Source organism: Vogesella sp., from assembly GCF_046297735.1.
GTDB classification, from domain to species: domain Bacteria; phylum Pseudomonadota; class Gammaproteobacteria; order Burkholderiales; family Chromobacteriaceae; genus Vogesella; species Vogesella urethralis.
Window position 1 is genome coordinate 57,672 of record NZ_JBKBHK010000006.1, and the last position, 111,978, is coordinate 169,649.

At 61.4% G+C, this 111,978-nt stretch carries 105 protein-coding genes and 6 tRNA genes (2 of these 111 running past the window's edge); 53 read left to right on the forward strand and 58 right to left on the reverse strand.

Features of this window, described 5'->3' with window-relative positions; all coding sequences use genetic code 11:
• From ACK4FZ_RS09275 to ACK4FZ_RS09300, 6 genes are all read left to right on the forward strand, one after another.
• Positions 1-373, forward strand: the final stretch of a protein-coding gene (locus tag ACK4FZ_RS09275; RefSeq protein WP_409820136.1) for a chemotaxis protein CheA. The gene continues 1,571 nt to the left of window position 1, outside the view; 373 of the gene's 1,944 nt are visible here — the last part of the coding sequence; the start codon falls outside the window, past its left edge; the stop codon is at positions 371-373.
• 9 nt (positions 374-382) lie between these two features.
• A complete protein-coding gene (locus ACK4FZ_RS09280; RefSeq protein WP_409820139.1) occupies positions 383-1,600 on the forward strand; it encodes an EAL and HDOD domain-containing protein in 1,218 nt (405 codons plus the stop codon).
• A 9-nt stretch (positions 1,601-1,609) separates the two neighbouring features.
• A complete protein-coding gene (gene tsaB / locus ACK4FZ_RS09285) occupies positions 1,610-2,248 on the forward strand; it encodes a tRNA (adenosine(37)-N6)-threonylcarbamoyltransferase complex dimerization subunit type 1 TsaB (RefSeq protein ID WP_409820142.1) in 639 nt (212 codons plus the stop codon).
• On the forward strand, positions 2,241-2,687 hold the full coding sequence (gene rimI, locus ACK4FZ_RS09290) for a ribosomal protein S18-alanine N-acetyltransferase (protein ID WP_409820145.1): 447 nt from the start codon (positions 2,241-2,243) through the stop codon (positions 2,685-2,687). The genes tsaB and rimI overlap by 8 nt, the downstream gene beginning before the upstream one ends.
• 188 nt (positions 2,688-2,875) lie before the next feature.
• Complete coding sequence (locus tag ACK4FZ_RS09295; RefSeq protein WP_409820148.1) at positions 2,876-3,493, forward strand: uracil-DNA glycosylase family protein; 618 nt, start codon at positions 2,876-2,878, stop codon at positions 3,491-3,493.
• An 87-nt stretch (positions 3,494-3,580) separates the two neighbouring features.
• Complete coding sequence (locus tag ACK4FZ_RS09300) at positions 3,581-7,174, forward strand: PAS domain S-box protein (protein ID WP_409820151.1); 3,594 nt, start codon at positions 3,581-3,583, stop codon at positions 7,172-7,174.
• A gap of 35 nt (positions 7,175-7,209) precedes the next feature.
• Here the strand turns inward: ACK4FZ_RS09300 and ACK4FZ_RS09305 are convergent, their stop codons facing one another.
• On the reverse strand, positions 7,210-8,388 hold the full coding sequence (locus ACK4FZ_RS09305; RefSeq protein ID WP_409820154.1) for a methyl-accepting chemotaxis protein: 1,179 nt from the start codon (positions 8,386-8,388) through the stop codon (positions 7,210-7,212).
• 245 nt (positions 8,389-8,633) lie between these two features.
• Between ACK4FZ_RS09305 and ACK4FZ_RS09310 the strand changes: the two genes are divergently transcribed.
• The 3 genes from ACK4FZ_RS09310 to ACK4FZ_RS09320 all read left to right on the forward strand — a co-directional run bounded on the left by ACK4FZ_RS09310 (position 8,634) and on the right by ACK4FZ_RS09320 (position 11,303).
• Positions 8,634-8,942, forward strand: a complete 309-nt coding sequence (locus ACK4FZ_RS09310; RefSeq protein WP_409820157.1) for an STAS domain-containing protein — start codon at positions 8,634-8,636, stop codon at positions 8,940-8,942.
• Positions 8,943-8,955: 13 nt separating this feature from the next.
• Positions 8,956-10,632, forward strand: a complete 1,677-nt coding sequence (locus ACK4FZ_RS09315; protein WP_409820159.1) for a SpoIIE family protein phosphatase — start codon at positions 8,956-8,958, stop codon at positions 10,630-10,632.
• Between the two features lie 65 nt (positions 10,633-10,697).
• Positions 10,698-11,303, forward strand: a complete 606-nt coding sequence (locus tag ACK4FZ_RS09320; RefSeq protein ID WP_409820162.1) for an IMPACT family protein — start codon at positions 10,698-10,700, stop codon at positions 11,301-11,303.
• 195 nt (positions 11,304-11,498) lie between these two features.
• Here ACK4FZ_RS09320 and ACK4FZ_RS09325 read toward each other — a convergent pair whose 3' ends face one another.
• Both ACK4FZ_RS09325 and ACK4FZ_RS09330 read right to left on the reverse strand, forming a co-directional pair.
• Positions 11,499-12,128, reverse strand: a complete 630-nt coding sequence (locus tag ACK4FZ_RS09325) for a response regulator transcription factor (RefSeq protein WP_144371875.1) — start codon at positions 12,126-12,128, stop codon at positions 11,499-11,501.
• The gene (locus ACK4FZ_RS09330) at positions 12,125-14,770 is read right to left on the reverse strand and encodes a PAS domain S-box protein (protein WP_409820165.1); all 2,646 of its coding nucleotides are present in this window, start codon (positions 14,768-14,770) and stop codon (positions 12,125-12,127) included. Before ACK4FZ_RS09330 ends, ACK4FZ_RS09325 begins: the two co-directional genes overlap by 4 nt.
• A 74-nt stretch (positions 14,771-14,844) precedes the next feature.
• On the opposite strand from ACK4FZ_RS09330, the gene ACK4FZ_RS09335 reads away from it, so the two are divergent.
• Entirely contained in the window at positions 14,845-16,008 is a 1,164-nt protein-coding gene (locus ACK4FZ_RS09335) for an ABC transporter substrate-binding protein (protein WP_409820168.1), read from the forward strand.
• 86 nt (positions 16,009-16,094) lie between these two features.
• Here ACK4FZ_RS09335 and ACK4FZ_RS09340 read toward each other — a convergent pair whose 3' ends face one another.
• From ACK4FZ_RS09340 to ACK4FZ_RS09360, 5 genes are all read right to left on the reverse strand, one after another.
• Complete coding sequence (locus ACK4FZ_RS09340) at positions 16,095-16,766, reverse strand: GntR family transcriptional regulator (RefSeq protein ID WP_409820171.1); 672 nt, start codon at positions 16,764-16,766, stop codon at positions 16,095-16,097.
• Between the two features lie 220 nt (positions 16,767-16,986).
• Positions 16,987-17,062 (reverse strand) — tRNA-His (locus ACK4FZ_RS09345).
• A 46-nt stretch (positions 17,063-17,108) separates the two neighbouring features.
• Positions 17,109-17,184: transfer RNA gene (locus tag ACK4FZ_RS09350), tRNA-His, on the reverse strand.
• 35 nt (positions 17,185-17,219) lie between these two features.
• Positions 17,220-17,296: transfer RNA gene (locus ACK4FZ_RS09355), tRNA-Arg, on the reverse strand.
• A 16-nt stretch (positions 17,297-17,312) separates the two neighbouring features.
• Positions 17,313-17,389: transfer RNA gene (locus tag ACK4FZ_RS09360), tRNA-Pro, on the reverse strand.
• Positions 17,390-17,630: 241 nt separating this feature from the next.
• Between ACK4FZ_RS09360 and folD the strand changes: the two genes are divergently transcribed.
• From folD to ACK4FZ_RS09375, 3 genes are all read left to right on the forward strand, one after another.
• Entirely contained in the window at positions 17,631-18,482 is an 852-nt protein-coding gene (gene folD, locus ACK4FZ_RS09365; RefSeq protein WP_409820174.1) for a bifunctional methylenetetrahydrofolate dehydrogenase/methenyltetrahydrofolate cyclohydrolase FolD, read from the forward strand.
• Positions 18,483-18,577: 95 nt separating this feature from the next.
• Positions 18,578-19,438: a formyltetrahydrofolate deformylase gene (gene purU, locus ACK4FZ_RS09370; protein WP_409820177.1), complete on the forward strand. Its 861-nt coding sequence runs from the start codon at positions 18,578-18,580 to the stop codon at positions 19,436-19,438.
• Between the two features lie 2 nt (positions 19,439-19,440).
• Positions 19,441-20,007 (forward strand): hypothetical protein, encoded by a 567-nt coding sequence (locus ACK4FZ_RS09375; protein WP_409820179.1) that lies wholly within the window; start codon positions 19,441-19,443, stop codon positions 20,005-20,007.
• Between the two features lie 18 nt (positions 20,008-20,025).
• On the opposite strand, the gene ACK4FZ_RS09380 is transcribed toward ACK4FZ_RS09375, so the two are convergent.
• Together ACK4FZ_RS09380 and ACK4FZ_RS09385 are read right to left on the reverse strand one after the other, a co-directional pair.
• Positions 20,026-20,367 (reverse strand): thioredoxin family protein, encoded by a 342-nt coding sequence (locus tag ACK4FZ_RS09380; RefSeq protein ID WP_409820181.1) that lies wholly within the window; start codon positions 20,365-20,367, stop codon positions 20,026-20,028.
• A complete protein-coding gene (locus ACK4FZ_RS09385) occupies positions 20,367-20,840 on the reverse strand; it encodes an NUDIX domain-containing protein (protein WP_409820183.1) in 474 nt (157 codons plus the stop codon). The genes ACK4FZ_RS09380 and ACK4FZ_RS09385 overlap by 1 nt, the downstream gene beginning before the upstream one ends.
• A gap of 180 nt (positions 20,841-21,020) precedes the next feature.
• On the opposite strand from ACK4FZ_RS09385, the gene ACK4FZ_RS09390 reads away from it, so the two are divergent.
• Positions 21,021-22,274, forward strand: a complete 1,254-nt coding sequence (locus ACK4FZ_RS09390; protein ID WP_409820185.1) for a TIGR03862 family flavoprotein — start codon at positions 21,021-21,023, stop codon at positions 22,272-22,274.
• A gap of 34 nt (positions 22,275-22,308) precedes the next feature.
• Here the strand turns inward: ACK4FZ_RS09390 and ACK4FZ_RS09395 are convergent, their stop codons facing one another.
• The 5 genes from ACK4FZ_RS09395 to ACK4FZ_RS09415 all read right to left on the reverse strand — a co-directional run bounded on the left by ACK4FZ_RS09395 (position 22,309) and on the right by ACK4FZ_RS09415 (position 27,127).
• Complete coding sequence (locus ACK4FZ_RS09395; RefSeq protein ID WP_409820420.1) at positions 22,309-22,998, reverse strand: substrate-binding periplasmic protein; 690 nt, start codon at positions 22,996-22,998, stop codon at positions 22,309-22,311.
• A gap of 172 nt (positions 22,999-23,170) precedes the next feature.
• Positions 23,171-23,965: a hypothetical protein gene (locus ACK4FZ_RS09400; protein ID WP_409820187.1), complete on the reverse strand. Its 795-nt coding sequence runs from the start codon at positions 23,963-23,965 to the stop codon at positions 23,171-23,173.
• A 110-nt stretch (positions 23,966-24,075) separates the two neighbouring features.
• Positions 24,076-25,872, reverse strand: coding sequence for a methyl-accepting chemotaxis protein (locus tag ACK4FZ_RS09405; protein WP_409820189.1), 1,797 nt, complete (start codon positions 25,870-25,872; stop codon positions 24,076-24,078).
• A gap of 113 nt (positions 25,873-25,985) precedes the next feature.
• Entirely contained in the window at positions 25,986-26,582 is a 597-nt protein-coding gene (locus ACK4FZ_RS09410; RefSeq protein ID WP_409820191.1) for a methyltransferase domain-containing protein, read from the reverse strand.
• 128 nt (positions 26,583-26,710) lie between these two features.
• Positions 26,711-27,127 carry a DUF1289 domain-containing protein gene (locus ACK4FZ_RS09415; protein ID WP_409820194.1) on the reverse strand — a complete coding sequence of 139 codons (417 nt, stop codon included), beginning with the start codon at positions 27,125-27,127 and terminating at the stop codon, positions 26,711-26,713.
• 83 nt (positions 27,128-27,210) lie between these two features.
• Between ACK4FZ_RS09415 and ACK4FZ_RS09420 the strand changes: the two genes are divergently transcribed.
• Positions 27,211-27,450 carry a hypothetical protein gene (locus ACK4FZ_RS09420; protein WP_409820197.1) on the forward strand — a complete coding sequence of 80 codons (240 nt, stop codon included), beginning with the start codon at positions 27,211-27,213 and terminating at the stop codon, positions 27,448-27,450.
• A 103-nt stretch (positions 27,451-27,553) separates the two neighbouring features.
• Here the strand turns inward: ACK4FZ_RS09420 and yfcF are convergent, their stop codons facing one another.
• Positions 27,554-28,189 (reverse strand): glutathione transferase, encoded by a 636-nt coding sequence (gene yfcF, locus ACK4FZ_RS09425; RefSeq protein WP_409820200.1) that lies wholly within the window; start codon positions 28,187-28,189, stop codon positions 27,554-27,556.
• A gap of 121 nt (positions 28,190-28,310) precedes the next feature.
• Between yfcF and ACK4FZ_RS09430 the strand changes: the two genes are divergently transcribed.
• Complete coding sequence (locus ACK4FZ_RS09430) at positions 28,311-29,219, forward strand: LysR substrate-binding domain-containing protein (RefSeq protein ID WP_409820201.1); 909 nt, start codon at positions 28,311-28,313, stop codon at positions 29,217-29,219.
• Between the two features lie 52 nt (positions 29,220-29,271).
• Here ACK4FZ_RS09430 and ACK4FZ_RS09435 read toward each other — a convergent pair.
• The 10 genes from ACK4FZ_RS09435 to ACK4FZ_RS09480 form a co-directional block, all read right to left on the reverse strand.
• Positions 29,272-29,348: transfer RNA gene (locus ACK4FZ_RS09435), tRNA-Pro, on the reverse strand.
• A gap of 30 nt (positions 29,349-29,378) precedes the next feature.
• Entirely contained in the window at positions 29,379-29,732 is a 354-nt protein-coding gene (locus tag ACK4FZ_RS09440; RefSeq protein WP_144371891.1) for a MerR family transcriptional regulator, read from the reverse strand.
• Complete coding sequence (locus tag ACK4FZ_RS09445) at positions 29,713-30,015, reverse strand: integration host factor subunit alpha (RefSeq protein WP_017507008.1); 303 nt, start codon at positions 30,013-30,015, stop codon at positions 29,713-29,715. Before ACK4FZ_RS09445 ends, ACK4FZ_RS09440 begins: the two co-directional genes overlap by 20 nt.
• A 70-nt stretch (positions 30,016-30,085) precedes the next feature.
• Positions 30,086-32,446, reverse strand: a complete 2,361-nt coding sequence (gene pheT, locus ACK4FZ_RS09450) for a phenylalanine--tRNA ligase subunit beta (protein ID WP_409820204.1) — start codon at positions 32,444-32,446, stop codon at positions 30,086-30,088.
• Between the two features lie 18 nt (positions 32,447-32,464).
• Positions 32,465-33,451 carry a phenylalanine--tRNA ligase subunit alpha gene (gene pheS, locus ACK4FZ_RS09455; protein WP_144371893.1) on the reverse strand — a complete coding sequence of 329 codons (987 nt, stop codon included), beginning with the start codon at positions 33,449-33,451 and terminating at the stop codon, positions 32,465-32,467.
• 117 nt (positions 33,452-33,568) lie between these two features.
• Entirely contained in the window at positions 33,569-33,925 is a 357-nt protein-coding gene (gene rplT / locus ACK4FZ_RS09460) for a 50S ribosomal protein L20 (RefSeq protein ID WP_017507005.1), read from the reverse strand.
• Between the two features lie 13 nt (positions 33,926-33,938).
• Positions 33,939-34,136 (reverse strand): 50S ribosomal protein L35, encoded by a 198-nt coding sequence (gene rpmI, locus ACK4FZ_RS09465; RefSeq protein ID WP_017507004.1) that lies wholly within the window; start codon positions 34,134-34,136, stop codon positions 33,939-33,941.
• A gap of 153 nt (positions 34,137-34,289) precedes the next feature.
• Positions 34,290-34,814, reverse strand: a complete 525-nt coding sequence (gene infC, locus ACK4FZ_RS09470; protein ID WP_144371894.1) for a translation initiation factor IF-3 — start codon at positions 34,812-34,814, stop codon at positions 34,290-34,292.
• Between the two features lie 31 nt (positions 34,815-34,845).
• Entirely contained in the window at positions 34,846-36,747 is a 1,902-nt protein-coding gene (thrS, locus tag ACK4FZ_RS09475) for a threonine--tRNA ligase (protein ID WP_144371895.1), read from the reverse strand.
• A 200-nt stretch (positions 36,748-36,947) separates the two neighbouring features.
• A tRNA-Val gene (locus tag ACK4FZ_RS09480) sits at positions 36,948-37,024 on the reverse strand.
• Between the two features lie 124 nt (positions 37,025-37,148).
• On the opposite strand from ACK4FZ_RS09480, the gene tgt reads away from it, so the two are divergent.
• From tgt to ACK4FZ_RS09515, 7 genes are all read left to right on the forward strand, one after another.
• Positions 37,149-38,264, forward strand: coding sequence for a tRNA guanosine(34) transglycosylase Tgt (gene tgt / locus ACK4FZ_RS09485; protein WP_144371896.1), 1,116 nt, complete (start codon positions 37,149-37,151; stop codon positions 38,262-38,264).
• 133 nt (positions 38,265-38,397) lie between these two features.
• Entirely contained in the window at positions 38,398-38,709 is a 312-nt protein-coding gene (gene yajC, locus ACK4FZ_RS09490; RefSeq protein ID WP_409820208.1) for a preprotein translocase subunit YajC, read from the forward strand.
• A gap of 43 nt (positions 38,710-38,752) precedes the next feature.
• On the forward strand, positions 38,753-40,600 hold the full coding sequence (secD, locus tag ACK4FZ_RS09495) for a protein translocase subunit SecD (protein ID WP_409820210.1): 1,848 nt from the start codon (positions 38,753-38,755) through the stop codon (positions 40,598-40,600).
• A 10-nt stretch (positions 40,601-40,610) separates the two neighbouring features.
• Entirely contained in the window at positions 40,611-41,546 is a 936-nt protein-coding gene (secF, locus tag ACK4FZ_RS09500) for a protein translocase subunit SecF (RefSeq protein WP_409820212.1), read from the forward strand.
• A 174-nt stretch (positions 41,547-41,720) separates the two neighbouring features.
• On the forward strand, positions 41,721-42,359 hold the full coding sequence (locus tag ACK4FZ_RS09505) for a DedA family protein (RefSeq protein WP_409820424.1): 639 nt from the start codon (positions 41,721-41,723) through the stop codon (positions 42,357-42,359).
• A gap of 196 nt (positions 42,360-42,555) precedes the next feature.
• Positions 42,556-44,502 (forward strand): DNA mismatch repair endonuclease MutL, encoded by a 1,947-nt coding sequence (gene mutL / locus ACK4FZ_RS09510; protein WP_409820214.1) that lies wholly within the window; start codon positions 42,556-42,558, stop codon positions 44,500-44,502.
• Positions 44,503-44,587: 85 nt separating this feature from the next.
• Entirely contained in the window at positions 44,588-44,824 is a 237-nt protein-coding gene (locus tag ACK4FZ_RS09515; RefSeq protein ID WP_409820216.1) for a hypothetical protein, read from the forward strand.
• A 115-nt stretch (positions 44,825-44,939) separates the two neighbouring features.
• Here the strand turns inward: ACK4FZ_RS09515 and rpmG are convergent, their stop codons facing one another.
• The gene (gene rpmG / locus ACK4FZ_RS09520; protein WP_144371903.1) at positions 44,940-45,095 is read right to left on the reverse strand and encodes a 50S ribosomal protein L33; all 156 of its coding nucleotides are present in this window, start codon (positions 45,093-45,095) and stop codon (positions 44,940-44,942) included.
• A gap of 29 nt (positions 45,096-45,124) precedes the next feature.
• Positions 45,125-45,358: a 50S ribosomal protein L28 gene (rpmB, locus tag ACK4FZ_RS09525; RefSeq protein WP_026107616.1), complete on the reverse strand. Its 234-nt coding sequence runs from the start codon at positions 45,356-45,358 to the stop codon at positions 45,125-45,127.
• Between the two features lie 444 nt (positions 45,359-45,802).
• On the opposite strand from rpmB, the gene ACK4FZ_RS09530 reads away from it, so the two are divergent.
• The 5 genes from ACK4FZ_RS09530 to ACK4FZ_RS09550 all read left to right on the forward strand — a co-directional run bounded on the left by ACK4FZ_RS09530 (position 45,803) and on the right by ACK4FZ_RS09550 (position 51,943).
• On the forward strand, positions 45,803-47,443 hold the full coding sequence (locus ACK4FZ_RS09530) for a CTP synthase (protein ID WP_409820218.1): 1,641 nt from the start codon (positions 45,803-45,805) through the stop codon (positions 47,441-47,443).
• Positions 47,444-47,538: 95 nt separating this feature from the next.
• Positions 47,539-48,390: a 3-deoxy-8-phosphooctulonate synthase gene (gene kdsA, locus ACK4FZ_RS09535; protein ID WP_409820220.1), complete on the forward strand. Its 852-nt coding sequence runs from the start codon at positions 47,539-47,541 to the stop codon at positions 48,388-48,390.
• Between the two features lie 86 nt (positions 48,391-48,476).
• Positions 48,477-49,763: a phosphopyruvate hydratase gene (gene eno, locus ACK4FZ_RS09540; RefSeq protein WP_144371906.1), complete on the forward strand. Its 1,287-nt coding sequence runs from the start codon at positions 48,477-48,479 to the stop codon at positions 49,761-49,763.
• A 2-nt stretch (positions 49,764-49,765) separates the two neighbouring features.
• On the forward strand, positions 49,766-50,062 hold the full coding sequence (gene ftsB / locus ACK4FZ_RS09545) for a cell division protein FtsB (protein WP_409820221.1): 297 nt from the start codon (positions 49,766-49,768) through the stop codon (positions 50,060-50,062).
• 75 nt (positions 50,063-50,137) lie between these two features.
• Positions 50,138-51,943, forward strand: a complete 1,806-nt coding sequence (locus ACK4FZ_RS09550) for a diguanylate cyclase (RefSeq protein ID WP_409820223.1) — start codon at positions 50,138-50,140, stop codon at positions 51,941-51,943.
• 65 nt (positions 51,944-52,008) lie between these two features.
• On the opposite strand, the gene ACK4FZ_RS09555 is transcribed toward ACK4FZ_RS09550, so the two are convergent.
• Positions 52,009-52,311 (reverse strand): RnfH family protein, encoded by a 303-nt coding sequence (locus ACK4FZ_RS09555; protein WP_144371909.1) that lies wholly within the window; start codon positions 52,309-52,311, stop codon positions 52,009-52,011.
• On the reverse strand, positions 52,304-52,741 hold the full coding sequence (locus tag ACK4FZ_RS09560; RefSeq protein ID WP_409820227.1) for a type II toxin-antitoxin system RatA family toxin: 438 nt from the start codon (positions 52,739-52,741) through the stop codon (positions 52,304-52,306). Before ACK4FZ_RS09560 ends, ACK4FZ_RS09555 begins: the two co-directional genes overlap by 8 nt.
• A 151-nt stretch (positions 52,742-52,892) precedes the next feature.
• Here ACK4FZ_RS09560 and smpB point away from each other — a divergent pair, with 151 nt between their 5' ends.
• The 5 genes from smpB (at position 52,893) to ACK4FZ_RS09585 (ending at position 59,046) form a co-directional block, all read left to right on the forward strand.
• Positions 52,893-53,339 (forward strand): SsrA-binding protein SmpB, encoded by a 447-nt coding sequence (smpB, locus tag ACK4FZ_RS09565; protein ID WP_144371911.1) that lies wholly within the window; start codon positions 52,893-52,895, stop codon positions 53,337-53,339.
• A 4-nt stretch (positions 53,340-53,343) separates the two neighbouring features.
• Positions 53,344-53,685 carry a hypothetical protein gene (locus tag ACK4FZ_RS09570; protein ID WP_144371912.1) on the forward strand — a complete coding sequence of 114 codons (342 nt, stop codon included), beginning with the start codon at positions 53,344-53,346 and terminating at the stop codon, positions 53,683-53,685.
• Between the two features lie 59 nt (positions 53,686-53,744).
• Positions 53,745-55,322 (forward strand): glutamine-hydrolyzing GMP synthase, encoded by a 1,578-nt coding sequence (gene guaA, locus ACK4FZ_RS09575; protein WP_409820230.1) that lies wholly within the window; start codon positions 53,745-53,747, stop codon positions 55,320-55,322.
• A 78-nt stretch (positions 55,323-55,400) separates the two neighbouring features.
• Positions 55,401-56,732: a leucine-rich repeat-containing protein kinase family protein gene (locus ACK4FZ_RS09580; protein ID WP_409820233.1), complete on the forward strand. Its 1,332-nt coding sequence runs from the start codon at positions 55,401-55,403 to the stop codon at positions 56,730-56,732.
• A 73-nt stretch (positions 56,733-56,805) separates the two neighbouring features.
• Positions 56,806-59,046 (forward strand): ATP-binding protein, encoded by a 2,241-nt coding sequence (locus ACK4FZ_RS09585; protein WP_409820235.1) that lies wholly within the window; start codon positions 56,806-56,808, stop codon positions 59,044-59,046.
• A gap of 86 nt (positions 59,047-59,132) precedes the next feature.
• On the opposite strand, the gene phhA is transcribed toward ACK4FZ_RS09585, so the two are convergent.
• Positions 59,133-60,014 carry a phenylalanine 4-monooxygenase gene (gene phhA / locus ACK4FZ_RS09590; RefSeq protein ID WP_409820238.1) on the reverse strand — a complete coding sequence of 294 codons (882 nt, stop codon included), beginning with the start codon at positions 60,012-60,014 and terminating at the stop codon, positions 59,133-59,135.
• A gap of 141 nt (positions 60,015-60,155) precedes the next feature.
• Here phhA and ACK4FZ_RS09595 point away from each other — a divergent pair, with 141 nt between their 5' ends.
• Positions 60,156-60,641 (forward strand): Lrp/AsnC family transcriptional regulator, encoded by a 486-nt coding sequence (locus ACK4FZ_RS09595; protein ID WP_038296625.1) that lies wholly within the window; start codon positions 60,156-60,158, stop codon positions 60,639-60,641.
• Between the two features lie 48 nt (positions 60,642-60,689).
• Here ACK4FZ_RS09595 and ACK4FZ_RS09600 read toward each other — a convergent pair whose 3' ends face one another.
• The 3 genes from ACK4FZ_RS09600 to ACK4FZ_RS09610 all read right to left on the reverse strand — a co-directional run bounded on the left by ACK4FZ_RS09600 (position 60,690) and on the right by ACK4FZ_RS09610 (position 66,139).
• Entirely contained in the window at positions 60,690-61,571 is an 882-nt protein-coding gene (locus ACK4FZ_RS09600) for a DMT family transporter (protein ID WP_409820241.1), read from the reverse strand.
• 63 nt (positions 61,572-61,634) lie between these two features.
• Positions 61,635-64,268 carry an aminopeptidase N gene (gene pepN, locus ACK4FZ_RS09605; RefSeq protein ID WP_409820243.1) on the reverse strand — a complete coding sequence of 878 codons (2,634 nt, stop codon included), beginning with the start codon at positions 64,266-64,268 and terminating at the stop codon, positions 61,635-61,637.
• Between the two features lie 80 nt (positions 64,269-64,348).
• Entirely contained in the window at positions 64,349-66,139 is a 1,791-nt protein-coding gene (locus ACK4FZ_RS09610; RefSeq protein WP_409820245.1) for a M61 family metallopeptidase, read from the reverse strand.
• Between the two features lie 410 nt (positions 66,140-66,549).
• Between ACK4FZ_RS09610 and ccoN the strand changes: the two genes are divergently transcribed.
• From ccoN to ACK4FZ_RS09645, 7 genes are all read left to right on the forward strand, one after another.
• A complete protein-coding gene (ccoN, locus tag ACK4FZ_RS09615) occupies positions 66,550-67,974 on the forward strand; it encodes a cytochrome-c oxidase, cbb3-type subunit I (RefSeq protein ID WP_409820248.1) in 1,425 nt (474 codons plus the stop codon).
• An 18-nt stretch (positions 67,975-67,992) separates the two neighbouring features.
• Positions 67,993-68,607: a cytochrome-c oxidase, cbb3-type subunit II gene (gene ccoO / locus ACK4FZ_RS09620; RefSeq protein ID WP_409820250.1), complete on the forward strand. Its 615-nt coding sequence runs from the start codon at positions 67,993-67,995 to the stop codon at positions 68,605-68,607.
• A gap of 3 nt (positions 68,608-68,610) precedes the next feature.
• Positions 68,611-68,793, forward strand: coding sequence for a cbb3-type cytochrome oxidase subunit 3 (locus tag ACK4FZ_RS09625; protein ID WP_409820252.1), 183 nt, complete (start codon positions 68,611-68,613; stop codon positions 68,791-68,793).
• Complete coding sequence (ccoP, locus tag ACK4FZ_RS09630; protein ID WP_409820255.1) at positions 68,790-69,704, forward strand: cytochrome-c oxidase, cbb3-type subunit III; 915 nt, start codon at positions 68,790-68,792, stop codon at positions 69,702-69,704. Before ACK4FZ_RS09625 ends, ccoP begins: the two co-directional genes overlap by 4 nt.
• A 151-nt stretch (positions 69,705-69,855) precedes the next feature.
• Positions 69,856-71,274, forward strand: coding sequence for a cytochrome c oxidase accessory protein CcoG (gene ccoG, locus ACK4FZ_RS09635; protein WP_409820257.1), 1,419 nt, complete (start codon positions 69,856-69,858; stop codon positions 71,272-71,274).
• 3 nt (positions 71,275-71,277) lie between these two features.
• Entirely contained in the window at positions 71,278-71,802 is a 525-nt protein-coding gene (locus tag ACK4FZ_RS09640; RefSeq protein WP_409820259.1) for a FixH family protein, read from the forward strand.
• Between the two features lie 9 nt (positions 71,803-71,811).
• Positions 71,812-72,201, forward strand: coding sequence for a YbaY family lipoprotein (locus ACK4FZ_RS09645; RefSeq protein ID WP_409820260.1), 390 nt, complete (start codon positions 71,812-71,814; stop codon positions 72,199-72,201).
• Between the two features lie 157 nt (positions 72,202-72,358).
• Here the strand turns inward: ACK4FZ_RS09645 and ACK4FZ_RS09650 are convergent, their stop codons facing one another.
• From ACK4FZ_RS09650 to ACK4FZ_RS09660, 3 genes are all read right to left on the reverse strand, one after another.
• A complete protein-coding gene (locus ACK4FZ_RS09650) occupies positions 72,359-73,465 on the reverse strand; it encodes an alpha-hydroxy acid oxidase (RefSeq protein ID WP_409820262.1) in 1,107 nt (368 codons plus the stop codon).
• A 51-nt stretch (positions 73,466-73,516) separates the two neighbouring features.
• Positions 73,517-74,296 (reverse strand): hypothetical protein, encoded by a 780-nt coding sequence (locus ACK4FZ_RS09655; RefSeq protein ID WP_409820264.1) that lies wholly within the window; start codon positions 74,294-74,296, stop codon positions 73,517-73,519.
• 79 nt (positions 74,297-74,375) lie between these two features.
• Positions 74,376-75,764, reverse strand: coding sequence for a tryptophanase (locus tag ACK4FZ_RS09660; RefSeq protein WP_409820266.1), 1,389 nt, complete (start codon positions 75,762-75,764; stop codon positions 74,376-74,378).
• A gap of 631 nt (positions 75,765-76,395) precedes the next feature.
• Between ACK4FZ_RS09660 and ACK4FZ_RS09665 the strand changes: the two genes are divergently transcribed.
• The gene (locus tag ACK4FZ_RS09665) at positions 76,396-77,766 is read left to right on the forward strand and encodes a peptide MFS transporter (protein WP_409820269.1); all 1,371 of its coding nucleotides are present in this window, start codon (positions 76,396-76,398) and stop codon (positions 77,764-77,766) included.
• A 221-nt stretch (positions 77,767-77,987) separates the two neighbouring features.
• Here ACK4FZ_RS09665 and ACK4FZ_RS09670 read toward each other — a convergent pair whose 3' ends face one another.
• The 3 genes from ACK4FZ_RS09670 to ACK4FZ_RS09680 are packed head-to-tail and all read right to left on the reverse strand — an operon-like array spanning position 77,988 to position 79,647.
• Positions 77,988-78,665: a TIGR01621 family pseudouridine synthase gene (locus ACK4FZ_RS09670; RefSeq protein WP_409820271.1), complete on the reverse strand. Its 678-nt coding sequence runs from the start codon at positions 78,663-78,665 to the stop codon at positions 77,988-77,990.
• Entirely contained in the window at positions 78,599-79,165 is a 567-nt protein-coding gene (locus ACK4FZ_RS09675) for a GNAT family N-acetyltransferase (RefSeq protein ID WP_409820273.1), read from the reverse strand. Before ACK4FZ_RS09675 ends, ACK4FZ_RS09670 begins: the two co-directional genes overlap by 67 nt.
• A complete protein-coding gene (locus ACK4FZ_RS09680; RefSeq protein WP_409820274.1) occupies positions 79,162-79,647 on the reverse strand; it encodes an acyl-CoA thioesterase in 486 nt (161 codons plus the stop codon). The genes ACK4FZ_RS09675 and ACK4FZ_RS09680 overlap by 4 nt, the downstream gene beginning before the upstream one ends.
• A 79-nt stretch (positions 79,648-79,726) precedes the next feature.
• Here ACK4FZ_RS09680 and ACK4FZ_RS09685 point away from each other — a divergent pair, with 79 nt between their 5' ends.
• From ACK4FZ_RS09685 to ACK4FZ_RS09695, 3 genes are all read left to right on the forward strand, one after another.
• A complete protein-coding gene (locus ACK4FZ_RS09685; protein WP_409820277.1) occupies positions 79,727-81,487 on the forward strand; it encodes an ABC transporter ATP-binding protein in 1,761 nt (586 codons plus the stop codon).
• Positions 81,488-81,577: 90 nt separating this feature from the next.
• A complete protein-coding gene (locus tag ACK4FZ_RS09690; RefSeq protein WP_144371947.1) occupies positions 81,578-82,183 on the forward strand; it encodes a putative metalloprotease CJM1_0395 family protein in 606 nt (201 codons plus the stop codon).
• Positions 82,180-82,500 carry a YciI family protein gene (locus ACK4FZ_RS09695; RefSeq protein WP_144371948.1) on the forward strand — a complete coding sequence of 107 codons (321 nt, stop codon included), beginning with the start codon at positions 82,180-82,182 and terminating at the stop codon, positions 82,498-82,500. The genes ACK4FZ_RS09690 and ACK4FZ_RS09695 overlap by 4 nt, the downstream gene beginning before the upstream one ends.
• Before the next feature lie 14 nt (positions 82,501-82,514).
• Here ACK4FZ_RS09695 and ACK4FZ_RS09700 read toward each other — a convergent pair whose 3' ends face one another.
• Positions 82,515-82,985, reverse strand: coding sequence for a methyltransferase family protein (locus ACK4FZ_RS09700; protein ID WP_409820280.1), 471 nt, complete (start codon positions 82,983-82,985; stop codon positions 82,515-82,517).
• On the reverse strand, positions 82,982-85,360 hold the full coding sequence (locus ACK4FZ_RS09705; RefSeq protein WP_409820282.1) for a heavy metal translocating P-type ATPase: 2,379 nt from the start codon (positions 85,358-85,360) through the stop codon (positions 82,982-82,984). Before ACK4FZ_RS09705 ends, ACK4FZ_RS09700 begins: the two co-directional genes overlap by 4 nt.
• Before the next feature lie 79 nt (positions 85,361-85,439).
• Between ACK4FZ_RS09705 and cadR the strand changes: the two genes are divergently transcribed.
• The 3 genes from cadR to ACK4FZ_RS09720 all read left to right on the forward strand — a co-directional run bounded on the left by cadR (position 85,440) and on the right by ACK4FZ_RS09720 (position 87,954).
• On the forward strand, positions 85,440-85,868 hold the full coding sequence (gene cadR, locus ACK4FZ_RS09710) for a Cd(II)/Pb(II)-responsive transcriptional regulator (protein ID WP_409820427.1): 429 nt from the start codon (positions 85,440-85,442) through the stop codon (positions 85,866-85,868).
• A 348-nt stretch (positions 85,869-86,216) separates the two neighbouring features.
• Positions 86,217-87,209, forward strand: coding sequence for a LysR family transcriptional regulator (locus ACK4FZ_RS09715; protein ID WP_409820284.1), 993 nt, complete (start codon positions 86,217-86,219; stop codon positions 87,207-87,209).
• On the forward strand, positions 87,106-87,954 hold the full coding sequence (locus ACK4FZ_RS09720; protein WP_409820286.1) for a substrate-binding periplasmic protein: 849 nt from the start codon (positions 87,106-87,108) through the stop codon (positions 87,952-87,954). The genes ACK4FZ_RS09715 and ACK4FZ_RS09720 overlap by 104 nt, the downstream gene beginning before the upstream one ends.
• Before the next feature lie 69 nt (positions 87,955-88,023).
• Here the strand turns inward: ACK4FZ_RS09720 and sucD are convergent, their stop codons facing one another.
• The 12 genes from sucD to ACK4FZ_RS09780 all read right to left on the reverse strand — a co-directional run bounded on the left by sucD (position 88,024) and on the right by ACK4FZ_RS09780 (position 101,907).
• On the reverse strand, positions 88,024-88,908 hold the full coding sequence (sucD, locus tag ACK4FZ_RS09725; RefSeq protein ID WP_144371954.1) for a succinate--CoA ligase subunit alpha: 885 nt from the start codon (positions 88,906-88,908) through the stop codon (positions 88,024-88,026).
• Positions 88,909-88,935: 27 nt separating this feature from the next.
• Complete coding sequence (sucC, locus tag ACK4FZ_RS09730) at positions 88,936-90,105, reverse strand: ADP-forming succinate--CoA ligase subunit beta (RefSeq protein ID WP_144371955.1); 1,170 nt, start codon at positions 90,103-90,105, stop codon at positions 88,936-88,938.
• A 176-nt stretch (positions 90,106-90,281) separates the two neighbouring features.
• Positions 90,282-91,715, reverse strand: a complete 1,434-nt coding sequence (gene lpdA / locus ACK4FZ_RS09735) for a dihydrolipoyl dehydrogenase (RefSeq protein WP_409820288.1) — start codon at positions 91,713-91,715, stop codon at positions 90,282-90,284.
• A 99-nt stretch (positions 91,716-91,814) separates the two neighbouring features.
• Complete coding sequence (odhB, locus tag ACK4FZ_RS09740; protein ID WP_144371959.1) at positions 91,815-93,068, reverse strand: 2-oxoglutarate dehydrogenase complex dihydrolipoyllysine-residue succinyltransferase; 1,254 nt, start codon at positions 93,066-93,068, stop codon at positions 91,815-91,817.
• Positions 93,069-93,121: 53 nt separating this feature from the next.
• Positions 93,122-95,950, reverse strand: coding sequence for a 2-oxoglutarate dehydrogenase E1 component (locus ACK4FZ_RS09745; RefSeq protein ID WP_409820290.1), 2,829 nt, complete (start codon positions 95,948-95,950; stop codon positions 93,122-93,124).
• Between the two features lie 204 nt (positions 95,951-96,154).
• Positions 96,155-97,444, reverse strand: coding sequence for a citrate synthase (gene gltA, locus ACK4FZ_RS09750; protein ID WP_144371962.1), 1,290 nt, complete (start codon positions 97,442-97,444; stop codon positions 96,155-96,157).
• Between the two features lie 59 nt (positions 97,445-97,503).
• Complete coding sequence (locus ACK4FZ_RS09755; RefSeq protein ID WP_144371964.1) at positions 97,504-97,752, reverse strand: succinate dehydrogenase assembly factor 2; 249 nt, start codon at positions 97,750-97,752, stop codon at positions 97,504-97,506.
• Positions 97,749-98,459 carry a succinate dehydrogenase iron-sulfur subunit gene (locus ACK4FZ_RS09760; protein WP_144371965.1) on the reverse strand — a complete coding sequence of 237 codons (711 nt, stop codon included), beginning with the start codon at positions 98,457-98,459 and terminating at the stop codon, positions 97,749-97,751. Before ACK4FZ_RS09760 ends, ACK4FZ_RS09755 begins: the two co-directional genes overlap by 4 nt.
• Before the next feature lie 13 nt (positions 98,460-98,472).
• The gene (sdhA, locus tag ACK4FZ_RS09765; protein WP_409820293.1) at positions 98,473-100,245 is read right to left on the reverse strand and encodes a succinate dehydrogenase flavoprotein subunit; all 1,773 of its coding nucleotides are present in this window, start codon (positions 100,243-100,245) and stop codon (positions 98,473-98,475) included.
• On the reverse strand, positions 100,245-100,589 hold the full coding sequence (gene sdhD / locus ACK4FZ_RS09770; RefSeq protein ID WP_144371969.1) for a succinate dehydrogenase, hydrophobic membrane anchor protein: 345 nt from the start codon (positions 100,587-100,589) through the stop codon (positions 100,245-100,247). Before sdhD ends, sdhA begins: the two co-directional genes overlap by 1 nt.
• Positions 100,583-100,957, reverse strand: a complete 375-nt coding sequence (gene sdhC / locus ACK4FZ_RS09775; RefSeq protein WP_409820295.1) for a succinate dehydrogenase, cytochrome b556 subunit — start codon at positions 100,955-100,957, stop codon at positions 100,583-100,585. The genes sdhD and sdhC overlap by 7 nt, the downstream gene beginning before the upstream one ends.
• Before the next feature lie 221 nt (positions 100,958-101,178).
• Positions 101,179-101,907, reverse strand: coding sequence for a GntR family transcriptional regulator (locus tag ACK4FZ_RS09780; RefSeq protein WP_409820297.1), 729 nt, complete (start codon positions 101,905-101,907; stop codon positions 101,179-101,181).
• A gap of 212 nt (positions 101,908-102,119) precedes the next feature.
• Between ACK4FZ_RS09780 and ACK4FZ_RS09785 the strand changes: the two genes are divergently transcribed.
• The 3 genes from ACK4FZ_RS09785 to lysS all read left to right on the forward strand — a co-directional run bounded on the left by ACK4FZ_RS09785 (position 102,120) and on the right by lysS (position 105,898).
• The gene (locus ACK4FZ_RS09785) at positions 102,120-103,100 is read left to right on the forward strand and encodes a malate dehydrogenase (protein WP_144371972.1); all 981 of its coding nucleotides are present in this window, start codon (positions 102,120-102,122) and stop codon (positions 103,098-103,100) included.
• 108 nt (positions 103,101-103,208) lie between these two features.
• Positions 103,209-104,313 (forward strand): peptide chain release factor 2 gene (gene prfB / locus ACK4FZ_RS09790; protein WP_144371986.1). Its coding sequence is split into 2 segments (ribosomal slippage): positions 103,209-103,289 and positions 103,291-104,313, totalling 1,104 coding nucleotides; the frame shifts between segments, so codons are not numbered across the junction.
• Between the two features lie 76 nt (positions 104,314-104,389).
• Positions 104,390-105,898 (forward strand): lysine--tRNA ligase, encoded by a 1,509-nt coding sequence (gene lysS, locus ACK4FZ_RS09795; RefSeq protein WP_409820299.1) that lies wholly within the window; start codon positions 104,390-104,392, stop codon positions 105,896-105,898.
• Positions 105,899-106,692: 794 nt separating this feature from the next.
• Here the strand turns inward: lysS and ACK4FZ_RS09800 are convergent.
• Both ACK4FZ_RS09800 and ACK4FZ_RS09805 read right to left on the reverse strand, forming a co-directional pair.
• On the reverse strand, positions 106,693-107,157 hold the full coding sequence (locus tag ACK4FZ_RS09800) for a hypothetical protein (RefSeq protein ID WP_409820300.1): 465 nt from the start codon (positions 107,155-107,157) through the stop codon (positions 106,693-106,695).
• Between the two features lie 119 nt (positions 107,158-107,276).
• Positions 107,277-108,002, reverse strand: a complete 726-nt coding sequence (locus tag ACK4FZ_RS09805; RefSeq protein WP_409820303.1) for a hypothetical protein — start codon at positions 108,000-108,002, stop codon at positions 107,277-107,279.
• A gap of 138 nt (positions 108,003-108,140) precedes the next feature.
• Here ACK4FZ_RS09805 and ACK4FZ_RS09810 point away from each other — a divergent pair, with 138 nt between their 5' ends.
• Positions 108,141-109,130, forward strand: a complete 990-nt coding sequence (locus ACK4FZ_RS09810) for an integron integrase (protein ID WP_409820305.1) — start codon at positions 108,141-108,143, stop codon at positions 109,128-109,130.
• Between the two features lie 314 nt (positions 109,131-109,444).
• Positions 109,445-109,951, forward strand: coding sequence for a hypothetical protein (locus ACK4FZ_RS09815; RefSeq protein ID WP_409820307.1), 507 nt, complete (start codon positions 109,445-109,447; stop codon positions 109,949-109,951).
• A 159-nt stretch (positions 109,952-110,110) separates the two neighbouring features.
• Here the strand turns inward: ACK4FZ_RS09815 and ACK4FZ_RS09820 are convergent, their stop codons facing one another.
• Entirely contained in the window at positions 110,111-111,298 is a 1,188-nt protein-coding gene (locus ACK4FZ_RS09820) for a diguanylate cyclase domain-containing protein (protein WP_409820309.1), read from the reverse strand.
• A 286-nt stretch (positions 111,299-111,584) separates the two neighbouring features.
• Positions 111,585-111,978: the 3' end of an enoyl-acyl carrier protein reductase FabMG gene (locus ACK4FZ_RS09825; protein ID WP_409820312.1), read on the reverse strand. Its footprint extends 923 nt past the window's final position; 394 of the gene's 1,317 nt are visible here — the last part of the coding sequence; the start codon falls outside the window, past its right edge; its stop codon occupies positions 111,585-111,587.

Consider the following 111,978-nt stretch of genomic DNA (forward strand, 5'->3'; position numbering starts at 1 on the left):
CATTCCGATCGACACCAGCGCCATCCAGGAGGTCTCCGGCCGCCCAACTATCGTGGTTCGCGACGAGATCCTGCCGCTGAAAACCCTGTCCGGTCTGCTAAACTGGGCGCCGACGCAAAAGCCGAATTTTGGGGTGCTGATGCAATCTGCAGAGCGCTCTTTTATTCTGGCGGTAGACTCTTTCGTTGGCCGCGACGATGTGGTGATCAAACCGCTGCAGAATATCCGCCCGAAAGGCGTAGCCGGTGCCACCCTGTCCGGCGACGGGTCTGTAGTCTTGGTGCTGGACATGGAAGACCTGCTGGCAGGCCAGATGGATGCCACTACCGGTGGTAGCACCATGTTGAGAAACGCCGATAACTACTCTTACTAAGCCTATAACATGTCGACATCCGCCTTTCTGGGACGTCAGCCTGTCTTGAACAGAAATCAGCAGCTCATAGGTTATGAGCTGCTTTTTCGTCGTGCAGACGACGCGGCGACTGCCACACCCCACGCCCCCCTGGAAGCTGATACCCAGGTGCTAGTCAACGCCCTCAACAATATGGGCACCAACTGGCTGATCGGCAACAAGCTGGCCTTCATCAATGTCGGTGAAGCCATGCTGACCAGCGATTTTCTTGAGCTACTGCCACCGCGTCGCGTGGTGCTGGACCTCGCGGCCAACATCCAGCCCACCAATGAAGTGGTGTCGCGGGTACGCTACCTGCGTTCGCTGGGCTTCGGCATCTCGCTGGACGACTTTTCGTTCGATGCGCCCTCTGCCGCGCTGCTGGAACTGGCCAACTACGTGAAACTGGATGTGCAAAGCCTGAGCACGGCCCAGTTCCAGGGCCAGGCCGCACGTTTACGCAGCTACCCGGTCATCCGGATCGGTGAACGCATCGAGTCATACCAGCACTACAATCTTTGCCGCGACCTGGGGCTGGATGGTTACCAGGGCTACTACTTTGCCAAGCCTGAAACACTGTCGGCCAAGGTCATCCACCCATCGTTCAGCAACACGCTGAAACTGCTGAACCTGCTGCGTGCTGACGCGCCGATCAAGGACATCGAGGTAGTACTCAAGTCCGACGTAGCGCTGTCATTCAAACTGCTGCGCTACGTCAACTCGGCAGCCGCTGGGCTCAACACCACCATCAGTTCCTTCAGTCACGCAGTCACGGTACTGGGCTACCAGAAGCTGTACCGCTGGCTGACGCTGCTGCTGGTCACCAGTACCGAAAACCAGCACCTGGCGCCGGCGCTGCAAAAAACGGCCGTCAGCCGCGCACGGCTGATGGAAACCCTGTGCCAGGCTTGCGGCCTGAGCAGCGAGCACTGCGACAATGCCTTTATTGCCGGCATGTTCTCGCTGTTGGATGTGATTTTCGACATGCCAATGCGCACAGTGCTGGAGCACATCAGCCTGCCAGCCGAAATCCATGATGTGCTGGTTAACCAGAGCGGCGCCCTCGGCCCGCTATTCCATCTGGCTGTGGCGCTGGAAACAGGCGATGCAGCCATGCCCAGCCTGGCGCAAAAGCTGGGGCTGGATCCAGACCAACTCAACCTGATTCATACTGCTGCCCTGGCATGGGTAGAAGAACTCGGACTCTGATCGACCCTGATGAATTTACTTGCCATCGACTGTTCCAATAACAATTTGTCGCTTGCCCTCAGTCGCGGCCAACATCTGCACACCTGGCACCAAACGGTGCGTCAGGGCCACTCGGACCATATCCTGGCAGGCATTCAGCAACTATTGCAGCACCAGCAGCTGACCTTATCGCAACTGGATGCCATTCTTTATGGCAAGGGGCCGGGCGCGTTTACCGGCCTGCGCATCGCGGCCGGTATCGCCCTGGGGCTTGCTACCGCCGCCAATATTCCCATTGTGGGCGTCAGCACGCTGGATGCGATTGCCCGCCACCTGCCACAAGGCAACGGTTTGGCGGTGGTAGACGCGCGTATGGGTGAGGTGTACGCCGTGCGCTATGCCGATGGCCTGCAGCAAGGCGACATCACGGTAGGCGCCGCCACACAGCTATCGCTGACAGGGCTGACAGCGGTGGCAGGCGACTGTCTGGCGCCGTTTGAACAGCAAGGTCTGCAACTGATAGCTGCCGTTCCGCTGGCCAGTGACTACATTGCCCTCTACCAAGCCGAACCCGCCCGCTACCCAGCGGGCAACAGCGCCGACCTACTGTACGTACGCAACAAGATTGCACTCACGGCGGCCGAACAGCGCGAACAAAAACGTGGATAAATATCTTCGTGCCAGCCCGGTGGACGCCGAGCGCATCGCGCAAGCCGAAGCCGAAACCACCCCCCATGCCTGGGGGCCTGTCATGTATGCCAGCTCCCTGGAAAGTGGCCACGACACAGTATGGCTTTGCCAGCAGCAGGGCCAACTGCAAGGGGCTGCCGTGCTGATGCAGGTACTGGACGAGGCACACCTGCAGAACTTCTTCATTCATGTCCGCCATCAAGGCCAAGGTTTGGCCTCCTTGCTGTTAGCACATGTGATGCAGCAAGCCAAGGCAAATGCTGCCAGCCAGATGTTTCTGGAAGTAAGATGCAGCAACCTGCGTGCCCAAGCTCTTTATCGCAAGCACGGCTTCCAGGACTATGCTGTGCGCAAAGCCTATTACCGCCTTCCAGATGGCAGCCGCGAAGATGCGGTGCTGATGAAAGCCATGCTATGAGTCGCCGTACTTTTGTATTACAGGAAATCGGCCACAGCCCGCTGTGGCTAAGGCGCGGCCACAACCTAGCAGCCGATGAGGCTTCTCCTGTGCTATCCGGCACTACAGACCAGGCAGCAGGCTCAGCACCCGAGACAACGGCAGCCGCACCGTTCTCACCCGCTACCGTGCAAGCACCAACAGCCACCATGGCTATCGAACCATCTGCGCCCGCTTCGCCAGGCTTTCCAGACACACCATGCGTGCCTGCGGGCGACTGGCAAGCATTACATCAGGCGGTAGCCACCTGCCAACGCTGTGCGCTGGCGAAAACGCGTCGCAATGTGGTGATCGGTAGAGGCAACCCCAAGGCCAGGCTGCTGATCATCGGCGAAGCCCCTGGTGAACAGGAAGACCTTCAGGGCCAACCCTTTGTCGGCAAAGCTGGGCAATTGCTGGAAAACATGCTGGCTGCAGCGGGGATTAATAGCGAACAGGAAGTCTATATCTGCAACGTGATCAAATGCCGGCCACCCGGCAATCGCAACCCGGCTGCCGATGAAATTGCACACTGCCAAGACTACCTGCGCTGGCAGATCGACACCCTGCAGCCACACTTGATCGTGGCACTGGGCCGCTTTGCAGCGCACACGCTGCTACAAAGCCAGGTCGCTATCAGTAGCCTGCGTCGACAAGTACACCAGGCACACGGCGTGCCCTTGCTGGTTACCTTTCACCCCGCCTACCTGCTACGTAGCCCGGCCGAAAAAGCCAAGGCGTGGCAAGACTGGTGCCAGGTCCGTAGCCTGCTGGCCAGCTCGAACTGACAAACCGTCATTGCCGGCAATGCAAGGTGCGCCAGCGCATATGCACTAATATGAGAAAATCATTACCTGCAGCCGAGGGGCAAGATCATGCAGAAAAAGGCTTTCTATCTGCAGATACTGATGGAGGTCTTGCTGATCACAACACTGGCAGGGCTACTGCTTGCACTGCTGCTACCAATACTGCAGGTGGGGGCAGGCAGCAGCCCTGTCCTGCTATGGCAGGGCTTCTTGCTAGCCTTGCTGGTCAGCCCGCTGCTGGCGTGGCGGGCTATTGGCTTTCAGCCCCCCCAGAGCGGTAAAACCGCGCCATCAGCTACCCCAAACATCAACCTGGTCAGCTGTGCGATTCTGCTGGCAGGTTTGTTACTGACGGCAGCTGGCACCCGAGAACTGGACAAACGCATCACCAAAGAGGCCTCGGCACGCTACGACAAGCTGCATGAACGCTTGGTCGCAGAGGTAGAACGCCGCTTTGCCCTGCCGGAGTACGGTTTGCGCGGTGCGGCCAACGCTATCGCCGCCAGCGACGGCAAGGTGCTGACGCCGGAACGCTTCCAGGCCTATATACAGGGCATGTCGCTCAAGACCGCCTTCCCCGGCGTCATCGGCTTCGGCCTGATCGACGCCGTACCCGCTTCCGAGCTGGCACGCTACCAACAGCTGCAGCAGCAACAAGCACCACAGTTCCGCATTCGTGCAGCTAGCGAGCAGCCGCTTCACTACATTGTGCGGCATATCGAGCCCCGTTCGGATAACCGCGACATGTGGGGGCGCGATCTGTCAGCACACCCGGTTGGGTTGGCCGCATTGCAACTGGCGCAACACCGCGAAGGCGTCACCATGAGCGGGGTAATGGACTACCGCCGCCGTAGCCAGACTTACCCAGGCTACATGATCCTGCTGCACCTGCCGCCCCAGATCACAGCCGGCAGCGGCATGCCAGCCGGCACCAGACCCGTGTTTGTTTACAGTGCCGTATCGCTGCAAATGCTGATGAGCGGCATCACCGATGTTACCGAACAACAGCTGGATTTCGAACTGTACGACAGCCCGCTACCCACCCCCGGCACCCTGGTGTTTGATGCCGACAATCACCTGAACAGCCGTGCCGGCGCAGATGGCAATGCCGAGCGCAGCTTTCAGCGCGAGCAGCGCTTAAGCGTCGGCAGCCGCACCCTTACCCTACGCAGCAGTAGCAGCCTGCATTTCGAAGCCAGTCTGCAACGCACGTCCGTGTGGATGGTGGGAGGCATGGGTATGATCATCAGTGTGCTGGCCGCACTTTCCAGCGGACTGCTCATGCGCAACCAGCGACGGGCACAGCAGCTGGCCGCCAGCATGACCCGCGACCTGGCAGTACTGGCCAAAGTAGCACAACACACCACCAACGCCATCGTCATTACCGACCAGCAGCGCCACATCAGCTGGGTAAACGAAGGCTTTACCCGACTGACCGGCTACACGCTGGAAGAGGTGCGCGGGTGCGCGCCAGGCAAGCTGCTGCAGACCGCCGACACCGACCAGGAAACCATACGCCGCATCAGCGAAGCACTGTCTGCCCGGCAACCATTTAAGGGTAATATCCTCAATCGCAGCAAATCCGGGCGCGAATACTGGGTGGCCATGGAGATACAGCCGCTGCTGGACGAACATCAGCAACTGGAAGGTTTCATGGCCATTGAGACCGACATCAGCCTGCAAGTGGCCACCGAAGCGGAGCTGCACCGTGCCTTGCTGGAAGCACGCACTATACGCGACATCATCCAGCAGCACTTCATCGTATCGATAGCCGACCCGCAAGGCTGCATTACCCGCGTTAACCAAGCCTTTATCAACATCAGCGGTTACCAGCAGCACGAATTGCTGGGGCGCAACCACCGCATCCTGAATGCCGGCGTACATGAGCCGTCATTCTGGCGCGACATGTGGACCACGCTGCTGAACGGCCAAGCCTGGCGCGGAGAAGTCTGCAACCGCCACAAGAATGGTAGCCAATACTGGGTAGACAGCATCATCGTACCGTTCCACAACCCGCAGGGGCAGATCGAACAGTACGTGTCGATTCGTCGCGACATCACCGCCAGTAAACGTCACGAAGCCTCACTGCAAGAAGCCAAGCAGCAAGCCGAGCAAGCCAACCTGGCCAAGAGCCGCTTTCTGGCCAATATGAGCCACGAAATCCGCACCCCGATGAATGCCATCCTGGGTTTGCTGCAGCTACTACAACGCACCCGGCTGGACGCCGAGCAGCAAGAGTACGCCGAAAAAACCAGTGCTGCCGCGCGCTCGCTGCTAGGACTGCTCAACGACATTCTCGACTTTTCCAAGATCGAAGCCGGCAAGATGACGCTGGACTTGCAACCGTTCAGCCTCGACCCACTGCTGCGCAGCCTCTCGGTCATCCTGTCGGCCAACCGTCAGGACAAAGCGGTAGAAATCGTGTTCGACATCCCGACCCGCTTGCCGGAACGCCTGCTAGGCGACGCCATGCGTCTGCAACAAGTGCTAACCAACCTGGCCAGTAATGCGCTGAAATTCACCGAGCAAGGCGAAGTCATCATCAGCCTGCATCCGGTAGCACAACACGATCAGCAGTTGAGCCTGCAGTTCAGCGTGCGCGATACCGGCATCGGTATCAGCCGTGACCTGCACGACAAGTTGTTCCACAGCTTTAGCCAGGCCGAGTCGTCTACAACGCGGCGCTTTGGCGGTACCGGGCTGGGGCTGGCCATCAGCCAGCGCATCGTGCAACAGATGGGTAGCGAGATCCAGTTGCAAAGCGAGCCCGGCCAAGGCAGCTGCTTTTCGTTTACCCTCAGTCTGCCCATTGTTGCCCCCGCGCCTGCCAGCAGCCTGAGCACAATGACGGTCTGGCTTGTAGAAAGCCACCCGGCTACACGCCAGGCAGTAAGCGGCTTGTGTCAGAGCCTTGGCTGGCAAACACATAGCCTGGCAGACGGACACGCCCTGCAGGCAGCGATCGCTGCGGCCACCAGCAACACCCCACCCTGCCAACTCGCGCTGATAGACAGCCAACTACCCGACATCGATAGCTGGCAAGCCTGCCAGCAGCTCAAAGCGCACTACCCAGAGCTAAACATCATCCTGCTGACAGCACAGCCACAACAGCGGCACCCGCCGCCTGGCAGCGAGGCGCCATCACCGGTAGCGGCCTACCTGGTTAAACCGCTGACCGCCGACATGTTGCAAGAAGCAGCCATCGCGCTACAGCATAGTCAGCTGCCGCCGCAAGCCCCTGACGCAGATGCCAGCACGCCAGCGCTGTCGCTTGCCGGCCTGCGGCTGCTGCTGGTAGAAGACAACGCCACCAACCGGCTGGTGGCCAAAGGGCTGCTGGGGAAAGACGGCGCCACTATCGATATTGCCGAGAACGGGGCCGAAGCAGTCGCTGCGGTGGCCAAGATGCAGCCGGCTTACGACGCGGTACTGATGGATTTGCAAATGCCGGTAATGGACGGCATAAGTGCGACACATGAGATACGTTACACACTGGGCATGACCCGTCTGCCCATCATTGCCATGACTGCCAATGCCATGGCGAGCGATCGGGAACTGTGTCTGGCTGCCGGCATGACCGACCACATCGGCAAACCGTTTGTGCTGGCAGAATTGCGTGCGCTGCTGCTCAAGCACATCGCTGCCGCGCGGGCACAGCCATAAGGCTGGCAGCCGCGCCGGACAACGTTGGCCGCCAATCAGAATAATTCGATATCGCTACTGCTGCTACGCGCAGGCTGGCTCACCTGCTGTACCTGCTGTTGCTGCAGTGCGGCCAACTCGCTGCGAATCTGCTGAGCCAGCTGGTCTGCATCACGCGAGCCGGCAGCGGCCTCGGCCAACTGACCGGAAAGCTGCTGCAGCTGCTGCAGTGCCTGTACCCGCTGCGATGCGCGCAGCAACATCTGGCTGATGCGATCCTGAAACTGCAGTGAGGTAATGGCAACATTGGTACTGAGCTCCACTTCGGCAGCAATGCGATTCAGCTGCGCCACGGCATCTTCCATCCCCTGGCTAAGCTCGTTGATCTGCGCCATCGTGCGCTGCACACGCATTTTGGCCTCCAGCACATAGCTCATATCGTGCGAGGCTAGCGCAGCGATACTGACATGCGCCTTGTCCACCATGTCTTCTACTGCATGCATGGTCTGGCTGATCTGCTCGTTGAATGAATGGGTACGCAACGATAGCGCACGCACCTCGTCTGCCACTACCGCAAAACCGCGCCCCGCTTCGCCTGCCCGCGCCGCCTCGATGGCAGCATTCAGTGCCAGCATATTGGTTTGCTTGGAAATGGCGTCGATATCAGACAAAAAGGTATGCACGCTGTGGATTTTCTGCCCGATCTCGGTCATGTGATTGACCTGTTCGATACTGACCTGGCTGGTACGCAATGTACTCTCCACAAAGATTTCCAGCGTTTCATTAGCATCGTGGGCGAAGCGTTCGAAACTGGCGTGATTGTCTTCTTCTGCAGTTAGCCCCGCCCCGATCATGCTGATGGCGATATCCTGTTGCCGTTTGGCCTGGCTGGTAATACTGCCAAAGCTCTCCAGCAAACCACCAATGGCCTCCTGCAATACGGCCGTTGCCTCTTGCAGTTGGCCCTGCAACAGCTGGCTCTCTTGCTGTACCGATTGCAATAGCTGTAACTGCAAAGGCTGTAATTGCGGCCAAGCAGTCACCTTGGGCTGCTCTTGTAACTTGACCTGCCTTTTCGGCAGGCGCAATACCAGCCAGACAATCAATGGCGTCAACACCAGGCTCAGTACGGCACCCGGCACCGTTTGCCACTGCAATACCAGCAACACCAGATGCCATGCCACCGCTAGCAGTAGCAGCAATGCCAGCCAAAGACTACGCCTATTGTCACCCATGTTTACCTCGTTTGCCTCCACGGCCATTTACCATAGCTTCAAGTTTAAAGCATAGGCACATCTTATTGTTTGCGGCCAACCATGATGCGCCGCCACTGCTGTACCTTAGCGCCTGCTCACGCTGTTTATTGTTAAGGCACAGTCGCTCATCTGGGCTGGTTTGTTTTCTGCCAAATGCATACAATCACCTTAACCCATGACACACCCCCCTGCCAGCCAGAAACCTACACCAGTAAAGGTCGCTTATGTCTGTCACCTACCATTTCCGGGAGCAGGAAGCCAGCATTCAGGTGCATGGCCATTTCAATTTTGCCCAGCACGCGGCGTTCCGCGATGCCAGCCGGGCTGTGCTGGCGGTAACGGACGTCAAATCCATCGAAATCAACCTGATGGACACCGACTATCTGGACAGCTCGGCGCTGGGCATGTTGCTGGTGCTGCGCGAACAGGCCAACGATCGCGGCATCAGCCGCATTCACATCAGTAATGCCAAACCCGTTATCCGTCAGATTTTTGCGGTAGCCCGTTTCGAGAAATTTTTCGATATTGACTGAAAGACGGAAAAGCATGCGAAACCTGAACGTGCTGGTCGTGGACGACAGCACTGTCAACCGGCTGATCGTCAGCCGCCTGATCAGCGCCCTGGGTCATACCGTCATGACCGCAGAAGATGGCCAGCAAGCCCTGGCCTGCTGCGAACAGACCCGACCCGATCTGATCCTGATGGACGTCATCATGCCGCGCATGGACGGGCTCGAGGCCACCCGCAGGATACGTGCGCGCTTTGAAAACCAGTGGATTCCCATCATTTTCCTCACCGGCAAGATAGAGCAAGAAGACATGCTCGCCGGTCTGGAAGCGGGAGGTGATGACTACCTGACCAAACCGGTAGACATCAAGCTACTGACCGCCAAAATCCGTGTAATGTCGCGCATTGCCGACATGCAGCACCGCATCAGCCTGGATGCGCAGCGCCTGGAGGCGTACTACCACGCCAACGAAATGGAACAGCAGCTGGCCGAGCACGTGCTGCACAACCTGTACGGCGATCGCAGCCAGACCGGCATTGAACAATGGATACTGCCGGCAGTGCAGTTCAGTGGCGATATCATCACTGCCGCCCGCTCCCCCACCGATACCTTGCACATCATGTTGGCCGATAGCACCGGGCACGGTCTGTCCGCAGCCATTTCCTGCCTGCCGGCTGCTACCGTGTTCTACGCCATGACGCAGAAGGGTTTCGGTATCAATGCCATCGCTCGTGAAATCAACAAAAAGCTGAAGCAGCATCTGCCTGTAGGCCGCTTTGTCGCGGCCACGCTGGCTGCTATCAACCCGCAAGAAAAAACCGTCACCGTCTGGAATGGCGGCATACCGTTCGCCGCTTTCGTAGGTGAGGATGGCCGCATCGAAAAGCAGTTCCACTCCAGCAACCCGCCGCTGGGCATCCTGCGCAATGCCGACTTCGACGCCAGCGTGGAAGTCTACCGCTGGACCGACCCGGGCCGGCTGATGATCTGCTCGGACGGTCTGACCGAAGCACGCAGTGTGCAAAACGAGATCCTGCCGCCGGAGCAGTTGGCCGCGCAGCTGAACCAGCGTCACGACCAAGCGGTGCTGGCGCAGCTGCGCGAACGGGTAATGGCGCACCTGGCCGGCACCGAAAACGCCGACGACATCTCGCTGGTGCTGGTGCCCTGTGCCGGCAGTTTTGGCAACCCGCAGCCTCATGCGGCCAACCCCAGCTTTACCCAGCTGAGCAACTGGCAGCTACAGCTCGACTTTGGCCCCAAAGAGCTGCGCGAAGAACTGGGCATGGCCACACTACTGGGCTGGCTCAACCAGATCGGCCTGAGCGAGAACCAGCTCAGCGAAATGCTGCTGATCGTCACCGAGCTTTACAATAATGCATTGGACCACGGCGTTCTGGGGCTGGACTCCAGCCAGAAACACTCCAGCAGCGGCTTTGCCAGCTACCTGCTGCAACGTGCCGGGCGACTGTTCAACCTGCAGCAAGGCTGGATACACGTGGCCATGTCGCACGTTACCGAAGACGAGCGCCCCTTGTTAAGACTAACCATTCGCGACAGCGGTAGTGGCTTCGACCATGTCTACTACCAGCAGCACGAGCCTGACGAGCTGGCCATGCACGGCCGAGGCATCGCCCTGGTGCGCCGTTTGTGCCACAGCATGCGCTATCTGGATCACGGCAGCTGCGTAGAAGTGGAATACATCCTGCGCTGAAGCAGGCTGCCGGCCCCGACCGGCCCCTGCTATCATGCCCGCCCTAACGCTTGCCGCCCCCTGCCATGCCCTATACCCTCAGCCACCCCGGCCACGCCGAGCTCGACATCAAGAAAAGCCGCTTCATCGCTTGCGTCGAGCCGATGGCCGACCGCCAGGCGGCGCAGGCGCGGGTTGCGGCGCTGAAGGCCGCCCACCCGGCAGCCGCTCATGTGTGCTGGGCGCTGTTGGCTGGCGGCCACTCGGCGGCCAACGATGACGGCGAACCGTCCGGCACCGCCGGGCGGCCCATGCTGGACGTGCTGCGACACCAGCAGCTGGACGGCGTACTAGCCACCGTGGTGCGCTACTACGGCGGCGTGAAGCTGGGCGCTGGCGGGTTGGTGCGCGCCTATACCGACGCTGTGGCACGGGCACTGGACGGGGTGGCGCGCGAAGAAAAGGTGGCGCGGCAACAGCTGGCCTGCCAGGTGCCGTACGCGCAGGAAGGCCTGTTGCGCCGCCTGTTGCAACAATACGGCGCCGAGCTGCTGCTCGTCAGCCATCACGACGCGGTCACCCTGCAATTCAGCGTGCCGGCCAGCCAGGCCAGCACGCTGCAAACCCTGCTGGGCGAGGCCTGCCACGGCCAGCTGAGCTGGCTGGACGAGCCCGCATCCGGGGCCGGATAAAGAAAAACCCGGCTGCATCGGCAAGCCGGGTGAGTCGGCGATCCCGCCTGGGTACCGGACGGGCGCAACAAACGCTGCCGAGACGGCAGCAGGAGGCAAAACGCAACACATCCGGGTCAAGGGATGCTGCAGCGATTGTGCGCCCCGCTACCGGCAACGCCTATTGGGGAAACACCTAGGCGCCTGCGGCCAACCTTAGCGCGCCTTCTGCTGGCGGTAGGCCACCACGGTCTGCACCAGGTCGGCGATCGAGCGCACGCCCATCTTGTCCATCATCTTGCCGCGATGTGCCTCCACCGTTTTGATGCTGATGCCCAGCTCGTCGGCGATGATCTTGTTCATCTTGCCTTCAATCACCCGCTCCAGCACCTCGCGTTCGCGGGTAGTCAGCGTGGCCAGCCGCGTCTCGCACTGGTTGGCTTCCTGCACGCTCTGCGCCTGGTTGGCCGCCGCTGCCAGCGCGCTGTCCACCGCCGCTAGCAGCGCTTCCTGGTTGAACGGCTTTTCCAGAAAGTCGTGCGCGCCGCGCTTCACCGCCTGCACCGCCATCGGTACGTCGCCGTGGCCGGTAATGAAGATCACCGGCCAGGTGTTGCCGCGCGCCTGCAGCTCTTCGTACAGCTCCAGCCCGCTCATGCCCGGCATGCGGATGTCCAGGATCAGGCAGCCGCTGCCTGCCGTGGGCTGGTAGCGGGTGAGGAAACCTTCGGCGCTGTCGTGACAGGCCACCTGGTAGTCGTGGCTTTCCAGCAGCCACAGCAGGGAGTCGCGAAAAGCCTCGTCGTCGTCGACCAGGTGGATGCAAATGTTCTTGGCTGCAGTCATGGCTCAAACACCGGCAATGTAAAACGGAAAATGGTACCACCCAACGGGTGATCCTCCACTGAGAGTTGACCCTGATGGAACTCGATGATGGAGCGACAGATATTGAGGCCCATGCCCATGCCGTCGCTTTTGGTGGTAAAGAATGCGTCGAACAGTTGCGACTTCAGCGCGTCCGGCACGCCATGGCCGCGGTCGACAATGGCCACCTCCACCCGCTTACTGTGCTGGCGCTGCACGCTCACTTCCAGCTCGCGCTCGGCCTGCGGTAGTTGCTGCATCGCTTCCATGCCGTTCTTGATCAGGTTGAGCAGCACCTGCTCGATCAAGATGGGGTCGACATGCACCGGCGGCAGCGTGGCGGCCAGGTGTACGTTGATGGTGCTGCCCAGCCGCCGGGCCTCGATCTCGGCGATGGCCAGCGCCGCGTCGATGATGTCGCCGATGTCGGCCTCCTTGCGCACCGGCTCGCTCTGCTTCACGAACTCGCGCACGCGGCGCACGATCTTGCCTGCGCGCTCGGCCTGGGCGGTGATCTTTTCCATCACCGGAATCAGCGACGCCGGCGTCGCCTTGCCTTGGCGCAGGCGCTCCACACAGCCGGCCTGGTAGTTGGCGATGGCGGAGAGCGGCTGGTTCAGTTCGTGCGCCAGCGTAGACGCCATCTCGCCCATGGTGATCAGCCGCGACGTGGCCTGCAGCTTCTGCAGCTGTTCCTGGTAACGCTGTTCGGCGTCACGCTGCTCGGTGATGTCGGTCAGGATCAGCATCTGCACGCGCTGGCCGTCCACCCAGCGTACCGGGCGGCTGCGCAGCAGGAACCAGCGACCAGGATCGTCCAGCCACAGCTCCTGGTCGGTATTGGCGTGCTGCAGCATCTGGCGCAGGCGTAGATCGCAATACTCGACGCCGTCGTCTTCGCTGGCGGCGGCCAACCATTGCCGGTAGCGCTGGTTGCAGAACAACAGCTGCTGGGTTTCCGGCCGCACCACGGCTACCGCTGCGTCCAGGCCTTCGATGACCGCGATGAAGCGCTCGTTGGCCGCTTCCAGCGCCTGCTGCGCCTCGCGCTTTTCGGTCATGTCGGTCAGCGCGGCCATCCAGCCGGTATGCACGCCATCGGCGTCGATCAGCGGCGAAATCAGCATCTGGCCGTAGAATTTTTCGCCACTCTTGCGCTGCATCACCGACTCGAACAGCTGCTGGCTATTGGCACCCGACAAGGTGCGGCGCAGCGTGTCGTAGTTGAGCGGCGCCACGTCGGGCGACCAATACGGGTAAGGCGGACGCAGGCCGATCAGCTCGTCTTCAGCAAAGCCGGTAATACGGCAAAACGCCGGGTTGACGTAGCTGATGCGGCCGTCCAGATCGATGGCGCGAATGCCCACCACCAGCGAATCTTCCATCGCCTTGCGGAACATGTATTCGTGGCGCAAGGCCTGCTCGGCCAGCTTCTCGGCGGTGATGTCACGGCCGGACAAGTACAGCACGCCGGCGTCCGGCAACGGGCTGATGGCCCAAGCCAGCGACAGCACGCTGCCGTCGCGGTTGATCATGCGCGTTTCCACATAGCGGTCCACGCTGCCGGCTTCCAGCAGCTGGCGCAGCATGTGGCGGGTATCTTCGCGCTGTTGCGGGTCGAGGTAGTTCAGGAACGAGGTGCCCTGCAGCTGCTCGGCGCTGTAACCCAGCCCTTGCACGAAGGCCGGGTTCATGTGCAGCAAGGTGGTGTCTTCGCGCATCACCCCCAGCCATTCGCGCGACAGTTTGTAAACACGGTCGCGTTCGCGCTCGGCTTCGATACGGCGGCGGATATGGCGCGACAGGCTGAACAGCGACAGCAAGGTCAGCACCGACAGGCCGGTGATCAGCCCCAGCTGGATCAGCCGGTTTTTGTTGACGTCGCCCCGCACCGGGTGCGCTTCCAGTACCAGCGAGGTGCCGCCAAAGTGAATGCTCTGCCGCACGCCCAGCGAAGGCTGGCTTTGTGCATTACGCGCCAGCACTTGCTGCCCGGACTGCAGCGCCAGCTGGTATTTTTCGGCAAACCACGACGGCGGCACCCGCCGCACGAAGGCGCCGGCCTGGTAGATGCCGATCACCATGCCGCGGAACTGGGTATCCCGGTATACCGGCACCATCAGATCGAAGCGCCAGTCACCGCCCTCGCTGCGGTAAGGCTCGCTGAAGCGCGGGTGGCCATCATTACGCGCTGCCAGATACGCATTGATGCGCACACCGGAAATACCCACCCCGGCAGCCAGGCCCGATTCTTCGTAAGGCGCGATCCAGCGCACGGTGTAACTGGCATCGGCCCACACTACGGCCGTCATTTCCGGCACATTGCCCAGAAACTGCGACGCCTGGACCAGGAAGTCGTCCTCGTTGATGTCCTCGCGACCGATGTCGCGTGCCATTTGTGCCAGCTCGGCCTGATGACCGTCCAGCCGCAAGCGCATGGTCTGCTCGGCCCACAGTGCGTCTTTGGCCAGATCGATGCGTTGCTGCTCGTTCTCGCGCGCGTCTAGCGTCCACAGCATCACCGCCATGGTCAGAAAGAACAGCACAATGGTGCTGTTGGGCATCAGCCGGTAAATACGGCTACGCCGCAATGAGGTGTAAAAGCGCGAGGTACGCATGGGCATGGCAGGTTGGCCGCAACAGGCAATGGAATGCGATAATAAGCGCCCCCCTGTTTTCACGCCATCAGGAGCCACCCGTGCGTCGTGTGATTAGCCTTTGCCTGTTGTTGCTGGCCAGCGCCCACGCGGCCGAGCCGATTCGTGTCGGGCTGTCAGGCCCGTTCAGCGGCGGCTCGTCACCAATGGGGCTGTCGATGCGCAACGGTATCCGGCTAGCAGTGGAAGACATCAACGCCAAAGGCGGCGTGCTGGGGCGGCCAATACAGCTGGTGGAACGCGACGATCGTGGCCGGCCCGAGCTGGGCCTGCGCATTGCAAGCGAGTTGATCGACAAGCAGCGCGTGGTGGCCACCGTCGGCTTTGCCAACAGCGGCGTGGCGCTGGCGTCGCAAATACGCTATCAGCAAGCACGTATTCCGGCCATCACTGCCGTCGCCACCGCTCATCTGATTACCCAGCAGTTCGCACCGCCGCGGCATGCGGCCAACTATGTGTTCCGCGTCGCGGCATCGGACAGCCTGCAGGCACCGTTGATCGTTCGCGAGGCGCAGCGACGCGGCTTTACCCGGCTGGCTGTCTTGAGCGATAACAGCAATTATGGCCGTCTAGGGCAGCAGAGCCTGCTCAAGGCACTGAAGCAAGCCGGGTTGAAGGCAGTGAGCATCAGCCAGTTCCATAACGGCGAACTGGACATGAGCGTCCATCTGAACAAGGCCCGCGCCGCCGGCGCGCAGTGCATTCTGACCTATACCATCGGCCCGGAACTGGCACAAATCGCCAATACGCTGGCGCAGATGGAGTGGCGGGTACCGATGATTGGCAGCTGGACGCTGTCGATGTCCAACTTCATTGATAACGCCGGCCCCAACGCCGTAGGCGCACGCATGGTGCAGACCTTTATCCAGGATGGCACGACGCCAGCACGCTTGCAGTTCATCAACCGCTATCTGCGTGCCAACGGCGGCTTACGCATCCCGTCCCCACCTTCGGCGGCACAAGGCTACGACAGCATGCTGCTGCTGGCGGCCGCCATCCGCCAGGCAGGCAGCACCGACGGCCCGGCCATCCGCCAGGCACTGGAAAACCTGAAGCAGCCCGTAGCCGGCCTGATTACCACCTATCGCAAACCGTTCTCGGCCACCGACCACGAAGCCATCGAACTGGACGTGCCGGTAATCGGCGAGGTACGGCAGCAACAGGTGATGTACGCTTACCCGCAAGACCGCCAGCGTCTGCCCTGAGCAGGGTCATGACGTGGCACAAAAGCAAACACCCTGCTTGCAAGCAAGCAGGGTGTGCGGGCAGCACAGCAAAGTTGGCCGCGGTATCAGCGACGCTCTTGCGTCTGCAAGTAGGCTTCCAGCGCGTGGCCAGCGGACAGGATATGAAAACGCAGAAAGTCAGCCGCTTCGTCGGCAGCGCCCTTGCGGCACAAGTCCAGCAGCTTGCTGTGCTCTTCGTGCGCCCGCTCCATGGTGCGGGTAAACAGAATCTGCATGCGGGTATAGCGATCGGTCTTGTTGTGTAGCTGCTCGATCAGCGCCAGCGTATTGGGACGCTTGGCAGCACGGTACAGCGCCAGATGGAAACGCGAGTTCAACTCGCCCCAGTGGCGGATGTCGTTGCTGGTCAAGGCCTGTTCAAACTCGCGCAGGGTAGCTTCGGCGGCATCGTGGTCTGCCGCCACCTGACAGGGGATGGCCGCACGCAGCAGTTCGCTTTCCAGCATGGCGCGGATTTCCAGCAGCTCCAGCACGTCGTCCAGCGACAGCTTGGACACCAGCGCACCCTTGTGGTCGATGATCTGGATCAGGCCTTCGGCTTCCAGCTGGCGCAGCGCCTCGCGCACCGGCACGCGGCTGACGCCGTATTCGTTGGACAGCGCTTCCTGGCGCAACTGCTGCCCGTCGGCAAACTCGCCCGAAAGAATGCGCTGGCGCAAGGATTCGGTCACGGCACTGGTGAGGGTTTGTCGTTTGATGGGCTGCATTGTGGTCATGGTCAGGTTCTGGCTATCGGATACATGCAAATGTATTCGATTATACGGTGAATTACGCTTGCGACAAGCTATTACAGATTCGGGACACCCGTTTAGCAGAAATGCATAGCAAAGCGTTACAAACACGCACACAAGCGCCAGACTGCCCCCAACCTAGCCGGCAGTAACGGCCATTTTGATAAAGAAAAAGCCCTGCTTGCATGGCAAGCAGGGCTTGATCTGGGGTGGATGATGGGGCTCGAACCCACGACAACAGGAATCACAATCCTGGACTCTACCAACTGAGCTACATCCACCGCTGAGCGGTGTGCCTGCCGTCTGTGATGACGACACGCCAAATTGTGGGGTGGATGATGGGGCTCGAACCCACGACAACAGGAATCACAATCCTGGACTCTACCAACTGAGCTACATCCACCACTGAAATACTGCGTACTGCACCCACATTGCGACTGGCGCGCCCGACAGGAATCGAACCCGTAACCCCCGGCTTAGAAGGCCGGTGCTCTATCCGGTTGAGCTACGGACGCTCTATCGGTGTGGCTGTGGTCGGGGCGGTGGGATTCGAACTCACGACCCTCTGCTCCCAAAGCAGATGCGCTACCAGGCTGCGCTACGCCCCGACGACAGGAGGCGAACTATACAGCCCGCCCTACCCCCTGTCAACAACAATTGCCAAAAATCTGCATGGTTTTTTGCGGCTGCCGGGCTACCTGCAAAAACGACAGCAGAAACGCCTGCGTCATCGCCCTGCTGCACTGCAAAAAGAAAGCGGCTCAAACCCTTGAAACCATTGAGCAAGCACCCTAAAAAATGAGAAAATCCCGCCTTCGTTTCTCTATTACCTTAATGGTGGACTGCAGCATGGCGGCACAACTCATCGACGGCAAGGCCGTTGCCGAAACCCTGATCAACCGCGTACGCGAAGGCGTGGACGCCCGTCTGGCAGCCGGCAAGCGCGCGCCGGCCCTGGCGGTGATTCTGGTAGGCGACGACCCGGCATCCGGCATCTACGTCAACAACAAGAAGCGCTCTTGCGAAAAAGCCGGTGTGCGCTCGCTGTCGTACGAACTGCCGGGCAGCACCCGCCAGGAAGAACTGCTGGCCATCATCGACCAGCTGAACGCCGACGACAGCGTGGACGGCATTCTGGTGCAGCTGCCGCTGCCGAAGCAGATCGACCCGCAACTGGTGATCGAACGCATCAACCCCAAAAAGGACGTGGACGGCTTCCACCCCTACAATATGGGCCGCCTGGCCATCAAGATGCCGCAACTGCGCCCGTGCACCCCGCGCGGCGTGATGACGCTGCTGGAAGAGTACGGCATCGACCCGAAAGGCAAGAACGTGGTGATCGTCGGCGCCTCCAACATCGTTGGCCGCCCGCAAGCCCTGGAAATGCTGCTGGCCCGCGCCACCGTGACCGTGTGCCATAGTGCTACTGCCGATCTGGCCGGTGAGGTTGGCCGCGCCGACATCGTGGTTGCCGCCGTCGGCATCCCCAACTTCGTGAAAGCCGCCTGGCTGAAGCCGGGTGCCGTGGTGATCGACGTGGGCATCAACCGTCTGGATAGCGGCAAGATCTGCGGCGACGTCGAATTCGACGCTGCCCGCGAAGTGGCCAGCTACATCACCCCGGTACCGGGCGGCGTCGGTCCGATGACCATTGCCACCCTGTTGCAGAACACGCTGGATTCGGCCAATCTCAACGCCTGACGCAGACACCCCAAGCCGCACGCCGCCGTCTGTCGTTACAGCCGGCGGCGTTTTTCATCTGCCCCCAACAAAATCTACAGACAAAGAGTCAAACCATGAGTAACCGTCATTCTGCCACCCTGCTGATCAGCTGCCCGGACAGCCACGGCCTGGTAGCAGCCATTGCCAACTTCCTGCTGACCTACAACGCCAACATCCTGCACGCCGACCAGCACCAGGACCCAGTGGAAAACCTGTTCCTGATGCGCGTGCAATGGGACCTGAACGGCTTTAGCCTGCCGATGGACAGCTTCGACGCGGCCTTTGCCCCGATCGCCGAAAAGCACAATATGCAGTGGCAGGTGTCGCTGTCGGTACGCAAGCCGCGTATGGCGATTTTTGTCTCCAAGTACGAGCACTGCCTGGTCGACCTGCTGCACCGCCACAGCATTGGCGAGCTGGACTGCGACATCCCGCTGATCATTTCCAATCACGACGACTGCCGCCGCCTGGCCGAATTTCACGGCATCCCGTTCCATGTGATCAACGTCACCAAGGAAAACAAGGCCGAAGCCGAAGCGCAGCAATGGGCATTGCTGGAAGAAGCCGGCGTCGACCTGATCGTACTGGCACGTTACATGCAGGTGCTGTCGCAGAAATTCGTTGAGCGCTACCCGCACCGCGTCATCAACATCCACCACAGCTTCCTGCCGGCTTTCGACGGCGCCAAACCTTACCACCGCGCCTTTGCCCGCGGCGTGAAGCTAATCGGCGCGACCAGCCACTACGTCACCGAAATCCTGGACGACGGCCCGATCATCGAGCAAGAAGTGACGCGCATTTCGCACCGTGACGACGTGGACGACCTGATCCAGAAAGGCCGCGACCTGGAGCGCATCGTGCTGTCGCGTGCCGTGCGCTGGCACCTGGAAAACCGCATCCTGGCCTACAACAACAAGACCGTGATCTTCGACTAAGCATGAATGTGCCGCTCATCCACGACGCCATCGACCTGCTGCGCCTGCGTACAGCGCCGCTGGCGCAATACCAGTACCCGTTGCCTCATTTGCTGGCAGCCTTTGCCGCGCTGGGGGTGATGACCGCCGCCGCGGCGCACGCCGACGGCGCTAGTGGCCAGCCGTTGGCCATGTCGCTGTTTTTCACACTGTACGTGCTGATGGAAACCACGCTGTACGCCATCTTCATGCGCTGGTGGCTGCAGCGCGCCGGCTACCGCCTTGAGTTGCCGCTGATCGGTTTGGTAACAGCCGCCAATATGATCAAGCTGCTGGACCCGCTCGCCAGCTGGCTACCGGACGACGTTGGCCGCGGTCTCACCATGGCGCTAAGCGCCTTTGGTCTGTTCATCATCGTACGGGCGCTGTCGCAGCTGAGCGGTGCCAGCGTGCTACGGGTACTGGGTGGCACGCTATTGTTCGCCCCGGCAGGCGTCCTGCTGATGGCGTCAGTGGTTAGCGTTGCTGCCAGCGTCGGCGTCAGCCTGCTCCCTGCCGAGGTGATGCAAGCCATCGCCAACGGCGGCTAAGTAGTCGCTGCGAACGGTTCAGGGCTCCTCCTGCGCTGGCGCCGCCAGCGCGGCGGCCAGGCTGGCATGCACCTGCTTGGCCGCAAACGGGCTTTGCCACATGGCGTGAAACACACCATCGCGGTACAAAGCGAAAGCTGGTAGCTGGAACAACTCGAAACGGTTCGCCAGTGCTTGGCTTTGCGCGACGTCGACGTACCACAGGTCAATAGCGTCCGCGGCCAACCATTGCGGCAGCTGAGCCTGCCAGCCACGGCAAGCGCCGCAATGCGGTTGGCCGAACATCACCAAGCCGATACCGCACGTAGCGGCCAGGCGGGCGTCAAAATCGAACTCGTCCAGCGTTTGCCAGGCCCGCATCAATCTACCTTGGCGATATAACGGGCCAGTTGCAGGAAGGCACGCACCGCTTCACTCTTAGGGCCTTCCTCACCACGCAGCTTGGCATAGCGCCGCAGAATGGCACGCGACTCGATATGAATGTCCATCGTGCTGTCGGGCGAATCCACCACCGTCATGCGCGCCCCGCCCTCCTGCAAACGTGCCTGGCCCTGGGCAATGCACAGATACACCTTGTGCGCGTTGTGCTGGGTGATGTGGTCGAAGAGGTACAACATGGAGTTGATACGCAAACCGGTTTGTTCGCGAATCTGGCGCAGCAACGCCTGCGAGCGCAGTTCACCGCGCAGGGATACACCGCCAGGCAAGGTAAAACGACCACTGGCAGGGGCCGTCATCAAGACGCCGTCGGGCAGCTCGATGATGGCGGTGGCACGACGCGGCAGGTCTGGCGACAGGCGCGTCTCAAAACGGGGCGCTCGATTAAAGCTCATAACGATAAATACCACTCAAAAATAGATACAACTCAATTAGTTGGCCGCGATTGTAATCAGTCGGGCCAAGCGGCGGCAAATGCCAGCCAGATGAAATGCTGGCCAGCCTTGGCTTTTGCCCGCTATTGGGTACAATCGCCGGCCCGCCTCGGCCGACACCAGCAAACAAGAGACACCACCATGAACCACGCCCCGAATGCCACCCCGCCAGCCCGCGTAGCCATCGTCGGCGGCGGACCCGCTGGCCTTATGGCCGCCGAAACGCTGCTGCAAGCCGGCGTAGCGGTAGACGTCTTCGACGCCATGCCGTCGCCCGGGCGCAAGTTCCTGCTGGCCGGCGTCGGCGGCATGAACATTACCCATAGCGAAGCGCAGGACGCGTTCTATCGTCGCTATGGCCCGCGCCAGGCCGCGCTGGCACCCATGCTGGATGCGTTCAACGCTGACGCGCTGCGTGCCTGGGTACACGGGCTGGGCATTGAAACGTTTGTCGGCAGTTCGGGCAAGGTGTTTCCGCGCGAGATGAAAGCCGCGCCGCTGCTGCGCGCATGGCTGGCACGCTTGCGCGAAGCCGGCATGCAGCTTCACGTGCGCCATCGCTGGACGGGCTGGTACGCCGATGGCAGCCTGCGCTTTGCCACCCCGGACGGGGAGGCCTGCTGGCAGGGCGATGCCGTCATCCTGGCACTGGGCGGTGGCAGCTGGGCCAAGCTCGGGTCGGATGGCCGCTGGCTACCGCTACTGGCCGAGCGCGGCGTTGACATCGCCCCGCTGCAGCCCGCCAACTGCGGCTTCGAACGGCCGTGGAGCGAACACTTTGCCACCAAGTTTGCCGGCGCTGCGCTAAAAGGCGTCACGCTGTCGTTCGTGGACGCCTGCGGCCAACCTTGCAGCCGCCGCGGCGAATTCGTGCTGACGGCCAGCGGTGTGGAAGGCAACCTGATCTATGCCTTCAGCGCCGCCATCCGCGACGCCATCGCGCGCGACGGCCAGGCCACGGTCTGGCTGGACCTGCTGCCCGACCGCAGCCCGGAACGCCTGCTGGCCGAGCTGCAACGCGGCCGGGGCGCCGCCTCGCTGGCCAACCACCTGCGCAAGCAATGCGGGCTGGACGGTGCCAAGGCCGGCCTGCTGCGCGAATTACTGGACAAGGACAGCTTTACCGACATGGCCACACTGGCCAAGGCCATCAAGGCACTACCACTGACGCTGTACGCCACACGCCCCATCGATGAAGCCATCAGTACCGCCGGCGGAGTCCGCTTTGAAGCAATGAGTGAAAGTGGCATGTTGCAGGCACTGCCAGGCGTCTTCTGTGCGGGGGAAATGCTGGACTGGGAGGCGCCGACCGGCGGCTATCTGTTAACCGCCTGCTTTGCCAGCGGCCGCGCAGCGGGGATGGCGGCACTGCAGTGGTTGGCAGAACAGCACTAAAACAAGGCCGCCAGGGCAAGGCCAGCCTTGCGACCTAATCAGCGGTGGCAAGCAGCGTATCCAGCGGGGTGTGATAATGCTGGCGGTAGAAGCGATCAAGCACCCCTTGACGACGCAAGTCTCGCGCTTCTCTGTCAAGCGCTTGGGCAAACACGCCCAGACCCGGCCTGACGACTACCGGCTGCGCCATGGCAGCAGCTGCCGGATGCAGGGCACGCAATTGCATGCGAATGTTTTGTGGCAAGGCATGGTCGACAAAGCGTTCATCATCAAACACAACGCTTACCCTGCCGCGAACCAGCAAGGTAAACACGGCCTCGGCATCGAACGCCTTTACCCGCTCCCAATCACGTTTTAGTGCAAGACGATCCGGGTAGCGATAGAACTGCCCCCATCCTACGCGCTGACCGCTGAACTGCGCCAGATCCTGGAAAGCGCGGTGCGGCGACTGGTAAGGTACAAAAGCCGTCAGCACCCAGAACACCATAGGCTCGCGGGTAAGCAACCAGCCTTCCAGCTGTTCTTTGCTGGGCGTGAATGCCAACGCATCCACCATGCCGGCTGCGGCCAACCTGCGACAACTGGGCAAGGACAAAAACTGGAACGATGGCTGCAGACCGGCCTGCTGCGCCGCACGCGTTATCCACTGCGCCGCCATGCCGGTAACGTCACCATTGCTGTTGCGAAACAGAAATGGCGGCCAGGATTCTGCGCAGATTTTCACTGGCTCGGCCTGGGCAAGCGGCAGCAGCAAGGCACCCGGTACGAAACCGGCAAGCCATCTAAAAGGAAAAGCCCGCAAGTTCAGCCTCCTGCCAAAGCATCGACACTCGCAGTCTGCACGATGCTGGCATGACGCAGCAAGAAAAACAGCGTGAAGCCCGCACGCACACCACTCAGGAAGACGCAGGCAACTTCAACTTCAGCACATGACGCTTGTCGAGTTCCAGTGCTGATAATGCCGCAGCGTAATGTTGACGGAACAAACGTTGGCGCAAGCCGCTGGCTTGCGCCTGTTGCAAGGCAAGCTGCAGGCTGCGTTGCAATTCCGGACGCCGGGGTGACACATAAAAGTAACAATCCTGCGCGTACACCAGCATGATGCCGCGGGCGGGCACCAAACCGGCATGATGATCACGCTCCGTCTCTATCTCGATGACACTTCTGGGAAAGTAATGCATGCCACGACCACCTTGGGCAACGAGACGATACAACTCGGGTACCGACAAGCGCTGCGGCGAAACCGGCAGGCCGTTGTACTGCCAGATGGCAATATCGGCCCAGCCATGGGCCATGGCAGCCACTTTGCCGCTTTGCTGCACATCCTGTAGCGAGCGGTAAGCGACATACTCGTTAGCGTACTTGGGCGGTACCATCAGCACACGACGACCCATCATGCCTTCGGTAAGCGGTACGTCTACCCGCAAAAACTGCTTATCGCGCTGCGCAGTACGGACAAACCAGTGCAAATCCAGCTTGCCTTGCTGCAGCAGCAGTTCGGCACGGGCATTGGGCATCTCCTGCAGCGGCTGCAGCCGCACCGGGCTGCCAGCCGCAGACATGGCTGCGCCAAGCAAGCCATGAAAGTAGGCCTCGCCTTGCGTAGCACGCGACATCACACGCAACACCATGTCGTCGGCGTGCACCCACGCAGACCACCACAACACACACCATCCGATTAACAGGTACATGCGCGCCCTCCCCGCCTGATCACACTATAGCTATCCGGCAGCAAACCGAAGGACAAGATAGCGGTCAGCACAGGTGACGGCAATAGCCGGCCTTACGGTTGGCAGGCTCCTTATTTGACAAACAGGGTACCGGGGTCGAAACCGACGCGAATGGCCCCCCAGTGGCGGCCACCAATCATCACCGGTAGCGCGATCTCGGACAGAATCTCGCCGGTATCACGCATATAGGTCTGCAACAGGAACGGGTGTTTGTTGCGCGCCGATTTCAGGCCGGTCGGATCGTTGAAAATGCGCTTGTCGCGACTATTGACCAAATCCTGCTGCGGGTTACCAGTGGCAGGCTTGGAGTAAAAACTGTTGTGGGTAGGTGCGTACCCGTTATTGTCCACCAGCAAGCAGAAACGACCACCTTGTACCTGCTCCACCACGCGGTCGTAAACGTGCTGTAGTTGCTGCTCAAGACGCGCATCGTAGCTGGTGTGGTATTTGGCTGGCAGAGTACCGGGAATGGGCTGGTAACGCTGATCGAAGATGTCACAGCCTTGCTGCTGAGCCTGCTCCAACACCTGTACCAGCGTCTGCAGCGCCTGGCGAGCGTGCGCGATGGTTTCATCCAGCACCCCCTCACCCAATACAAAACGCGCAACCAGCTCTTGCACCTCCTCGGCAGCACCCGAGAGCTTGACGGAGTCTTGCTCGGACTGCTTCAGGTTGACCGAGACATCATCACTGAGCTTGCTGATCTGGGCTACGTTGGCCGCAATCTGCTGGTTGGCACTAGCAAATTCGTTCATGGTACTGGCGATCTGCGCCATGCGGCCCGCGGTGTTTTCGAAGTCGCCCATCATGCGGCCAAAGTGGTGCGAAGATCGATCCACCACTTCACGCGCCTCTCCGGTATCACGGGTAATGATGGCAGTTTCATCCTTGGTGTTCTGCACCAGGCTCAGCATGCCATCGATATTGCCGCTGATTTCGTCGGTAGCCACCTTTACCCGTTCGGCCAGCTTGCGCACCTCATCTGCCACCACGGCAAAGCCGCGACCGGCCTCACCTGCACGCGCAGCTTCGATGGCTGCATTCAACGCCAACAGGTTGGTTTGTTCTGAAACATCCTTGATCAAGTCGGCAATGGTCTTGATGCTGGCAGAGCGGCGGTTGAGCTCGTCCACCGTACCGTTGAAGGTATTGACCCGCTCACTGACACCGCCGATTTTCTGTGCCGCGTCCTGCAGCTCAGCATAAGAGGCACGCGCCACTTCCAGATTATGCAAAGTGTTGGCCGAAATCTGCTGCGTATCGCTGGATACCTGGATCACCCCTTCCGTGGAACGGGCACTGGCGCTGCTAACCTGCCCAGCCAACGCCGCTTGCTCACTGGCGCTGCCTACCGACAGGGTAATATTCTTGCGGGTCCGCGCCGAATCCATCGCAATGCGCATGGTCATGGTGCGCACATTGCTGATGATCTCGCGCATCTTTTTCAGAAACACGTTATACGACAGCGACAGATCGCGAATCTCGTCGTAGGTAATGGTAGGAATCTCGCGCGACAGGTCGCCCTCACCGGCGCCGATCTCACGGAAAATATTGATGATCATCTGTAGCGGCCGCACGATCAGATAGCGCAAGTACCAGACCATGAAGGCGATGAACAGCAGCGATACTGCCCAGATGCCAAACGACCAGTAGATAGTCCGGTCCAGCAGCGCGTGCACCTGCGCCAGCATGTCTGCATTTAATTGCTGAGCACTAACCAGAGTGCGGATTTCTTCCAGCGAGAGGTAAACGTAAGCGATGAGTATCAACTGGAACAAGCTGATGAAGAAGAAACTGCACAGCTTCTTGGTAAGAGAGTTCCAGAATGTTTTTTCGATGAGGAAGTAAGTCTTCCAGAACCAGTCCATCGCGTGCTCTCCTCTCGTTTTTATCGGCTTGGGGCGTGATTTGGCCGTATTTATATATAGTATCTACAAATAAATGCAATTACTATTCAATCTCTGTTGATAGTTATCAATACTCAAACTCGTCTTTGCCACTGTAGCCAGTACTCGTCAGGTGCAAAAACCGGTAAGGAGTGTGAAAGCGGTAGCTGCTTTTGCAGCATAAAGTACGGAGCGAGAATTTGCTGCAAGGCTTCAAGTGACATGCCGAAAGGTGGCCCTTTAGCTTGAGTACGCAAGAAGAAATAACCCGCCAACACCCCCCCGGGCGCCACAAGCCTGGCCATCCGCTCGGCATATGCCACAGCCAGTTTGGGTGGCAACGCGCACAAAAACGCTCGCTCGTAAACCCAGCCCCACTGACCATCTACCGCAGTGCCGAAAAAATCGGCTTCCAGGATACGATCAGCTAGCGCAGGAAATGCCTGCCGCGCCCGCGCAACCGCCTGGGCACTGAAATCAAACGCTACCGCATCGGCACCCTGTTGCTGCAGCCAAGCGAGTTCATAGGCAGTACCACAGCCGGGAATCAACACGCGCAGGCTTGGGCTGGCTTGCAGCAAGGCTTGCGCCTGAACCTCAAACCCCTCGGGCAAGCCTTCGCTATCCCAGGGCGTGACCTTGTTTTGGTAGCGAACATCCCAAAAGTCCGCCTTGCTACTGTCTTGTGCCATGCTGCTGCCTTGGTTCGATCAAGCGATGAACATAGCATTTTATAGCTTGCCATCTCAAGAAACCGCCACGACAGCGCGGTTATCTGTAACAAATCTGTGGCAGACACCACGCTGCGGCCAACACGCAGTCACTGACCTTGCGCTACGCTGGCCATGAAAGCATGCAGTTGCTGCGGCCAACTTGGCAGCGACACCTCCAGCAACGTTTGTCTACCAGCACAAGACAGCGGTAGCAGGCGGCGGCCATCTTGAAGATAAGGCTGCCCCAGCAGCAGATGGCGCCCGTCTGGCAAGGTAAAGCGGGCTTGCTCGCTATCACCTTGCCCTGCAATGTCCAGATGCCCCTGCAGTGGCTTAACGACCGCCAGCCACACCCTGCGCACCGGCAAGCGTGCCCAACTGGCGGCTTTTTGCGCCTCGCTCATCTCGGCCCAGAAGCTGATTTCGGCAAAGGTACGGGCGCAACCCAGGCAAACGTCGTCGCCGATGGCGGTGGAACACACCCCGATGCACGGGGTATCAGGCGGACTGGTTAGCGATGACATGTAACAATAAATTCACGTTTCTTGACGAATAACGCCATATGATTGATAAATAAATTTAACTAATAGTTCACACAACACACACCATGCAACGCGACGAAGCACTGATCTACCGCATCCTGAAGATGCTGCGCAGCCGGGCTCCCGCCAGCCTGGAAGAAACCCGCATCCTGCACCATCTGCAACCCGCCGGCCACAGCGAGCACGTACGCGAACAGCTGGATTACCTGCTGCGTGCCGGCATGCTCAAGCGCGTCGTGATCGCCAAAAACCGCCCGGCCTACCAGCTGGACTGGCCCGGCTACGACTACCTCGACGGCGCCTGAGTGCCCGCCTACCGGCAAACAACAAAGCCACCGCACGCGGTGGCTCTGTTGCCTTGACTAAGCGACCGGCAACATAGCAGAAAGCTGCCGTCGCGTCAGCCGCTTACCCCTGCGCAGGCTGGCGGGCCAGCCAGGCCTGCACCGACGGGCGCTGCCACTGCCGGCGTGCGTAATCGGCCAGCCTGTCCGGCACCGCGTCACCATTATTGACCAAACGCAGCAGCATCACAGCCAGGTCGGTATCGGCAATGCACCAATCGCCGAACAGGTTGGCCGCACCATCAGCCAGGCAGGCTTCTGCCACGCGGATCAGCTTGGCGGCCGCGCGCTGGCCAGCCTCGTCCAGCGGCGTGGACACTGGCCGCAGGAACACCACTTCGGTATTGCGCTGCTCGCGCAGCGGCAGCAGATCGCTACGCAGCCAGGCCTGGACCTGTCGCGCACGCGCCCGCTGCTGCTCGTCCTGCGGATACACAGCGGCATACGCCGGCGCGGGGTAACGCGCCTCCAGGTACTCGGCAATCGCCGACGACTCCGACAGCCGGAAATCCCCGTCAACCAGCAACGGCACCCTGGCCGTCAATGAAGCGTTGGCATAGTCGGGCAGCAGGTTGTCACCAGCGTCCAGGTCTACGCCATGGCAGGCAAAGGGCAGCCCCTTCTCGTGCAGCACCACGAATGCCGACAAGGCATATGGGCTGAGAAAGCGCTGATCGACGTACAGTTGCAGGTTTTCCATGTGATCTCCAGACAAAGGATGGCGTTAGCAAGTCTAATAAAATTGGCTAGTTAAGAGTCTAGGGCCTGTCATATCAGCTGAAAATCGATGATTTCTCGCCATTTCCGTTAGTATCACTTACATGAATAGCCTACCGCCCCTCTCCGCACTGCGCAGCTTCGAGGCCGTCGCCCGCTTGGGTAGCGTCAGCCGTGCTGCCGATGAACTGTGCATCACCCACTCCGCCGTCAGCCAGCAGCTCAAATTGCTGGAAAGCCAGCTGGCGATCTCGCTGTTCAGCAAGGTTGGCCGCAAGCTGCAGCTGAGCGAGGCCGGGCGCACCTACGCGCTGAAAGTGCGGGTGACGCTGGCCGAGCTGGCCGACGCTACCCGCCAGCTGCAACAACCGCTGGCGCCACAGCAGTCGCTGGTACTGGCGGTGCTGCCGTCCTTTGCGCAGCAATGGTTGCTGCCACGGCTGCCCGCGTTCCGGCAACGCTTTCCGCATTACCGCGTCACCCTGCACGCCAGCCTGGATATCCAGCCGCTGGCCTACGGCCAGATCGATATGGGCATTCGCATGGGGCGTGGCGGCTGGCAAGGGCTGCAGCAGGAAGAATTGCTGCAGGAACAGCTGGTGGTGGTGGCTGCGCCCCACTTTCTGGGTGGGCGGCTGCCGCAGAGCCCGGCGCAGATCGTAGCCAGCCCCATCGTGCACACGGTGGAATCATGGCATGGCTGGTGCCAGCTGGCGCAGGTGGCCGAGCCGCCCGCCGGCTCGCTGTGGATTAACGACAGCAACCTGCTGCTGGCTGCCGTGCTGCAAGGCGAAGGTGCGGCGCTGATGCGCTACAGCCTGGTGGCACGCTACCTGGCGGATGGCCGCCTGCGCCAGCTCAGCCCGCTGAGCGTGCCACACCCGTCGTCGCTCTGGCTGGTCTGGCCGCAGCATCCGCAGCTTAGCCGCAAGCAGGCCGACTTTCGCGACTGGCTGCACCAGGAAATGGCCGCTTACCGGCAAAGCCTGCCCGCCTGGCTGAACCTGGGCTGAAAAGCAAAAAAGCCACCCGCGAACGGATGGCTTTTTTGTGAATTGGTGTCTTTGGTCGGGGCGAGAAGATTCGAACTTCCGACCCCCTGCACCCCATGCAGGTGCGCTACCAGGCTGCGCTACGCCCCGACTAAAGAGGTGAAAATTATAGGGCCATTCTCACTCTTTGCCAAGCGAAATATCGAGCCAATCGATAATCGATTGCAGCTCGGCGCGGACCTGCTGCGCCGTCATCGGCGCCTGCTCGCCACTGGCACCCTGCAAGCGCTGGCGTGCACCTTGCAGCGTGAAACCGTCGTCGTACAGCAGGTCGCGGATGCGACGCACCAGCAGCACTTCGCCGTGCTGGTAGTAGCGGCGGTTACCGCGACGCTTCACATTGCGCAGCTCGGAGAATTCCTGCTCCCAGTAGCGCAGCACGTGCTGCTTGACGCCCGTCAGCTCGCTGACTTCACCGATGGTGAAGTAACGCTTGGCCGGAATTGCCGGCAGCTCAGCCTTGTTTGTCGGCATGATGTTGTTCAACCATTCCCTTGAGTTTCTGACTTGCATGGAAAGTTACCACGCGTCGGGCGGTGATGGGAATCTCTTCGCCGGTTTTGGGGTTACGGCCCGGGCGCTGCGGCTTGTCGCGCAGCTGGAAGTTACCGAAACCGGACAGTTTCACGCTGGTGCCGGTTTCCAGGGTGGCGCGGATCTCTTCGAAGAAAGATTCCACCATGTCCTTGGCTTCGCGTTTGTTCAGGCCCACCTTATCAAACAGCAGGTCAGCCAGTTCGGCTTTGGTCAACGTCATGACAATTCCTCACTACAACATCATATTACAGGGGCCACCCGCCCTTGCGGGTGGCCGAAGGGGTTGATGATCAGGCGCGCAGCACGGCACCGGCGCCTTGGGCAGCAGCCAGCATGGCGGCCACCGCCTGCTCCACTTCCTCGTCCACCAGGGTCCGGTCGGCGGCTTGCAGGATGATGCGGAACGCCAGGCTCTTCTTGCCCTCGTCCACACCCTTGCCACGGTAAACGTCGAACAGCGCCAGCTCGCGCACCACTTCGCTGGCAGCAGCCTGCATCGCAGCCTGTACCGAGGCGGCTTCGACGGCCTCGTCCACCACCAGCGCCAGGTCGCGGCGTACCGGCTGGAACTTGCTGACCGCGGCCAACTGCACGCGGCCAACCTGCTCTACCGCCTCAACTGCCAGCTCGAACAGCACCGGTGCGTTGGCCAGGCCGTAAGCCTGTACCCACTGCGGGTGCAACTCGCCCAGCACACCCACCACCTGGCCATCCAGCAGCACCTCGGCACATCGGCCAGGGTGGAAGGCCGGATGCGCGGCTTTGCGGAAGGCCGCCACGCGCGGCGCCAGCAGCGCCTCGACGTCGGCTTTGATGTCGTAGAAGTCGACGCGTTCCGCTTTACTGCCCCACTGCTCGTCAACACGGCTACCGTGCGCCAGGCCGGCAATCACTTCCGGCTGCTGCACGCTGCCGTCGGCTTGCTTGCGGAACACACGGGCGATTTCGAACACGCGCACGCGGCTGTGCTTGCGGTTCAGGTTGGCCGCCAGGGTATCGACCAGACCGCCGATCAGCGTAGAACGCATCACGCTCATCTGGCTGGCAATCGGGTTCAGCAGGCGGATGGCGTCGGCGTTGCCGGCGAAATCACGCTCCCACTTTTCTTCCACAAAGGCGTAGCTGACGATTTCCTGGAAATCGCGGCCGGCCAGCAGGCGGCGCACGTCGCTGCGCACGCGCAGGCCTTCCGGCTGCGGCAGCATGGTCTGTGCGGCCAACGGTGCCTCGGCCGGGATGTTGTCGTAGCCGTAAACGCGGGCGATTTCCTCGATCAGATCTTCTTCGATGGCGATGTCGAAGCGGAAGCTCGGTGCGCTCACCACGAAGCCGGCGTCGTTTTGCTCGAAGGCCAGGCCCAGACGGGTAAAGATGGCCGCAATCTGCTCGGCGCCCAGCGCTACGCCCAGCACCTTGGCCACGCGGGCGGTACGCACCGTCACGCTGCCGCGTTGCGGCAGCTGGCCGACGGTTTCGGTCAGCGGGCCGGCTTCGCCGCCGCAGATGTCCAGCACCAGCGCGGTAGCGCGCTCGATGGCCTCGGTCTGCAGGGCAAAATCCACGCCGCGCTCGTAGCGGTAGCTGGAATCAGAGCCGAAGCCCAGGGCACGGGCTTTGCCGGCGATGGCTTCAGGCTGGAAGAAGGCGCTTTCCAGGAAGATGTCGCGGCTGGCGGTGGTCACGCCACTGTCCAGGCCACCCATGATGCCGGCGATGGCCAGAGGCTGCTGGTCGTCGGCGATCACCATCAGGTCCGGCGTCAGCGCCACTTCTTTTTCGTTCAGGCACACCAGCTTCTCGCCGTCGGCGGCCATGCGCACGGTAATGCCACCGTTGATCTTGCTCAGATCAAAGGCGTGCATCGGCTGGCCCTGCTCCAGCAGGATGTAGTTGGTGATGTCGACGATGGCGGAAATGGAGCGCAGGCCGGCGCGTTCCAGACGGTGCTTCATCCAGTCCGGGGTGGCAGCGGCGGCGTTGACGTTCTTCACTACGCGGCCAACGTAACGGCCGCACGGTGCGTTATCGGCGATGGTGACAGCCAGTTTGCTGTCGGTTTGTGGCGCCACGGCGGCGATGTCCCAGGCGGCCAGCTGGCTACCGGTCAGCGCGGCCACTTCGCGGGCAATACCGCGGATCGACAGGCAGTCGGCGCGGTTCGGGGTAATCTTCAGCGTGAACAGGCTGTCGTCCAGGCCCAGGTAGTCGCGGATATTCTGGCCCACCGGCGCGTCAGCCGGCAGCAGCATCAGGCCGTCGACGTCTTCCGGCACACCCAGCTCTTTGCCGGAACACAGCATGCCGCCGGATTCGACGCCACGCATCTTGGTCGGCTTGATCTTGAAGTCGCCCGGCAGGATGGCGCCCGGCAGCGCGCACGGCACCTTGACGCCTACCGCCACGTTGGGCGCACCGCACACGATCTGCACCAGCTCGCCATTGCCAACGTCCACTTTGGTGACGCGCAGGCGGTCGGCGTTTTCGTGCTTGACGCACTCTTTCACCTCGGCGATCACCACGCCACTGAAAACGGGGGCGGCCGGGGTCACTTCTTCCACTTCCAGGCCTGCCATGGTCAGCAGGTAGGACAGCTCGTCTGTGCTCAGCGACGGGTTAACGCGGCTGCGCAGCCATTGTTCGGAAAATTGCATGATGAGTCTCCGTCGCGATCAGTTGAATTGTTTCAGGAAGGTCAGATCGTTCTCGAAGAACAGGCGCAGGTCGTTGACGCCGTAACGCAGCATGGCGAAGCGGTCCAGACCGATACCGAAGGCGAAGCCGATGTATTTTTCCGGGTCGATGCCAACGTTGCGCAGCACGTTCGGGTGCACCATGCCGCTACCGCCTACTTCCAGCCAGCGGCCACGGTCGTCCAGCACGTCGATTTCGGCCGAGGTTTCGGTGAACGGGAAGAACGACGGACGGAAGCGCACTTGCAGGTCGTCACGCTCGAAGAAGCGGCGCAGGAAGTCGGTCAGCGTGGCCTTGAGGTCGGCAAAGCTGACGTTTTCGTCGATCCAGAGGCCTTCCATCTGATGGAACATCGGCGAGTGGGTCGCGTCGGAATCCACACGGTACACGCGGCCCGGCGCCACGATCTTGATCGGCGGCTTGTTGTCCAGCATGTAACGCACCTGGATCGGGCTGGTATGGGTACGCAGCACGTCGCCGCCTTCCACGTAGAAGGTGTCCTGCATGGCGCGGGCGGGGTGGTTTTCCGGGATGTTCAGCGCCTGGAAGTTGTGGAAATCGGTTTCGATTTCCGGGCCGTCGGCCACTTCAAAGCCCATGCTGGCGAACAGGCCGGTAATGCGTTCCAGCGTCAGGGTCACCGGGTGCAGGCCGGCGGGCTTGCTGCCACGGCCCGGCAGGGTGACATCCAGCGACTCGGCGGCCAGCTGTGCGGCCAACTTGGCGGCATTGAAGGCGTCGCGCACTTCGTTGTGACGGGTCTCGAACGCCTGCTTGGCGGCGTTGATGGTAGCACCGGCGCTCTTGCGCTCGTCGGGCGACAGTTTGCCCAGCTGTTTCAGAAGCTCGGTCAGCGCGCCACTCTTACCAAGGTAGCGGGCCTTGACCTGTTCCAGTTCAACGAGGTCGGCAACCGTATCGAGGGCTGCCAGGCCTTCCTTGAGAATCACGTCAACATTGCTCATGGGTCGCACCAGTATGCGGAAGAAAACTCACCAGAACGCGGTCGCTCGGGTGAATGCTCTCGTGGGCCAAATCGAAAAAAAAGGGAGGCATAAGCCTCCCTTTTTAGTGTCCTGCGATTAAGCGAGGGCGGCTTTCGCTTTCTCAACGATCAGCGCAAATGCCGGCTTGTCGAATACGGCCAGGTCAGCCAGTACCTTACGGTCGATTTCGATCAGCGCTTTCTTCAGGCCGTTCATGAATTTGCTGTACGGCAGGCCGTTTTCACGAGCTGCAGCGTTGATACGAGCAATCCACAGTTGACGGAACTGACGCTTCTTCTGACGACGGTCGCGGTAGGCGTACTGACCGGCTTTCATCACCGCCTGTTTGGCGATGCGGTAGACGTTCTTGCGACGGCCGCGGTAGCCTTTCGCCAGGGCGAGGATTTTCTTGTGACGAGCACGTGCGGTTACACCGCGTTTTACGCGTGGCATTCTTCAGGTCTCCTTAAGCGTAAGGCATCATGGCGCGAACAGAGGCCATGTTGGTAGCGTGAACCATGGTGGTACCACGCAGTTGACGTTTGCTCTTGGTGGTTTTCTTGGTCAGGATGTGACGTTTGAAAGCCATGGAGCGCTTAACGCCGCCATTGCCCAGCACTTTGAGACGCTTTTTCGCGCTCGATTTGGTTTTCATCTTCGGCATGGAAATCTCCTGCTGAATTTCGTTAGATTAGACACAGGGTGGCCAACAGGCACTTGAAACCACTGCGTCACGCTTTTGTTGCAAGCCGTTGCCGGCCTACAAAATCAACACGGCAGGCGAACCTGCCGTGTCGAAGTCGATGATTATAACCGATTATTTCTTTTTCGGGGCAATCATCATCACCATCTGGCGACCTTCCAGTTTCGGGAACTGCTCGACAGTCCCTACTTCTGCCAGATCGGCCTCGACGCGCTTGAGCAGCGCCAGACCGATATCCTGGTGCGCCATTTCACGACCGCGGAAACGCAGCGTGATCTTGGCCTTGTCGCCTTCAGTCAGGAAGCGGATCAGGTTACGCAGCTTGACGTTGTAGTCGCCATCGTCGGTACCAGGACGGAATTTGATTTCCTTTACCTGGATCTGTTTCTGCTTCAGCTTGGCTTCGTGCTTTTTCTTGGACTGTTGGTACTTGAACTTGCCGTAGTCCATCAGTTTGCACACAGGCGGCTGGGCTGTCGGGGAAATTTCCACCAGATCAACTTCGCGCTCTTCGGCCATGGCCAGTGCTTCACGCACGGTCACGATACCAAGTTGTTCGCCTTCTTCACCGACCAAGCGGATTTCACGGCCGGTGATTTCACCGTTGATCCGTGGTTCACGTTCCTGAGCTATAGCAATTACTCCTAAAGAAATTCATCGTATCCGTGCATTAAGCCTGCGCCAGCGCGGCATCCAGGTGCTGGATGAACGCGTCGAGCGGCATTTGCCCCAGGTCTTCACCCCGGGCGCGCACGGCAACCAGCCCGCCTTCCATCTCTTTGTCGCCAATGACGATCTGGTACGGAAGCTTCTGCAGGCTGTGCTCGCGGATTTTATAGCCGATCTTTTCGTTTCTCAAGTCAAGATCAACGCGGTAGCCGTGTTCGCGCAACTTCTTGGCCACACTGTCGGCATATTCTGCCTGCGAGCTGGTGATGTTCATCACCACCATCTGCACTGGCGCCAGCCACAACGGGAAGGCCCCGGCGTGGTTCTCGATCAGGATGCCGATAAAGCGCTCCAGCGAGCCCAGCACCGCGCGGTGCAGCATTACCGGGCGCTTGCGGCTGTTGTCGTCGGCCACGTACTCGGCGTCCAGACGCTCCGGCAGCACGTAATCCAGCTGCAGGGTACCACACTGCCAGGAGCGGCCCAGCGCGTCCTTGATGTGGTACTCGATCTTCGGGCCATAGAACGCGCCCTCGCCCGGCAGTTCTTCCCACTCGATGCCGCAGGCACGCAGCGCTTCGCGCAAGCCTTCTTCAGCACGGTTCCAGGTTTCCAGCGTACCGGCGTATTTTTCCGGGCGCAGCGAGAGTTTGACCGACACATTGTCGAAACCGAAGCGCTTGTACACCGCCATGGTCAGCTCGTTGAAGGCCTTGGCTTCGGCGATGATCTGGTCTTCGGTACAGAAAATGTGAGCATCGTCTTGTACAAAGCCGCGCACGCGCATGATGCCGTGCAGCGCGCCGGACGGCTCGTTACGGTGACAGGCACCGAACTCGGCCAGGCGCATCGGCAGGTCGCGGTAGGAACGCAGGCCGCTGTTGAATACTTGCACGTGGCCCGGGCAGTTCATCGGTTTCACTGCGTAGTCGCGCTTTTCCGACTCGGTAGTGAACATGCCTTCACGGTAGTTTTCCCAGTGGCCGGACTTTTCCCACATGATGCGGTCCATCACCATCGGGGTACGGATTTCCTGGTAACCGGCGGCGGCCAAGGTCTTGCGCATGTATTGCTCGATGCTCTGCCACAGCGCCCAGCCTTTCGGGTGCCAGAACACCATGCCCGGCGCTTCGTCTTGCAGGTGGAACAGGTCCAGCTGCTTGCCCAGCTTGCGGTGATCGCGCTTCTCGGCCTCTTCCAGCATGTGCAGGTACTGTTCCAGATCTTCTTTCTTGGTCCAGGCAGTACCATAGATACGCTGCAGCATCTCGTTGTTGCTGTCGCCACGCCAGTAAGCACCGGCCACTTTCATCAGCTTGAACACTTTCAGCTTGCCGGTGGACGGCACGTGCGGGCCGCGGCACAGGTCGGTGAAGTCGCCTTCACGGTACAGGCTCAGCACCTGATCGGCCGGGATCGACTCGATGATTTCCGCCTTGTACGCCTCGCCGATGCCCTTGAAGTAGGCCACTGCCTCGTCACGCGACAGCTCGTAACGCTCGACCGGAATATCCTTCTTGGCCAGCTCGGCCATCTTTTTCTCGATGGCGACCAGGTCTTCCGGCGTAAACGGGCGCTTGTAGGCGAAGTCGTAGTAGAAACCGTTTTCGATTTCCGGGCCGATGGTGACCTGGGCTTCCGGGAACAGCTCTTTCACCGCGTAAGCCAGCAAGTGGGCGGTGGAGTGACGGATGATGGACAGGCCGTCAGCGTCTTTGTCGGTGATGATGGCGAGGTCGGCGTTGGCCGCAATCTGGTAGGAGGTATCGACCAGTTGGCCGTCCACACGGCCAGCCAGCGCTGCACGCGCAAGACCGGTGCCGATGGACGCAGCCACTTCGTGCACCGTTACCGGCTTGTCGAAGGAACGGATGGAACCGTCGGGCAGGCGAATGTCAGGCATAGCAACTCCAGCTTTCTAAGCAATGAGGTGGACGGACGTCAAAAAATCAGACCAAAAAAAAAGTGCGGCTCGAGCCGCACTTTTCTGTTTGCAAGGAGTAACCCTTCCGCTTCGGAACAGGGTACCCGTAGGCTCGGTATCAACGCGAGGTACGGGTGGTGGTAGTTCGCTTGAACATGGGTTTACTCCCTGCTGAATACTGGTAGGCACGATCGGATTCGAACCAACGACCCCCACCATGTCAAGGTGGTGCTCTAACCAACTGAGCTACGTGCCTGTTGTCAGGAGAGCCGATATTAGCGCTTTAGCGCCGCGCTGGCAAGCAAACAGCAGGCAATCGGCGGCAGCGGGGTGTATACTGGCAGGCTGATTTTCGGAATCCGACGAACAATATCAAGCACATGCTGAAGTTTACCCTGCACAAAACCTCGGGCGGCGCGCGCCGGGGCACACTGGAACTGAACCACGGCACAGTGGAGACCCCGGTCTTCCAGCCGGTAGGCACCTATGGCTCGGTGAAGGCGATGAGCCCACACGAGCTGCACGACATCAAGGCCCAGATCATTCTGGGCAACACTTTCCACCTGTGGCTGCGCCCGGGCCTGGAGATCATCGAGCAGTTTGGCGGCCTGCACGATTTCATCGGCTGGGACAAACCCATCCTCACCGACTCCGGCGGCTTCCAGGTATTCAGCCTGGGCGCCATGAACAAGATTTCCGAGGAAGGCGTTACCTTCCAGAGCCCGGTCAACGGCGACAAGCTGTTCCTGTCTCCGGAAAAGTCGATGGAAATCCAGAAGGTACTGAACTCGGACATCGTGATGATCTTCGACGAATGCACGCCGGGCCAGGTTGACCACGCCACCGCCGCCAAGTCGATGCGCATGAGCTTGCGCTGGGCCGAGCGTTCGCGCCGCGCCTTCGACGACCTGAAAAACCCCAACGCCCTGTTCGGCATTGTGCAGGGCAACCTGTACCGCGACCTGCGCCAGGAGTCGCTGGACGGCCTGATGGACATCGGTTTTGACGGCATTGCCGTCGGCGGGCTGTCGGTGGGCGAACCCAAGCCCGAGATGTACCGCATGCTGACCGAGCTGAAAGACATGCTGCCGGCCGAGAAACCGCACTACCTGATGGGCGTGGGCACGCCGGAAGATCTGGTACACGGCGTGGCTAACGGCATCGACATGTTCGACTGCGTGATGCCGACCCGCAACGCCCGCAACGGCTGGATCTTCACCCAGTGGGGCGACGTCAAGATCAAGAATGCGCGCTACAAGGACGACAAGAAGCCGCTGGACGAGCAATGCGACTGCTACACTTGCCGCCACTTCAGCCGAGCCTACTTGCACCATTTGCACCGCACCGGCGAAATCCTGGGTGCGCGCCTGAACACCATCCACAACCTGCACTATTACCAGGTGCTGATGCAGGAGATGCGCGACGCCATCGACGCCGACCGCTTCCCCGACTGGCAGGCCAGCTTCCACGAGCGGCGTGCACGCGGCGTGAACTGAGCGGGCTGGCCGCAGTCCCATCGCACTGCGGCCAACCTTTGGCACGGTTGGAAAGTGGGCACGTGCTGGCTACAATGCCCCACTTGACGCTTTCATCACTCACAAACCCAAACACCAAAAAAGGGAGACCCGAATGTTTATCCCCCCGGCTTTTGCCAATACCGGCGCTGCAGAACTGATGCAGTTCCTGCCGATGATCGTCATTTTCATCCTGTTCTGGTTCCTGCTGGTTCGCCCGCAACAGAAGAAAATGAAAGAACACCAGAAGATGCTGTCCGAAATCGTGAAGGGTGACGAAGTCGTGACCCAAGGTGGCATCATCGGCCGCGTGACCAAGTGCGGCGAACAGTACCTGAGCGTGGAAATCGCCAACGGCGTGGAAATCAGCGTTCAGCGTGGCGCTGTGGCTGCCAAGCTGGAAAAAGGCACCATCAAGTCCCTGTAACCCCCCGGGCCGCCTTGGCGGCCCTTTTCCTGTCAAGCTTTCCATGAACCGCTTCCCGATCTGGAAATACCTACTGATTGCGCTGGTGCTCGTCACCGCCACAATCTACACCCTGCCCAATTTCTTTGGCGAAACCCCGGCGGTCCAGATTTCCAGCACACGCCAATCCACCCCGGTGGATACCGCGCTGATGGCCCGCATCGAAACCACCCTGAAGCAGCAAGGCATCGCCCCGCAAGGCATTTTCCTGGACGGCAACAGCCTGAAAGTACGCTTCAAGGACCCGGACACCCAAATCAAGGCGCGCGATGCCATCCAGCAAGCACTGGGTGACACCTACATCATCGCCCTGAACCTGCTGCCAGCATCGCCGGAATGGCTGACCCGCCTGCACGCCAACCCGATGTTCCTGGGCCTGGACTTACGCGGCGGCGTGCACTTCCTGCTGGAAGTAGACATGCAGGCCGCCGTGGATAAAACCATGGAACGCTACGCTGGCGACGTGCGCCGCGAGCTGAAAGCCGCCAAGATCCGCTACGGCGCCATCAAGCGCCAGGGCGACACCACGCTGGAAGTACAACTGCGCGACGCCGAAACACTGAAGGCCGCGGCCGACAAGCTGGCGCGCACCCTGCCCTCGGTCAGCTTCGATAGCGATGCCACCAACTTCCGCCTGACGCTGAAGCTGAAGCCAGAAGAAATCACCCGCATCCAGAGTGATGCCGTGAAGCAGAACATCACCACCCTGCATAACCGCGTCAACGAGCTGGGCGTGGCAGAACCGGTGATCCAGCAAGCCGGCCCTAGCCGCATCGTGGTACAGCTGCCGGGCGTGCAGGATACCGCCAAAGCCAAGGACATTCTGGGCCGTACCGCTACCTTGCAGGTGCGCATGGTGGAGGACGACCCGGCCAAAGTAGCCGAGGCGCTGGCAGGCAATACCCCGGCCGGCTACGAGCTGCTGGACGAAGTAACCTCGCGCGGCACCGGTAAGATCTTGCTGAAGAAAGACGTGGAGCTGACTGGCGATAACATCAACTCCGCCCAGCCTGGCTTTGACCAGAACGGTGGTGCGGCTGTGGATATCGGCCTGGACAGCACGGGTGCGGAAATCTTCCGTGCGCTGACTGCGGAGAACATCAACAAACGCATGGCCATGGTGCTGGTGGAGAAAAACCGCAGCGAAGTGGTGACCGCACCGGTGATCCGCAGTGAAATCGGCGGTGGCCGCGTGCAGATTTCCGGCAGCATGAACCCGGCTGAAGCCAACGACGTGGCCCTGCTGCTGCGCGCCGGCTCGCTGGCGGCACCGATGAACATCATCGAAGAACGCACCATCGGCCCGAGCCTGGGTAAGGAAAACATCGAGAAGGGCTTCCACTCCACGCTGTGGGGCTTTGCCGCCATCGCGGTGTTCATGGCCATTTACTACGGTGTATTCGGCGTGATCTCGGTGATCTCGCTGGCGGCCAACCTGTTCATGCTGGTGGCGCTGCTGTCGATGCTGCAGGCCACCCTAACGCTGCCCGGCATTGCCGCCATTGCGCTGACGCTGGGTATGGCCATCGACGCCAACGTGCTGATCAACGAACGTATCCGTGAAGAGCTGCGCAACGGCGTACCGCCGCAGTCGGCCATCCAGGCCGGTTACGGCCACGCCTGGGCCACCATTCTGGACTCGAACGTCACCACCCTGATCGCCGGCCTGGCCTTGCTGATCTTCGGCTCCGGCCCGGTACGCGGCTTTGCCGTGGTGCACTGCCTGGGCATTCTGACCTCCATGTTCTCTGCCGTGCTGGTATCGCGCGCCGTGGTGAACCTGTGGTACGGCCGTCGCCGCCGCCTGACCTCAATTTCCATCGGCCAGGTATGGAAGCCGGACAACAAATAAGGATCTGACGATGGAGTTTTTCCGCATCAAACGGGACATCCCGTTCATGAGCTACGGCAAGCTCACCACCAGCATCTCGCTGGTCACCTTTATCCTGGCGGTGGTATTCCTGTTCACCAAAGGGCTGAACCTGTCGGTGGAGTTCACCGGCGGTACGGTAATGGAAGTACAGTACCAGCAAGCGGCCAACCTGGCCGATATCCGCCACCGCGTGGAAACACTGAAGGTGGGCGAGGTTCAGGTACAAAGCCTGGGTACCAGCCGTGATGTGTTGATCCGCCTGCCCAGCAAAGCCGGCACCAGTTCGGCTAAATTGTCCGAACAGGTAATGGGCTTGCTGAAAGCCGGTGACGCCAGCGTGCAGCTGCGCAAGGTGGAGTTTGTCGGCCCTAGCGTCGGCGAAGAGCTGGTCAGCAGCGGCCTCACCGCCATCCTGTTGGTCTGCGTGGGCATCGTGATCTACCTGGCCATCCGCTTCGAGTGGCGACTGGCACTGTCGGCCATCATCGCCAACATGCACGATGTGGTGATCATCCTCGGCTGCTTTGCATTGTTCCAGTGGGAGTTCAGCCTCACCGTACTGGCCGGCGTGCTGGCGGTACTGGGTTACTCGGTAAACGAATCGGTAGTCGTGTTTGACCGTATCCGCGAAAACTTCCGCCGCCCGGCCATGCGTGGCAAGAGCACGGCCGAGGTGATCGATAACGCCATTACCGCTACCATGAGCCGTACCTTCATTACTCACGGCTCCACCGAAACCATGGTGCTGTCCATGCTACTGTTCGGCGGCCCGGCACTGCACGGCTTTGCCATGGCGCTGACCATCGGCATTGTGTTCGGCATTTACTCGTCGGTATTGGTAGCCAGCCCGCTGGCACTGGCACTGGGGACCAAGCGTGAACACATGGTGAAAGTGGTGAAACCGAAAGAAGAAGCGGTGGTGTAAGCCCCGCCCATTGCCAGGGTTGGCCGCACGTGGCCAACCTTGCCAGCGACTGCATCTACCCCAACCCTGCCACCGGCAGGGTTTGTTATCCTGTACAAGCGTACGACGGTGCCTTGCAAGGCCGGGTTGCCTCCAGCCCTGCCCTGCCAGCCACTGCAAAACAAAACCATGGAACTGATTACCTTCCTGATCGACTTCATCCTGAACATTGATACCCACCTGGCCACGCTAGTGGCCAACTACGGGCCGTGGATCTACTTCATCCTGTTCATGATCGTATTCTGCGAAACCGGGCTGGTGGTCACCCCGTTCCTGCCTGGCGACTCGCTGCTGTTCGTGGCCGGCGCCCTGGCCGCCATGGGGCAAATGAACGTCCATCTGCTGGTAGTGCTGTTGATCGTGGCGGCCATTCTGGGCGACGGCGTCAATTACGCCATTGGTCGCCACGTTGGGATGAAGCTTTTTGTGCGCTTTCCTCGCTTGCTGAAGCAGTCATATCTGGATAAGACCCACGCCTTCTACGAAAAACACGGCGGCAAAACCATCATCTTTGCCCGCTTCGTGCCCATCGTGCGCACATTTGCACCCTTTGTCGCGGGTATCGGGCACATGAATTACCGTCAGTTCCTCAACTACAATGTCATCGGCGCCTTGCTGTGGGTGATCGGTTTTACCTACGCCGGGTTCTTCTTCGGCAATATGCCGTTCGTGCGCAAGAACCTGGAATACCTGATTTTCGGCATCATCATCGTGTCGATACTCCCCGCCATCATCGAGCTTATCCGTCACCGCCAAGCCGCGAAGAAGGCCTGATTTTTAGCCACGACAATATACGGACAGCACGGAAACCATCACAGCTCGGCAAGCAGTACACGAGCACCGTCGGCTGGCTGCACCCGACACGGCGTAGCTGCCTTTTCGTGGCTCTTGCTGAGCAGAAGAACTTTCCGTGCCCTTGATGGCAAAAAATGTTTTTGCTTTATCCGTTGCCAACACAGAGCTTCAGCGCATGAAACGCATCCAGAAACTGTCCGATCACCTTGTCAACCAGATCGCCGCCGGCGAAGTGGTAGAACGCCCGGCGTCGGCGCTGAAGGAAATGATGGAAAACAGCCTGGACGCCGGCGCCAGCAAGGTCACCATCGACCTGGCGCAAGGCGGTATCAAGCTGATCCGCGTCACCGACAACGGCAACGGCATTGCCGCCGACGACCTGCCGCTGGCACTGGATCGTCACGCCACCAGCAAGATCGCCAGCCTGGACGACCTGGAAAGCGTGGCAACACTGGGCTTTCGAGGCGAGGGCCTGGCCAGCGTGGCCTCGGTATCGCGCCTGACGCTCACCAGCCGCCCGCACGACGCCGAGCACGCGCACCAGATCATCGCCATCGATGGCACCCTGCACCCGGTAGAGCCGGCGGCACACCCGGCCGGCACCAGCGTGGAAGTGGTCGACCTGTACTTCAACACGCCGGCTCGGCGCAAATTCCTGAAGAGCGACAACACCGAATACGCCCACTGCGCGGCAACGTTCGAGCGCATTGCGCTGGCACACCCGCAGGTGGAGTTCACGCTGCGCCACAATGGCAAGGTGATCTGGCGCCTGCCGCAGCAAAGTGTGGCCGAGCGCGTCGGCGCGCTGCTGGGCAAGGACTTTGTCGAGGCCGCGCTACCGCTGGACACCCAGGCCGCCGGCCTGGGCCTGACCGGCTTCGTGGCCAGCCCCACGTACTCCAAGGCCAACCGCGACGCGCAGTACTTCTTTGTCAACGGCCGCTTCGTGCGTGACAAGACCGCGCAGCACGCGCTGCGCCAGGCCTACCGCGACGTATTGCACCACGAACGCCACCCGGCCTACGCGCTGTTCTTCACGCTGGACCCGGCCGGGGTAGACGTCAACGTACACCCCACCAAGATCGAAGTACGCTTCCGCGAAAGCCAGGCGGTGCACCAGTTCCTGTTTCACAGCGTGCATCGCGCGTTGGCCGCCACCACCGCCGGCGCCAGCCCGGCGGTGCAGCTGCCCGGCCAGACCGCCGGCGACACGCCGCTCGCGCCCGCCGCACCCCAGGCAGCGCCAGCTGGCATCGCCCCCACCGCCAGCACAGCAGCACCGCAACAAGCAGGCCTGTTCCCGCCGCGCAGCGCGGCCAGCGTTGGCCGCATGCCATCAGCGCAGCCGTTCCGTTACGAACAGCAACGCATGCCGCTGGAAGTGGCGCGCGAAGCCATCGGCATCTACGACAAGCAGTTTGCCGGCCTGCGCGAACAAGAACGCAGCCAGCCGTCAGCCGTCACCCTGCCGCAAGCGCCGGCCGCCGCCAGCACGACCCAAGCCGCCAGCCCGGCGCTGCCGGAAGCCAGCGACGGCATCCCGCCACTGGGCTTTGCGCTGGCCCAACTACACGGCGTGTACATCCTCAGCCAGTGCGAGGATGGTCTGATCGTGGTAGACATGCACGCTGCGCACGAACGCATCGTGTACGAGCGCCTGAAAACCGCACTGGAAGCCGACGCCATCCCGATGCAGCCCTTGCTGCTCCCGGTATCGTTTGCCGCCGACCGTTTTGAAGTGGCGACCGTAGAAGAATACGGCGACGCCATGAAAAAGCTGGGTGTCGAGCTGGCCGTGCTGTCACCCACGCAGGTAGCCGTACGCGGCATGCCGGTATGGCTGAAGGAAGGTAATGCCGTCGAGCTGGCGCGGGCGGTGCTGAAAGACGTGCGCGAGCACGGCCTGACCCAGGTGATGACCGAACGCCGCAACGAGCTGCTGGCCACCATGGCCTGCCACGGCGCAGTACGCGCCAACCGCCAGCTGACGCTGCCGGAAATGAACGCCCTGCTACGCGACATGGAAGCCACCGAGCGCTCCGGGCAGTGCAACCACGGGCGCCCCACCTGGAGCCGCCTTGGCATGCGTGATCTGGATGCACTATTTATGCGCGGGCAATAAGTCCTTACTGGTCAAACGATGCAACAAAAAGCCCGACACCAGTCGGGCTTTTTCTTCAGGTAGTCACGGCGCCGGTGTACACACCATGCCGGCCGGACACGCAGGTGGTGTGGGCTCGCTGCTGGCGGCATTGGCCGCCGCTTTCACGCCGGCAGCAGTCACATCCACCGCCGTGCCCACCACCGTCGCCCCCACAGATACGGCCGTGGACGCCACCGATACCGCCGCGCTGGCAACCGACACCGCGGCACACCCCGTCATCTGCGTGGCTGCCAGCAGCAACGCGAGCTGTTTCATGCGCATCCTGATTCTCCTGCCCTGAAAAGGCCATTGTACGGACCGACCGACCGACCAGGCTGCCGCACAAAAAAACAAACCCCCGACGAGCGGGGGTTTTGTCTGCGGGCATGCCCCTAAGGGCGCCACCGGAAACCAGCTTATTTCAGCTTGGTTTCTTTGTACACAACATGCTTGCGAGCAACGGGATCAAATTTTTTGATCTCCATTTTTTCCGGCATGGTGCGCTTGTTTTTGGTGGTGGTGTAGAAATGACCAGTACCTGCAGTCGATTCCAGTTTGATCTTGTCGCGCATGGCTAATCCTTAAGCTTCGGTCGAGTTAATTACAGTTCGCCGCGAGCACGCAGGTCGGCCAGAACTGCATCGATGCCTACCTTGTCAATAGTACGCAGAGCAGCGTTGGAGATACGCAGACGTACCCAACGGTTTTCGCTCTCTACCCAGAACTTGCGGTACTGCAGGTTCGGCAGAAAACGACGCTTAGTTTTGTTATTGGCGTGGGACACATTGTTCCCGGTCATCGGACGCTTGCCGGTGACTTTGCAAACACGCGCCATGGTTAATCACTCCCAAAAGCCGGTAAAAGAAAGACTTATACCATATCAAAGGGCTCAAAGACAAGCACCAGCAGCGGCATCAAGCCGGCTGGCCACGTAATGTGTGGTCAGAGCCCAACCAAAGAAGGCGTGCATCATACCGCAGCTGCGCCATTCACGCAGCAAAAAACTGCAAGCACGCACCAAGGCCGCCCAGGACCCGGCGCAAGGCAAAAAGACTGGTACCACAGCAGCTTAGCGCGCATACCGCTCTCTTGCCCTTCCCTACTCATGACGATGTGCCGTGGGCCAGCAAGTTACGCATCACTCTCTATACTGAGCCACAGGCATTGCCTGCACACTCACACTTTATCCATGATGGCAAGCCGGATTTGCCGCGTTTGCCCCATTCAAAAAAAAGTGTGTTTCGGTTAAAATCCCGGATTCTCATAGAGCCGTAATCCCATGACCAAGTACATCTTCGTAACCGGTGGTGTGGTGTCCTCCCTGGGCAAGGGCATCGCCGCCGCGTCCATCGCCGCCATTCTCGAATCCCGCGGACTCAAGGTCACCATGCTGAAGCTTGATCCGTACATCAACGTCGATCCGGGCACCATGAGCCCGTTCCAGCACGGTGAGGTGTTCGTGACCGAAGACGGCGCCGAGACTGACCTCGACCTCGGTCATTACGAGCGCTTCATCCACGCCAAGATGAAGAAGAGCAACAACTTCACCACTGGCCAGATCTACGAATCCGTGATCACCAAGGAGCGCCGTGGCGACTATCTGGGTGGCACCGTGCAGGTAATCCCGCACATCACCGACGAGATCAAGCTGAAAGTGCGCGAAGGCGCCGGTGACGTTGACGTGGCCATCGTGGAAATCGGCGGTACCGTAGGCGATATCGAATCGCTGCCGTTCCTGGAAGCCATCCGCCAGATGCGCTCCAACCTGGGCCGCAAGAACACCCTGTTCGTGCACCTGTCCTACGTGCCGTACATCGCCACTGCTGGCGAGATCAAGACCAAGCCAACGCAGCACTCGGTAAAAGAGATGCGCGAAATCGGCATCCAGCCGGACATCCTGCTGTGCCGCATGGACCGCGAGCTGCCGGAAGACGAAAAACGCAAGATCGCGCTGTTCTGCAACGTCGAAGAAAACGCCGTGATCGGCTGCTACGACGCCGACTCCATCTACAAGGTACCGGGCATGCTGCACGCCCAGGGTATCGACGCCATCATCGCCGAGCAGCTGCAGCTGGACCTGCCAGCGGCCGACCTGAGTGTGTGGAACGGCATCATCGACGCCATCGAGAACCCGGATCACACCGTGAACATCGCCATGGTGGGCAAGTACGTCGACCTGACCGAATCGTACAAGTCGCTGTCCGAGGCGCTGAAACACGCCGGCGTGCACACCCGCACCAACGTGAACATCATCTATGTCGATTCCGAAGAGATCGAGCGCGACGGCGCCCAGTCGCTGAAAGACATGGACGCCATCCTGGTACCGGGCGGCTTCGGCAAGCGCGGCGTGGAAGGCAAGATCAAGGCGGTGAAGTTTGCCCGCGAGAACAACATCCCTTACCTCGGCATCTGTCTGGGCATGCAGATCGCGCTGATCGAGTACGCTCGTGACGTGGCCGGCATGCAGGGTGCCAACTCCACCGAATTCGATCTGGAAACCGACTACCCGGTCGTGGCGCTGATCGACGAGTGGGTCAACCACGACGGCAAGATCGAAAAGCGTGACGAAAACTCCAATATGGGCGGCACCATGCGCCTGGGCAGCCAGCAGTGCGACCTGACCGAAGGTTCGCTGGCGGCACGCGTGTACGGCAACACCGTCATCACCGAGCGTCACCGTCACCGTTACGAAGTGAACAACCACTACGTACAGCGCCTGTCGGATGCCGGCCTGACCATCAGCGGCGTGTCCGCCGGTCACGAGAAACTGGTAGAAACCATCGAGCTGGCCAATCACCGCTGGTTCTTTGCCTGCCAGTTCCACCCGGAATTCACCTCCACCCCGCGTGATGGCCACCCGCTGTTCATTGCCTACGTGAAGGCAGCGCTGGCCCACCAGCAGGACAAAGCCAAGGCTTGATCAGCGTCTGACTGATTCCGCCTGTTAACGGTTGGCCGCAGCTCGTGCAGATTCCTGCAAGACTTGCGGCCAACCTCGCCTTGAAAGGACACCCCATGAAACTCGCCGGTTTTGACGTTGGCCTGAACCAACCGCTGTTCCTGATTGCAGGCCCCTGCGTGATCGAAAGCGAACAGCTGGCCCTGGATACCGCTGGTCAGCTGAAAGAAATCACCAGTGCGCTGGGCATCCCCTTCATCTACAAATCCAGTTTCGACAAAGCCAACCGCTCGTCCGGCAAATCCTTCCGCGGCTTCGGCATGGAAGAAGGCCTGCGCATTCTGGATAAGGTACGCAGCCAGATCGGCGTACCGGTACTGACCGACGTGCACACCGAAGAACAGGTACCGCACGTGGCCGCCGTGGTGGACGTGCTGCAAACGCCGGCCTTCCTGGCGCGCCAGACCGACTTCATCCGCGCCGTCGCCGTGTGCGGCAAGCCGGTCAACATCAAGAAGGGCCAGTTCATGGCGCCGGGCGACATGAAACACGTGATCGACAAAGCCCGCGAAGCCGCACTGGAAGCCGGCCTGAACCCGGACAGCTTTATGGCCTGCGAACGCGGTGCGTCGTTCGGCTACAACAACCTGGTGTCCGACATGCGCAGCCTGGCCATCATGCGCGAAACCGGTTGCCCGGTGGTGTTTGACGCCACCCACTCGGTACAGCTGCCCGGCGGCCAGGGCACCAGCTCCGGCGGCCAGCGCGAATTCGTGCCGGTACTGGCCCGCGCCGCCATTGCTACCGGCGTGGCCGGCCTCTTTATGGAAACCCACCCGGACCCGGCCTGCGCCAAGTCCGACGGCCCCAACGCCTGGCCACTGGGTCGCATGAAAGAACTGCTGGCGACGCTGCAGGCGATCGACGCCCTGGTGAAGGGACAGCCCTTCGCCGAACAATCGCTGTAACAGGTTGACTCCACGGCCAGCCTGCTCCAAGGTTGGCCGCACCGTATCCCGGTTTGACTAACCTTGACACCCTGAAGGAAACACTCATGAGTGCGATCATCGACGTGATTGCCCGCGAAATCCTGGACTCGCGCGGTAACCCGACTGTTGAAGCTGATGTACTGCTGGAATCCGGCGTAATGGGCCGTGCTGCCGTACCGTCCGGTGCCTCCACCGGCGAGAAAGAAGCACTGGAACTGCGCGACGGCGACAAAGGTCGCTACCTGGGCAAGGGCGTGCTGAAGGCGGTTGAGAACATCAACACCGAAATCTGCGAAGCCATCGTCGGCCTGGACGCCTCTGACCAAGCCTTCATCGACAAGACCCTGATCGAGCTGGACGGCACCGAAACCAAAGCCCGCCTGGGCGCCAACGCCATGCTGGCCGTATCGATGGCTGTGGCCCGCGCCGCTGCCGAAGATGCCGGCCTGCCGCTGTACCGCTACCTGGGTGGCGCCGGCCCGATGGCGCTGCCGGTACCGATGATGAACGTCATCAACGGTGGTGCACACGCCAACAACACCCTGGACATCCAGGAATTCATGATCGTGCCGGTGGGCGCGGCTACCTTCCGCGAAGCCCTGCGCTGTGGCGCCGAGATCTTCCACGCACTGAAGAAACTGTGCGACGGCAAAGGCTACGCCACCACCGTCGGTGACGAAGGCGGTTTCGCCCCGAACCTGACCAGCCACGAAGAAGCCATCAAGCTGATTCTGGAAGCCATCGACGCCGCCGGTTACGTTGCCGGCCAGGACGTGATGCTGGCCCTGGACTGCGCTTCCAGCGAGTTCTACAAAGACGGCAAGTACCACCTGACCGCCGAAGGCCTGGCGCTGACTTCCGAGCAGTTTGCCGACTACCTGGAAACCCTGGCCAACAACTACCCGATCATCTCCATCGAAGATGGCATGAGCGAGCACGACTGGGCCGGCTGGAAAGTGCTGACCGACCGTCTGGGCGACCGCATCCAGCTGGTAGGCGACGACCTGTTCGTAACCAACCCGTCCATCCTGGCCAAAGGCATCGAAGGCGGCCTGGCCAACTCGCTGCTGGTAAAAGTGAACCAGATCGGCACCCTGTCCGAAACCCTGAAGGCGGTAGATCTGGCCAAGCGTTCGCGCTACACCAGCGTGATGAGCCACCGTTCCGGCGAAACCGAAGACAGCACCATCGCCGACCTGGCCGTAGCCACCAACTGCATGCAGATCAAGACCGGCTCGCTGTCGCGCTCCGACCGCATGGCCAAGTACAACCAGCTGCTGCGTATCGAAGAAGAGCTGGGCGATGCTGCCTACTACCCGGGCGGTAACGCCTTCTATCACCTGAAGAAGTAATCATGCGACGCCTGACCCTGGTGCTATTGGTGTTACTTGCCGCCTTGCAGTGGCCGCTGTGGCTGGGCAAAGGCAGCTGGCTCAGGGTCTGGCAGCTTGATAAACAGGTAGAGGAACAGCGTGCGGCCAACCAGTTACTGGTACGCCGCAACGCAGCCCTGGATGCCGAAGTACGTGATCTGAAGCAAGGAACGGCGGCAATAGAAGAGCGCGCCCGCAACGAACTTGGCATGATTCGCCAAGGTGAGGTATTTTTCCAGCTTCTAGATTCGGCCAATGACGGTAATGCCAAGCAATAGCAGGCATTGACGCCCCGGCGGCCACTACCGATAACGATATAAATGGCAGGCTACAAAGGCTACAGGGTCTGGTCTATGACGACACACAATCCCATCGATACCGCACGGGAAACCCTCAAACAGCTCACCATGCGCAAGCTGTTGCCCACCCCGGACAACTTCGAGCGTGTGTATTGCGAGATCGCCCAGGTACCGTCCGAGGCCCGCAAGAACAAACTGGCCGAGTTGTTGCTGCGCGCATTCGAGACCCTGCCGGCCAGCGAGTCTGCCTACAAGATTGCCCTGACCAAACTGCGCAAGGCAATTGAAGACGAAAAGTGGGAGCTGGTGCCACAACTGGCGATGGACCTCACCATCCTGCACCAGCGCAGCCGCGAAATTACGCAGAACTGGGGCCAGCTGGTGCTGGACCTGATCCGCGCCTGGGAAACCCGCACCCCCGATATGGGGCAGCGCTACAAGCAGTCGGCGCTGGAACGCGTGGTGGCCACCTTTGGCAACAACCCGGACGAGCTCAACGAAAAGCTGGCCAACCTGTCGCGCAACTGGCTACAAGCCGGCAGTGCCGCGCCGGCGCCCGGCATTGAAGTAGCCGGCATCGACGAAGACACCCCTGCCCCGCAAGCTGCAGCCAACCCGCTGCTGGCAATCGCGGCGGCCAACCCTGCTGCCAGCCAGTGGCAAGCGTGGCAGGAGGTGCTGCAGTACGCCCTGAAGTTCGGTATCGAACCGCGCCTGGTGCACTACCCGGAAATGATGCCGCTGTTTGACGAAGTGCAGCAGGCACTGCAAGCCGTGCGCAGCGACGAGGCCATCACCGGTTTCTTTCCGGCCCTGCGTGCGTTCCTGATCCGCCTGGAGCTGGTATCGCAAGACGACAAACGCTTGGTGTCCGGCCTGTCCGGCCTGATGCAGCTGATGCTGCAAAACGTGGCCGAGCTGAACCGCTCCGACAGCTACCTGGTAGGCCAGATCGCCAGCCTGCAGCAGATCCTGTCGCAACCGAATATCTCGATCCAGCACATCTACCAGCTGGAATCCAGCCTGAAGGAAGTGATCCACAAGCAAGGCAGCCTGCGCCACTCGCTGGACGAAGCCACCAGCTCGCTGCGCGCCTTGCTGGACACCTTCATCGACAAGCTGTCGCTGATGACCGACCACACCGGTGACTTCCACCAGCGCATCAGCGGCCACAGCGAGCGCATCAAGCAATCGCAGAACGCCGGCGAACTCACCAGCATCCTGCAAGACCTGCTGGCCGACACCGCCAGCATGCAAAGCAACCTGAAGCAGTCGCACAGCGAACTGGTGGCCGCACGCCAGGACGTGCAATCGGCACAGACCCGCATCAGCGAGCTGGAAAAAGCCCTGGAGGCCGCCAGCGCCAAGGTGAAGGAAGACCAGCTGACCGGCGCCTTCAACCGCCGCGGCCTGGAAGAACACTTCGACCGCGAAATCCACCGCGCCGAGCGCAGCGGCCAGCCGCTGTCGGTAGCGCTGATCGATGTGGACAACTTCAAGCAGCTGAACGACCGCTACGGCCACCTCACCGGTGACGATGTGCTGAAGTACCTGGTAGACATGATGCACCACAGCCTGCGTACCTCGGACATCGTGGGCCGCTTCGGTGGCGAAGAATTCGTGGTGATCCTGCCCGACACCCCGGTGAACGAGGCGGTCGAGCTGGTACAGCGCCTGCAGCGCGAGCTCACCAAGAACTTTTTCCTGGCCAACCAGGACAAGCTGGTGGTCACCTTCAGTGCCGGCGTGGCGCTGTGGCACCGTGGCGAACGCGACTGCGACGTGATCGAACGCGCCGACCGCGCCATGTACCAGGCCAAGCTGGCCGGCAAGAACCGCACGCTGTCGGCCGAAAACTGAGCGTGTGGCAGCAAACAAAAACGGGGCGTCTGCCCCGTTTTTTCATGGTGTGCGGCCAACCTTGGCTAGCCGCCCTTCTTCATCGCCTTGCCGGCTTCGGCCCGCTGCCGGCGCACCGCCTTCGGGTCGGCCAGCAAGGGGCGGTAAATCTCTACCCGGTCGCCCTCGCGCAGCGGCGTCTCCGGCTTCACCGCCTTGCTGAAGATGCCCAGCTTCAGGTTGGCCATGTCGATGTCGGCAAACTCGGCCGCCAGGCCAGACGCCTCTACCGCCTGCAACGCCGTACTGCCGGCAGGCAAGGCCAGGCGCACGATCTTTTGCCGCGCCGGCAGCGCATAGGCCACCTCCACAGTAATGCGCTCAGTCATCGCCGTACACCCGGTCGGCTTCCTTGATGAACGCGTCCACCAGCGTGCCGGAAATATGGCCGAACACCGGGCCGATCACCGTTTCCAGGATCTTGCTGGAAAACTCGTACTGCAGGCGGAACGACACCTTGCAGCCAACGTCGCCCAGCGGCTGGAACTGCCAGCGCCCCTCCAGAAACTTGAACGGCCCGTCCACCAGCTGCATCACGATGGTGGATGGCGGCTGGTTGACGTTACGGGTGGTGAAGTGCTGCTTCACCTTCAGGTAATCGATGTGCAGGCTGGCCACCAGGGTGTCGCCCTCACGCGAGTGTTCCTCGCCTTTGGCGCACCACGGCAGGAAACGGGGATAGTGGACGACTTCGTCCACCAGACGGAACATTTGCTCGGGCGTATGCGCCACCAGCACGTTTTTTTCGACGGTTTGCATGGTTGCTGCAGCGATGGAAAGCGGCAAGGTTATCAATGCGCAGGCGGGCGGGCAAGCCGCCACGGCAAGCTGCTGAATTTCCGGCACTTTGGCGCAGGCGGCTTATCTGCTAGAATGCGCGATTCCCTGCACACCCCGATTACACGCCGCCATGAGCATTATCGACAACCGCAAGGCCTTCCACGACTACTTCATCGAAGAGCAGCTCGAAGCCGGTCTGGTGCTGGAAGGCTGGGAGGTCAAGTCCATCCGCGCCGGCCGCGTGCAGCTGAAAGAAAGCTACGTCATCTACCGCAACGGCGCCTTCTACCTGTTCGGCTGCCACATCACGCCGCTGCAGTCTGCCTCCACCCACGTCAAGCCCGACCCGGTACGCGACCGCAAGCTGCTGCTGAAGCAAGAGCAGATCAACCGCCTGATCGGCAAGGTAGAGCGCGCCGGTTACACCATGGTGGCGCTGAACCTGCACTACAGCAAAGGCAACATCAAGGCCGACATTGGCCTGGCCAAGGGCAAGAAACAGCACGACAAGCGTGAAAGCGAAAAAGAACGCGAATGGCAGCGCGAGAAGCAGCGCCTGATGCGCAACAAGGGTTAAGCACATGAAATCCAGCGCCTTCCTCCCCCTGGTACTCATCGTCCTCGGCGTGCTGTGGTTCCTGAAAAGCTCGGCCCTGCTGCCGGACACCACCACCCTGCTGGCGCTGATGCTGGCCGCCAGCGGCGTGGTGCTGCTGGTGGTAGACGGCCTTACCAAATCCACGCTGGTCACCGCCCCAATGCTGATGTACGCCGGCGTGGCGGTGTACCTGTTTGACGAAGACAAGCTGCGCCTCAGCCACATGCTGTCGCTGGGCATGGTACTGCTGGGCGTGCTGATGCTGATCGCACGCAGCGAACGCATCCCCGAACGCCGCCAGCGCCGTCTGCCCGACAGCGACTAAAGTAAACGTATTCCAAGCATTACTGGCTACCTGCCAGTTTTTTACCTTCAAGGACAGTCATGGACAAAATCCTCATCCTCGATTTCGGCTCCCAGGTCACCCAGCTGATCGCGCGCCGTGTACGTGAAGCGCATGTTTACTGCGAACTGCACCCGTTCGACATGCCCATAGACGAGATCCGTGCCTTCGCTCCGAAAGCCATCATCCTGTCCGGCGGCCCCAACTCGGTGTACGAGTCCGACTACCAAGCCGACCCGGCCCTGTTTGAACTGGGCATCCCGGTGATGGGCATTTGCTACGGCATGCAGTTCATGGCGCAAAGCCTGGGCGGCAAAGTGGAAGCCGGCGACAAGCGCGAGTTCGGCTACGCGCAAATCCAGGCCCGCCACCACTCCAAACTGCTGGAAGGCCTGCAAGACCACATCGACGACGCCGGCAACGGCTTCCTGGACGTATGGATGAGCCACGGCGACAAAGTCACCGCGCTGCCGGCCGGCTTCAACGTCATCGCCGAAACGCCGTCCTGCCCGATCGCCGCCATGGCCGACGAAAGCCGCGGCTTCTACGCCGTACAGTTCCACCCGGAAGTGACCCACACCAAGCGCGGCACCGAAATGCTGCACCGCTTCGTGCTGCACATCGCCGGCGCCAAGCCTAGCTGGACCATGCCCAACTACATCGAGGAAGCGGTACAGAAAATCCGCGACCAGGTCGGTGACGAAGAAGTCATCCTCGGCCTGTCCGGCGGTGTGGATTCCTCCGTTGCTGCCGCGCTGATCCACCGCGCCATCGGCGACCAGCTGACCTGCGTCTTCGTCGACCACGGCCTGCTGCGCCTGAACGAAGGCAAGATGGTAATGGAAATGTTCGCGCAGAACCTGGGCGTGAAAGTGATCCACGTCGACGCCACCGCCCAGTTCATGGGCAAGCTGGCCGGCGAAACCGACCCCGAGAAAAAACGCAAGATCATCGGCGCCGAGTTCGTTGAAGTATTCCAGCAGGAATCCGGCAAACTCACCAACGCCAAATGGCTGGCGCAGGGCACCATCTACCCGGACGTGATCGAGTCCGCCGGTGCCAAAACCAAAAAAGCCCACGCCATCAAGAGCCACCACAACGTGGGCGGCCTGCCGGAAGACATGAACCTGAAGCTGCTGGAGCCGCTGCGCGACCTGTTCAAGGACGAAGTACGCCAGCTGGGCGTCGCCCTGGGGCTGCCGCACGATATGGTTTACCGTCACCCGTTCCCGGGCCCGGGCCTGGGCGTGCGCATCCTGGGTGAAGTGAAAATGGACTACGCCGACCTGCTGCGCCGCGCCGACGCCATCTTCATCGAAGAGCTGCGCAACACCGTGGACGAGAAAACCGGCAAAAACTGGTACGACCTCACCAGCCAGGCCTTCGCCGTATTCCTGCCGGTGAAATCGGTAGGCGTGATGGGCGACGGCCGCACCTACGACTACGTGGTGGCACTGCGCGCCGTCATCACCAGCGACTTCATGACCGCACACTGGGCCGAACTGCCGTACAGCCTGCTGGGCAAAGTGTCCAACCGCATCATCAACGAAGTACGCGGCATCAACCGCGTGGTGTACGACGTGTCCGGCAAGCCGCCGGCAACCATCGAGTGGGAATAATCCCCCGGCTTGGCCGCCCTGCGGCCAACCCTGACACCCAGGCCCGCCGCGTGCGGGCTTTTTACTGTTTGCCCCATCATGCCCCACACGCTTGAACAACTGCGCAGCGGTGCGCTGCACGGCATTACCCGGCTGAACCTGCGCGGCGGCTTGCAACAGTTTCCGGACGAGATCTTCACGCTGGCCGACAGCCTGGAGATTCTCGATCTGAGTGATAACCAACTCACCTCGTTGCCGGATACGCTGCCGCGGCTGACGAAGCTGCGTGCCATTTTCTGCTCCGGCAACCCGTTTACCACGCTGCCGGCGGTGCTGGGGCAGTGCCCCAGACTGAGCATGATCGGGTTCAAGTCCTGCCGTATCGACACCGTTCCCGCCGCGGCCTTGCCCGCCGGCTTGCGCTGGCTGATCCTCACCGACAACTGCATCCAGCAGTTACCCGATGCGCTGGGCAACTGTCACCAGCTGGAAAAGCTGATGCTGGCCGGCAACCAGCTGCACAGCTTGCCGGCCAACCTGGCGCAATGCCGGCAGCTGGCGCTGCTGCGCATTGCGGCCAACCGCTTTGATCGTCTGCCGGACTGCCTGCTGTCGCTGCCGAAACTGGCGTGGCTGGCGTGCGCCGGCAACCCGTTCAGCGAGCCGGCAGCGGCCACCACGGCGGCCACGCCGCTGACCGAGATTGACTGGGCATCGCTACAGCTGGGCGCGGTGCTGGGCCAGGGCGCGTCCGGCATCATCCATGCGGCGCGCTTGGCGGATGGCCGCGACGTAGCGGTAAAGGTGTTCCGTGGCGAAGTCACCAGCGATGGCCTGCCGGCCTGCGAGTTGGCCGCGGCACTGCACGCCGGCCCTCACCCCGGCCTGATGCCGTTGCTGGGCCGCTTGCGCGGGCACCCGGACGGCTTGGCCGGGCTGGTTATGCCACGCTTGGCAGACGGCTACCAGGCGCTGGCCAGCCCGCCCAGCCTGCAAAGCTGTAGCCGCGACGTGTACGCGCCAGGCTTTGCCGTAACACTGCCGCAACTGCTGGCCACTGCCGGCTGCATGGCGGGTGCCATGGCGCACTTGCACCAGCGCGGCATCATGCATGGCGACCTGTACGCGCATAACACGCTGGTGCATGCCAGCTTGCCGCCGCTGCTCAGCGATTTTGGCGCCGCCAGCCGCTACGCGCCCGATGGCCCGCACGCCGGCTGGCTGCAGGCGCTGGACGTGTGTGCGTTCGGCTACCTGCTGGGCGAACTGCTGGCGGCCAGCACTGCTCTGCCACAAACAGGCGAGCTGACGCAGTTGGCCGCAGAATGCCAGCTGCCGCAGCCAGCGCAGCGGCCAGTGTTTGACGACATTGTGGCCCGGCTATCTCGGCTTGCTGCCGACACCGTGTTTGATGTGGCGCATAAGCCCTGACCGCGCAACTTGCCAGCCCTGCCGATACGCTATAGTTTTATAGAATTCATGCCGTCAGCTTACAGGAGCGCGCTTGTCCGCCCAGACTAAACCGTTGTCCAAACACCGGCACAGCATAGCGCGCCCGCTACAGCTGATGATTCTGGCGCTGCTACTGCCGGTGCTGCTGATCGCTGGTGTTACCCTGTGTTTACTACAGCACGCGGAAGCCGTGCTGGTCAGCTTGCCGCCAGCCCTGTCTGCCAAACTGCAAGCGGTACTGGCGTGGAGCAGCTTACTGTTATGGCTGGGTTTGCTGATCGCCATTCTGCTGGTGGCGTTTGCTGCGTTCTACTATGTGGACTACTTGCTCGCTGCCCGCCTGCGGCGACTGGGCGATGCCATGCAAGACATGCTGGACGGCCATACTCCGGCGCCATGGCAGGACCGCCACCATGATGAAATTGCCGCCATGGCCGGCTCCTTGCACGCTTTCCGCGACATGATGCTGCAATTGCGCGAGAAGACAGACGACCTGCACCAGGCCAAGGAGGCATCCGAGGCTGCTACCCGCGCCAAAAGCGACTTTCTCGCCAATATGAGCCACGAAATCCGCACTCCGCTGACCGCGGTACTGGGCTATAACCAGCTGGCGCTGGATGAACCCGCCTCCGACAAGCAGCGCGACAATCTGCTGAAGGTAGAAGCCGCAGCACGTACCTTGCTAGGGGTCATCAATGACATTCTCGATTTTTCCAAGATCGAGGCCGGCAAGCTGGTACTGGAAAATGTCAGCTTCTCGCTGCAGGAGCTGGTCGCCAACCTGCGCAATATCGTGCAAATGCAGGCTGCCGAAAAAAAACTGCTGTTCACCATCGATGTCAGCCCAGATATTCCCCCCTGGCTGCGCGGCGACCCGTTGCGCCTGAGCCAGATTCTGCTGAACCTGGCCAATAATGCCCTGAAATTCACCGAGTACGGCCAGGTACGGATTGCCATTCACGGCCAGTTGCTAGCGGCAGATGATTACGAGCTGCATTGCGCGGTCAGTGATACCGGCATCGGCATGACGCCGCAACAGGTAGAGCGGCTGTTCCAATCGTTCAGTCAGGCTGACACCTCCACCACGCGCCGTTTTGGGGGCTCGGGGCTGGGCTTGGTAATCTGCCGACAGCTGGTAGGGCTGATGCGTGGCCAGATCGGTGTCAATAGCGTGCCAGGCGAGGGCTCTACTTTCCGCTTCAGTGTCCGTTTGCAATTGGGCAGCGCCGTGGAGGCCAAAGCGCCACCAGACTGTAACCCGGCCATCTCGCTACACGATGCCCCCTTGCATGGGCTATATCTGTTACTGGCAGAAGATAACGAACTGCTGCAAGCCTACGAATGCCAACTGTTGCAATCACTTGGGGCACGTGTCAAAACGGTGTCGGATGGCGAACAGGCCGTTGCCCTGGCCTGCCGGCCACAACCTAGCTTTGACGCGGTGTTGATGGATATCCAGATGCCACGCCTGGATGGCTTGCAAGCGACACGACGCATACGCGAACAGCACAGCGCATCCAGCCTGCCTGTCATCGCCATGACGGCACATGCCATGGAGAGTGAGCGCCAGCGTTCACTGGACGCCGGCATGAACGATCACCTGAGCAAACCCATCATCCCGGAAACGCTGGTAGCCACCCTGCTACGCTGGGTGCAACCCGCCAGTCGGCAAGGAGCCAAGCGCATGGAAGCAACCGTCCCCCCTATCGAGCTGCCGCAGCTGCCGGGCATTGATCTGCCCGCCGCCCTGCAACAGCTGGGTGGCAAGCAAAGCCTGCTGCTGAAGCTGCTACTACGCATGCGCCAGGATTACAGCGACGCCGCCTTGCAAATCCAGGCAGAGCTTGACGCCGGTAACGACGCCGAGGCGATGCGGCTGGCGCACTCGCTGAAGGGGGTTGCCGCCACCTTGCACATCAGCCAGCTGCAAAAAGCCGCCGCCGCCATCGAGGCCAGCCTGGCCGCCAACGACCGTCAGGGCGCCGACCTGCTGATGCCCGCCTTGCTGCGCGCCATGGAAGAAACCAATGCCAGCCTGGCGCTGCTGGACGACGGCAGCGCGGCGGTGCCCAGCGCCAGCAGCCTGCCGATAACGGCGCTGCAAGAGCTGGACCGGCTGCTGAGCGAGCGCAACATCCGTGCCAAACGGGTGTACGCCGGCATTGCCGAACAGTTGGCCGCCCACGACGCTGCGGCCAACCTGCGGCTGGCGCAAGCACTGGAACAGCTGGACTTCATCTCCGCCCGGCACCAGCTGCTGTGCTGGCTGCAGCAAGCCGATCAGCCTGGCTGAGCGCCGGCCACCATGCAAAAGCCCCTGTCGGCAGAACGCGGCAGGGGCTTTTGCATGGTGGCCAACGCAGACGGTTGCCAACAGGCCTAGACGTCTTCGGTATCCAGCCAGCCTTCGCGGTTACCCACGGTATAGACCTTGTCGGCGGCATCGATATCGCCAGCGCCCAGCACGGGGGCGGCTTCTACTTGCGGGTAGATCGGCGTGAAATCCGGCGCGGTGGCGTCGAACAGCTGCTGGAAGCTGTCGATGACGAAGTAGGTTTTCTGGAAGGTATCGATGCGGTAGCGGGTACGCATGATGCGCTGCAGATCGAAACCCACGCGGTTGGGGCTGGCGCTATCCAGACAGTACACCGACTCCGTCTTGCTAGACACGATACCGGCACCGTAAATGCGCATGCCTTGCGGCGTGTTGATCAGGCCGAACTCCACCGTGTACCAGTACAGGCGCGCCAGCAGCGGCAGGTAGCCCAGGCCCTTGGCCTTCATGCCGCCACGGCCGTAGGCCTGCAGGTAATCGGCAAACACCGGGTTGGCCAGCAGCGGCACGTGGCCGAACAGGTCGTGGAACACGTCCGGCTCTTGCAGGTAATCCAGCTGGTGCGGTTCGCGCAGCCACCAGGTCACCGGGAAACGGCGGTTGGCCAAGTGCTCGAAAAACACGTCGTCGGGGATCAGGCCCGGCACCGCCACGATCTGCCAGCCAGTGGCAGCGGCCAGCTTCTCATTCAGGCGGTTGAAATCGGGCACGCGGTCGGCGTCGATGGTCAGTAGTTCCAGGCCTTGCAGAAACTCGTCACAGACGCGGCCCGGCAGCAGCGCGCACTGGCGCTGGTACAGCGTGGCCCAGGTGCGGTGGTCGTCGTCGCTGTAGCGGTCCAGCGGCTGCGGCAGCGTGAAGTCGGCACCGTGGCTCAGGCCGGCGTTCTTGCGCACCGTGATGTCCGGTACGGTAAAGGTGTTCATCTCCATCCTTTTTCTCTTGTGTGTGCGGCAGGTGCCAGTACCACAAGTGTAGAAGCAGCAGCGTGCGCGTTGGCCGCATCATTTGCTTGCCAGCGGCTTTTTTCGCATACTTGCCGCACCAAATCGACGGAAATGCACATTATGCGCAAACTGGAGTTTGACCGCTTTGACTTCCAGATTCTGGAGGCGCTGCAGCGCGACGCACGCGCTACCCACCAGAAGCTGGCGCAGGAGGTAGCGCTGTCGGCGTCGCAGATCGGGCGCCGCATCCAGCGGCTGGAAGAAGCCGGCGTGATCCAGGGCTACCACATCAGCCTGCGCCCGGACTTGCTGAACCTGTCGGTCACCGCCTTTGCCAGCGTCAGCCTGGAGCGGCACGGCGAGGCGTCGATCCGCGAATTTGCCGCCGCCATCGCCAACCTGCCGGAAATCCTGGAGTGCTACGCGGTGGCCGGCGAGGCCGATTACTGGCTGCGCATCGTGGTGGCCGACCTGCCGTCGCTATCGCGCTTCGTGATGAACAAGCTGATGACGCTGCCGCTGGTACGCAGCGTGAAGTCCACGGTGGCGCTGGAGCCGATCAAGCACAGCCAGCGCCTGCCCTTGCAGCAGGCGATGGGCGACTAGGGTTGGCCGCAAGCCGTTGCGGCCAACCTTGCCGGCAAGCAAACCGGCTCAGCGCCGTTTCAGCGCCTGCCACGAGATCAGCACCAGCGCGCTGCCGATCAGCAGCATGCCGGCCGCTTCCGACGGCGACGGCAACTCGCCCAGAATCAGCCACGCCATGCCCACCGCCACGACGGGAATGGCCAGAATGCTCAGCCCGGCCATGCCGGCGCTCAGGCGCGACAGCAGCATCATCCACATCAGCCAGCCCAGGCCGCCGGCCAGCACGCCGGAAAACAGCAGCACGCCCAGCAGCGGCCAACCCCATACCGGCTCGCCGCCCGGAAACACCGGCAACAACACCAGCAAGGGCAGCGTGCCCCACACCATCTGCCAGAAAGTCAGCGCCAGCGTGTCCACCTGGTGCTGCGCGCGCAGGCGCTTGGCGATGATGGCCGAGCTGGCCCACACCAAACCGCCGGTGATGGCCAGCAGGTCGGACAGCCAGCTGCCGTGCAGGTCCCACGGTTCCAGAATGGCCAGCAAGCCGGCAAACGCCATCGCCACGCCCAGCCACTGGCTGCGCGCCAGTTGTTCGTGCAGGAACACCCGTGCCAGCAGCAGCGTCCAGAACGGCATGGTGTAACACAGTACCGACACCTTGCCGGCGCCACCGGCCACCAGCGCCAGGTTGGTAAACACCACAAAGCCGGCGGTCTGGGTTAGCCCCAGCCAGAAGGTTGGCCGCCACGGCGTGGGGCGAAAGCCCTTGCCGCGCAGCTGCAGGATCACCGCCAGCGTGACGATGGCAAACACAGTACGGAACAAACCCAGCTGGAAGGCGCTGGCGTAGGCCAGCCCCAGCTTGGTAACGACCCAGTTGGTCCCCCAGAAGAACCACAGGGCCAGCAGCATGGCAGCGCTGGTAACAGGCGAAGCAGAAGCGAACATGGCGGCAGGCAAAGAAAAAGCCGGTGCGTGCACCGGCTTGGGGCAAAACGGCAGTATACCTGCTTATGCCGCCAGGTTCTTCGATACGATCTCGTACACGTCTTTCGACAAACCTTCCTTGGCCAGGATGCGCTGCAGCTCACGCGTCATCAGCGCCTGGCGTTGCGGCTCCAGCTTCTGGCGACGGTTGAACAGCGACACGATGCGGCTGGCCACCTGCGGGTTGATGGCGTCCAGCGCCAGCACCTGGTCGGCCAGGAAGGCGTAACCGGAGCCATCCGCGGCGTGGAAGTGCAGCATGTTGCGACCGAAGCTGCCCAGCAAGGCACGCGCCTTGTTCGGGTTTTTCAGGTTGAACGCCGGGTGCTGCATGGCGGCCTTCACGTGCTCCAGCACGCCGGGCAGCTGGCTGCTGGCCACCAGGCTGAAGAACTTGTCCATCACCAGCGCGTCGCCCTGCCAGCGGCTGGCGAACGACAGGTAGCAGTTCTCGCGCTCGGCCACGTCACGGTCGCGCAGCGCCAGCATGGCGCCCATCTGGTCGGTCATGTTGTCCGCTTCCAGGCACTGCTTTTCAGCGGCTTCCAGCGGCCAGGCGTCGCTGAGGCGGGTCAGCATCGCCAGCGCCAGGTTCTTCAGGCTGCGGCGGCCGCCGTCGGCCGGCTGGTAACTGCGGGTCTGGTTCAGGTCGTAGGCTTCGTGCCATTCGCCGCGCAGCGCCTGCGCCAGGCCGTTCAGCACGAATTCGCGCACGCTATGGATATGGCCGGGGTCGGCCGCGTCCACCATTTCCAGGATGTCGGCTTCGGACGGCAGGCTCAGCATCAGCGCCTTGAACGCCGGGTCGGCGGCGTGGTCTTTCAGCACCGCACGCAGCGCCTCGACAAAACCGGCCGGCAGCTGCAACGCACGGCCGGCGGCCTGGTCGGCCAGCAGGCCTTTCAGCAGACGCTCGGCGTAGGCCTGGCCGGCTTCCCAGCGCGCGAAGGCGTCGCTGTCGTTGGCCATCAGGAACGACAGCTCGTCGTCGCGCCAGTCGAACTGCAGGCGCACCGGCGCCGAGAAACCGCGCAGCAGCGACGGCACCGGCAGCTCGCCAATATTGACGAAGGTGAAGCTTTGCTCGGCGGCACGCACGTGCAACACGCGGGTGCCGGCGCCGGCTTCGGCCTCGCCGGCCAGCTGCAGCGGCAGGTCCTGGCCGTCGCGGCCCAGCAGGCCCACTGCCAGCGGGATGTGGTACGGCTGTTTGCCGCTCTGGCCCGGGGTGTCGGGGCAGCTTTGCTTGACGTGCAGCGTGTAGCTGCGCGCCACCGCGTCGTATTCGCCGCTTACCTGCAACAGCGGGGTACCGGCCTGGCTATACCACAGTGCGAACTGTTCCAGGTCCACGCCGTTGGCGTCGGCCATCGCGGCGCGGAAGTCATCGCAGGTAACGGCCTGGCCGTCGTGGCGCTGGAAGTACAGCTTCATGCCCTTCTGGAAGCCTTCCTCGCCCAGCAGCGTGTGGTACATGCGCACCACTTCGGAACCCTTTTCGTACACCGTCATGGTGTAGAAGTTGTTCATTTCGATGTAGCTATCGGGGCGGATGGCGTGCGCGGTAGGGCCCGCATCTTCCGGGAACTGCAACTGGCGCAGCTTTTTCACGTCTTCGATGCGCTTCACCGGGCGGCTGTGCAGGTCGGCGCTGAACTCCTGATCGCGGAATACGGTGAGGCCTTCTTTCAGGCTGAGCTGGAACCAGTCGCGGCAGGTAACGCGGTTGCCGGTCCAGTTATGGAAGTACTCGTGGCCGATGATGGCTTCCACGCGCTCGAAGTCGGCGTCGGTGGCGGTGTCCTGGCGCGCCAGTACCGCCGAGGTATTGAAGATGTTGAGGCCCTTGTTCTCCATGGCGCCCATATTGAAGTCGCCCACGGCCACGATCATGTAGATGTCGAGGTCGTACTCCAGGCCAAAGCGGGTTTCGTCCCACTGCATCGAACGCTTCACCGCGCCCATGGCGAACGCCACCTTGTCCTGGTCTGCCGCTACGGTCCAGATTTCCAGCGCTACCTGGCGGCCGCTGGCCGTGGTGTAGCTGTCTTTCTTGGCCACCAGCTTGCCGGCGACCAGCGCGAACAGATAGGACGGCTTGCGGTACGGGTCCACCCATTTCACCCAGTGGCGCTTCTTGTCGGCCTGGCCTTCGCCCACCTTGTTGCCGTTGGACAGCAGCACCGGGTACTTCTGCTTGTCGGCGATGATGGTGGTAGTGAACTTGGCCATCACGTCCGGACGGTCCGGGTAGTAGGTAATCTTGCGGAAGCCTTCCGGCTCGCACTGGGTGTACAGGTTGCCGCTGGACGCATACAGGCCGTTGAGGCTGGTATTGGCTACCGGGTCGATCTCGGTTTCGATGTCCAGGATGAAGCTGTCTGGCACATTGATGATGCTGAGGCCTTCGGCATGCTGCTGGTAGGCGCCGGGCTGCAGCTGGTCACCGTCCAGCACCACCGACAGCAGCGTGGCGCTGCCGTCCAGTTCCAGCACGTTGGCCGCGGTAGAAGCCGGGTTACGGTGAATCACCATGCGGGCGTGAACGCGGGTACGTGTGTCGTCTACCACGTCGAAGGTGAGGTCGACCTTGTCCACCAGGTAGGCGGGCGGCAGGTAATCTTTGCGGTATTTGACCTGCGGTTGTTGTTGGCTCATGAACGGGCATCCTAAGTAGGCTTGCAAGGCGGGTCGGCCACGGCCGCCCGCTTGTTGTTATCAACGCTAAGCGTCCCTGGTTATGATTTGATCCAGCCACCCGCGCCTGCAGGCAGGCAGAGGCGGCAGGTATCGGCCACGGTGCCCTTCAGCTTCACCTTGAAGCTGAGCAGTTCGTCGCGGCGGAAAGCATGGATTTTCACGCTGTCGCCAACCTTGTGGCGCGCCAGCGCTTTATCAAGGTCGACCGCCTTCAGGCCCTCGATGGCGACGATCACGTCACCCGCGGACAGGCCGGCGGCCTGCGCGGCGCCGCCATCCAGTACCTGGGCCAGGCGCACGCCCTGCGCATCGGCAGTGGCCTTCACGCCCAAGGTTGGCCGCGACGGGGCCGGCTGGATGCTGTCTACCACGCTGCCACTGTCGGCGGCGCTATCGGACGGCACCATCTGCAGGCTGACACCTTGGGTGGCCAGCAGTTCAGCCAGCGGCAGATCTTGCGTGCTGCGGATGGCTTTATCGAAGAACTTGCGCAGCTTGAGGCCGGTGGCCTGCTCGGCTACCTGTTCCCACTCGCCTTCGGCCAGGCCCTGGCCGTCGGCCAGCCACTTCTGCCACAGCGCCAGCATCACGGTGTCCAGGCTCTTGGCGCCGCCGGTTTCGTGGCGGATGTGCAGGTCCAGCGCCAGCGCGGCCAGCGAGCCTTTGGTGTAGTAGCTGACAATGCTGTTGGGGCTGTTTTCGTCCTGACGATAGTACTTGGTCCAGGCGTCGAAGCTGGAATCGGCCAGCGTCTGCTTGGTACGGCCGTTGCCGCGCAGCACGCCGGTGATGGTCTTGGCCAGCAGGCCGAGGTAGCGCTTGTCGTCGATCAGGCCGCTGCGCACCAGAGCCAGGTCGTCGTAGTAGGAGGTAATGCCCTCGAACGCCCACAGCAGCGTGGTGTGGCCTTCGCGGTTCAGGTCGTACGGGGTGAACACCGCCGGCTTCATGCGCTTCACGTTCCAGCTGTGGAAGTACTCGTGGCTGATCAGGCCCAAGAGGCGCAGGTAGCCGTCGCCGATCTCGCCATCTGCCAGGCCGGGTGCCGGCAGGTCGTCGCGGTTGGCCACCAGCGCGGTGGAGGCACGGTGCTCCAGGCCGCCGTAGATGTCGGCGCCGACAAACAGCATGAAGACGTAGCGGTCGAACGGGGCCGGTTCGCCAAAGAAGCGGATCTGCCATTCGCAGATGCGCTGGGTGTCGGCGGCCAGGCGTTTGAGGTCGGCACGGTAGCGGCCGGATACCACGAACTCGTGCGGCACGCCGCAGGCAGTAAAGCGCACGCGTTCGAACTCGCCCAGCTCCACCGGGTGGTCGATCAGCTCGTCGTAGTTGGCAGCACGGTAGCGGCCGAAGCCGGTTTTCTTGTGCGTATCGACAGCGGCCAGGCTGGTGGCCACCTGCCAGCGGTCGTAGGCCTTGCCGGCGGGCGGCTGGATGTCGACTTCGCAGGCGTCGTTTTCAAAACCGTCTGCGGCCAGAAACACGCTGGTGCCGTTGTAGAAGCCGCGCTGTGCGTCGAGGTAGGCGCCGCGTACTGACAGGTCGAAGGCGTACACTTGGTAGCGGATGGTCAGCTCGCCCTTTACCGGCGCCGCTTGCCAGCTGTGTTTGTCCAATTTGCTGATGGCCACCGCTTTTTTGCCGGCAAAGGCCTCGATCTGCACGATGTGGCGCGAAAATTCGCGAATCATGTAGCTGCCCGGAATCCACGCCGGCAGGCGCAGTACCTGGCCGGCGGCCGCGGGGCGGGCCACGGTCATCTCGATATCGAACAGGTGGGCGTGCGGATCAAGCGGAACAATGCGATAACGGACAGGCGTAGACATGGTACAGAACCGATCTGTGGCAGAAAGATGCTGGATTCTAGCACCGCAGAATGCGGGCCGCCCCTGACCTTCCGGCTTGATCTTCATCAATAGCGCCTTGACCGATGACAATATAATCCGTAGCTGTCAAAGGGCAAAAAAGGCCGAAAAACCAGCGTTGACGGGGTAATGATGCAGCATGACACCCTGCCTGACTGGTGGCTGTTGTCCGAATTGATTAGAATAGTCTGTTGAATAAACGGGTGTATCCAGGCAGTGGCAGCTAAAAGCGCGGGCACGCGCACGCTGACACGACACGCAGGCCTTAGATACCCGGTTTGATGCGCTGATCTCCAAGCTGGGGACGGACGCATGAAAATCAAGACATCACGTTTTACACGTTCTAGTTCGCAACCTTGGAGAAAACCTAAATGGATACGCAATCCACTTATAACTATAAGGTGGTGCGCCAGTTCTCGATAATGACCGTAGTCTGGGGCATTGTCGGGATGCTGGTGGGCGTCATTATTGCGGCCCAGCTAGTGTGGCCGGAGCTCAATTTTGGGCCCTGGTTCCACTACGGCCGCCTGCGCCCGCTGCACACCAACGCCGTCATCTTTGCTTTTGGTGGCTGCGCTCTGTTCGCGACGTCTTACTACGTCGTGCAGCGTACCTGTAACGTCCGCCTGATTTCCGACAAGCTGGCGGCGTTTACGTTCTGGGGTTGGCAACTGGTTATCGTACTGGCCGCCATCACCCTGCCGCTGGGCATCACCGCCGGTAAGGAATACGCCGAGCTGGAATGGCCGATCGACATCCTGATCACCATCATCTGGGTCGTGTACGCCATCGTGTTCTTCGGCACCCTGGCCATCCGCAAGGTAAAACACATCTACGTGGCCAACTGGTTCTACGGCGCCTTCATCCTGGCCGTAGCCCTGCTGCACGTGGTGAACAGCCTGGCCGTACCGGTGTCGCTGACCAAGTCCTACTCCGTTTACGCCGGCGCGGTAGACGCGATGGTGCAATGGTGGTACGGCCACAACGCCGTTGGCTTCTTCCTGACCGCCGCCTTCCTGGGCATGATGTACTACTTCGTACCGAAGCAGGCTGGCCGTCCGGTGTACTCCTACCGTCTGTCCGTGGTGCACTTCTGGGCGCTGATCTTCACCTACATGTGGGCTGGTCCTCACCACCTGCACTACACCGCCCTGCCTGACTGGACCCAGTCGCTGGGTATGGCGTTCTCGCTGGTACTGCTGGCACCGAGCTGGGGCGGCATGATCAACGGCATCATGACCCTGTCCGGCGCATGGCACAAACTGCGCAACGACCCGGTATTGAAGTTCCTGGTGGTATCCCTGTCGTTCTACGGCATGTCCACCTTCGAAGGCCCGATGATGTCCATCAAGACCGTTAACGCCCTGTCGCACTACACCGACTGGACCGTTGGCCACGTGCACTCCGGTGCCCTGGGCTGGGTTGCCTTCATCTCCATCGGTTCCATGTACTACCTGCTGCCGCGCCTGTTCGGCCGTGACAGCATGCATAGCGTGAAGCTGATCGAAGCCCACTTCTGGCTGGCTACCGTTGGCGTGGTGCTGTACATCGCCGCACTGTGGATTGCCGGTGTGATGCAAGGCCTGATGTGGCGTGCACTGAACCCGGACGGCACCCTGACCTACTCCTTCGTAGAATCGGTGAAGGCGTCCTATCCGTACCTGTTCGTGCGTTTCGTGGGTGGTTCCCTGTTCCTGACCGGCATGCTGCTGATGGCGTACAACACCTTCCGCACCGTTGCCGCCGGCCGTCCGGTTGACGCCAAGATCCCGGCTGTCACCGCGCACGCTCACTAAGGTTGCCAAGGAATCATCATGGAAAAGATCCAGAAACTGATTGAAGAAAACGTCGCATACCTGATCGTGCTGACACTGCTGGTTATCAGCGTGGCCGCCCTGATCGAGATCGTGCCGCTGATGTTCCAGAAGTCCACCACCCAGCCGGTAGCCGGTGTAAAGCCTTACACCGCGCTGCAGCTGACCGGTCGTGACATCTACATCCGCGAAGGCTGCTACACCTGCCACTCGCAGATGATCCGTCCGTTCCGCGCCGAAACCGAGCGCTACGGTCACTACTCGGTAGCGGGCGAATCGGTGTACGACCACCCGTTCCAGTGGGGTTCCAAGCGTACCGGTCCGGACCTGGCCCGTGTTGGCGGCCGCTATTCCGACGAATGGCACCGCGTTCACCTGATCAACCCGCGTGACGTGGTACCGGAGTCCAACATGCCTGCCTTCCCGTGGCTGGCACGTAACCTGGCCGATGCGGAAGGCGTAGCCGCCAAGATGACCGCACTGCGCAAGGTGGGCGTACCGTACACCGACAAGGAAATCGCCGAGGCGCAAGCCCAGGTGGAGGGCAAGTCCGAACTGGACGCGCTGATCGCTTACCTGCAAGGCCTGGGCCTTGCACTGAAGAACGCGCGTTAAGCCATGGACTGGACTAATCTGGGGCGCATCCTGTTCACGGTATTCTGCTTCACCGTGTTTATCGTGATTGCACTGGGTGCCTTCGGTAAAAAAGCCAAGAAGCGTTACGACGAAGCGGCCAACCTTGTCCTGGACGAGGACGACCAGCCGCCTTCCGGTAACGCTTCCAACGGAGCGAAGCAATGAGTGATTTTGTTAGTGGTTTCTGGGGCGTATATATCGCCGTGGTGGTGATTGTGGGCCTGGTAGGCTTGACCTACCTGCTGTTCTCGCAATCGAAAACCACCGTCAAGAAGGGTGAGGAAGTACAGATCACCGGTCACATCTGGGATGAGGACCTGGCAGAGTACAACAACCCGCTGCCGCGCTGGTGGATGCTGATGTTCTACCTGACGCTGATCTTTGCTGCCGTCTACCTGGTACTGTACCCGGGCCTGGGCACCTGGAAAGGCATCCGTGGCTGGACTTCCGTTGGCCAGTACAAGGAAGAAAAAGCCGCTGCCGAAGCCAAGTACCAGCCGCTGTACGACAAGTACCTGAAACAGGACGTAAAAACCGTGGCCGCCGATCCGGAAGCGCAAGCCATGGGCAAGCGCCTGTTCCAGACCTACTGTGTGCAGTGCCACGGCTCTGATGCCCGCGGCGCCAAGGGCTTCCCCAACCTGACCGATAGCGACTGGCTGTACGGTGGTGATGAAAAAGCCATCCATGCCTCCATCGCCGCTGGTCGCATCGGCCAGATGCCTGCCTTCGGCGCAGCATTCGGCGAAGAGAAGGTGAAAGACACCGCCAACTACGTGATGTCGCTGTCCGGCAAGAAACATGACGCTGACCGCGCAGCACGTGGCAAGGAAACCTTCACTGCAGTATGTGTGGCTTGCCACGGTGCAGACGGCAAAGGTAACCAGGCCATCGGCGCACCTAACCTGACCGATAGCGTGTGGCTGTATGGTGGTACCGAAAAGACCATCATCGAAACCATCACCAACGGCCGCAACAACCAGATGCCGGCCTGGAAAGACTTCCTCGGTGACGGCAAGGTACATCTGCTGACCGCTTACGTTTATGGCCTGACCAATAACGCCAAAGCCCAGTAATTGATCCTGCTCAATACTGCCCGCGCAAGCGGGCAGTATCTTTTGTGCCTACATTTTATTTGTTTGTGAATTGTATTAGCATGCAGTGTGTTTCATAAAGCCCATAGAATAGTGCTGTGGGCTTTATGAAGCGTTCTAAAAGGGAAGCCAGATGAGCGACAAGCTTAAAGATATCGGGGTCAAGATAGAAAAACCCGCCACAGAAACCGTCTCTCTGTACGCCGCACGCAAAAAGATCTACCCGCGCAGCGTGAAAGGGGTATTTGCCAACTGGCGCATCCTGTTCGTCATCGCCACCCAGCTGGTGTACTACGTCACGCCCTGGCTGCAGTGGAACGATCGCCAAGCCGTACTGTTCGACCTAGTCAACCGCAAGTTCTACCTGTTCGGCCTTACCATCCTGCCGCAGGATTTCGTCTATCTTGCAGCCCTGCTGATGTGCAGTGCTTTTGGTCTGTTTACCTGGACCACCATCGCCGGCCGCCTGTGGTGCGGCTATTCCTGTCCGCAAACGGTGTACACCGAAATCATGCTGTGGATAGAGGAAAAGATCGAAGGTGACCGCAACAAGCGCATGAAGCTGGACAAAGAACCGTGGAGCCTGCGCAAGCTCGGTATCAAAAGTACCTCGCACGGCATCATGATCCTGTTCTCGCTGTGGACCGGCTTTACGCTGGTGGGCTACTTCACCCCCATCCACGACCTGATCGCCGCCATGCCCACCTTCAACTACGGGCCGTGGGAAACGTTCTGGATGTTCTTCTACGCCGGTTTTACCTACCTGCTGGCCGCTCACATGCGCGAGCAGGTGTGCATGTACATGTGCCCGTATGCCCGTTTCCAGAGCGCCATGTTCGATGAAGACACCTTGATCATCTCCTACGATGAAAAGCGCGGCGAACCGCGCGGCGCACGCAAGAAAGGCCAAGAGCAAGCCAATCTGGGCGACTGCATCAACTGTGGCATCTGCGTGCAGGTGTGCCCCACCGGCATCGACATCCGTAACGGCCTGCAGTACGAGTGCATCGGCTGTGCCGCTTGTATCGACGCCTGCGACGAAGTGATGGTCAAGATCGGCAGCCCCAAAGGCCTGATCCGCTACACCACCGAAGCCGCGCTGGAAGGCAAATACCCGGAAAGCGCCATTGCCTCGCGCCTGAAACGCCCCCGTGTGGTGATGTACAGCCTGGTTCTGGCGGTGATTTTCATAGCAGCCATTACCTCGCTGGCCATGCGCAAACCGTTCAAGGTGGATATCATTCGGGATCGCGCCTCGCTGGTTCGGGAAACCGATGATGGCATGCTGGAAAACACCTACAGCCTGCGCATCATGAACGTCTCGGAACAAGCACAGACCTTCCGCATCAAAGTCGAGGGCCTGGACGGTATCAAGCTGGTGAGCGAAAAACCGGCATACCGCGTCGAGGGCATGAGCAACGAGCTGATTACCGTACGCGCACTGGCTGCGCCCGAGGTGGCAACCAAAGGCAGTCATGAGATTCACTTCACCATCGAATCCATCGACGACCAGATTAGCGTGGAAGAGAAATCCAGCTTTATCGGGGAATAAAGCATGCAAAACAAGGCAGGGGCCGAGCGCCCCTGGTACAAAGACCGCTGGCCATGGATACTCATGGCCGGCCCGGCGCTGGCAGTGATTGCCGGCGTTATTACGTTCCGCATTGCCGTTGTCACCGCAGACGACATGGTGACAGACGACTACTACAAGCGCGGCAAAGACATCAACCTGGAGCTCACCCGCGACAAGGCTGCCGTCAATCTGGGCATCAGTGCACAAGCCATGTTCAGCGACGATCGCCAATCGGTGCGCATTCTCACCAGCAGCAAGAAGCCACTGCAAGGCGACCTGGTGTTCACCCTGCTTCATCCCACGCGGCAGCAGGACGACCAACAGCCCGCCCTGCAACGCCAGGGAGACAACCTGTACCAGGCCAGCATCAAGGCCGGCAACGCCAAACACTGGTACTTGCGGCTGGAAGACAAGGCTGGTACCTGGCGTCTGCAAGGCGAATGGCGACCGGATGAAAGCGCCATGGTGCAGTTGGGCAACCCCAAACTGGAACCGGTAGAGGAATAAACAACCACCATGAACCCGACTACCCGCCGCACCCTGCTGCTGGGCCTCGCCGCAGGCAGCCTGGCCGCCTGCGCCACCCGCCCCGGCATGGGCTATGTCAATGGCAGCGCATTCTATATGGAACGCATTGCCTACCCACGCGACAAGACCCTGCTGCGCGTACGCCTGCTGGACGTAAGTAGCGGCGTACCGGCGGTACTGGCCGAGCAAACACTGGAAAAGGTCGCGACGCCCATCGCCTTTTCGCTGTGCTACGACTACGCTGCCATCACAACCGGCCGTCAGTATGCAGTAGACGCGCGCCTGTTTGTCGATGGCGAACTACGCATGCAGGCCGCCGAGCCGGTAGCCAATCTGGCCAACAAGGTAAACCTGCGGCTGGTGATGGTCGGTCAGTAAACCCGCAACGCAGCGCCCAAAGGCAGCCATATGGCTGCCTTTTTTATTGTTTGGGCCAGCGCAAGGTTGGCCGCAAGCTGACAGGCAGCGTGCTGGCACCACCCTATATTCTCTTGCCGTTATCCATGCGGCCAAGCTTTGCCACCAGCCACCCGCACTACGCGGCAGGCGGCGCCGGCCACAGGCAATGCGGACCGATGTCGGCCAGCGTGCGGCAGCCGGTCAGCGCCATGGTCACCTCCAGCTCTTCGTGCAGCGTGCGCAGCAAGTGGGCCACGCCCAGCGCGCCGGCCACTGCCAACGCGTGGAGGAACGGGCGGCCGATCAGCACCGCGCTGGCGCCCAGCGCCAAGGCCTTGAACACGTCGCTGCCGCGACGGATACCGCCGTCCAGCAGCAGCGGCACGCGGCCCTGTACCACGGCGGCGATGGCGGGCAGTGCGTCCAGCGCGGCCGGTACCGTGTCCAGCACGCGGCCACCGTGGTTGGACACCACCAGGCCGTCCACGCCGTGCTGCAACGCCAGTTCGGCGTCGTGCGGCGACAAGATGCCTTTCAGCACAATCGGCAAGCGGGTCTGGCTGCGCAGCCAGGCGATGTCGGCCCAGCGCGGCGCGATGGCCATCATGCCGTCGAACACCGCGCTCTGCCCGGCGGCCAGGGCGGGCTGGTACGGCGCCATGCCGGCCAGGTTTACCGCGGCCACACCATCCGGCAGGGCAAAGCCGGCGCGCTGCTCGGCGTTGCGCACGCCGGCCAGCGGCGCATCCACCGTCAACACCAGCGCGCGATAGCCGGCGGCTTCGGCGCGCTGCACCAGCTGCGCCACCACGGCGCGGTCGTGCTGCCAGTACAGCTGGAACCACAGCGGCGACGGTGCGGCGGCGGCGACGTCTTCCAGCGACGTACTGGCCAGCGTGCTCACCAGCATGCTGCTGCCCATCACGCTGGCGGCGTAGGCGGCGCTGCGCTCGGCGTCGGGGTGTACCAGTTTCTGGTAAGCCACCGGCGCCAGCAAAATCGGCATGGCCAGATCCAGCCCCGGCAGACGGCAACGGCTGTGGCCGCCCTGTACGTCGGCCAGTACGCGGGGGTGCAGGCGGTGGCGGGCAAAGGCCTGCAGGTTGGCCGCATGGCTCAGTTCGTCGGCGGCGGCGCTATCGATATAGGCGCGGGCGTTGGCCGACATCATGCGCTGGGCGTAGCGCTGGTAGTCGGCGGCGGACACCAGGTCGGCGGGAATATGGTCCAGATGCGGGGTCATGACAGGGTAGCGGCGGGCAAAGCGCCACCCTACCCCAGATGGGAATAACTATCAATCACCCAATAGCGACAGCGGAAGCGGCTGGTCGGTCACGCAGTCGTACAGCAGGTCGGTGACGCGGCCAGCCGGCAGACAGCCGTAGCGCTGCGGTGCCAGGATCATCAGCAAGCCGTCGTCGGCCGGGCGCGGCAGCCAGCGCTCGTTGTCGCTGATGCTGATCGGCCCCACGCCAAAGCGGCGCAGCATGGGTAGCGAATAACTCCAGGCCTTGTACTGCCGCATGATGCGCGGGAAGCGCTGGTAGCCGTAGCTGGTAATCGCCGGGTCGATACCGATACGGGCAAAGAAAGCCAGCTCGCGCTGGCGTGCTTCTTTTACTTCGGCAGCAAAGCGCTGCCGGGCCTCGGCCTGGCGCTCGGCCGGAAAACGCGCCAGATACACGCCACGCTGACGGTCGGCCACGTCCATGCCGCCGTGAAAGGCCAGCACCGCGTGGTAACCCAGCTCGCGCTGGCTGGCGGCGGTAAACACGTAGTTGGCGCAGGCCGAATTACAGTAGCGCGGCACGTGCACGCGCAAGCGTTGCTGCGCCACCCACTCGCCCAGCGCCAGCCCCAGGTTGAAGGCGCCGCCGCTGCTGCTGATCACCAACGTGTGCGGCTTCACCGTGGCCGCGTCGTACAGCGCAAACAGGCGCTGGTTGGCGGCGGCCGACAGCTCGCCGTCGTACACCAGCGCGTCGCCCGCGTAAGACAGCGTAACGCTGGTTTGTGCCAGCGCCTGCGTGGCCAGCAATGCGGCCAACAGTGCTGTGATGATCCTGATACCCATGCCCTTGCCTCCTGCCAGCACTATACAAGCACAACAAAAACCCCGCTGCGTGCAGCGGGGTGTGGAGGCAGGCAAGGGCTTACAGCGGATGCAGACGCGCGGTGAAGTGGCGCAGGATAGGCGGCTCGTAGTCGAAGCCCAGACCGCGGATGCTGCTAGCCCTCTGCTGGATGTCGATCAGGCAGTCGGCGATGTAGTCCATGTGGTCGTTGGTGTACACGCGGCGCGGGATGGTGAGGCGCAGCAGCTCGAACGGCGACGGTTCCTGCTCGCCGGTAGCCGGGTTGCGGCCCAGCAGCAGCGAGCCGATTTCCACGCCGCGAATGCCGCCTTCCAGGTACAGCTCGCACGCCAGCGCGTGCGCCGGGAACTGCCCGGCCGGGATGTGCGGCAGCAGCTTCTTGGCGTCCACAAACACGGCGTGGCCCCCGGTCGGCGTCTGGATCGGGATACCGCCTGCGGCCAACCTGTCGCCCAGGTACGCCACTTGGCCGATACGGTAGGCCAGATAGCCTTCGTCCATGCCCTCTTTCAGGCCCACTGCCAGCGCGGCCATGTCGCGCCCTGCCAGGCCGCCGTAGGTGACAAAGCCTTCCATCGCCACGCAGCGCACCTGCACGCTGCGGAACAGGTCTTCGTCACTCTTGAAGCAGCACAGGCCGCCGATGTTCACCAGCGCGTCCTTTTTGGCCGACATGGTGAACATGTCGCCGTGGCTGAACATCTCGTACACGATGGCCGCTACCGACATCTTGGCGTAGTCGGGATCGCGCTGCTGGATGAACCAGGCGTTTTCGGCAAAGCGCGCCGCGTCGATAATCACCGGAATGCCGTGGCGGCGCGCCAGCGCGGCGGACTCGCGGATGCTGGTCATGCTCACCGGCTGGCCACCGGCGCTGTTGCAGGTCACGGTGATGATCAGGCCGGCCACGTTGGCCGCGCCGTGTTCTTCGATCAGCGCCGCCAGGCGCGGCAGGTCGAAGTCGCCTTTCCAGTCGTAGGCGGTGGTGGTGTCCAGCGCCTGCGGCGTCAGCACGTTGATGGCTCGGGCGCCGGCAATCTCCACATGCGCCTTGGTGGTATCAAAGTGATAGTTGGACAAAAACACCGGCTGCTGGCTGCCGCAGCGTTTCACCAGCTCGGGGAACAGGATCTGCTCGGCGCCACGGCCCTGGTGGGTGGGCAGGGTGTGGGCGTAACCGAACACCTCTTTCACCGTGGCTTCCAGCTCGTAGAAGTTGCGGCTACCGGCGTAGGCTTCGTCGCCCATCATCACGCCGGCCCACTGGCGGTCCGACATGGCGCCGGTGCCGCTATCGGTCAGCAGGTCGATGTACACGTCTTCACCGCGCAGCAGGAACGGGTTCCAGCCGGCAGCGGCCAGTGCCTCGCGGCGGTATTCGGGGGTGGTCTGCTTGATGGGCTCTACCATCTTGATGCGGAACGGTTCGGGGATGCGTCGTGCCATGTTGATGCTCCATGCCTGCGGCCAACCTTGCTGCCGGGCACGCCGCTACCACGCCGGCCAAGGGCGTGACGGGGCGACGCGGCGGCACACTGCGGGCGCGACCATAGCGCGCAGCAACGCAGCGTGGCAGGGCCACAGGTGTCAGTAGATTGTTTAGTTTGGCTTTAAAACAGACGGACAGCCGAAGAGCTGCCTAGGGGCATCAGGCGCGGGGGAAGTCGTTGGCCAGTACAACGTCGAGGTTATACCAGTTGGGCAGCAGGCTGCGGCAGGCGCTGCTTGCTGCGGGGCAAACTAGCGGTTTCATGCACGTTCTCCAGTGTGTCGGGTGGCCGCGCGGGCCACACTGCAGCCTACGCCAGCGGCCGGCTGGCAGCAAGATTTATCGATGCTTCACCGCAGCAATTCGATAGTGAAAACCACAAATCAGCGCGGGAGTATTTACACTATACGAATATGCATATCAAATAAGTTTCACCAATTTATTACAATATAACGCCATAAATGTTCATTTTGGCGCATTTTTCTATTGCATTAACGCCAAAGCATCAGCACAATCCGACGCCTTGCCAAAGTCCGCCCCGATAAAAACAGGACTGTGCACCTCACTCACTACTAGAGAAAGACCCTCATGTACCGACAACACCCTCGCGGTCTGTACTTGCTGTTCGTGACCGAAATGTGGGAACGCTTCAGCTACTACGGCATGCGCGCCATCTTCGTGCTGTTCATGGTGAAGGCGCTGATGTTCGACAAGGCCTACGCCTCCGAAATCTACGGCAGCTACACCGGCCTGGTGTACTTTGCGCCGCTGCTGGGCGGCTACATTGCCGACCGCTACTGGGGCAACCGCCGCGCCATCGTCAGCGGCGCGCTGTTGATGGCCGCCGGCCAGTTCGCCATGTTCTTTGCCGCCACGCTGTACCAGCAGCCGGCCACCGCCACCCCGCTGATGTTCGGCGGCCTGGCGCTGCTGATCGCCGGTAACGGCCTGTTCAAACCGAACATCTCGTCGATGGTGGGCCAGCTGTACCCGGCCGGCGACAAGCGCGTGGACTCCGCTTTCACCCTGTTCTACATGGGCATCAACGCCGGTGCGCTGCTGGCGCCGCTGGTGTGCGGCACGCTGGGCGATACCGGCCACCCGGCCGACTTCAAGTGGGGCTTCCTGGCCGCCGGTATCGGCATGCTGCTGTCGCTGGCGCTGTTCCTGAGCTTCCGCAACCGCTACCTGGTAACGCCGGAAGGCGCCGCCATCGGCCTGCCGCCCAAGCGTCACCATGAAAGCGGCGAGAAGATCCAGCACGCGCCGCTGACGCGCGAAGAAAAAGACCGCCTGGCGGTGATCATGCTGCTGTCGGCGTTCGTGATCTTTTTCTGGTCTGCCTTCGAGCAGGCCGGCGCCTCGCTGACCTTCTTTGCCGAAGAACAGACCAACCGCCAGCTGCTGGGCTGGACGGTGCCGGCCTCGTTCTTCCAAAGCATCAACCCGGTGGTGATCGTGGTGTGCGCGCCGCTGTTTGCCTGGCTGTGGCTGACGCTGGGCAAGAAGGGCCTGGAGCCGAACTCGCCGATGAAAATGGCCATCGGCCTGCTGCTGCTGGCTATCGGTTACCTGATCATCGCGCTGGGCGTGAACGGTCTGGAGCCGGGCGTGAAAGTAAGCATGCTGTGGCTGATCAGCCTGTACAGCATCCACACCTTCGGCGAGCTGTGCCTGTCGCCGATCGGCCTGTCGCTGGTGGTGAAGCTGTCGCCGGCACGCCTGGTGTCGATGATGATGGGCGTGTGGTTCCTGTCCAGCGCGCTGGCCAACAAGTTTGCCGGCGTGCTGTCCGGCCTGTACCCGGAGCCGGGCAAGCCGCTGCCGGTGTTCCTGGGCTACACAGTGTCCAACCTGCACGACTTCTTCATGCTGTTCGTGCTGATGGCTGGCGGCGCCGCGCTGGTGCTGTTCCTGCTGTCGGGCAAGCTGAAAAAGATGATGCACGGCCTGGGCTAAGCATACGTGCACGATCTGCTGCGCGTGGGCGATACGGCGTTAAAAGCGCCTTCGGCATGGTCATTTACCATTTGTAAACTGCGCTGCCTCAGTCACTTTTGCCTTGTCTCGCGCCCGCTCGCAAGAGCGTGAATACGTTCACCAGCCTGCTACATCGATAAAAAAGCCGGTTCGCGCAAGCGACCGGCTTTTTTCATGTCTGCCTCGTGGCGGGCAAGGTCTTACAGCACCGGCCACGGCAAGCCGGCCGGCGGGTTCGCCGCCAGGTAGTCGGCCAGCGCTGCTTGCGGCCAACGTTCGCCCCATAGCGGCGGGCACACAAAGCGGTGCGTTTCGCCGGCCAGCGTGAACGCCAGCGCGTAAGCGTGCAGGTAACCGCGGTCGGCGGCGCTGCCGCCGTATAGCGCATCGCCCAGGATGGGCGCGCCCAGCGACTTCATCGCCACCCGCAGCTGGTGGGTCTTGCCGGTGCGCGGGCGCAACACGAACAGGCGCAGGCCGGGTGCCAGGCTGTGGCTGAAAAACTGGGTTACGGCAGGGTTGGCCGCGCTTTTGCACAGCTTCCAGGCGCCGCCACGGCCCTTGTCCATATCGCCCTTGATCAGGCCCTGCTTGCGCGCCGGCTTGGCGTCCGACAGTGCCAGGTAGTACTTTTCCACGTCGCGGCCGGCAAAGGCGGCGCCCAGCTCGGCGGCGTCCTGCTGGCTGCGCGCTACCACGATCAGGCCGCTGGTAATGCGGTCCAGCCGGTGCACCGGCCACAGCGCGTCGCCGGACAGTGCCTCGCGCAGTAAATCCATCAGGCCGGGGGTATCGCCTTCGCGATGAAAACCTAGGCCGGGGGCCTTGTGGACAAGGTGGAAGCGGGGGTGGCTGTATACGAGCTGGAAGGCGGACATGGCGGGGTTTCTCGACTGGGACGCGCATTGTAGGCGATGCCGGCGGCGGCCCCAAGCGCCGGCTGCACCTGCAGGCCGGGCCATTCCAGCCGCAGGAAGTCGTCGTCGCCGCCGGCGACGCGGTAGCCCATTTCGGCGTAGAAGGCGCGCACTGGTTTGTCGTCGCGCAGGCAGCACAGCGTAACGCGGCCACGGCTGAGCTGGTGCAGCACCGCCAGTACCCGCCGCCCCATGCCCTGGCGCCGCCACGGTGCCAGCACCACCAGCAGGTGGATGTGCAGGCCGTACGGCCGCCACGTCATACTGACCAGCGCAACCTCCTGCCCGCCGTGGCGGTACCAGAACAAGGTGCCGTCAGCAAAACTCTGCTCGAAGCCCTGGCGCTGCAGCTGCGCGTCCCAGCCCTGACAGCGGCTGAGCTTGCCCTGCATGCCGTCGCAGTACACGGCGTAGGCGCGCAGCTTGTCCGATGCCGGCAGCGGCAGCAGCCCGTGGCTCATGACACCGTGGCCTGCTGCATGCGTTGCTCGGCTTCAAGCCGCATCTGCTTGCGGATTTCGGCTTCGCGGAAGCGCTTGCGGTGGAGGTCGCTGTCCAGCGACAGCGGCGGCACCGGCACCGCCTTGCCGTCGGCCCAGGCCACCATGGTGAAGTAGCAGCTATTGGTGTGGCGCACGGTGCGCTGCTGGATGTTTTCGGCTACCACCTTGATGCCCACTTCCATCGAGGTGCGGCCAACGTGGTTGACGCTGGCCAGGAAGGTGACCATCTCGCCCACGTGGATGGGCTGCTTGAACAGCACCTGGTCTACCGACAGCGTCACCACGTAACAGCCGGCGTAGCGGCTGGCGCAAGCGTAGGCCACCTGGTCCAGCAGTTTCAGCAGCACGCCGCCGTGCACGTTGCCGGAGAAGTTGGCCATATCCGGCGTCATCAGCACCGACATGGTGAGTTCGCGCTGGTTAACAGAGTGTTCGCTCATTGATAGTCATTCCTGTTTCATTCTTTTTGCATGGCGGCGTAAAATCGACGCCCCCTCCCCCCTACGGCATACCGGCACCATGTCTTCCCTGTCCCGGCTTTTCCGCTACGCCAGCGCCTACCGGCGCGACGCGTGGCTGGCAACGTTGTTTTCCGCTACCAACAAGTTTTTCGACATCCTGCCCGAAGTGCTGATCGGCGTGGCTGTGGATGTGGTCGTCAGCAAGCAGGACTCGTTCCTGGCCCGGCTGGGCATTACCGACAGCTTCGAGCAGCTGCTGTGGCTGGGCGCCCTTACCGTGCTGATCTGGGCCGGTGAATCGCTGTTCGAGTACCTGTACCAGCTGCGCTGGCGCAACCTGGCGCAAAACCTGCAGCACGAACTGCGGCTGGACGCCTACCGCCACGTGCAGCAGCTGCCGCTGTCGTATTTCGAGGATAAGAGCACCGGCAATCTGATGTCCATCCTCAACGACGACATCAACCAGATGGAGCGCTTCCTCAACGGCGGCGCCAACAGCATCATCCAGGTGGTGTGTTCCTCCATTATGGTGGGCGGCGTGTTCTTTTACCTGGCGCCGCAACTGGCCATGATGGCGCTGTTTCCGGTGCCGCTGATCCTGGTGGGCACCTTCTGGTTCCAGAAACGCATTGCGCCGCGCTACAGCGCGGTGCGCGAAGCGGCCGGCGTGATCAACGGCCGCCTCAACAACAACCTGTTGGGCATTGCCACCATCAAGGCGTTTACCGCCGAAACGTTCGAGGCCGAGCATATCCGCGAGGCCAGCGAGCACTACCGCACCACCAACGCGCGCGCCATCCGCCTGTCGTCGGCCATCATCCCGGTGATCCGCATGGCCATCCTGGCCGGCTTCGTGGTGACGCTGGTGTACGGCGGCTGGCTGGCGCTGCACGGCGCGATCGGCGTCGGCAGCTATTCGGTGCTGGTGTACCTGACGCAGCGCCTGCTGTGGCCGCTGGTGGGCCTGGCCGACATTGCCGACTTGTACCAGCGCTCGATGACCGCCATCGACCGCGTGCTGGGCGTGCTGGCCACGCCGGTCACCATCCCCTACGACGGCAAGGCGCTGCCTGCCGGCACAGTATCGGGCCAGCTGGCTTTCGAAAACCTGTCATTCGGCTACGGCGACCTCACCGTGTTGCATAATGTGTCGCTCACCATCCCTGCCGGCGGCACCGTGGCCTTTGTCGGCGCCACCGGTTCGGGCAAGAGCACGCTGATCAAGCTGCTGCTGCGTTTCTACGATGCCGGTAGCGGCAGCATCCGCCTGGACGGCCAGGATATCCGTACCCTGTCGCTGACCGACCTGCGCCGCCAAATCGGCTACGTCAGCCAGGACGTGTTCCTCACCGACGGCAGCGTGGCTGACAACATCGCCTACGGCATGGGTAAGGTTGGCCGCGACGCCATCGAAGCCGCCGCGCGCGCTGCCGAGGCGCACGCGTTCATCCAGCAGCTGCCGCAGGGCTACGACACGCCGGTGGGCGAGCGCGGCCAGAAGCTGTCCGGCGGCCAGCGCCAGCGCCTGGCGCTGGCCCGCGCCATCCTGAAAGACCCGCGCATCCTGGTGCTGGACGAAGCCACCAGCGCGGTGGATAACGAAACCGAGGCCGCCATCCAGCGCTCGCTGGACGTGGTATCGCGTGGCCGCACCACGCTGGTGATTGCCCATCGGCTGTCCACCGTGCGCCACGCCGACTGCATTCACGTGATGGAGCAAGGCAGCATCATCGAATCGGGCACGCATGAGGTACTGCTGGCACAGCAGGGCAGCTACGCTGCGCTGTGGCGCCTGCAGACGGGCGAGCGCGAAAGCTGAGCACACCAGCATGAACATCAGGCCTGCCTTCATCTGCAGGCCTTTTTTTATGGTCTATGCTTATAGACAACGCAGCAAACTGTCATCGAAATGAGTATCGGCGCCCTCTCTGCGGCCAACTACGGCAGCGCTTACGCCAGCCCGGCAAAGATGATGACGGCCTGTAGTCCGGGCTGTCAGTGCAGCCGTTGCCTGGCCGCCAGCGTGACCAGCACGCCAGCGGAGGCGCCTGGCGGAACGGGCCGTGGCCAAAAGGGTGTGGCTGCATTAAGCGAGGAAGAACAGCAGCAGGTAGACAAGCTGAAAGCGCGCGACCGCGAAGTGCGCGCCCACGAGCAGGCGCATATCGCCGCTGCTGGCGGGCTAAGCGTCAGCGGCCCCAGCTACAGTTACCAGCAAGGGCCGGACGGGCAGCGTTACGCGGTAGGCGGCCACGTCAACATCGACGTCAGCCCGGGGCGTACGCCGGAAGAAACGCTACGCAAGGCGCGTGCCGTGGAGCGTGCCGCACTGGCCCCCGCTGAACCTTCCGGCCAGGACCAGGCGGTGGCCGCGCAAGCCAGACAGATGGCGCTGCAGGCGCAGGCAGAACAAGCCGCCGCCCGGCAGGGGGGCAACAACATTGCAAGAACTTACCAGCCGCAAGACAGCACGGCCCCCGCCCTGCAAGGTCGCGGCATTGATACACGGGCATGACCACCATGCATCACTACCTTTACCTGTTGCACCCTACCCGGCCGGACATGCTGCGCAGCGGCCTGAGCGACCACGAAGCCGAATGCATCAGCCAGCACACCTGCTACCTGGACGACCTGTGCCTGGCCGGCAAGGTGACGCTGTTCGGTCGCACCACCACCAACGATGAGCGCGTGTTCAGCATGGTGCTGGTCAATACCGGCATCGAGGATGAAGCGCGTCGCATCATGCAGGCCGACCCGGTGATAACCGGCGGTGTGATGCGCGGTGAGCTGTTTCCGTTCCGTATCAGCGGCATGCGCGGCATGAAGGTGTAAACGCTGCCGCCTGTCTACAGCCAACGGCGGACACGCTGGCAATACGCGGCGTAGGCATCACCGAAGCGCGCCCGCAAGGCGCGCTCTTCCGGCACGATCTGCAGCCGATCGATCCACAGCCCCCACAACAGTGGCCCGGCCAGGGCTACGGCCTGCCCCAGCCACATGCCCCAAGCCAGCAGCAGGCACAGCATGCCCAGATACATCGGGTTACGGCTGAAACGGTAAAAGCCCGACACCACCAGCTGGCTACTGCGCTGTGGCTGCAGCGGACTGAGGGTAGTGCGCCGCCGCACAAACGCCCACACCGCGCTGCCTTCCAGCCACACCGCCAGCAGCAACAGCCCTCCGCTCACCACCAGACTGACACCCTCCGGCAAAGACAGCGGCCACTGCGGCCAACGTCTTGCGGCCAGCGCCATGCCCCAAGCACACAGCAAGGCCAGCAATGGCGGCGGAATGCGGCACGCCAGCCAGCGCATCATGCGGCTCTCCCTACCCGCGCCAGGCGCAGGCCGTTGAAGATCACCAGCAGGCTGGCGCCCACGTCGGCAAACACCGCCATCCACAGCGTAGCCACGCCAGCCAGCGCCAGAATGAAGAACAGCAGCTTGATGCCCAAGGCCAGCACGATATTGGCGCGCAGTACCGCCATGCTGCGGCGGGCGTGGGCAAACAGCTGCGGCAGCTTGTCGAGGCGGTCTTCCATCAGCGCCACCTGCGCGGTTTCCAGCGCGGTATCCGAACCCGCAGCGCCCATGGCGATGCCCAGCTCTGCCTGCGCCAGCGCCGGCGCATCGTTGACGCCATCGCCCACCATCGCCACCGGCCCCTGCTGCGCCAGGCGACGGATGTGCGCCAGCTTGTCATCCGGCAGCAGGCCGCCCAGCGCCTCGCCAATACCGGCTTGCGCCGCGGTGCGGCCAACCACCGCCTGCTGGTCGCCGGACAGCACCGTCAGCGCAATGCCCATCTGCTGCAACTGCGCCACCGCTGCCACCGCGTCCGGGCGCAGCGCATCCGCTACCAGCAGCAGCGCCTGCGGTTCGTCATCGCGGCACAGCCACATCTCGCCGCTACCGTCAGGCACGCGTGGCAGCCACGGCGCGATATCGGCCCCCAGCCGGGCCAGCAGGCGGCGGTTACCCAGCGCCCAGCGCTGCCCCCCCACCGTGGCCTGTACGCCTTCACCGGCGGTCTCTTGCAAGTCGGTAATAGCCAGCAGCGGTATACCGGCGGCGGCTTGCAGCACCGCCCGCGCCAGCGGATGGGTAGAGTGCGCTTCCAGGCTGGCCGCTACCTGCAGCGCGGCGTCGCGCGCCGGGCCGGAGGGCTGCAACAGAATGTCGGCAATTACCGGCTCACCGCGGGTAAGCGTGCCGGTCTTGTCCAGCGCCAGGTAACGGATACGAGCCGCCGCCTCCAGCGCGGCCCCCCCTTTGACCAGCATGCCGCGCCGCGCCGCCGACGACAGCGCCGACACCAGCGTTACCGGGGTGGCGATCACTAGCGCGCACGGGCAGGCAATCACCAGCAACACCAGCGCCTGGTACAGCGCCGCTTGCCACGTCATCATGCCCGCCAGTGGCAAGCCCAGCGCCAGCAGCACCGCCACGGCCACCACGATGGGGGTGTACACCGCCGCAAAACGGTCGATGAAGCGCTGGGTGGCGGCCTTGCCGGCCTGCGCGTCGCGCACGCTGCGGATGATGCGCGCCAGCACGCTGCCATCAGCCGCCGCCGTCACCTGCACCAACACCAGCCCCTGGCCATTGATGGCACCGGCAAACACGGCATCGCCCTCGCCCTTGTCCAGCGGCAGGCTCTCGCCGGTAATCGGCGCTTCGTTGAAGTCGCTGCGGCCGCTAACGATGACGCCATCCAGCGGCACGCGCTCGCCGGGGCGCACCCTTACTACGCGGCCAACTTGCAGGCTGTCGCTCGGGACGGCCTGCCACTGACCATCGACTTCTACCCAGGCGCTATCCGGCTTCAACGCCATCAGGCTGCGCACCGCCTCGCCGGCGCGCGCCAGCGATAGCGCCTCCAGCTTTTCCGACAGTGCAAACAGGAACAGCACCATTGCCGCTTCCGGCCACTGCTGCAGCACCATGGCGCCCAGCACGGCCAGGCTCATCAGGAAGTAGATATTGAGTGTGCGCAGCTTCAGCGCGTACCAGCCCTTGCGGGCGGTAGTGCGGCCACCGGCCAGCATCGAGGCCATGGCCAGCGCGGCAACCCACCAGGCGCCGTCGCTGGCACCGGCCAGCACAGCGCCCTCGGCGGCGGCCGCCAGCAGGCCGGCCAACCACAGTTGGCCGCGGCTTTCGACTGGTGCCGCGACCGCTGCGTCAGCCTCGTGTGCCGTCAGCAGCCGTGCCGGCATGCCGGTGCTGGCCAGCGCAGCCTGCACTTCGGCCAGGCTGGCGTCGCGCTGGTGCACGGTGACGGTGCGCTCGATGTAGTTGAAGTCCACGCGCAGCACGCCGGTCACGTTGGCCAGCACCTTGTCTACCAGCCGCCCTTCGGTGGGGCAGTCCATGGCCGGAATGGCCAGCCGCCACGCCGTGCTGCCTGCCGGCGCATCGGCTGCTGCCGGGGCTGCCGTCAGCGTGCTGCTGCAGGCGTCGCCACTGCAGCAGGCGGCCTGCTCGTGGCTATGGCTGTGGTCGTGGTCGTGGTCGTGGTCGTGGTCGTGGTCGTGGTCGTGGTCGTGGTCGTGGTCGTGGTCGTGGTCGTGGTCGTGGTCGTGGTCGTGGTCGTGGTCGTGGTCGTGGTCGTGGTCGTGGCGGGCAGTATGCGGCTGCGCCACGGCGACGGGGATGATCTTGCTGCCAGGTTTGGGTTGATACAGGGCCATGCTGGTCTCCACAGAAGCGTGCTTGTCTTATTGCAAACCCTGTAGCTACTATAAGGTCAAGCCCCGAAGGAGAACGATGATGCAAATCGGCGAACTGGCAAAACGCACCGGCTGCGAAACAGAAACCATCCGCTATTACGAGCGCGAAGGCTTGCTGCCCGCGCCATCACGTAGCAGCAGCGGCTACCGCCGCTATGAACAGCCGCATCTGGAGCAGCTGGCCTTTATCCTGCACTGCCGCTCGCTGGGCATGCCGCTGGCCGATATCCGCCTGTTGGCCGGCTTTCACCAGCAGCCGGCCGCCGAGCCGTGCGATCGCGTCAACGCGCTGATCGACGAACAGATCCAGCGCGTGCACAGCCAGATCGAGGCCTTGCAGCGGCTGGAGCAGCAACTGCTGCAGCTACGCGCCCGCTGCGACAGCCCGCATACGCTGGCCGACTGCGGCATCCTGAAAACGCTGGACGCCGCCGCCAGCGGCGAAGCCTGCGCCTGCCATAGCGACTGACCCCAGCCGCGCAGGCAAAAAAAAAGCCGGCTTGGTAGCCGGCCTAACAACGCTCGTAAGGGGAATACAGAGGATTCACCTCGTACACAATCCCCGGATGTACGAGGCACCAGTCAATCCTGAACCAGCACTAGGCTGGTGCCTATACCATCGGCGGAAACCACCAGTGGCAGACAGCAAGTGTTCGCAACGGCGTCGGGAGGAGAATCCTTGGCCGCTTCAAGCTGAGCACACCTGCTGCGTTTACGAGCCACAACACAACACAGAGAGTGATTCGGAGTATACGTAGGTTTATTACATTCTAAAAATGAATTAAAATTATCAAAACAATTCCAAATTGGAATAAAAATGGACATCAAAGCGCTACGCTATTTTGCCGAGCTGGTTCGGCAGCAAAACTTTACCCGGGCGGCCGAAGCCCTGTTTGTCACCCAGCCCACCATCAGCAAGATGGTGAAGCAGCTGGAAGACGAGCTGGGTACCCCGCTGTTGATCCGCGAGGGCAAGAGCTTCCAGCTTACCGACGCCGGCCGCGTGGTCTACCTGCGCGGGCAAGACGTGCTGGCGGCGCAGCTGCGGCTGAAGAACGCGCTGGCCGACCTGGCATCGCTGGCGCGCGGCGAGCTGGTGGTGGGCCTGCCGCCGATGGCGGGCGGTGCCTTCTTTGCGCCGGTGGTGGGTGCCTTCCGCGACCGCTACCCCGGCGTGGAACTGAAAATGGTGGAAGACGGCGCACTGGCGATTGAAAGCAGCATCCGCTCCGGCAACCTGGAAATCGGCGCCGCGGTGCTGCCGGTAGACGACAACACCTTCAACAGCCTGAGCCTGGTACGCGATCGCTTGTGCCTGGTGGCACCGGCCGGCAGCCCGTGGCAAGGTTGGCCGCGCGTCACCCTGCCCGACCTGGCCGACCACCCTATCGTGTTTTATCCGGAAGATTTCTCGCTCACCATCCGCATCAGCGATGCCTTTCGCATGATGGGAAAAAGCGTCAACATCGCCGGCCGCAGCGCACACTGGGATTTTATCGTTGCCATGGTGGCCGCTAGACTGGGCATCGCCCTGCTACCGCAGGCTATTGCCAGCCAGCTGGAGCGCGACCGCTTCGACGTGGTACCGATCGACGACGAGCGCATCACCTGGCATCTGGGCCTGATCTGGAAGAAAGACAGCTATCTTTCTCATGCTGCCCGCGCCTGGATCACGCTGACCCGTGAACTGCTTCTGGATAACCACCATGACAGCCCGACTATCCCTGCTGCTGTGCAGCCTGCTGCTGAGCGCTACCTGCCTGGCCACAGCGGTACAGATCAAGTACCCCATCCTACCGGCCAAGGGTGACCCGCAACTGAACTACATGCTGGCCCTGCTGCGGCTAGCATGCGAAAAAGCAGGTGAAAAGTGCCTGCTGCGCCCGGGGCCGGCCATGGTGCAAGGCCGGGCCATCCAGGAATTGCGCCGGCCACAGGGGATGATAGACGTGCTGTGGACCATGACCAGCGTAGACCGCGAAAAGCTGCTAGTGCCGGTACGCATACCGCTGTACAAGGGCCTGATCGGCTGGCGCGTCGCCCTGCTGCCACCAGGTCGGCAAGAAATGCTGGCCGAGGTGAAAAATGTCAACGAACTGGCTCATTTCACTGCGGGGCAGGAACATGACTGGCCTGATACTGCCATCTTGCAGCACGCCAAGCTGCCGGTGGTCGTCACACCGGACTACGAGTCGCTATTTGCCATGCTGGCCAAGCAGCGTTTTGACTATTTTCCGCGCAGCGTGATCGAAATCCTGAACGAGCAGCGCACTCACTCGGAGCTGCGACTGCCAGTCGACCCCCACTTGCTACTGCACTACCCCACTGCCTTCTACTTTTTCGTCAGCCCCAAACGGCCGCAGCTGGCACGCATGCTCGAGCGCGGGTTGGAACGTGCGATTCGGGACGGCAGCTTCGATACCCTGTTCCAGCAGCATAACGGCCCAGCATTAAAGGCACTGGCCTTGGACAAGCGCCGCATCATCGACTTGTCCAACCCGCTTTTGCCCCCGACCACCCCCTTGCAGCGCAAGGAGCTGTGGTACCGCCCCTGACATCCACACCAGACAATAAAAAAACGCCACCGCGAACGGTGGCGTTTTGCTATCGGACGTGGCCGATGCTTAGATCATGCCTTTGCTTTTCAGCAGTTCGAACATGGTCTTGCCGATTTCAGCCGGGCTACGGGTGTAGGCGATGCCTGCACGCTCGAACGCCTTGAACTTCTCTTCGGCAGTACCTTTGCCGCCAGAGATGATGGCGCCGGCGTGGCCCATGCGTTTGCCTTTCGGCGCGGTCACACCAGCGATGTAACCTACTACCGGCTTGGTCACGTACTGCTTGGCAAATTCGGCCGCTTCTTCTTCGGCGGTACCACCGATTTCACCGATCATCACGATGGCGTCGGTATCCGGATCGTCCTGGAACAGTTTCAGGGCGTCGATGTGGCTGGTACCCGGGATCGGGTCGCCGCCGATACCGATGCAAGTGGACTGACCCAGACCCAGGGCGGTGGTTTGTGCCACAGCTTCGTAGGTCAGGGTGCCGGAGCGGGACACGATACCGATGCGGCCCGGGTTGTGGATGTGCCACGGCATGATGCCGATCTTGCACTCACCCGGGGTGATGATACCCGGGCAGTTCGGGCCGATCAGGCGGATGCCGGCTTCGTCCACGGCTTTTTTCACGTACAGCATGTCCAGGGTGGGCACGCCTTCGGTGATGCACACGATCAGCTTCACGCCGCTGTCGATGGCTTCCAGGATGGAGTCTTTGGCGAAAGCTGCCGGTACGTAGATAACCGAAGCGTCAGCCTGGGTTTCGCGTACGGCGTCTTTCATGGTGTTGAATACCGGCAGGCCCAGGTGCTCGCTGCCACCTTTGCCCGGGGTAACACCGCCAACCACCTTGGTGCCCACTTTCAGCGCCTGCTCGGCGTGGAAAGTACCGTTCTTGCCGGTGAAACCTTGCACCAGCACTTTCGTATCTTTGTTTACCAATACGCTCATTTTGAAATCCTTATGCGGTGCAGGTGATTACAGGGCGGCAACAGCAGCAACGATCTTCTCGGCTGCGTCGTTCAGGCCCTGGGCGGAGGTCAGTTTCAGACCGGATTCGTCCAGGATCTTGGCACCCAGTTCGGCGTTGTTGCCTTCCAGACGTACCACCACCGGAACGGTCACGTTCACTTCTTTCACGGCAGCGATGATCGCTTCGGCAATCATGTCGCAACGTACGATGCCGCCGAAGATGTTGATCAGCACGCCTTGTACCGAGGTATCGGCCAGAATCAGCTTGAACGCTTCGATCACGCGCTCTTTGGTTGCGCCGCCGCCCACGTCCAGGAAGTTGGCCGGTTGGCCGCCCTTCAGCTTGATGATGTCCATGGTCGCCATGGCCAGACCGGCGCCGTTTACCATGCAGCCGATGTTGCCTTCCAGGGCCACGTAGTTCAGGTCGAACTCGGAAGCTTTCACTTCACGCTCGTTCTCCTGCGACTTGTCGCGCTGGGCCAGCAGGGCCGGGTGACGGTACAGGGCGTTGGAGTCCAGGTTGATCTTGCCGTCAACGCAAGCCAGTTCGCCGTTTTCACGCAGCGCCAGCGGGTTCACTTCGAACAGGGCGAAGTCGTTTTCCACGAAGGCGTTGTAGGCACCCAGCATCAGCTTGCTGAAAGCTGCAACCTGGGAACCGGACAGGCCCAGCGCGAAAGCCGCGTCGCGGGTCTGGAACGGCTGCATGCCAACCAGCGGGTCCACTTCGATCTTGATGATCTTTTCCGGGGTTTCTTCGGCAACTTTTTCGATCTCCACGCCACCTTCGGTGGACACCATGAACACCACGCGCTGGGAACCGCGGTCTACCACGGCGCCCAGGTACAGTTCGCGCTGTACCGGGTACATGTCTTCGCATACCAGCACGCTGTTTACCGGTTGGCCGGCAGCGTCGGTCTGATAGGTCACCAGGTTGGTGCCGATCAGGGTCTTGGCAACGTCAGCGGCTTCTTCGCGGCTTTTCACCACTTTCACGCCACCGGCTTTACCGCGGCCACCAGCGTGGACCTGGGCTTTAACAACGGCAAACTTGCCGCCCAGCTGATCGTAGGCAGCAGCAGCTTCTTCCGGTGTGGTGGCCAGAATGCCTTTTTGCACCGGCAGGCCGTATTTGGCCAGCAGCTCTTTCGCTTGGTATTCGTGCAGGTTCATTAACTTTCCTTTCGGGTGGATAGTTGGCTGGCCTTGCGGCCAACCTTGCTATGCCTGAGATGTCGGGATTGTACCGCCTTGACTACAAGGCGGTGCGATTATCGATATCCGCAACAAGCAGGTTGCAGCGCGGCCGGCACTTTACCTTGAAAGTGCGCGGCCTGCTGCCTGTTCTTTTAGCCGTGCAGCGCGCGCTTGTCGGCGGCCAAGGCGGCTTCGTGTACCACTTCGGACAGGCTCGGGTGAGCATGGACGATGCGCGCCAGGTCTTCGCTGGCGGCTTTGAATTCCATGGATACCACGCCTTCGGTCACCAGTTCGGACACCATCGGGCCGATCATGTGCAGACCCAGGATACGGTCGGTCTTGGCGCAAGCCAGGATCTTGACGGTACCTTGTGCCTGGCCCAGACCCAGCGCACGGCCGTTGGCCGCAAAACCGGAGGTGCCCTTCTTGTACTCGATGCCTTCTGCCTTCAGCTGCTCTTCGGTCTTGCCGACCCAGGCGATTTCCGGGCTGGTGTAGATCACCCACGGGATCACGCCGAAATCGACGTGCGGCTTCTGGCCGGCGATACGCTCGGCCACGGCCACGCCTTCTTCCGACGCTTTGTGCGCCAGCATCGGGCCACGCACCACGTCACCGATGGCCCACACGTTCGGCAGGTTGGTGTGGCAGTGGTCGTCCACGACGATGAAGCCGCGCTCGTCCATCTGCAGGTTCACGTTGGCACCACCCAGGCCCTGGGTGTTCGGCACGCGGCCGATGGACACGATCAGCTTGTCGAACTCGGCCTTCACGGCTTCGCCGTTCAGCTCGTAGTTAACGGTCACGCCGTTGTCGCCTTTGACGATGTCGCCGATTTTCACGCCCAGTTTGATGTCCAGACCGGTGTCTTTGGTCAGGGTCTTGAACGCTTCCTTGGCGATCTGCTGGTCGGCAGCGGCCAGGAAAGTCGGTGCCGCTTCCAGGATGGTGACGTCGGCGCCCAGGCGCTTCCATACCGAACCCATTTCCAGGCCGATCACGCCGGCACCGATCACGCCCAGGCGTGCCGGAACCGCGGTCAGCGCCAGTGCGCCTTCGTTGTCCAGCACGATCTGGTTGTCGGTAGCCAGGCCCGGCAGCTGACGCGGGCTGGAACCGGTGGCGATGATGACGTGGGTGGCTTCCAGGGTATCGACCACGGCGCCGTTATCGGCAACCTCGATCACCCACTTTTCGTTCTGGCGGCCTTTCAGCGTGGCCAGACCGTGGATGTTGGCAACCTTGTTCTTCTTGAACAGGAAGCTGATGCCACCGGCGTTCTTGGTGATGATGTCGTTCTTGCGCGCCAGCATTTTGGCAACGTCCATCTGCGCGCCTTCCACGCTGATGCCGTGCTTCTGGAAGTCGTGCTGCACGGCGTGGAAGTTTTCCGAAGACTGCAGCAGTGCCTTGGACGGGATGCAGCCCACGTTCAGGCAGGTACCACCCAGCGAAGGCTTGCCTTCCGGGTTCTTGGTGGCGTCTACGCAAGCGGTGTTGAAACCCAGCTGGGCGGCACGGATGGCTGCCACGTAACCGCCGGGGCCACCACCGATCACTACTACGTCGAATTGTTGGGACATGGTGTTCTCTATCCTGTGGCAGGTTGGCCGCATGCGGTCAGCCTGCCAGTTCGTCGTGAAAGGCGGATGACAGGCTGCGCCTGCCTCCGCCCGAGGTGATTACAGATCCAGGATCAGGCGAGCCGGATCTTCGATGGCGTCCTTGATGGCCACCAGCGACAGCACGGCTTCGCGGCCGTCGATGATGCGGTGGTCGTAGGACTGGGCCAGGTACATCATCGGGCGTACCACAACCTGGCCGTTTTCCACGACAGCGCGCTCTTTGGTAGCGTGCATGCCCAGGATGGCGGATTGCGGCGGGTTGATGATCGGGGTGGACATCATGGAACCGAAGGTACCGCCGTTGGAGATGGTGTAGGTACCGCCAGTCAGCTCGTCCACGGTCAGCTTGCCTTCCTGGGCGCGCTTGCCGAAGTCGGCGATCTGTTTTTCGATCTCGGCCAGGCTCAGCTGGTCGGCGTTGCGGATCACAGGTACCACCAGACCACGCGGGCTGCCTACGGCCACGCCGATGTCGAAGTAACCGTGGTAAATGATGTTGTTGCCGTCAACCGAGGCGTTCACGATCGGGTATTTCTTCAGCGCAGCCACCGCGGCTTTGACAAAGAAGCCCATGAAGCCCAGCTTCACGCCGTGCTCTTTCTCGAACTTGTCTTTGTACTTGTTGCGCAGGTCCATCAGCGGCTTCATGTTCACTTCGTTGAAAGTGGTCAGAATCGCGTTGGTTTGCTGCGACAGTACCAGACGCTCGGCCACGCGCTGGCGCAGACGGGACATCGGCACGCTCTGTTCCGGACGGCCGGAAGTCAGGGCGGCAGCGTTGATGGCCGGGGTGGACGCCAGGGCAACGCCGGCGGACGGGGCGGCAGCGGCGATCACCGGGCCGGACTGGGCCGGGGCAGCGGCCGGCTTGGCGGCAGCTACGTCCTCTTTCAGGATGCGACCGTCACGGCCGGAGCCGGCAACGTCGGCCAGGTTGACGCCGGTTTCGGCAGCCAGTTTGGCAGCGGACGGCATGGCAGCGCCGCCGGTAACGGCAGCTTGTACCGGGGCGGCAGCCGGTGCAGCGGCCGGGGCGGCAGCAGCAGCCGGGGCGCTGGCGCCAGCGGTGGCTTCGGTATCGATGTGGGCGATCAACTGACCGGAGGTCACGGTGGCGCCGTCTTGCTCAACGATTTTCACCAGTACACCTGCTTGCGGTGCCGGCAGTTCCAGCACCACTTTGTCGGTTTCCAGGTCGATCAGGTTTTCGTCGCGGGCAACGGCCTGGCCGACTTGCTTGTGCCAGGTCATCAGGGTGGCTTCGGACACGGATTCCGGCAGCTGGGGGACTTTGACTTCGATAATGGCCATTGTTCTTCTCCGTTATGGGGCGGCGTACTGCCGCCCCGTTCTTTGTGCAGGTGTTATTTGTTGATGGCGAACGCTTCTTCGACGAAGGCTTTGAGCTGCGCAACGTGCTTGCTCATGTAGCCTACGGCCGGGGAAGCCGACGACGGACGGCCAGCAAAGTCCAGGGTCTGCTTGGCTTGCAGCAGGCCTTCCAGACGGTGGCGGATCTGGTACCAGGCACCCTGGTTGCGCGGCTCTTCCTGCACCCACAGCAGTTCCTTCACGTGGGCAAACTGGGCCAGCTCGGCCTGCAGTTGCTCGGTCGGGAACGGGTACAGCTGTTCGATACGGATGATGGCCACGTCTTCTTCCAGACCGCGCTCTTTGCGGCCGTTCACCAGGTCGTAGTACACCTGGCCGGCGCACAGCAGCACGCGCTTCACTTTCTTCGGATCCTGGATCGAGGCATCGCCGATCACCGGACGGAAGCTGCCGTGGGTGATGGCGTCGATCGGGCTCATCGAGTCCTTGTAACGCAGCAGGCGCTTGGACAGGAAGATCACCAGCGGCTTGCGGAACGGGCGCAGTACCTGGCGACGCAGCATGTGGAACATCTGCGCGGCTTCGGACGGCATCACGATCTGCATATTGTGCTCGGCGCACAGCTGCAGCCAACGTTCCAGACGGGCGGACGAGTGCTCCGGGCCCTGGCCATCGTAGCCGTGCGGCAGGATGGTGGTCAGGCCGCACAGACGGCCCCACTTGGTTTCACCGGACGAGATGAACTGGTCGATAGCGACTTGGGCGCCGTTGGCGAAGTCGCCGAACTGGGCTTCCCAGATCACCAGCTTGTCCGGTGCCGAGCAGGCGTAGCCGTATTCGTAGGCCAGTACCGCTTCTTCGTTCAGGATGGAGTCGATCACCAGGAAGTCGCCCTGGTTGTCGCTCATGTGACGCAGCGGCACGTAAGCGCCCTGGTCCCAGCGTTCGCGGTTCTGGTCGTGTACCACGGCGTGGCGGTGCGAGAAGGTACCGCGGCCGGAGTCTTCACCGGAGATGCGCACACCGTAACCGTTGGTCACCAGGCTGGCGTAAGCCAAGGTCTCGGCCATACCCCAGTCCAGCGCCTGCTCGCCGCGGGCCATGGCCATGCGGGCTTCCATCACCTTCTTCACGGTGGGGTGCAGCTTGAAGTCGGCCGGTACGGCAGTGAACTTCTCGGCCAGACGCAGTACGTCGGCTTGCTGCAGGCTGGTATCGGTCGGGTGCGCCCAGTGGGTGCCGTGGTACTGGCTCCAGTCCAGCGCGTGTTCGCGGCGGTAGTTGGACAGTACGGTCTGCTCGACGTGTTCGCCTTTGTCCAGCGCGTCGCGGTAGGCGCGGATCAGGTCATCCGACGCTTCGGCCTTCAGCACGCCTTCGGCCACCAGACGCTGCGCGTACATGGCACGCACACCGGCGTGCTTGGCGATGCGCTTGTACATCATCGGCTGGGTCAGGAACGGATCGTCGCCTTCGTTGTGGCCCAGTTTGCGGTAGCACACCAGGTCGATAACCACGTCCTTCTTGAAGGTCATGCGGTAGTCCAGCGCAGCCTGCATCACGAAGCAGACGGCTTCCGGATCATCACCGTTAACGTGGAAGATCGGTGCTTCGATCATCTTGGCCACGTCGGTACAGTAGATGGTGGAACGCATGTCGCGGGTATCGGAGGTGGTGAAGCCGACCTGGTTGTTGATCACCAGGTGGATGGTACCGCCGGTACGGTAGCCGCGGGTCTGCGACAGGTTGAAGGTACCCTGGTTCACGCCCAGGCCGCCGAAAGCGGAGTCACCGTGGATCAGCAGCGGCACGACCGATTTGCCTTCGAAGTCCTTGCGACGTTCCTGACGGGCGCGTACCGAACCTTCCACTACCGGGTTCACGATTTCCAGGTGGGACGGGTTGAACGCCAGCGACACGTGCATCGGGCCGTGCGGGGTCGGGATGTCGGACGAGAAGCCCATGTGGTACTTCACGTCACCGGAGGCCAGCTCTTGGGCAGCCTTGCCTTCGAACTCGGCAAACAGGTCGCGCGGCAGCTTGCCCAGGGTGTTCACCAGCACGTTCAGACGGCCGCGGTGGGCCATGCCGATGATCAGTTCTTCCACGCCTTGCGCGGTACCGTTCTGGATCAGGTGGTCCAGCGCGGCGATGGCGGATTCGCCACCTTCCAGCGAGAAACGCTTCTGGCCAACGTAACGGGTGTGCAGGTAACGCTCCAGGGTCTCGGCAGCGGTAATCTGCTTCAGGATGCGCTGTTTCTTGTCGGCGTTGTAACGCGGGGTGGACAGCTCGCCTTCAAAGCGCTGCTGTACCCAGTGTTTTTCGGCCGAAGTGGTGATGTGCATGTACTCCACGCCCACATTGCCGCCGTAGGTCTGTTTCAGACGCGACAGGATGTCGGACAGGGGGAGCTTTTGCGGGCCAACCAGCGAACCGGTGTTGAACTGTACGGCCATGTCGGCGTCGGTCAGGCCGTGCTGGGCCGGATCGAGCTCGCGCAGGGTGGCTTGGTCCATGCGCTTGAGCGGGTCGAGGTTCGCCTGACGGGAACCCAGTACGCGCCAGGCAGAGATCAGCTTCAGTACGCCAACCTGCTTCTGCATGGATTCCCAGTTGGCCACATCGCTGCTGCGCTGGCCGGCAACCGGCTTCTTGGCCAGCTGGATGAACGATTCCTGGATGGGCTGGTGAGCGACATCACGCTCGGCGGCACCCGGTGTCATCGCCAGCTTGTCAAAGTACTCCCGCCATTCCCCCGGAACTGCGTTCGGATCAGCGAGATACTGTTCGTACAGTTCCTCGATGAACGGTGCATTACCACCAAACAGGTGGGAATGACTGTACATGGATTGCATCATTGGTTCGACCCTTTTGTCTGCGTTGCTGCTTTGCAAAAACCGTTTTGACAAAGAGGGAGGCGCACGATGCGGGCATCGCTTGTCTCCACCTTTGACAGAACGCTCTTGGCGCTGTCTTGTTATTGTTATGTCTACCGATACAGCTACTGCGGGGTGCGGCAAAAAGGTTGGCCGCACGGCGGCCAACCTTGGTTCAAGCAGCGATTAGCGCTTGTCTACGTCGATGTAGTCGCGGCGCTGGGCACCGGTGTACAGCTGACGCGGACGGCCGATCTTCATGCCCGGGTCGGAAATCATTTCGGCCCAGTGCGAGATCCAGCCCACGGTACGGGCCAGCGCGAAGATCGGGGTGAACATGGATACCGGAATACCGATCGCGGACAACACGATACCGGAGTAGAAGTCCACGTTCGGGTACAGCTTGCGCTCGATGAAGTACGGGTCTTCCAGCGCGATTTTTTCCAGCGCCATGGCCAGTTTGAACTTCGGGCTGTCCTGCAGGCCCAGTTCTTTCAGCACTTCGTCGCAGGTCTCTTTCATGATGGCGGCGCGCGGGTCCATGTTCTTGTACACGCGGTGGCCGAAGCCCATCAGTTTGTGCGTCTTGTTCTTCACGCCTTCCATGAACGCCGGTACGTTGTCCACGGAGCCGATTTCGTCCAGCATCTTCAGTACGGCTTCGTTGGCGCCACCGTGGGACGGGCCCCACAGGCAGGCGATACCGGCCGCGATACACGCGAACGGGTTGGCACCGGAGGAGCCAGCCAGACGGACGGTGGAGGTGGACGCGTTCTGCTCGTGGTCAGCGTGCAGGGTGAAGATGCGGTCCAGCGCACGAGCCAGAACCGGGTTCACCTTGTACTCTTCGCACGGGGTGGAGAACATCATGTGCAGGAAGTTCTCGGCGTAGGTCAGGCCGTTTTTCGGGTACGAGAACGGCAGGCCCTTGTTGTAGCGGTACGCCTGGGCAGCGATGTTCGGCAGCTTGGCGATCAGGCGGTGGGCCGAGATCTTGCGGTGTTCGGCGTTATTGATGTCCAGCGAGTCGTGGTAGAAGGCGGACAGTGCGCCTACCACACCCACCATCACGGCCATCGGGTGCGCGTCGCGGCGGAAGCCTTTGTAGAAGCTGATGATCTGGTCGTGCAGCATGTTGTGACGCATGATGCCGCGCTCGAACTCCTTGCGCTGCTCTGCGTTCGGCAGTTCGCCGTTCAGCAGCAGGTAGCACACTTCCAGATAGTCGCTCTTCTCGGCCAGTTGCTCGATGGGGTAGCCGCGGTAGTACAGCTGGCCCAGGTCACCGTCGATGAAGGTGATCTTGGATTCGCAGCTGGCGGTAGCCAGGAAGCCCGGGTCAAAGGTGAACATGCCGGTTTTGGAGAAAGCACGGATGTCTACAACATCGGGACCCAGGGTGCCCGGCAGTACCGGGAACTCCAGATTGTCCTTGCCTTCGTTGTAGCTGAGCGTCACTTTACGATTGTTTTCCACAGCAATACTCCCAGTTCAGTTTGTGGTCGTTGTAATGTGTTTTGCTGCTTTGCGGGGGCTTACGCCTTCCGCAGTATCCCGATGATATGTGTTAGCTCGGGGTCCTCGATTTCCGCTTTGCCATTGACGTAGTCCAGGAAATCGTTGTCCGGAAGCTCCAGACAACGCCTGTACGCCAACAGCTCGGCCTGGGTCAGCTGGTTGAACCCGTCGGCCAGAAAACGCTCCAGCACCAGGTCCAGTTCCAGCAAACCCCGGCGCGAGCGCCAGCGGATCCGCTTGATTTCAATCGGATCGATTTCGGTCATACGGCACGCTTGACCATCAGGTCTTTGATCTTGCCGATGGCCTTGGTCGGGTTCAGGCCCTTAGGACACACGTCCACGCAGTTCATGATGGTGTGGCAACGGAACAGGCGGTACGGGTCTTCCAGGTTGTCCAGACGCTCGTTGGTGGCGGTGTCGCGGGTATCCGCAATGAAGCGGTACGCCGCCAGCAGGCCGGCCGGGCCAACGAATTTGTCCGGGTTCCACCAGAACGACGGGCAGGAGGTAGAGCAGCTGGCACAGAGGATGCACTCGTACAGGCCATCCAGCTCCAGACGGTCCTGCGGCGATTGCAGGCGCTCTTTCTCCGGCGGCGGCGTGTCGTTAATGACATACGGCTTGATGGAGTGGTACTGCTTGAAGAACTGGGTCATGTCCACGATCAGGTCGCGGATAACCGGCAGACCCGGCAGCGGGCGCAGTTCGATCGGCTGTTTCAGGTCCTTGATGTCGGTCAGACAGGCCAGACCGTTCTTGCCGTTGATGTTCATGGCGTCGGAGCCACATACACCTTCACGGCAGGAACGACGGAACGACATGGAGTCGTCCTTGATCTTCAGCTTCACCAGGGCGTCCAGCAGTTTGCGGTCGGTCGCGTCGATCTCGACGCTGATGTCCTGCATGTACGGCTTGGCGTCCTTGTCCGGGTTGTAGCGATAAACGCGGAATTGCACGGTTTGCGTTGTCATCTGTCAGCGTCCCTTAGTACGAGCGAGTCTTGAGCGCGATGGTCTCGACGGTCAGCGGGTTCATGTTCACCGGCTTGTACTCCAGACGGTTGCCGTCACGGTGCCACAGGGTGTGCTTGAGCCAGTTCGTATCGTCGCGGCCGTTCGGGGTTTCGGCGGTATCCGGTGCGTCATCGCGCACGTGGGCACCACGGGACTCGGTACGGGCGTTGGCGGAGATCATGGTGGACTTGGCCACTTCGATCAGGTTTTCCAGTTCCAGCGCTTCGATGCGCGCGGTGTTGAACACCTTGGACTTGTCGTGGATCTGGGTCTTCTTGACCATGTCTTCCACTTCCAGGATTTTTTCCACACCCTGGGCCAGCATGTCCTTGAAGCGGAACACGCCGCAGTGGTTCTGCATGGTGCGCTGCATGGCGTTACGAGCTTCGCTGACTTCCACGCCGCCGGTCTGGTTGTCCAGACGGGCAACACGGGCCACCGAGCGTTCCACGTCGGCAGTAGCCAGCGCCGGCAGGTCAGCCGGCTGCTGCTTGATGAAGTCGATCATCGAGTTGGCCGAGCTCTTGCCGAATACCAGCAGGTCGAGCAGCGAGTTGGTACCCAGACGGTTGGCACCGTGTACGGACGCGCAGGCACATTCGCCGGCAGCGTAGAAGCCGTGTACCGGTTTGCCGTCCACGACCACTTCGCCGTGGTAGTTGGTCGGAATGCCGCCCATCTGGTAGTGGCAGGTCGGTACCACCGGGATCGGGGCCACGATCGGGTCCACACCGGCAAACTTGATGGAGATCTCGCGGATGCCCGGCAGCTTGGACTTGATCACTTCCGGATCCAGGTGCGTGATGTCCAGCAGCACGTGGTCCTTGTTCGGGCCGCAACCACGACCTTCGTTGATCTCGGTCACCATGGCGCGGGATACCACGTCGCGCGACGCCAGGTCTTTGGCGTTCGGCGCGTAGCGTTCCATGAAGCGTTCGCCGGCGCTATTGCGCAGGATACCGCCTTCACCACGTACACCTTCGGTGATCAGTACACCGGCACCGGCTACGCCGGTGGGGTGGAACTGCCAGAATTCCATGTCTTCCAGCGGGATGCCGGCGCGCGCCGCCATGCCCAGGCCGTCACCGGTGTTGATGAAGGCGTTGGTGGAAGAAGCGTAGATACGACCGGCACCGCCAGTGGCGAACAGGGTGGCCTTGGCCTGGAATACCACGATCTCGGAGGTTTCCATTTCCATGGCAACCACGCCTTGCACATTGCCGTCGGCGTCGCGGATCAGGTCCAGTGCCATCCACTCCACGAAGAAGTGGGTGTTGGCGCGCACGTTGCGCTGGTACAGCGCGTGCAGCATGGCGTGGCCGGTACGGTCGGCGGCAGCACAGGCGCGACGCACCGGCTTCTCGCCAAAGTTGGACATGTGGCCACCGAACGGGCGCTGGTAGATGGTGCCATCGTCGTTACGGTCGAACGGCATGCCGAAGTGTTCCAGCTCTACCACCACTTTCGGGGCTTCGCGGCACATGAATTCGATGGCGTCCTGGTCGCCCAGCCAGTCCGAACCTTTTACGGTGTCGTACATGTGCCAGTGCCAGTGATCCGGCTCGGAGTTACCCAGCGAAGCGGACACACCGCCCTGGGCTGCCACGGTGTGGGAACGTGTCGGGAAAACCTTGGACAGTACCGCGGTTTTCAGGCCGGCTTCGGACAGCTGCAGGGCAGCGCGCATACCGGCGCCACCGGCACCGACGATTACTGCGTCAAATCGACGAACGGGTACAGTCATTACAGCCCCCAAACAACCTTAAGCGAATAAATGAAACAGGAGACCAGCCACACTGCAGTGAACGAGTGCAGTGTCAGGCGCAGGCCTACCGGCTTGATGTAGTCCATCCACAGATCGCGGATGCCTACCCAGGCGTGCAGGAACAGGGCGATCAGGGTGGTCTGGGTCAGAACCTTCACCCAGGTAGCGCTGAACAGGGCTTTCCAGCCTTCGTAACCGGCCGGCATGGCCAGCAGGAACAGCACCAGCATGACGGTGTAGGCCAGCATGATCACGGCGGTAACCCGCTGCATGATCCAGTCGCGCAGGCCGTAATGAGCGCCAACGACGTTGCGGTTTACCATAGTGCAGCCCCCAGGATCACGGTCAGCGACAGGCTGACTACCAGCACCAGCTTGGCGGTAGCGCGGGCAGTCTGCAGTTCCAGACCTTTATGGATATCAAGAAACAGGAAACGGATGCCGGCGACGGCGTGGTGCAGGAATGCCCACAGGAAGCCGATCAGGATCAGTTTCATCAGGGGATGGGCAACTACAGCGCGGTAGCTGTCGAAGGTTTCTGCGGAACTGAGCGAGCCGCTCAGAAGATAGATCAGGAGTGGCAGCGAGAAAAACAGTGCCACACCGCTGATTCGGTGCATGATCGAGACGATGCCAGGAACCGGCAGCCTGATCTTGCCCAGATCTAAGTGCTTAGGTCGTTGCTTCTGCATAGAGCTTCCTTGGATGTGCATGTACCAAGTGGTTATACCCGGCCTGCGCCATGGTTGCGCAGACCATCGGAACGGGAGCCAAGCCGGCACTCCCACCCATCAAAACATGCTGCACCGTTGCTGCAGGTGCAACATATCCCTGTGATTCTATCAAAACCGCGACACTCGCGGTCGGCAAAGCGTCGGACAAAAGCCATTCGCCGCCCAAATCTGGTGCAAAATCAACCGTTTTCTTGCCGGGTCAAGCCGAATTTGTCGGTCAGGCACCAGCGTTCGCGCCATTCGGATGGCACGCCCTGCATGTCGCAAGACAGGCGCAGATACTGCAGCACCGGTACTTCGCCCTGCAGGCCCAGCAGCTGGACTTCTTCCCGCCCCGGCAAGATGGCGCGCCACTGTTCGGCCTCTACCCGCAGACGGGTACCGAAATGCTGCTGCAGCATCGCCCACACCCCCGGCATCTGGCGCAGCCAGCGCGTATCCACCGCGTCGAAACGCTCTACCGGCAACAGCACGTCATCCAGCGCCACCAGCTGCCCCTGCATGCGCCACAGCATGCGGATGCGGTGCATGGGCGCGCCGCGACGCACTTTCATCACTGCGGCCAACTCTTCGGACGCGTGCACGCGGGTCATGCCCAGAAACTCGCGCAGCAGCCGGTCCGGCTTTTCCGTCAGCAGCCCCGGCGACACCAGCGACATGCCGGCCCAGTCGTCCAGCGGCTCGGCTACAAACGTGCCCCTGCCCTGCTGCCGGTACAGCACCCCGTCCACCACCAGCTCGGACAAGGCTTTGCGTACCGTGCCCTGGCTGACATCAAACTGGTCTGCCAGGTCCCACTCGCTGGGCAACAGTTCGTTACTGGCCCACTCGCCCTCGGCGATGCGCTCCAGGATCTGGCGTTTTACCTGCTGGTAAAGCGGCAGCCGGCTAAGCGATTTTGCGTGCATTGGTTCTTTTTAACATCAAATAAAACAAGCGTAAAGGTTAGTCTTATATAAGACACAAGACAAGACCTTGCCATGCTGCGCTGCCATATTGCCGGGGATACCCACAAAGCGGAGTTTGCGTGCTACACTCACTGCCAGTATTGCAAAGCAGCATGCGCAAACTAGAGCATGCGCGGCGCATCACATCGCCAAGTCCAAAGGAGAGTACATCGATGAAAGCCCCCGTTCGCGTTGCCGTTACTGGTGCAGCTGGTCAGATTGGTTACAGCCTGTTGTTCCGCATTGCCAGTGGCGAAATGCTGGGTAAAGACCAGCCGGTCATCCTGCAACTGCTGGACCTGCCGCAAGCACAGACCGCAGTAAAAGGCGTGATGATGGAGCTGGAAGACTGCGCCTTCCCGCTGCTGGCCGGCATGATCGCTACCGACGACCCGGAAGTGGCTTTCAAGGATGTACAAGTTGCCCTGCTGGTTGGCGCCCGTCCGCGCAGCAAAGGCATGGAGCGTAAAGACCTGCTGACCGCCAACGCCGAGATCTTCACCGTACAAGGCGCCGCCCTGAACAAAGTGGCCGACCGCAACGTGAAAGTACTGGTAGTAGGCAACCCGGCCAACACCAACGCTTACATCGCCATGAAGTCTGCCCCGGACCTGAACCCGAACAACTTCACCGCCATGTTGCGCCTGGACCACAACCGCGCACTGTCGCAAATTGCCGCCAAAACCGGCAAGGCCGTGGCCGACATCGAAAAACTGGCCGTATGGGGCAACCACTCCCCGACCATGTACGCCGACTACCGCTACGCCACCATCAACGGCGAATCGGTAAAAGACATGATCAACGACCACGAATGGAACCGTGACGTCTTCCTGCCGACCGTGGGCAAACGTGGCGCCGCCATCATCGAAGCGCGTGGCCTGTCGTCCGCTGCTTCCGCTGCCAACGCCGCCATCGACCACATCCGCGACTGGGTACTGGGCACCAACGGCAAGTGGGTGACCATGGGTATTCCGTCCGACGGCTCCTACGGCATTCCGAAAGACGTGATGTTCGGCTTCCCGGTTACCTGCGAAAACGGCCAGTACACCATCGTACAAGGCCTGGAAATCGACGAATTCAGCCGTGAACGCATCAACGTCACCCTGAACGAACTGGAAGAAGAGCGCGCCGGCGTGGCCCACCTGCTGGGCTAAGCCGTTGTGCTGAAAGCCAAAAGCGCACCGCAAGGTGCGCTTTTTGTCTTTGATAAAATACTGAAACACCCTGCTTAATCCTGCTCTTTTGGAGGTCGCACCACCATGATTGAAGCCGAAGTACTCAATCAAATTCAGGCCCAGATCAACGATCTGACTACCCGCAACACTGACATCCGGGGGTATCTTTGACTACGACGGTAAAAAAGACCGTCTGGAAGAAGTAAGCCGCCTCACCGAAGACCCCGATGTCTGGAACGACCCCAAAAAAGCCCAGGACCTGGGCCGCGAGCGCAAGCAGCTGGAAGACGTGGTACTGGTGATCGAAGGCATCGCCAACACCCTGGCCGACTGCGGCGAGCTGTTTGAAATGGGCAAGGCCGAAGACGACGATGACACCATCCTGGCCGTAAAAGCCGACCTGGACAGCGTGGAAGAAAAGCTGGGCAAGCTGGAATTCCGCCGCATGTTCCACGACCCGATGGACCCGAACAACTGCTTCCTGGACATCCAGGCCGGCGCCGGCGGTACCGAGGCGCAAGACTGGGCAGGCATGCTGCTGCGCATGTACGTGCGCTTTGCCGAACGCAAGGGCTTCAAGGTGGAAATCCTGGAAGAATCCGAAGGCGAAGTGGCCGGCATCAGCAGCGCCACCATCAAGATCGAAGGCGAATACGCCTACGGCCTGTTGCGTACCGAAGTGGGCGTACACCGCCTGGTACGCGTGTCGCCGTTCGACTCCAACGCGCGCCGCCACACCTCGTTCAGCTCCGTGTTCGTGTACCCGGAAGTGGACGACAGCTTCGAAATCACCATCAACCCGGCCGACGTGCGCACCGACACCTACCGCGCCAGCGGTGCCGGCGGTCAGCACATCAACAAGACCGACTCCGCCGTACGCCTGACCCACATTCCTACCGGCATCGTGGTGCAGTGCCAGAACGACCGCTCGCAACACCGCAACCGCGACGAAGCCTGGCAAATGCTGCGCGCCAAACTGTACGAGCGCGAGCTGAAACTGCGTAACGAAGCCAAACAGTCGCTGGAAGACAGCAAGACCGACGTGGGTTGGGGTCACCAGATCCGCTCCTACGTCTTCGACCAGTCGCGCATCAAAGACCTGCGCACCAGCTACGAAGTGGGCAACATCAAGGGCGTGATGGACGGCGACCTTGACGGCTTTATCGAAGCCAGCCTGAAACAGGGCGTGTAAGCCGCGCGCCCGGCGCAAGATACCAAAGGTTGGCCGCACGACAGGCGGCCAACCTCCAACATCAATGGAGATCCCCATGTCGGAACAAGCATCCAGCCTGTTGCAGCAGGACGAAAACCACATCATGGCCGAGCGCCGCGAAAAGCTGAAAGCCATTCGCGAAGCCGGCGTGGCCTTCCCTAACGACTTCAAGCGCGAACACCTCAGCGGTGACCTGCACGCCGCCTACAACGACAAGAGCAAGGAAGAACTGGAGCCGCTGAACATCCAGGTAGCCGTTGCCGGCCGCATGATGCTCAAGCGCGTGATGGGCAAGGCCAGCTTTGCCACCATCCAGGACGTGAAGGGCCAGATCCAGCTGTACATCAACGACCAGGGCGTTGGCGCCGACACCCACGCTGCGTTCAAGCACTGGGACATGGGCGACATCCTGTCCGCCAAAGGCACCCTGTTCAAGACCAACAAGGGCGAGCTGTCGGTGAACGTGACCGAACTGCGCCTGCTGTCCAAATCGCTGCGCCCGCTGCCGGACAAGTTCCACGGCATGACCGACCAGGAACAGAAATACCGCCAGCGCTACGTCGACCTGATCATGAGCGACGAAAGCCGCAACACCTTCATCAAGCGCTCCAAGATCGTACAGACCGTACGTGAAGTGATGGTGGGCGAAGGCTACCTAGAAGTGGAAACCCCGATGATGCACCCCATCCCGGGCGGCGCCGCAGCCAAGCCGTTTGTTACCCACCACAACGCCCTGGACATGCCGCTGTACCTGCGCATCGCCCCGGAGCTGTACCTGAAACGCCTGGTGGTAGGCGGCCTGGAGCGCGTGTTCGAGATCAACCGCAACTTCCGTAACGAGGGGATGAGCACCCGCCACAACCCCGAGTTCACCATGATCGAGTTCTACGAAGCCTACAGCGACTACCAGCGCATGATGGAGATGACCGAAAACATCATCCGCCAATGTGCCATCGCCGCGACCGGCGCCACCACCGTCACCTACGGCGGCAAGGAAGTGGACCTCGGCAAACCGTTTGACCGCTTCACCATCGTGGGCGCCATCAAGCACTACAACCCGGAATACACCGACGCCCAACTGGCCGACGCCGACTGGGTGGCCGCCGAGATCAAGCGCCTGGGTGGCAAGCTGCCGCCGGCACCGGGCTTGGGCAGCCTGCAACTGGCGCTGTTCGAAGAATGCGCCGAAGGCAAGCTGTGGAACCCGACGTTCATCATCGACTACCCGGTGGAAGTATCGCCGCTGGCACGCGGCTCCGACGCCGACGCCAGCATCACCGAGCGCTTCGAGCTGTTCATCGTGGGCCGCGAACACGCCAACGGCTACTCCGAGTTGAATGACCCGGAAGACCAGGCTAACCGCTTCCTGTCCCAGGTAGCCCAGAAAGACGCCGGCGACGACGAAGCCATGCACTTCGACGCCGACTACATCCGCGCCATGGAATACGGCCTGCCGCCGACCGGCGGCTGCGGCATCGGCATCGACCGCCTGGTGATGCTGCTGACCGACGCCCCGTCCATCCGCGACGTCATCCTGTTCCCGCAGATGCGCCACGAAGCCTAAGCGTTTCGCACCGGTAACCGCCCAACCCCGCCTCGCCCCGCGCGATGCGGGTTTTTTCGTGCCCAGCTTTTGCTATGGCAAACCACCTACTCGCAGCGAAAAGTAACAAGTAGCCCGGATAAGGCGCAGCCGCATCCGGGGAACAGCCGGATACCCAAGGTTGGCCGCATTCTGTCTGATGACCAAGTGACCGTACCAAGACAATCAACCCCGGATGCGCCGTTAGTTTATCCGGGCTACGGGCTACGGGCTAAGTTCTTCGATTTGGGAAGGTAATTCCCAATCCTCACCACAGAGCCAATCAACTCTCTCGGAAGTGTCGTCATTGTAAATGTTGATCGGCAATTGATGCTCCTAGAAACTTAACGTGAAGCTCAGGGGCGCTGCGCGGCTTTATCACGCGGCGTCCCTTGGAGCGTAGTGTTAGAACGGATTTTATTCATTTGGTGTGTTCACCGCAGAAGCATTGGGACTGTGGCAAGCGCGACGGAAAAAAAAGGCGCCATGAAGAGTGCGATTGCAAAATGCTTGCTCGGAGAAGGCGGGAATAATCGAAGACGTTGATTTTCGGAACGTGGGGCTCTAATAAACATGACCAACACAATTCCCAGGCTCATGGCAAGTGAAACAAAAATTGCAAAGTAGGTTACTAGGCAAAGTAATGTGCTTAGAACGAATAGCAATGCGGGCAGTAGGTACATTCGAAACATAAGGTCGAGTTCTAACGTTTGAGGTAAGCGGCAGTGAGCGTAGCGAACGAACCCCGCTTGCGGGGCGTCCGCTTGACCGAAGGGTTAGCCATTTGCTTTTAGCATGACGAAAGTTTCTCCACTCTTGCGATCATGCTGGAATATGAAGGGTACACCATTGATATTGACTTTGCTGGGTACTCTATTTAAGGATGGTACATTGGTATACCGACTAACTGCGCCTAGAAATTGAGTAGTTAGCCCATTGCTGCGCTGAGAAGGAGTGGTAATAACACACTCTTTGTCGGACTTAATTTGAACCCCCATACTTTGGTATTTATTGAAACCCATTTTCATAAAAACTACGTCGGTAATTTCAGTAATACCAAATGCCATTGCAGCTTGTGCTGCACCTGAGAAAGACGGCGCTGTTTTTAGGCAAATAGCCTCAAATGCTTTGATAGCCTCAACAGGCTCGATACTCTCGGTTTGGGCTGTTGACACTGCTTTGTTGTTTGCGCATGCCGATAGCAAGATGGCCGAAGAGATGAGTAGGTAGGTAAATTTCACAGAGATTTCCTTGTGTGAAAAGAGTGGGCTTACGCCCTGTTAATGGGCGAAAAATCGTTGGCTAAAATTAGCGACGAAGGAGCGCAAGCCAACGGTTTTGCGTCCCATTAAACAGTTTATTAACTCTTGTACCACGAATAATATTGAGTGATTATTACTAATAGAACTAACACTGCATTTAAAGTGTTTTTGCCCCACATTCTTTCTAACGCATTACAAAATTTAAGGACAGTGTAGGAGACAGAGAAAACGGGCACAAAATACAACGCCATCAATACACTTGTAATTACCCACATAAAAGTCATTGAAACAAGCATATAAACACTAATGACCGCCCCCATTAGCAGTACATGCGGACTTTCTGGTAGTGGTAAGCCCATCAGCAATGATTGCATATAAATGTATTGATATAGAAATGGGGTGTATTCAACACCAAGAAATATATCAATCAACGGCATAGCCAAAGCTAACGCGGATATTTGGGCCATATCTTTTAGGAAAGACAAAGAAAACTTATGTGGTTTTGTGTACCACTTTATGGAGAAAAATCCTATAAACGAATATACAAAAGCTTTAGCGAACATGATGTTTTGAGACAGTTCGTAACTGAATATGTATTTAGAAATAATAGTGGCAGCTAATAAAATTACAGCTGTTACCCCTAAAAGATTTGCTAAATAATCAACACCATCAATTGCTTTTAATTTGGTTAACCTCCCAAACTGTATTCCAAATGATTCGTCAATAATTGATATTTTTTCTTGGTATTGAGGCTTGAGACCTAATGATGATCTTGCTAGAGCTAATGGAACTAAAACATATAGGGTGGCGAGAACAAAGTCCATTTAGATGATTACACCTTATTTGATTAGAGAGTTAACGTGAAATATACACCTTTACAGGTGTATATTTGGCTTATCTGTGTGTATAACCATGCATGATATGCGCATTTGTCATTTTTTTACAAGCTATTGGGGTTGCCAATGCCTAAAAGTACACAGCCTGATGGGACTGCCGCGCCACGCTTTCTCGATGTGCTGCGGCAGACGCTGCGAGTCAGGCATTACAGCCTGCGCACCGAGCAGCAATACGTCAATTGCGTACGGCGCTTTTTGCGCTTTCACCATCATCGCCACCCTCGCGAGATGGGGGCTGCGGAGGTCAGTAGCTTCCTCACCCATCTGGCCGTTGAAGGTCAGGTGTCGGCATCCACGCAAAATCAAGCATTGTCTGCGCTTCTGTTCCTCTATCGTGATGTGCTGATGCTGAACTTGCCCTGGCTAGATGAGGTTGTTCGGGCCAAACCGTCCAGGCATCTGCCAGTCGTTCTGACGCGACAGGAGGTCGCGGCACTGTTGGTGCAGATCGATGGGCTGTACGCACTGCAACTGCGTTTGCTATACGGCACCGGCATGCGGCTCATGGAGTGCATGCGCCTGCGGGTCAAAGACATCGACTTCGGGCATGGCGAAATTCTGATCCGCGATGGTAAGGGGGCGAAAGACCGGGTGACAATGTTGCCTCAGAGCCTAGTGGCGCCACTACAGGCCCATCTGCAGAGGCGGCGCACTATCCATGAAGCAGACTTGCAGGCCGGCATGGCTGATGTGTTTTTACCCGATGCGTTGGCACGAAAATACCCGCATGCCGGGCAGGAATGGGGATGGCAATATGTGTTTGTCACCACTGGCTATGTGCGAGACCCGCGCTCTGGCGCACAACGGCGACACCATCAGGATGAAAAGCTACTGCAGCAAGCGATGAAGCGGGCGGTAACTGCTGCCGGGATTGCCAAGCAGGCCACACCGCATACGCTACGTCACAGCTTTGCCACGCATCTGCTTGAATCAGGCTACGATATTCGCACGGTGCAGGAGCTACTGGGCCACGCGGATGTCAGCACCACGATGATTTATACCCATGTACTGAACAAGGGAGGCCGTGGCGTGAGCAGTCCGCTGGATAGCCTGTGAGCGCATTATTTGTCGTGCCTGAAGGCACGCGACGATATTCTTTAGTGTCTGCTTTGCTGCAACTAGCTGCCAATGATATCGATGTTATCGACACCCAGCTTAGGCCGAACCACTGCCAGAGCCACTAACTAATCCGCACCTAACAAAATCCGCCCACCACCGAATCATTCTCCACCACACGTCCAGATACCCGATGCAGCCCATGCGGCCAACCTTATTCCGCCATAACCTGCACACCCAGCCATCCCGCCAACCACCTGCCAAGCGCAGCGCCATCGCGTATGCTGTCGGCGTTCCTTTGATGGTGCATACCGATGACGCAAGCGCTTCGCTTGGCCGCGCTGGCCCTGTGGCTGGCCAGCCTGCTGTGGCCGGCGGCTATTTCGCCGCACGGCGATACGCTGCTGGGTATCCAGCTGCTGGCCAGTGGCACGCTGCTGCTGGCAGCGTGGCTGCCGGTGACTTTGCCAGGTTCGCCGTGGCTGTGGCTGGGGGTGCTCAGTAACGGGCTGATGCTGGCCGAGCTGCACCGCCAGCGGCAGCCACTGCGGCCCACTACCGGCCTGGGCGCGCTGCTGCTGTTGCTGGCTGTGGCGGTGCATAACGTGCTGCTGATCCGGCCGCTGGTGGCGCTGCTGCCCAGCCTGCGGCTGCACGGCGCGTATTACCTGTGGGCGGCGAGCTTTGTGTTGTTGGCGCTGGCGGCGGTAAGCGAGCACCCGGCGCTGGCGCGTGGGGTGCTGTGGCGCAGTGTGCTATTGCTGGCGATCGCGCTGCTGACCGGCGTGGCCGGTGTGGTAGCGATCGTGCTGTGGCATTAACCAAGCTTGGCCACAGGCCGGCTCCGGGTCGGCCATGCCGCCAGCGGCCAGCGCAGCCGCCACCCGCAAGGCGCTTTGCGTGGCCGGTGGCCCACTGGCCCGCTGCGTGCGAGGCTGTCCTGCTTTGATCACCCGCCGTTGCACGGCACTGCGGCCTTGCTACGCCGGCTGCAGCATCGGCAGCGTCAGCTGGCCGTCGTGCTGGTAGGCCCGGTTGCGGCCGGCGTGTTTGGCGGCGTACAGCGCCTGGTCGGCGTGCTGGTAGGCGCGCAGGTAGTCGCTGCCCCCGTGCAAGGGGCTGATGCCGATGCTGAGGGTGAAGTCACCGCCCTGCCCGGCAATGGCTTGCTGCAGCTGGCGGATGAAGTTGGCCGCACGCTGCGGGCTGCCGTGTAGCAGTACGGCCAGCTCGTCCCCGCCCAGGCGGCCGGCCAGCTCGCCTGCGGCCAACTGTGCTTGCAGCAGGCGGCCCAGCAAGGCCAGGGTGCGGTCGCCGGCGTGGTGGCCCTGGCTGTCGTTGATGTGCTTGAAGTGGTCGATATCGATCAGCAGCAATACGTGCTGCGACGGCTGGCTGTCGGGCAGTTGCTGCAGCGCGTGCTCAAAGGCGTGGCGGCTGGCCAGGCCGGACAGGCTGTCGGTATTGGCGCGCTGCGCCAGGGTGGCCTGCGTGGCCAGCAGCGCCGCTTCCAGCCGGGCGTGTACCAGCACCAGATCGGTGAGGCTGCGCATGATGGACACCATCAACGACAGCAACACCACCAGCCCCACCAGCGTGTCGTGCGCGGCCACCTGCCCGGACAGCGATTGCCGGATGTCGTCGTACACGCGCCAGCCTTGCAGCGCGGCCAACAGCGCCAGACCCCACAGCAAGGCCCGTAGCGGCTGCGCATAGGGGCGCGAACGCCGGGCCAGCCAAACCTGCGGCCACAGCCATAATAATTGCAGCAGCGAGCTGCCATTGACGGTGGCGCGGCGCAGCGCGACGTCGTCCACCCACAGCATGGCGGCGGCCTGCAGCAGCAAACCCGCGCTGGCAATGGCATAACCGCCCCAGGCCGGCAGCAGGCGGGCATCGTCAAAAAAGCGGCGCAGGCCGTGTTCGTACGCCAGCGGGCTAAGCGTAAGCAACAGCGTGCTGGCCAGCAGGATGGCATGGTTGGGCAGCAGGAAAAACACCAGCATCACCAGATAGGCCATGCCGAGCAGGCCTTCGCTCCAGGCCCAGAACTGGAAGCCCGGTGCCGTCTGCCGATGGCGCCAGACGTAGCGCAGCATCGCGCCCAGCCAGCTGTGCAGCAGCGCCCCGAATAGCACCAGCAGCAGCATCTGCTCGTTGCTGAACATGCCTTGTCCTCCATCCCGCCCGTTCATGAACCGCCGCTATCTGATCATGCGCAGCGGGCTTTGGCGAGTAGCCAGGTCAATGGCCGTGCATTTCATGCATATTCATTGAATTCAACAGCCTGAATAGCATTATCAATTACAAATAAGCGCGTGGTGCCGGCGCGGCGGCAGGGTTTGGCCAGTATCACCGCGCTCCCCTGCGGCCAACTGCACCCGCTACGCGCATGAAAAAACCCCGGTCACAGGACCGGGGTTTTACGTTGCCGGTGGGCAAACAGCCAAACGCTTAGCCGTGCAGCTTGGCCAGTTGCTTGGCGATCACGTCGTGGTTCAGCCATAGCACCGGGCCGGCCGGGTTGGCCGCTTCGCCAAACATCAGCGGGCCGGTACCTTCCAGCACCAGCGCGCTGAGGTGGTCGGTCACCAGCGCGTTGCGGTCTTTGTGCTTGCTGGTGATGTCATCGGAGGTGCCGATCATCACCTCGGCCAGCTCGGGGGAGTTGTCCATCGGCCAGGCGGCAAAGTCGCGGAAGGCCAGCATGGTGGCGTGGGTGTTGTAGGCTTCGATCTGCGCCAGCAGGTCGTCAATGCTGTAACCGTCTTGCAGCAGCGCGTTGCAGGCCGCCCATTGTGCGTCGGTCCAGGCGCCCGGGGCTTCCTGGCGCAGCGCTTTCAGCAGC

What these genes read in the sequence shown, in the direction of transcription:
- sucD (WP_144371954.1), bottom strand. Translation starts at nt 88,908, where the DNA reads ATGAGCGTATTGGTAAACAAAGATACGAAAGTGCTGGTGCAAGGTTTC.
- ACK4FZ_RS09560 (WP_409820227.1), bottom strand. Translation starts at nt 52,741, where the DNA reads ATGCAAACCGTCGAAAAAAACGTGCTGGTGGCGCATACGCCCGAGCAA.
- ACK4FZ_RS09660 (WP_409820266.1), bottom strand. Translation starts at nt 75,764, where the DNA reads ATGGCACGACGCATCCCCGAACCGTTCCGCATCAAGATGGTAGAGCCC.
- ACK4FZ_RS09690 (WP_144371947.1), top strand. Translation starts at nt 81,578, where the DNA reads ATGAGTATCGGCGCCCTCTCTGCGGCCAACTACGGCAGCGCTTACGCC.
- ACK4FZ_RS09745 (WP_409820290.1), bottom strand. Translation starts at nt 95,950, where the DNA reads ATGATGCAATCCATGTACAGTCATTCCCACCTGTTTGGTGGTAATGCA.
- ACK4FZ_RS09390 (WP_409820185.1), top strand. Translation starts at nt 21,021, where the DNA reads ATGAACCACGCCCCGAATGCCACCCCGCCAGCCCGCGTAGCCATCGTC.
- ACK4FZ_RS09410 (WP_409820191.1), bottom strand. Translation starts at nt 26,582, where the DNA reads ATGGCACAAGACAGTAGCAAGGCGGACTTTTGGGATGTTCGCTACCAA.
- ACK4FZ_RS09815 (WP_409820307.1), top strand. Translation starts at nt 109,445, where the DNA reads ATGACGCAAGCGCTTCGCTTGGCCGCGCTGGCCCTGTGGCTGGCCAGC.
- ACK4FZ_RS09420 (WP_409820197.1), top strand. Translation starts at nt 27,211, where the DNA reads ATGCAACGCGACGAAGCACTGATCTACCGCATCCTGAAGATGCTGCGC.
- ACK4FZ_RS09295 (WP_409820148.1), top strand. Translation starts at nt 2,876, where the DNA reads ATGGCTATCGAACCATCTGCGCCCGCTTCGCCAGGCTTTCCAGACACA.
- lysS (WP_409820299.1), top strand. Translation starts at nt 104,390, where the DNA reads ATGTCGGAACAAGCATCCAGCCTGTTGCAGCAGGACGAAAACCACATC.
- odhB (WP_144371959.1), bottom strand. Translation starts at nt 93,068, where the DNA reads ATGGCCATTATCGAAGTCAAAGTCCCCCAGCTGCCGGAATCCGTGTCC.
- ACK4FZ_RS09715 (WP_409820284.1), top strand. Translation starts at nt 86,217, where the DNA reads ATGGACATCAAAGCGCTACGCTATTTTGCCGAGCTGGTTCGGCAGCAA.
- rpmB (WP_026107616.1), bottom strand. Translation starts at nt 45,358, where the DNA reads ATGGCGCGTGTTTGCAAAGTCACCGGCAAGCGTCCGATGACCGGGAAC.
- ccoP (WP_409820255.1), top strand. Translation starts at nt 68,790, where the DNA reads ATGAGTGATTTTGTTAGTGGTTTCTGGGGCGTATATATCGCCGTGGTG.
- ccoG (WP_409820257.1), top strand. Translation starts at nt 69,856, where the DNA reads ATGAGCGACAAGCTTAAAGATATCGGGGTCAAGATAGAAAAACCCGCC.
- ACK4FZ_RS09665 (WP_409820269.1), top strand. Translation starts at nt 76,396, where the DNA reads ATGTACCGACAACACCCTCGCGGTCTGTACTTGCTGTTCGTGACCGAA.
- ACK4FZ_RS09320 (WP_409820162.1), top strand. Translation starts at nt 10,698, where the DNA reads ATGCCCTATACCCTCAGCCACCCCGGCCACGCCGAGCTCGACATCAAG.
- yajC (WP_409820208.1), top strand. Translation starts at nt 38,398, where the DNA reads ATGTTTATCCCCCCGGCTTTTGCCAATACCGGCGCTGCAGAACTGATG.
- ACK4FZ_RS09700 (WP_409820280.1), bottom strand. Translation starts at nt 82,985, where the DNA reads ATGATGCGCTGGCTGGCGTGCCGCATTCCGCCGCCATTGCTGGCCTTG.
- ACK4FZ_RS09785 (WP_144371972.1), top strand. Translation starts at nt 102,120, where the DNA reads ATGAAAGCCCCCGTTCGCGTTGCCGTTACTGGTGCAGCTGGTCAGATT.
- ACK4FZ_RS09820 (WP_409820309.1), bottom strand. Translation starts at nt 111,298, where the DNA reads ATGTTCAGCAACGAGCAGATGCTGCTGCTGGTGCTATTCGGGGCGCTG.
- ACK4FZ_RS09550 (WP_409820223.1), top strand. Translation starts at nt 50,138, where the DNA reads ATGACGACACACAATCCCATCGATACCGCACGGGAAACCCTCAAACAG.
- kdsA (WP_409820220.1), top strand. Translation starts at nt 47,539, where the DNA reads ATGAAACTCGCCGGTTTTGACGTTGGCCTGAACCAACCGCTGTTCCTG.
- ACK4FZ_RS09650 (WP_409820262.1), bottom strand. Translation starts at nt 73,465, where the DNA reads ATGACCCCGCATCTGGACCATATTCCCGCCGACCTGGTGTCCGCCGCC.
- sdhC (WP_409820295.1), bottom strand. Translation starts at nt 100,957, where the DNA reads ATGCAGAAGCAACGACCTAAGCACTTAGATCTGGGCAAGATCAGGCTG.
- ftsB (WP_409820221.1), top strand. Translation starts at nt 49,766, where the DNA reads ATGCGACGCCTGACCCTGGTGCTATTGGTGTTACTTGCCGCCTTGCAG.
- ACK4FZ_RS09610 (WP_409820245.1), bottom strand. Translation starts at nt 66,139, where the DNA reads ATGTCTACGCCTGTCCGTTATCGCATTGTTCCGCTTGATCCGCACGCC.
- ACK4FZ_RS09755 (WP_144371964.1), bottom strand. Translation starts at nt 97,752, where the DNA reads ATGACCGAAATCGATCCGATTGAAATCAAGCGGATCCGCTGGCGCTCG.
- pheS (WP_144371893.1), bottom strand. Translation starts at nt 33,451, where the DNA reads ATGAGCAATGTTGACGTGATTCTCAAGGAAGGCCTGGCAGCCCTCGAT.
- ACK4FZ_RS09515 (WP_409820216.1), top strand. Translation starts at nt 44,588, where the DNA reads ATGCCGGCCGGACACGCAGGTGGTGTGGGCTCGCTGCTGGCGGCATTG.
- cadR (WP_409820427.1), top strand. Translation starts at nt 85,440, where the DNA reads ATGCAAATCGGCGAACTGGCAAAACGCACCGGCTGCGAAACAGAAACC.
- ACK4FZ_RS09580 (WP_409820233.1), top strand. Translation starts at nt 55,401, where the DNA reads ATGCCCCACACGCTTGAACAACTGCGCAGCGGTGCGCTGCACGGCATT.
- phhA (WP_409820238.1), bottom strand. Translation starts at nt 60,014, where the DNA reads ATGAACACCTTTACCGTACCGGACATCACGGTGCGCAAGAACGCCGGC.
- ACK4FZ_RS09385 (WP_409820183.1), bottom strand. Translation starts at nt 20,840, where the DNA reads ATGAGCTTTAATCGAGCGCCCCGTTTTGAGACGCGCCTGTCGCCAGAC.
- ACK4FZ_RS09280 (WP_409820139.1), top strand. Translation starts at nt 383, where the DNA reads ATGTCGACATCCGCCTTTCTGGGACGTCAGCCTGTCTTGAACAGAAAT.
- secF (WP_409820212.1), top strand. Translation starts at nt 40,611, where the DNA reads ATGGAGTTTTTCCGCATCAAACGGGACATCCCGTTCATGAGCTACGGC.
- ACK4FZ_RS09380 (WP_409820181.1), bottom strand. Translation starts at nt 20,367, where the DNA reads ATGCGGGCCTGGCAAACGCTGGACGAGTTCGATTTTGACGCCCGCCTG.
- ACK4FZ_RS09645 (WP_409820260.1), top strand. Translation starts at nt 71,812, where the DNA reads ATGAACCCGACTACCCGCCGCACCCTGCTGCTGGGCCTCGCCGCAGGC.
- ACK4FZ_RS09705 (WP_409820282.1), bottom strand. Translation starts at nt 85,360, where the DNA reads ATGGCCCTGTATCAACCCAAACCTGGCAGCAAGATCATCCCCGTCGCC.
- thrS (WP_144371895.1), bottom strand. Translation starts at nt 36,747, where the DNA reads ATGCCTGACATTCGCCTGCCCGACGGTTCCATCCGTTCCTTCGACAAG.
- ACK4FZ_RS09625 (WP_409820252.1), top strand. Translation starts at nt 68,611, where the DNA reads ATGGACTGGACTAATCTGGGGCGCATCCTGTTCACGGTATTCTGCTTC.
- ACK4FZ_RS09300 (WP_409820151.1), top strand. Translation starts at nt 3,581, where the DNA reads ATGCAGAAAAAGGCTTTCTATCTGCAGATACTGATGGAGGTCTTGCTG.
- ACK4FZ_RS09445 (WP_017507008.1), bottom strand. Translation starts at nt 30,015, where the DNA reads ATGACGTTGACCAAAGCCGAACTGGCTGACCTGCTGTTTGATAAGGTG.
- ACK4FZ_RS09330 (WP_409820165.1), bottom strand. Translation starts at nt 14,770, where the DNA reads ATGCCCATGCGTACCTCGCGCTTTTACACCTCATTGCGGCGTAGCCGT.
- ACK4FZ_RS09760 (WP_144371965.1), bottom strand. Translation starts at nt 98,459, where the DNA reads ATGACAACGCAAACCGTGCAATTCCGCGTTTATCGCTACAACCCGGAC.
- ACK4FZ_RS09640 (WP_409820259.1), top strand. Translation starts at nt 71,278, where the DNA reads ATGCAAAACAAGGCAGGGGCCGAGCGCCCCTGGTACAAAGACCGCTGG.
- ACK4FZ_RS09670 (WP_409820271.1), bottom strand. Translation starts at nt 78,665, where the DNA reads ATGTCCGCCTTCCAGCTCGTATACAGCCACCCCCGCTTCCACCTTGTC.
- ACK4FZ_RS09600 (WP_409820241.1), bottom strand. Translation starts at nt 61,571, where the DNA reads ATGTTCGCTTCTGCTTCGCCTGTTACCAGCGCTGCCATGCTGCTGGCC.
- guaA (WP_409820230.1), top strand. Translation starts at nt 53,745, where the DNA reads ATGGACAAAATCCTCATCCTCGATTTCGGCTCCCAGGTCACCCAGCTG.
- rpmG (WP_144371903.1), bottom strand. Translation starts at nt 45,095, where the DNA reads ATGCGCGACAAGATCAAACTGGAATCGACTGCAGGTACTGGTCATTTC.
- yfcF (WP_409820200.1), bottom strand. Translation starts at nt 28,189, where the DNA reads ATGGAAAACCTGCAACTGTACGTCGATCAGCGCTTTCTCAGCCCATAT.
- pepN (WP_409820243.1), bottom strand. Translation starts at nt 64,268, where the DNA reads ATGAGCCAACAACAACCGCAGGTCAAATACCGCAAAGATTACCTGCCG.
- sucC (WP_144371955.1), bottom strand. Translation starts at nt 90,105, where the DNA reads ATGAACCTGCACGAATACCAAGCGAAAGAGCTGCTGGCCAAATACGGC.
- lpdA (WP_409820288.1), bottom strand. Translation starts at nt 91,715, where the DNA reads ATGTCCCAACAATTCGACGTAGTAGTGATCGGTGGTGGCCCCGGCGGT.
- ACK4FZ_RS09655 (WP_409820264.1), bottom strand. Translation starts at nt 74,296, where the DNA reads ATGGGTATCAGGATCATCACAGCACTGTTGGCCGCATTGCTGGCCACG.
- ACK4FZ_RS09570 (WP_144371912.1), top strand. Translation starts at nt 53,344, where the DNA reads ATGAAATCCAGCGCCTTCCTCCCCCTGGTACTCATCGTCCTCGGCGTG.
- ACK4FZ_RS09720 (WP_409820286.1), top strand. Translation starts at nt 87,106, where the DNA reads ATGACAGCCCGACTATCCCTGCTGCTGTGCAGCCTGCTGCTGAGCGCT.
- rplT (WP_017507005.1), bottom strand. Translation starts at nt 33,925, where the DNA reads ATGCCACGCGTAAAACGCGGTGTAACCGCACGTGCTCGTCACAAGAAA.
- purU (WP_409820177.1), top strand. Translation starts at nt 18,578, where the DNA reads ATGAGTAACCGTCATTCTGCCACCCTGCTGATCAGCTGCCCGGACAGC.
- sdhD (WP_144371969.1), bottom strand. Translation starts at nt 100,589, where the DNA reads ATGGTAAACCGCAACGTCGTTGGCGCTCATTACGGCCTGCGCGACTGG.
- mutL (WP_409820214.1), top strand. Translation starts at nt 42,556, where the DNA reads ATGAAACGCATCCAGAAACTGTCCGATCACCTTGTCAACCAGATCGCC.
- smpB (WP_144371911.1), top strand. Translation starts at nt 52,893, where the DNA reads ATGAGCATTATCGACAACCGCAAGGCCTTCCACGACTACTTCATCGAA.
- ACK4FZ_RS09685 (WP_409820277.1), top strand. Translation starts at nt 79,727, where the DNA reads ATGTCTTCCCTGTCCCGGCTTTTCCGCTACGCCAGCGCCTACCGGCGC.
- ACK4FZ_RS09780 (WP_409820297.1), bottom strand. Translation starts at nt 101,907, where the DNA reads ATGCACGCAAAATCGCTTAGCCGGCTGCCGCTTTACCAGCAGGTAAAA.
- ACK4FZ_RS09810 (WP_409820305.1), top strand. Translation starts at nt 108,141, where the DNA reads ATGCCTAAAAGTACACAGCCTGATGGGACTGCCGCGCCACGCTTTCTC.
- ACK4FZ_RS09325 (WP_144371875.1), bottom strand. Translation starts at nt 12,128, where the DNA reads ATGACTGCAGCCAAGAACATTTGCATCCACCTGGTCGACGACGACGAG.
- ACK4FZ_RS09315 (WP_409820159.1), top strand. Translation starts at nt 8,956, where the DNA reads ATGCGAAACCTGAACGTGCTGGTCGTGGACGACAGCACTGTCAACCGG.
- ACK4FZ_RS09340 (WP_409820171.1), bottom strand. Translation starts at nt 16,766, where the DNA reads ATGACCACAATGCAGCCCATCAAACGACAAACCCTCACCAGTGCCGTG.
- tsaB (WP_409820142.1), top strand. Translation starts at nt 1,610, where the DNA reads ATGAATTTACTTGCCATCGACTGTTCCAATAACAATTTGTCGCTTGCC.
- ACK4FZ_RS09695 (WP_144371948.1), top strand. Translation starts at nt 82,180, where the DNA reads ATGACCACCATGCATCACTACCTTTACCTGTTGCACCCTACCCGGCCG.
- sdhA (WP_409820293.1), bottom strand. Translation starts at nt 100,245, where the DNA reads ATGACTGTACCCGTTCGTCGATTTGACGCAGTAATCGTCGGTGCCGGT.
- ACK4FZ_RS09375 (WP_409820179.1), top strand. Translation starts at nt 19,441, where the DNA reads ATGAATGTGCCGCTCATCCACGACGCCATCGACCTGCTGCGCCTGCGT.
- ACK4FZ_RS09675 (WP_409820273.1), bottom strand. Translation starts at nt 79,165, where the DNA reads ATGAGCCACGGGCTGCTGCCGCTGCCGGCATCGGACAAGCTGCGCGCC.
- eno (WP_144371906.1), top strand. Translation starts at nt 48,477, where the DNA reads ATGAGTGCGATCATCGACGTGATTGCCCGCGAAATCCTGGACTCGCGC.
- ccoN (WP_409820248.1), top strand. Translation starts at nt 66,550, where the DNA reads ATGGATACGCAATCCACTTATAACTATAAGGTGGTGCGCCAGTTCTCG.
- ACK4FZ_RS09440 (WP_144371891.1), bottom strand. Translation starts at nt 29,732, where the DNA reads ATGCCGACAAACAAGGCTGAGCTGCCGGCAATTCCGGCCAAGCGTTAC.
- ACK4FZ_RS09310 (WP_409820157.1), top strand. Translation starts at nt 8,634, where the DNA reads ATGTCTGTCACCTACCATTTCCGGGAGCAGGAAGCCAGCATTCAGGTG.
- ccoO (WP_409820250.1), top strand. Translation starts at nt 67,993, where the DNA reads ATGGAAAAGATCCAGAAACTGATTGAAGAAAACGTCGCATACCTGATC.
- rpmI (WP_017507004.1), bottom strand. Translation starts at nt 34,136, where the DNA reads ATGCCGAAGATGAAAACCAAATCGAGCGCGAAAAAGCGTCTCAAAGTG.
- ACK4FZ_RS09595 (WP_038296625.1), top strand. Translation starts at nt 60,156, where the DNA reads ATGCGCAAACTGGAGTTTGACCGCTTTGACTTCCAGATTCTGGAGGCG.
- ACK4FZ_RS09405 (WP_409820189.1), bottom strand. Translation starts at nt 25,872, where the DNA reads ATGGACTGGTTCTGGAAGACTTACTTCCTCATCGAAAAAACATTCTGG.
- ACK4FZ_RS09305 (WP_409820154.1), bottom strand. Translation starts at nt 8,388, where the DNA reads ATGGGTGACAATAGGCGTAGTCTTTGGCTGGCATTGCTGCTACTGCTA.
- pheT (WP_409820204.1), bottom strand. Translation starts at nt 32,446, where the DNA reads ATGCAATTTTCCGAACAATGGCTGCGCAGCCGCGTTAACCCGTCGCTG.
- ACK4FZ_RS09680 (WP_409820274.1), bottom strand. Translation starts at nt 79,647, where the DNA reads ATGAGCGAACACTCTGTTAACCAGCGCGAACTCACCATGTCGGTGCTG.
- ACK4FZ_RS09415 (WP_409820194.1), bottom strand. Translation starts at nt 27,127, where the DNA reads ATGTCATCGCTAACCAGTCCGCCTGATACCCCGTGCATCGGGGTGTGT.
- ACK4FZ_RS09805 (WP_409820303.1), bottom strand. Translation starts at nt 108,002, where the DNA reads ATGGACTTTGTTCTCGCCACCCTATATGTTTTAGTTCCATTAGCTCTA.
- ACK4FZ_RS09530 (WP_409820218.1), top strand. Translation starts at nt 45,803, where the DNA reads ATGACCAAGTACATCTTCGTAACCGGTGGTGTGGTGTCCTCCCTGGGC.
- folD (WP_409820174.1), top strand. Translation starts at nt 17,631, where the DNA reads ATGGCGGCACAACTCATCGACGGCAAGGCCGTTGCCGAAACCCTGATC.
- ACK4FZ_RS09555 (WP_144371909.1), bottom strand. Translation starts at nt 52,311, where the DNA reads ATGACTGAGCGCATTACTGTGGAGGTGGCCTATGCGCTGCCGGCGCGG.
- tgt (WP_144371896.1), top strand. Translation starts at nt 37,149, where the DNA reads ATGCTGAAGTTTACCCTGCACAAAACCTCGGGCGGCGCGCGCCGGGGC.
- secD (WP_409820210.1), top strand. Translation starts at nt 38,753, where the DNA reads ATGAACCGCTTCCCGATCTGGAAATACCTACTGATTGCGCTGGTGCTC.
- ACK4FZ_RS09400 (WP_409820187.1), bottom strand. Translation starts at nt 23,965, where the DNA reads ATGTACCTGTTAATCGGATGGTGTGTGTTGTGGTGGTCTGCGTGGGTG.
- ACK4FZ_RS09430 (WP_409820201.1), top strand. Translation starts at nt 28,311, where the DNA reads ATGAATAGCCTACCGCCCCTCTCCGCACTGCGCAGCTTCGAGGCCGTC.